The sequence below is a fragment of the Wenyingzhuangia heitensis genome (genome assembly GCF_011762155.1).
Taxonomy (GTDB): Bacteria; Bacteroidota; Bacteroidia; order Flavobacteriales; family Flavobacteriaceae; genus Wenyingzhuangia; species Wenyingzhuangia heitensis.
In genome coordinates, this window is record NZ_JAASQL010000001.1 from 1326447 (window position 1) to 1441789 (window position 115343).

Sequence of the window (115343 nt, forward strand, 5' to 3'; positions counted from 1 at the left end):
AATTTGGGAAGATCATAATGTAGAAATGATCGGTGTTGATATTGATGCCATCAATGTTACAGAAGATAGAGAACAGTTTCGTGAATTGATGGGGAAGATAGGTGTGAATATGGCACCTCAAGCTACGGCAACATCATTTTTAGAAGGAAAAAAAATAGCACAAGAATTTGGTTTTCCATTATGTATACGTTCATCGTTTACTTTAGGAGGAGCAGGAGCTGCTATTGTATATGAAGAAGAAGACTTTGATGATTTATTACGCAACGGATTAGAAATTTCTCCAATCCATGAGGTAATGATTGACAAAGCCATGATGGGATGGAAAGAATACGAATTAGAATTGTTACGTGACGGAAACGACAACGTAGTAATTGTATGTTCTATAGAAAATATGGATCCAATGGGAATCCATACAGGAGATTCTATTACGGTTGCACCGGCAATGACCTTAAGTGATTCTACATTCCAAAAAATGCGTGATATGGCCATCCATATGATGCGCTCTATTGGAGATTTTGAAGGAGGATGTAACGTACAGTTTGCAATCTCTCCAGATGAAAAAGAAGATATCATAGCTATCGAGATCAACCCACGTGTATCTCGTTCATCAGCGTTAGCATCAAAAGCAACAGGATATCCTATTGCAAAAATTGCAACTAAATTAGCTCTAGGTTACAATTTAGATGAATTGAATAATCAAATTACAGGAAACACATCAGCGTTGTTTGAACCAACCTTAGATTATGTAATTGTAAAAATACCACGTTTTAACTTTGATAAATTTGAAGGAGCAGATAGAACTTTAGGTTTACAAATGAAAGCTGTTGGAGAGGTAATGGGAATTGGACGTTCGTTTCAAGAAGCATTACACAAAGCCACACAGTCTTTAGAAATTAAACGTAACGGTTTAGGAGCAGATGGTAAAGAGGAAACTCACTATGATACTATTATTTCTAAATTAACATATGCATCTTGGGATAGAGTATTTACGATTTACGATGCAATTAAAGCTGGAATTTCTTTACGTAAAATTTACGATATCACAAAAATTGACATGTGGTACTTAAAGCAATACGAAGAATTATATACTTTAGAAAAAGAGATATCTACTTTTAAATTAGATACTTTGTCTAAAGAATTACTTTTAGAGGCAAAGCAAAAAGGATATGGTGATAGACAAATAGCTCACATGCTAGGATGTTTAGAATCTGAAGTTTATAAAAAACGTGAAGAGCTTAATATAAAACGTGTATACAAGTTAGTAGATACTTGTGCTGCAGAGTTTGAAGCAAATACACCTTATTATTACTCAACTTTTGAAAACGTACAAATATCTAAAGAGGGAGTTGCTGCATCAGCAAACGAATCTGTAGTAACAGACAAGAAAAAAGTAGTTGTATTAGGTTCTGGTCCTAACAGAATTGGGCAAGGAATTGAATTTGATTACTGTTGTGTACACGGAGTGTTAGCTGCAAAAGAAGCTGGATACGAAACAATTATGATTAACTGTAATCCAGAGACTGTTTCTACAGACTTTGACACAGCTGATAAATTGTATTTCGAACCTGTATTCTGGGAACATATTTATGACATAATTCGTCATGAAAAACCAGAAGGAGTAATTGTTCAGTTAGGAGGACAAACAGCATTAAAATTAGCAGAAAAATTAGAAGCTTATGGAGTAAAAATCATGGGAACTAGTTTTGAAGCGTTAGATTTAGCTGAAGATAGAGGACGTTTTTCTGAAATGTTAACTTCTTTAGAAATTCCTTTCCCTCAGTTTGGAACAGCAACTAATGCTGACGAGGCTTTAGAAATTGCAGACACCTTAGATTTTCCAATTTTAGTTCGTCCATCTTATGTATTAGGAGGACAGGGAATGAAAATTGTAATTAATAAAGAAGAATTAGAATCACATGTAGTTGAATTGTTACGTTCTATTCCTGGAAATAAATTATTGTTAGATCATTATTTAGAAGGAGCTATAGAAGCAGAAGCAGATGCAATTTGTGATGCTGATGGAAATGTATACATTATTGGTATTATGGAACATATAGAGCCTTGTGGAGTTCACTCTGGAGATTCTAATGCAACCTTGCCACCGTTTAACTTAGGAGAATTTGTAATGAACCAAATTAAAGAGCACACCAAAAAGATTGCGGTAGCTTTAAAAACGGTTGGTTTAATCAACATTCAGTTTGCTGTTAAAGATGATACAGTGTACATTATTGAAGCAAACCCAAGAGCTTCGCGTACCGTTCCTTTTATTGCAAAAGCATACGGAGAACCTTATGTAAACTATGCAACCAAAGTAATGTTAGGAGTTAACAAGGTAACAGACTTTACGTTTAACCCTAAATTAGAAGGTTTTGCAATTAAGCAACCTGTGTTCTCTTTTAACAAGTTCCCAAATGTAGACAAAACATTAGGACCTGAAATGAAATCTACAGGAGAGTCTATTTTGTTTATTGATAGCTTAAAGGACGATGCTTTTTACGAGTTGTACTCAAGAAGAAAGATGTACTTAAACAAATAAAGAGTTTAAATACCTTATATAAACCCCGATACATATAAGAATGTATCGGGGTTTTATATATACCTGTGTGTTTACACAGTTGTTTGTCAGTTGTTTGTGTTTTTTTTTTGATTAATTTTAGTATGAAATCGAAAAAAAAAATGTTATGAAAAAAAAATTACTTTTAGTTTTATTGTTAGCAATAAGTTTTGTGACAATAAGTAACGCACAAACAACAATTACTAAGGATCCGTCAATTACAGGGAATTTTACTTTAGACCAAGGAGACAACATAAGGTTTGAAATAGGAAGCGTATTAGGCTCTTTAGCGACATTAACATGTACATCTGCTCCAATAGGAGTAAACACTGTTGATTTTACAGCAAATTTATCAGTTGGGAATACTCTTTTTTATGATAAAGAGATAACTATTGCTGGGGAATATGTATTCTCGTATGCTTTTGGCTTAGATACAAATATTTTTACCATGACTGCTGAGGCTACTACTTTGAGTACAGGTTCTATTAAAAAATCGTCAGACTTTACAGTGTCTTACAATTCAAATTCAGGAACTTTAACAATAAACAATTTAGATGTAAGTAAAGTTAAAGGAGTTTCTGTTTTAAATACGTTAGGAACAACTGTTTATTCTTCTAAAATTTTAGGAAGTTCAATAGATTTAACTTCTGTTACTAATGGAATGTATATTCTAGTTATTGAATTAGAATCATCAACAATAACTAAAAAAATTATCAAAGGTTAATCGCTATAAAAAATTATAAATCCGATTTCAAAAAGCCATCTAATTAAGTTAGATGGCTTTTATTATTTCCCAAAATTTATTTTTAGTTTTAAAGCCAATCCGTTTTGATATTGTTCATTTACTATTTTAGAAATATAATCAATGTTATTAGTACCTACACGATAACTAACTTGAAGTGTAAAATGTCCGTTATAATCATTTAAAATTCCTTTTAAAGTTACAACTTGCGTTACTCCATTTACATTTACCGTTCCTTTAAGGTTTACATTTGTATTACTGCTCTGAATAAGATTGCTATTAAAAAAAGAGGTGTTTTGGTTTTTAATAAAATTATTCAACTGTTGTAAGGGTAAAATGGTTTCTAATTGTTTTAGGTTGATGTTGTATTTATAGCCTTGTATAAAAGGGGAGTTGGTCAAAGACTTTTTTAAATACTCTAAATCATTTATTTGTTTGTTTTTGTTACTTTTAATGTTAAGGTTAATGCTTTGCAATTGTTTGGACACAATCTTACTACTGTCAACAGGAATAGATTGACAGAACGATACCGAATAAAACAATAAAGAAACAATAAGTATTTTCACAAGTATAAAATTTACTACCTAATTACTTACCTATACAATTTTTATGCAAGAAATATAAAATTAATGATTTCTATAATATTAGCTTTATATTTTTAGTATTTAATAGAGTTTAAAACAAATTTTAAAAAAGATAAATAATTGACCAATACTCTTTTTCTAAATTTAGGTATATCTAAAATAGATGAATGAAAAAACGATATAAAACTTTATGGATTTTGTTTTTTTTGATACATATAAGTAGCTATGCACAGCATTTAAACATAAATGGAGCTTTTACTTTAGGTTTAAAGGTTGTCTTAGGAAATCAGAATCAATCAATACAATTGGGAGCATCTGCATTTGGAATTTCTAACTATAATAAAGTTGCTTTAGAAGGAGGTATTTCTGTCTATACAGGGGCTATTTTAAAAAGATACACAATTAAAAGTACCGGTTTTATTAATGGCTATGATGTTTTTTATGTAATGGGCTATGGACAAAATAATAATTTATTAGGATCCTCTTTAAGTCAATACAACAATGCTGTTTTGTACGATAATGACTATCAAAATGAGTTTTATGGAATTGGTTTTGGTTTTGAAAAACAATTTTTGCCTAAAAGTTTAGATGAATTTGAACAAAGAATAGGTCGGTTGTTGATGAGGTTTTCAAATAAAAATCATTCCGTAGGATTTTCTTTTAAAAACGATTTAAAAATAGGAAACCTATTTTATGGTGATGCCACAGATTTTGGAAATACAGGAAGTTTGTATTTAACGTATTCTAATGCCAAAAGATTTGATGAAATTCATCAGTTTGGTTTTGCTATAGAATTGTTTACACCTCAACAAGACTATACTAAAATTGCCAACAATATATTAAATTCCGATGACGGTAGAAAAAATGTTTGGCATACTACAGGTTTGCACAAAAACACCTTTTATGCCAATGGTTACTTACAGTATAAATTGCAAAAAAATAATGGAGTCTATAAAATAAACACAGGAGTAGAGAGCCCTAAAATGGGAGCGTATATACAAAACAAGTTGCACGACAGTTTTGGATTGAACCCAAGATTTCCTTGGAATGTAAAAAGGAAGCATAATTTTTATATACAAGGAGAAGTACAACATTTTATAAATAGTTTATAGATGAAAAAGAACTATTTTTTACTAAGTTTTATACTGGTTTTGTTTCTGATGTCTTGTCAAACATCAAAAACATTTTATGGTACAACGCATTTTAATTTAAAAGAAACCAAAAATGTATATCGATTAGATTTAAGCGAATATCAAAAAGAAATAAATCTAACTAGATTTTTAGATTTAAGAATGTTAAACCTTTCTAATATTTATGATATAAAACAACTTGATCAAATTTTAAAATCAATTGCCAACCCTAATCAGTTAAGGGTTTTAATTTTAAATAACAATCATTTAAGCATATTACCAAGATCTATAGTAAGGTTTAAAGGCTTAAAACAATTGTCTTTGCAAAACAATCCTGAATTAAATTTAGAAAATTCTTTTAAGACCTTGTCTTGTTTGTCGTTAGATTATTTAGACTTACAGTATAATAGATTGACTAAAATCCCACCAGAAATAAAACTTTTAAAAACATTAAAAGAAGTAAATCTGTCTAACAATAACCTGTCTAACAACAATCTGTTTTATAATTTGTGTGACTTGCCAGCATTAAGATCATTATGGTTAAGAAACAACAACATTAGTTCTTTAAACACGAACCTTAATAAAATGGATCAATTGGTAAACTTGTATTTGGAAAACAATCAATTAAAAGAAATACCTAGCAATTTAACAGGGTTAAAATCATTAAGAGTATTGCATTTGTCTTTTAATAAGTTTGAAGAACTTCCTGAAAATTTACAAGACATTCCAAAGTTGATACTTTTACATATAGATCATTGCAATATAAAATCAATATCAAAAACATTTAATTCTAGAACCATTTCTGTAAAAGGTTTGGTTATTAATAATAATGACTTGTCTAAAGAGCAAATTAACACTTGGAAATCTGTTTTTAAAAATAATTTTCTTTTAATTTTTTAGCTTTAATTGATAGAGTCCGATAATAGGACCGACAGCTAATAAAGGCAAAGCAATAGCAATAGAAGTATAATTTAACAATTGTTTTAAGGCATAAATACTAAGAATAGTCACCAAAAAACCAATGCTGGTAGCTATTGTTAAAGCAGTACCATTATAGTTTTTAATACTAGTCTGATTTATTAGAGCTGATAAAAGAGGAGAATCAGCCACTACTGTAGTCCCCCAAATCATTAAAAAAGGAAAAAAGAAATACTCAGGTAGGTGAATTGTAACAGGACTTAGTAAACAACAAATAGCAGAAATTGTTAAAGCCCATTTAGCAACCTTTACATTTGTTTTGGTTTTTGCCAATTTACCCGCAATTACACAACCCAAACTGCCTATACTAATTACTATAAAAGACCACAAAGCAATATTGTAGTTTTGATGATTTTTAGTGTTGTAATATTCTATGATTAAAGGAGTAAATGCCCAAAAAGTATAGAGCTCCCACATGTGACCAAAGTACCCAAAAGAAGCTTTTCTAAATTCTTTTTTTTGGAACAATTTAGGAATGATAGAAAAATCTATTTTCTGTATTTCTTTTTTAGCAGGAGTGTTTAAAAACAACATCATAATAGCTCCTATGGTGGCTAGTACAGAACTTGTTAAAATTACTAAAGTCCAGTCTATGTTTATCTTAAAACTAGCTATAAAATGCGGGAATGCAGTTCCCAAAACCAAAGCACCTACCAATATTCCTAAGGCATTACTAATGGTTTTAGGAAAAAAATAAGCCGCTATTTTCATTCCTACAGGGTATACGCCTGCTAAAAACAAACCCGTTAAAAAGCGGGCAATAAATATTTGATTAAAATTTAGATTAGGAAATAAAATAGAAGCGTTAAATAACGCACCTAATAGAATACTAATAGAAAAGACAATATTGGCTTTAAACCGATCTGCTAAATTAAAAATAGCATAACACAAGCTCCCCAATATAAAACCTAGTTGAGTGGCTATGGTTAACGATGTAAGTAAATTGGTGTTGTTTAAATGATGTGCTAAAGCAATTTCATTTAAAACAGCATTGCTACTAAACCACAAAGAAGTTCCAAAAAATTGACTAATTACAATAAGTGTCAGCATTAGTGTTTTGTTCATAAAATAAAGTTATAATAAAAGAGTCGGTAAACTGTGAATATCTTTCTTTTTAAACCAGCTAAAGTTTCTATTATTTTTGTTTTCTTTGATAGTTATCTAAAGTTACTTTATTACTGTTTTTAATTAAGAAGTGAATTAATAGAATAAATTGTATTAATGAAAGTTTGTATTGCCGAAAAACCAAGTGTTGCCAAAGAAATAGCTACTGTTTTAGGAGCTAATGTTCGTTGTGATGGCTATTTTGAAGGAAATGGATATCAAGTTACATGGACATTTGGACATTTGTGCGGATTGTATGCTCCGCATGAATACAAACCTCATTGGAAAAGTTGGAATTTAGATACCTTACCCATGTTACCAGAACGTTTTGAGGTTAAGGTAATGGAAGATAAAGGAGTACAAAAACAATTTAGGACCATCAAGTTTTTATTTGACAAGGCTGATCTTGTGATTAACTGTGGCGATGCAGGAACAGAAGGAGAGCTAATTCAACGTTGGGTTATTAACCAGGCAGGATACAAAGGAAAGGTTGAGCGTTTGTGGATTTCATCCTTAACCACAGAAGCAATTAAAGAAGGTTTTGAAAAATTAGTCCCCTCAGAAAAATATGATAATTTGTATTACGCAGGTAGTTCTAGAGCTATAGGAGATTGGTTGTTAGGAATGAATGCTACACGTTTGTATACTTTAAAATACGGTAGAGACAGGCAAGTGTTGTCTATTGGTAGAGTGCAAACTCCCACTTTAGCTATGGTGGTAAAACGCTTTTTAGAAATTCAAAACTTTAAACCTGCCCCGTATTGGGAAATTCAGACAACTTATAGAGAGACTGTTTTTAATAACGAACAAGGACGTTACTTAAAAAAAGAAGATGGAGAACAAACTATGGAATTAATTAAAGGAAAACCTTTAAAAATTGTATCTGTAGAAAAAAAGAAAGGAAAAGAATATGCACCTAAGTTATTTGACTTAACAGGATTGCAAGTTTATTGTAATAATAAATTTGGATTTACTGCCGATGAAACCTTAAAGTTAACACAAGGTTTATACGAAAAAAAAGTAGTTACCTATCCACGTGTAGATACTACCTTTTTACCAAATGATGTGTATCCTAAAGTAAGAGGGATTTTATCAAAATTAACCAAATATGCAAGGTTAACAGCTCCTGTATTGGCAGAAGCTAAAATTAAAAAATCGACCAAGGTTTTTAATGATAAAAAAGTAACAGACCACCATGCTATTATTCCAACAGGGGTAGAAGAACCGTTACATGCAAATGCCCAAAAAGTGTACGATATTATTACACGTAGATTTATAGCTGCTTTTTATCCAGATAGTGATGTGTCTAACACCACGGTATTGGCAGAAGTAGAAAAAATAGGATTTAAAACCACAGGAAAAGAAATTTTATCTGAAGGATGGAGAATTGTTTTTAAAACTCCAGAACAAAATCAGGCAGCTGTTAAAAAAACGGATGATGAAACAATAATGCCAACCTTTGTAAAAGGAGAGTCAGGAGAACATGAACCTTCTTTTTTAGAAAAAGAAACCAAACCACCAAAACAATATACAGAAGCCACCTTGTTGCGTGCTATGGAAACGGCAGGTAAACAGGTAAAAGATGATGAGCTTAGAGATTTAATGAAAGAGAACGGAATAGGAAGACCTTCTACCCGAGCAAGCATTATAGAAACATTGTTTAAGCGTACTTATATAGAACGTAATAAAAAACAAATTTTACCAACCTCTACAGGGATTCAATTAATTACAACCATTCAGAATAAATTATTAAAATCTGCAAGGTTAACAGGGGAGTGGGAAAAACAATTAAAAGACATAGAAAAAGGAACATACAATGCTGCTACTTTTATCAATAACATGAAAAAAATGGTTGATGATTTGGTGGTAGAGGTTCGTTTGTCTAACCACAGACCTATTGTGATTGATGCTGTAACCAAAACAAGTGTTGTAGCTCCTAAAAAGGAAGCCAAAGGGGTTGTAGGTATAGAATGTCCTAAATGCAAACAAGGGCACCTGTTAAAAGGATCCAAAGCTTATGGATGTAGCAAGTACAATGATAGTTGTGATTTTGTTTTGCCATTTGAATTTATGGGTAAAAAAATATCAGAGAATCAGTTTATAAGATTACTGTCTAAAGGAAGTACGGTAAACTTAAAAGGTTTTATATCTGCCAATGGAAAGGTAGATGGAATGGTTGTTTTTAATGATTTATATAAATTAAGTTTAAAACAAAAACAAGCTAAAGAAATAACTGTTCCAGATGTATTAACATGTCCCAAATGTAAAAAAGGAACTGTTCTAAAAGGAAGTTCTGCTTATGGTTGTTCTAACTATAAATCTGGCTGTGATTTTAAAATGGATTTTACAACCATTAAAAACAAAGCAGCAGGTAAAGCAATTACCAAAGCTTTAGTTTGGCAATTGCTAAATTCTTAAACAAAAAATACACAATAAAATTTATCGTCTGTAATACAAACGAGAAAATCTTGTTTTGTGATAATAATTCATAAATAGTTTGTAATTAAGAGCTCCAGAAGTAATCATTATAAAATAGATTATAGAAAACTTAGATTGTAAAAAACTCTCATTTAGTATTTCGTTAACGGTAAAATAAAAAGTGAAAACAAGTAGAAACCAAATTGTAGTAGCGTTAACAATATTTTTTTTTGTGGGGCGTTTTAACCAATTACGTTTTTTTCGCATGTTGTTAAATTAAGTTATTAGGGTATATGAAATATACTCAAATTATAGAGAAAAAAAAACGAGCTTGTAAAAGCTCGTTTTTTATAAATTTGATAAACTTAACTAATTGTAATTTAGTTTGTTCTAGCCATAATATCTTTTATAACCGCTTTGTTTACTGGGTTAACACGTGTTAGTATGAAGTTACCGAAATCGTCAAAAGTTCCTGTTCCTTTAATGTTTTTGGTGTTTAAAATATAGGTTTCATCATTTTCTTTAGCTTTTAAACTCCCAATAATAGTATTGTTAAAACGTACTTTATATTCGTTTTTAGTTGTTGGTAAAAACTCATATTTTTTGTTTTTAAATTCTAAAATAAAATCAACTACACTATTGTTTTTTGCATTTGCTATTTTTTGTGCAGGTTGGTTTTTAGAGATAATATTAACAGTTGCTTTTGCAGGAGTAAATTTATGTTCAGATATATTAGGGTCTTTTAAAGCTTCTCCAATAGCCTCAAAATAACTAGCTTTAAATTCTTTAATTCTACTTTTACCTTCTATACTAGTAAATATTTTTTTACCGTAGCAATCGTTAAAAATTAAAATCATTTTTGTCATCATAAACCCCGATTTTTCTATTTCTAAATGTAAAATATCACAAGGGTTAATATTTTCTATCGTATCATCATCTTTAATAAAAGAGGTGAAATTATATTTTTCTAAACTAGCTTTTAGTACTTTGTTAATGTTATGTTCATTAGGCTCGTCTTGAAAAGAGAATTGCTTAGGAATCAATATATATCCGTATTGATTTAATTTTTTTTGGGATTGTATTGATAATGCAGTAAATAATACTAAAATAAAAAAAGGTATGTTTTTCATAAACGTTAAAATGGCTTGTTAAAAAAATGAATATACTAAAAACGAACGAATACTATATTTATTTTCCAGTCTTAATAATTCTATCTATTATTTTTTTTATTCCAGGAGATAAAGTTTCTAAATATTGTTCTTGACAAATAAACGCTAGTTCTCCACTTAGCTCTGGATATTTTTGATAAGTTTTATAAATTTGTTTAAAAGCAAAATGTCTTACAGAAGATGATTTTGTAATATCTTCCCATAGATTCATGCATGTATCAAACAATTTTCCTTCTTGTTCATCATCTAATTTCATTTTTGCTAAAATCTTTAAGATTTCACGTTGATGTCCGTCTTTTTTATTGGGAATATTTTGAATAAAATCATCAATGTAAGGATGTATTCTGTCATCATCTTTTTTAGTACAATGGGTTAAAATCCAGGTAGCTCTCCAAGCGTGTGGCTGTTTGTTAGTTAAAGCTATTTGTATGGCTGCTGCATGTACTTCTGCTTGTTCTTGAAAAGTTTGAATTAAAAAATCTTTGTCAATTCTTTCGTCAAGTATAAAGTCTAAATTCATGTTTTAAAAATACAAGAAAAAGGGTTGGGTTTTAAATAATGAAAGGCTAATTTTAAATAATGAATTTTTTTTACATAGATAGCGTTGGAACCAAACACAAACTACCTTTTAAAGTATATAGTTATAGAAATGTAATGGAATTAATTGCGGCAGAAGGATTGGAAGATTTTGGAGATTGTATGGGACGTGCTTGGTGCGGAACTTGTGCGGTGAAAGTAGTTTCTGGAAATTTAGTTGATGATAAAACCAAAGAAGAAAAATTATGTTTAGTCTCTAACTTTTTAGAAGCTACCAAAAGATTAACTTGTCAAATTTCTTTAACTAAAGAGTTAGAAGGTGTTGTTTTACAATATGATGCTAATGATTTTGTTTAGAAATCAATAAGTCAATTTAAAATTAGAGAAATCAAATTCTTTACCATTGGCTATTATAGAAATTTGGTGTTTTCCGTAATAATATTTTCGGGTACTTATAAGTTTAAAATGTTGCTTTTTTCTAATTTTAGTGATGCTATAAGGAGCAAATTCTTTCTGACTTATTTGAAATATTTTTTTAGAAAGTGTTCCGTTGTTTTTTAAGTAATAAACAGCATACTCTAAACGAATTAAAGTCTGTGTTTTTGCATTGTTTATAATATCAAAAGAGAAATGTAAATCATCACCTAGTTTAATTAAAGTATGACTTAATTTAAAATTTTGAACATCAATTTGAGCGGTATTTCCAAAACCAAAAACAGCCATTATTGTAGGTTCTGCTTGTTTTAGCAAATTTCTGTTGGCATGTTTTAAAATCCAATCGGTATGTTCGGTTTCTCCAAAGTGTTTTTCTGTAAAATCAATTAAAACTTGTTTGTTGTCTTTCGATATATCATTTAAATTGTTGGCCACACTTTTTCGTACATACAACTCAGAATCGTTTACTAAATTTTCTAAAATTGAAATTATTTTAGTAGGATCTTTTTTTAAATAAGGAAGAGCCATTGCCCATGGTAAGCGAGGCCTACAACCTTCGCTAGCCAATCTTCTTAAGTGTTTGTTGGGATGAAAACTCCACTCAGTCATTTTAGCAATTACATAATTTGTGTGTGCTATAATAAACGGACGTATGGCAAATTCGCAACTAACATAGGGAGTAATGGTTTCAAAACTAGCAATGCTTTCTACCAAATAATCTTGTCCATACATTTCAATATAATCAGGTAAAAACAAATATTCAAAACCACCAGGTATGTTGTGTTTTTGTAAAACAGCAATTAACTGTTTAATTTCTTTAACAGCAGTTTTAAAATCGGGAGCTAAAAAAAAATGTAACGTTTTTGTAATATGATGCATTCTGCTTTTTAATTCATATTGTTCCCATTCGGTAGAAAAAATAAGTTTTAAAAATTGTTCATCTTTTGTGTTGGGATGTATTTCTTTAAAAGCATTTAAAAATGAGTCGAAAAAAGAATGATTGTATGCGTTTTTTAGTGGTTCCATAGACTTTATAAATTTAAAGAATGGAAAATCAAAAACCTATCAAATCAATTCTATATTTTTGTAAAATGCAATCACTATTAATTATCGGTTATGTTTGGCCAGAGCCTAGTGCTACGGCAGCAGGTAGCAGAATGCTTCAAATTATAGAACAATTTCAATTGTCTGGCTATCAAATAACATTTGCAAGTCCAGCTTTGCAGCCAGAGTTGGCTTATGATTTGTCTTTACTAAATATAGCTGTTAAAAAAATAACATTAAACAATTCTTCTTTTGATGAGTTTGTAGTTGCTTTAAATCCATCAATAGTAATGTTTGATCGGTTTATGATGGAAGAACAATTTGGATGGAGAATAGAAAAAAAATGTCCACAAGCTATTAAAATTTTAGACTCTGAAGATTTACATTTTTTAAGAAAAGCAAGACAACAAGCTGTTAAAAAAGAAAAAGAATTACCTGTTGACTTAATAAATACTGAAGATGCTAAAAGAGAGCTTGCAAGTATTTATAGGTGTGATGTTACGTTTACTATTTCGGAATTTGAAATGAATTATTTGCAAGAGATATATAAAATACCAACTTATTTATTGTGGTATTTTCCTTTTTTGGTTGATGTAGATACTAGTTTAAAACCAGAATTTAAAGAAAGACAAGATTTTTTGTTTATAGGAAATTTTATACATACCCCAAATTGGGATGCTGTTTTGCAATTAAAACAAACTATTTGGCCACTTATAAAAAAACAATTACCTAAAGCCAATTTGCATATTTATGGAGGATATCCTTCAGAAAAAGTATTTCAGCTGCACAATAAAAAAGATGGTTTTTTAGTACACGGTAGGGCAGAAGATGTAAATTTAGTAATGCAACAGGCTAAAGTAAGCTTGGCACCTATTCGGTTTGGAGCAGGTTTAAAAGGAAAGTTAATAGATGCTATGCAGAATAAAACTCCGTTTGTAACCAGTAAAATTGGTGCAGAAGGAATGTTTGGTGAATTAGATTTTAAGGAATCTGTAAGTAATTCTATTCAAGATTTTGTAGCAAAAGCAGTTCAGTTGTATCAACAAAAAGAGAAGTGGAAAATTGCGGTTCTAAAAGGAACTAAGGTTTTAGAAAAAAGGTTTTGTAAACATGTATATAGAAATGTTTTTATAGAAAATTTAAACAGATTAAAGTCTGATTATCAAGCTCAAAGAATTCAAAACTTTATAGGTTCCATGTTGCAACATCACACATTAAAAAGTTCTATGTATATGTCTAAATGGATAGAAGAAAAAAACAAGGGTTAAAATTTATAAGAAACGTTAATCGTTCCATAACGAATCCATTTAGAGCTAATTTCTTGTGTTTTTTTTGTATGAAAAACCTGATGATAGCTAATATTCCATCGTTCTAAATTCCAATAATAACCAATATCTGTAAGCCACACAAAAGGTTCTATATGAAACTCTTTTTGAGTAGGATTGTTCCACAACTCCCCTGTTATAGTGTTGTCTTTTGCTTGGTAGGTAACATAAGATTTAACACCCCAATAACATTCTTTTACCCAGTTTTCTGAATTGGTTTGCAATGCCGTTCCAAAAAAACTAGTATTGGCAATAGAGGTGTGTTTGTAATGTTTAGAATGAAATTTAAAAGCCAATCCTGATGAGAAATTAGCAAAAATGGAATTTAATGTTGTTTTGTTAATAAGGGATATTTGTGTTTTTTTTTCGGGTTTATAATAAAAATTATAAACATAATCTAAGTGTATACCAATGCTAAGTATTTGTTTTACTTGTGTTTTCCAACCCTCAGATTCTGGTATGTCGTAAAATTGATGAATAAAGTTTTGAGCCTCTTTAGCTCCTGTTTTTTTTCCAGTATATCCTGTGTTTATACCAATAGTTAATATGTTTTTATCATTTATAAATCGCTCAGAATAACGAGCATATACATAACCAGCATAGGGTCTGTCTTGGTTGTATACATTAGGAATGTCAGAATTGTAAGGGTTGTACATTTTTTGTCCCAAACGGATTTCTTTTATTTTTTTTGTAAAATGACCATATTTTGTAGGGGTTGCTTTTTTGTAAAACAACTCTAATCCGTTGGTGTAGTATTCATCTAAAAAAAAAGAAACATATAAATCGTTGTCGGAACTAAAACCAAACTCCTTGTTTTTTTTAATTTGAGCATTTAGATGATAAACATGTAAACTAAGGGTTAAGAAAAATAAAACTCTAGGTAATTTCATAGATAATAGATACTTAAAGAATCCAAAAATACAATTATTAACCTAGTAAAACTATGCCAAAAGAAGTGGAATATGTATATTTACTTGATCGCTAAAATGATATAATTTTTATAAAATGAGTGAAAAGGAAAAATTAACGATTGAAGACTTAGCTTCAGTTACCTCAAAACCAGATTTGATAGAAAAATTAGAACAAAAGAACATTGATGTTTCTGATATTCTAAATAAAATTAAATATGAAGAAGAGTTAAAGCTATTACAAGTAGAATTGGTAAAGCTTCAGCAATGGATTAAAAAAAATAACAAACGTGTTGCTGTTATTTTTGAAGGAAGAGATGCTGCAGGAAAAGGAGGTGCTATTCGTAGATTTATGGAACATTTAAATCCTCGTTCTACCAGATTGGTAGCTTTAAACAAACCCACAGATATAGAAAAAGGACAATGGTATTTTATGCGATACATAAAAGAATTACCAAATCCTGGAGAAATTGTTTTTTTTGATAGAAGCTGGTACAACCGTGCAGTGGTAGAACCTGTAATGGGCTTTTGTTCTGATGAGCAATACAAAATATTTATGGCTCAAGTACCAGAATTTGAACACATGCTTTACGAAGATGATTTGATTATTATTAAATTTTGGCTATCCATATCTAAACACGAACAAATAACTCGTTTTAATTCTAGGCAAGAAAACCCTCTAAAAAGATGGAAATTTAGTCCTGTAGATAAAAAAGGTCAAGAATTATGGAATAGCTACACTACTTATAAAGAACACATGTTTAGCAAAACCCATACAACTTATAGTCCTTGGGTAATTGTAAAAACAAACGATAAGCAAGAGGCTAGGTTAGAGAGCATACGTTATGTATTGTCTAAGTTTGATTATGATGGAAAAGAAGAAGCAAAAGCTAATTTATTTCCAGATCCAAACGTAGTTATGCATTATTTTAGATCATCTTATCAAATAGACTAAAGCAAATGGAAAATTTAACAGAAAGAGATATAAAAAACCTTAATAGTAAAAAAGGTTTACAAGCTTTATTGTCTGACGAAACAGTTAATGTACAAAAAGCTATTAGAAGTGTAAACTATGTTAAAAACTTAAAAAGACTACAGAAAGAGTTGATCAAGCTACAAGAAGAAGTGATTGAGAAAAATCAACGTGTAATTGTAGTTTTTGAAGGAAGAGATGCTGCAGGAAAAGGAGGAGCTATCCGTAGAATAACAGAAAGAATCAATCCACGTCATTTTAGAATAGTAGCCTTACCAAAACCTACAGATGAAGAAAGAACACAGTGGTATTTTCAACGATATATAAATAAATTTCCAAAAGCTGGAGAAATTGTTTTTTTTGACCGTAGTTGGTACAACCGTGCAGTAGTAGAACCTGTAAACGGATTTTGTACACAAGAAGAATATGTAAGGTTTATGAACAACGTAAACGATTTTGAACGTATGATTACTTCTTCGGGAATTAAGTTGGTTAAAATTTACATGTCTATAACAAAAGATGAACAAGCTAAACGTTTTGAAGAGATTAAAACAAATCCGTTAAAACAATGGAAAATAACTCCTGTAGATCAAAAAGCACAAGAGTTGTGGGATGATTATACAAAGTATAAAAATGTAATGTTTGCCAACACCAATACAGATTATGCTCCTTGGAAAATAATAAAAGCCAATAAGAAAACATTTGCAAGAGTAAACGCTATTAAGTATTTGTTGTCTAGAATTCCATACGATACAAAAAGAAAAGTATAAATATGGGAGACTCTGAATATCAAAAAATATCTAAAAAAAAACCAACCTATCCTGTTCAGCCTTTTTTTAACGAATATTTGTCAAACTACAACAGAAATGCTTTAATTCCTGTTTTTTATGATGATTTACTTCGTTTTTCTGGAGGAATAGAAGTATATGATGAAAACGGTGATGATACCTTATGGATTAGAGTGTATTATCCTGAGCATGAAAGAATACATGTTGATAAAGACTTAAAAAAAGTATATTCTATATTACACGGTGATGGATCCGATACTTCTGTTCCATTTTTAAATATAGATGCTGTAGATTATTGTACGTTTGGTAATTCTAAACCTTTTAGAATAAAAGTAAGAAATGTGTTAAATGACAATTACACATATATGTACATTAAAAAAGCAGATGCTTCTAGAATTTATGGTTTAGAGTTAGAGCATTTATTATCACCTAACAGAATTAACTTTTTAGTTTATAAAGACACTTTAATAGAAGATCATATTTCTGGAATTCCAGGAGATATTTTTATAGAAGGAGGATTAGAGTCTTATTCTGTAAGAACTCAAAAACAAATAGCAAAAGAATATGTAAAGTTTAACGAACGTTGTATTGTACGTTTGTTAGGAGATATGAGATCTTACAACTATGTAATTGTACCAACGCATGATTTTGACCAAGTAAGATACCGAATTAGAGCTATAGATTTTGATCAGCAGTGTTACGAAGGACGATTAAGAGTTTACATGCCTCAGTTTTTAAAAGAAAACAGTCAATATGTAGAAATGGTACACAATAACTTAAGACCAGAATCTATAGAGCAATACAAACAAGAAGAACGTTCTACCATTGCCAAACGTATTTTGTTAGGTAAAAAAAGAATTAGAGAATTGTTAAATTGTATGCTTCAAGATAAAATTTCATCAGATGAAAAAATAGATCAACTTAAAAAAGATTTATTTGATTATACAAAAGATTCTCGATTTAAAGAATGTAATTGCATGGGAGAAATTTTAGAAACCGCATTTAATTTTGTGGTTAAACACTACCAAGATGTAAATGGATTTAGAGTAGAAAGAACCTAAAAAAAGCATCTTAAAACGTATACGTTTTAAGATGCTTTTTTTAGGTTTAGCAATCTCTATTAATGTTGTATAATTATTTTTTTTCGAGTTATTTTATCTTTAGAGTGAATAGCCAAAATATAGAAGCCATTAAATAAACCTGAGGTATCTAGATTATTTGTTTTTTCTGAATAATGAATACTCTTTTTTAAAATACCGTTTTGATTGTAGAACTCAACTTTTGTTCCTTGCTCAAATGAATAATTGTTGTTTGTGTTTTCAAAATCTAATAAGTCTTTATTGCTTTTTAGTGCCATATTACTAGGGTTACAGGTTAATTGATCTTTAAAAGGGTATACAATTTTCTTTGAATTTCCTAGTGTAGTACCACTTACTTTATTGTTTAAAGGTAATTGAAGATTTACATTGTAGCATCCAGATGGTTTTCCAGTAAATGTTTTACATCCGTTTGTAGGGTGTGCTCCGTAACGAACAACAGTTAAAGATTTTCCTTGTTTACTTTCATCATCAATATTCCAAGGAGTATTGTTAAAAGAATTTTGTACTCCACAAGGATATAATTTAAAGTCTTTAGATTTTACTTGTGCATTATTTCCTCCTCTTACCTCATTAAAATCACCAATGTAAGATGTTCCTTTAAAAGTACCCAAGTTATCAACACCTCCTTTTTTGTCTATAAAACCTCCTTCTATTTGAGCTGCTACGGTAGAATTATATGCACTTATATTGCTAATATCTACACGCCCTTGGTTTATACGATGAGGAGATAACATTACAGAAGCATCTCCTTTTCTAACTGTTATATCTCTTCCTACAATGTTGTCAATTGTAGCTTCTGAACTTTGTATAGATGGGATGATACCAGATTCAACTCTTAAAGTGACACCTCCTTCTCCATCTAAATTTTTAAATAATATTTTTTTACCAGCTCTTATTTGAATAATACCATATCCTACATGATTTTTATACGAAATAACGTTTTTAATTACTCCGTTGGTAGGTAAATCAGACCATTCTCTACTTTGTGTCTTGTTTAAGTTACATTCAATATTAGAAAATATAGTATATGAATCAGTTACTTTAATTCCTGAAATTAAAAAATTTGTTACAGATAGAGCTTCTACTATTCTAACACGTTCTGTAGGGCCTCCGCTAAGTATTACTTTAAAATAATCATTTGTATTTGTACTCCATTGTTTACTATTGGTTATAGCAGTGTTCCAAACTTTGTTTTTTACTCCCAAATTAAATATAGCAACATTTTTAGGTCTATTTCCTCCTAACCATGGTTTTAGAGTTACGTTAGAGGCTATTTTAAGATGAACTTTATTTTTTAATTCTACACTTCTTAAATAAATATAGGGTTTTCCGGGTACTTTATTAATTGTGATGATTCCTCCACCTAAATTTGAAATTCTATTAATTTCATTATTTAGCTTTTGAGAGTCATTTCCGTTATTTAAACCTGTTAAATTGATTGTAGTTCTTTTAGGTCCAATTTTATTTACATAGAAAAGAGATTCGTCAGCACTTAGTCTGTTTTGTCCAACGGCTGAAAGAAGAGACATAAATAATAAAGTACTTAGATATATAATTTTTTTCATTAGAGGTAAGTTTTTTAATAGTCCTTTGTATTATGGGCTATTGGTTAGTATTAGATTGGTGTTTGTGGTTAATTTTTAAATAGTTTTAGCTAAATATATATTCTAGGTTATATTTTATTACAAGAATTACATATAAATTATTTTTTACAATATTTTATTGTGTAATATTTTGTTTTTTAGCTAAAATAATAAGGTTTGTTGTTTTTTTAAGTATTGTATTGATGTATTATCAATATATAATGATAAAGGGAGACATTTAATAGAAAACAAAAAACCTCCAAAAAGTTAAGTACTATTTGGAGGTTTTTGTGTAAGAGGAAAATTATTTACTCGATTCTTTCTAGCAAGGCCATGTAAAAACCATCGTAACCAGATTCTGAAGCTAATATTTTTTTGTCTTTAACTAATTTAAAGTTAGGATTTAATCCTAAAAATCTAGCAACTTGCTCTTGATTTTCTGATGGTAAAATAGAACAGGTAGCATATACAACTTTACCACCCACTTTTGCAATTTTAGTATAACGACTTAAAATATCTCTCTGAATATCTTTAATGTTATCTATAAATTCGGGTTGTAATTTCCATTTACTATCTGGATTACGTTTTAAAACTCCCAGTCCAGAACAAGGAGCATCAATTAAAACTCTGTCTGCTGTGTTGTATAGTTTTTTTATGGTTTTGGTAGATTCTATTTTTTTGGTAGTAATGTTAAAAGCACCTGCACGTTTTGCACGTTTTTTTAATTCTACCAATTTACCTCCATAAATATCTGTAGCAATAATAGAACCTTTGTTTTCCATTAAAGCAGCAATATGTAATGTTTTTCCACCTGCACCTGCACATGTATCTACTACACGCATTCCTGGTTCAACCTCTAAAAATTCGGCTACTAATTGTGACGAAGCATCTTGCATTTCAAACAAACCACTTTTAAAAGCTGGAGTTACAAATACATTTTTACGTTCGTCTAATTCTAAAGCACAAGAGTAGCCTTTAATAGGTTTGGTAATAATATCGTCTTTGGCTAATAAATCTTGTAGTTGTTTTTTGGTACCTCTTAATGTATTGGTTCTTAAAATAGCAGCTGCAGGAATGTTTTGTGCCTTTAATTCGGCAGTCCATTTCTTTTCTCCCAATTCTTTTAAGCATAACTCATCCATCCAATCTGGAATAGATTGTGCAATAGCTCTGTTGCTTTGCAACTCATCAAATTTACCTTTAATTCTTCTTATAGGGGTTTCTCCAAAATATTTCCAATCTGGTAAGTCTATCCCTCTTAGTACTGCCCAAACAGCAAATATTTTCCAAAGGTTTTCTCTAGAGTAATGATCCTTTGTTCCTGCAATCTCGTTGTATAAACGTTTCCATCTTACAATTTCGTAAAAAGTTTCTGCAACAAATTTTCTATCTCTGGCTCCCCAACGAGGATCTTTTTTTAAAGCTTTTTGTACAACTTTATCAGCGTATTCTTTTTCGTTAAAAACGCTATCTAAAGAATCTATAACGGTAAATACTAAATTTCTATGTAGTCTCATACTTTTGTGAACTATTTGGTGGCAAAGTTACGTGTTTTTTTGCCTTAAGTAGATTAAAGAAAATTAATTTCTTACAGTAAAGTCTTTAATTTTTACTTCACGTCTAATTTCACGTATATAAAAAGCTGTATAAACGCTTTTTTGCGTGTTTTTTAGAGTGATTGGAATATTGTTTCTAGACAGTTTTAAATTAGAGTCTAAAATACTTTCATCCATTGTTAAAATATAGTTTCCGTTGGCTACAAACAGTTCAAAATGTCCGTTTACATCTGTCAACGCTTGACTGGTTCTGTCCCTTCCTTCAGCAGTTTTACCTGTGGCTACAATTTTTATGTTAGATAAATCTGTTCTGTTTTTGTTAACGTTGGCTATTTCTTGACGGTCTAAAATAACATCACCTACAATTTTAACACCTCTAGAAAATGGAACATATACTAGTTTTTCTTTAAACTCCATAGGAGTACTAGTATTAATGTTAGGGAACCATCCGTTAATTTTTTCTAGTGGAATAATATCTACTTTGTAAAACCCTTTAAATTTTTGTTTTACACTTGCTTTACCTTCTAGGTTGGTGATCACTTCGTCATTTCCTACTTTAATGACTACGTTGTTAATTGGTATTTCGTTAAAATCTTTTTTGCCATTACCGTTTAAATCCATAAAAGCCACAAAGTTTAAGTCGGTTTTTTTGTCTTTAAGAAAAGGAATAGGAATTGCAAAATCTTTACGAATGCTAAAGTTTAAATTTAAATTTAAGTCGTTTATGTTTTTTGTGGTTTGATTTAGGTCTACAGTTCCTGTATTTGTGTTAAAAGAGTTTAGTAATATTGAGCTAGATGAGTAGCTTAAATTAGATTGAATACCATATCTAATTCCATATTTACCAAAATAATATAAGTAACTATACAATCCTAAACCTACTTTTTTAGCGGTGTTTAAATAATTAAAAACAAGATTGTTTTCTAAAATTAAATGTTTGTTTTTAAATTGATATTGATGGCTAAGGGAACTTCTAAAATTTTGAGGTGTTTTTTCAGCAATATCTGTACCGTATAAAGAAGTTTCTAAAGAATTGGAACCATAAAAATATCTATTACTAAATGTAAATGTTCTGTATTTTATGTAAGAAGAAAGTTCTAAATTAAAAAAATCTTTAGCCCCCATTTCGGAAGCTTTATTGTAGCCTGCTCTTAGATATAAAGAAGATAAAAAGTTGTTTAAAAAATTAGAACTAGATTGTCTTATAATTAAACCTCTTTCTATTCTAGGTGTGTTTTGTGTGTCGTAAAAATGATAATATCCTCCGTACTGTAGTGTGTTTCTTTGTTTGTGAGTAGAAACTAGTAAAGTGTTGGTGTTTATTTTTTGATAATTAATAAGGTCATCAGACACGGTGCTATAGTTTTCATAAGTTTGAAACGAGTTTGTAGCCAATAAATCTACCCTTTTATTGATTGAAAAAGTAGATCGATGGTTGATTAATTCACGAATATAGTTTCCGTTTCCATATCCTTTTGTGTTGGTTCTTACGCTAATTACAGGTCTCCATATTTTATTAAAAAAACTAGAAGAATATCCTAAACCAGTAGCATAACCTTCGTTTAGTTTAATTTCTCCAGAGCTATCCGTTAATTGTGTATAGGCAGCATATAAGCTAATTCGGTGTCTATTAAATAAAGAAATAGTAGGTTGTATATTGGCTGTGTTTGTAGCTCTGTCCAATCCTAAATTTACATTTCTACCAGCTCCAACTTTAGCACCAAGTAAGCCTCTGTAATTAAAATTGTATTCAGCACCGTAGGTTTCGTTTTTGTTTAGTTGATTAAAAAAGCTATCAGGTCTAATATAAAAAGCATTTACTCTGTGACTATCGTTAATTTGATACCCCGCTTTAATCCCATAACCCGAAGATTGTAATCCAATTAAATTACCACTAATTAAACCTAGTTCTAAAGATTTTTTGTTGTCAAAATAACCAACATACCAAGGAACATTTTTAAAAACATTGTTGTTTAATACAGAGCTAGAGTAATTGAATTGAGAAGAGTATATTAATTGAGAATTTTGACTTAGCTCTTTGTAACCTCTGATGTTTAAAGAAGCAAAAGAATAATCTCCCATTAAGTTTTGAACACTAAAATCTATAGTTAAGGGCAGGGTAGTATAGCCATATTTATCTGCTATTACTTCATTGGGTAATTTTACATAGGATACTTTAGAGTTTCTAGAAGTGCTTTTACCTGTAGTGTACTTTGGTTCTGTAGATTGGATAATAATATCATGAACTACTTTTTCATCTTTTTTATAAGGGTCGTAGCTATTGGTAGAAATACGTCTTTTATTGCGTTGTTCTTTTTTTATAAATTCTAAATCTAGTTTTTGGTGAAATTCCTCTTTAGGTTTTAAGGTAACAGTCTTGTTCGCTACAGGTTTGTTAAGAGTATCTGTAACAGTAATGTTTTTTTTAGGAATTAAGTGTTGGATGTAAATATCCTGATCGTAATTCCCGGTGTTTTGAATGTTGTAATCTAATTCTGCAATAGTATCTCCATTCTTAAGATACTCTGTGTTTTTTTCAACATTTACTGTCCATCCTTTTTTATGATGACTTACTACAGTAAAATAATTATCAGCCAATTGTCTTCCATCTAAGTCAATCACAAAAACATTGATGTTAATTTCGTTAATTGATTGTAATTTTTTGCTTGGAATGTAAACAATAGGAATAGAAATAGTGTCTTTTATTAAAACTCTATGAATGTCTTTGGGGTTTACAATAGGTGTCCAACCTTTTGGGGTTAGAAGTTCTAGTCTAAATTTTATTGGAGATAAAGAGGTTCTGTTATATATCTGTAATACATTGGTAATAATTTCACCGTCTTTAACATTGATAATTTCTTTTTTTAATCGGGTACCAATATCTGATGCTTCATCAAGAAATTTAAAAGATTTATAGGTGTTGTTTTCTTGCTCTTGACTGTAAGTTATACAGCAAGAAAGCAAGGTGAAGAAAAGCAGAAAAATAGAAAATCTACTGCTTTTATAATAAGGAGTGTAGGGAACTTTCAAATTAGATTTTTTCCTCTAGGTGAAACTTAAAGTTTAATTGATAAACACCAGGGTTATAAGAAAAATTAGGTTTTATTCTAAAATCAATAATAAAGTTAAATTCATTATAATTAGTTGCATAGCTACCCGGAAAATTAGCATTACTGTCACAATCAGCTGTTTCTGTTGTCTTAGAAATCAACTCAGATATAATTTCAATCACATCTGTAGTATTGGTAAAAGAAGTATAAACACCATTGATATCGGATGTTTCACAAGCGTTACGCACTCTAATTTCTAAAATGTTTAGCAAAGGATTAGAAGCACTTCCGCTACCATATTGTGTCAATTCTTCCCATTCATCTACAGGTGTACCCGAAGCAGAATTATTGTCAACTTTTATATTTAAAAACCATTGACATAAAGGGTCTACCACAGATTTATCTTCTACAACAACCTTAAGCTGAGCGACATTGTTAAATGTTTGTCCTGCTTGGTACTTTGTAAAAGTGTCAAATGAAAAAGATTGGTTTATGGGATCTTTGTCTATCAACTCTACTCTACCACAATGAATTTGAGCAGTACAAAAGAGTGTGTTTGCAAAGAGTGCACAAAAAGTAATTAGTTTTAGCATCTTAAGTTTTATACTTATAACAACAATATATAAAAGGATAGATGGTAAACACCTATCCTTTTAAAGGGGTAAATATGTATAACGAATATTTTTTTATTGATCTTCTAACAAAACGTATTGAACATACATAGTGTAAACACCTGGTTCTGCAAAAGCTGAAGTATTTACTGTTGCACCTACTTTTGTTAATTCTTCAGAAGTAGTTCCGTCAGCAATGTATGCCATTGGAAAAGTAGCAGGCAAACCTGGTAAAATTCTATAATCAATATTGTAGTAAAAGTCAGATGCAGCACCTGTCTGTGTTAAGTAACTACCACCTGGCATAAAGTCATCACCAACAACACCTGTAGTTCCAGAATGTCCTGCAATATACTTGTTGTCTAATCCTGGAGGAGTCCCAGTTCCTGTAGCATCTACATAAATACTGTTTTGTCCACTTGTTCCACTACCATCACTGTAGCTAGTAAAAGCACCACTGTAATCTCCGTAAGTTCCTGTTGCTGCACCATCAGCAGAATTTGCTCTAGATTGTTTTAATTCTAACAAACTTAGAGGTAATTCATTAACTGCGTTAGGGTTTGTGTTTCCGTAGCTTACTTCTTGATCCCAAAAGTTAGCACCAATGTTACCTTGTGATCTTGCAATAGCATACAAGTCCCAGTTTACAGTAGAGCTAATTTTTAATGTAGTTGCTGCGTACTGAACAATACCTGCTTGGTATTCTACAACATCATCAAAAATAAATTCAATTTGGTTAGGGGTTGTCATTTCCAATTGTAAAACTGGTTGTAAATCCATAGTAACGGTTACATCCTTTTCGTCGATTAACTGCGCTTGAGTTGTTAATCCTGCTAGCATAGCCGTAGCTAATACACTTTTTGTGATTTTTGAAAAATTTTTCATAAAATAATAATTAATAATTAGGGTTATATAGGGTTAATTAATTTCAAATTCTAGTTTAGCTGCTTGTATTTCGGGGGCATCCTCATAGTCTAATACACCAATAGCTAAATATTTTCCTTTTTTAAATTTTTCGGGAATCTTGTAAGTAAAGTTTCTGATCAACTCAGGAACAATGGTAAACTTTTTTACAGGCAAGCGCTCTTGTTCACCAGTAGTAATATTTGTTAAATCTATATAGGCAGAACAATAGGCAATTCCATCGCCTTTATTCTCTGCTAGAATAGTAATTTTGTTGTTTTCGTTAACAAAATTAATCAACTCTACATTGTTGTTGTTTACCGTTGGAGGGTTTTGATATACAAATACACCAAAAGCAAAGGTAGGTACAACTCCTAATCCGATAGATGAGTTTTGTTTTTTAGCAATACTTAACTGTTTTCTAGCCTCTTGTTGCTCAATCATAATAATATTCCAAGCAGCTTTGTTGGCATTAGGATCATTAAAAGGGACAGTAATCGTTAATGTTATTTCCTTTTTTTCAAAAGGTTTTAAATCTACAAAAGTTGGGGATAAGGCAGACCATTTAGATAAAGAGTATTTTCCTTGTCCTGCTAGTAAAAATTGACTCTTTCCTAAGCCATTCATGTTAAAATCTTTCATTCCAATTTTAAAACTATTAGGTTTTGGAGTGTCGTTATTAATTGTAATTTTATAACTTTTTGTAGAGCCCGGAGCTTGTTTTAAATGCAAGTGTGCAGGAGAGATAGATACACCAGTACCTTTTTTATCTAAAGAAACCTGAGAGTAGTTATTTGTAGTAAAAAAACATAAAATGATTAGAGGTAGTATTTTAAATATTCTCATTTTTGTTAAAAATAGATATAGAGTTAGTTTAGTTGGCATCAAAACTAGCTAATTTTTTAATGTAAATCTCAATAAAAATGCGGGTGCTTTAAATATTTAGTGATATATGTTATGTTAGCATAACTAACTACTTCATTTTTAAGTCTGTAGTTTTTTGAGAAAAAACAAAAAATGATAAAAAATTAACAAAAAATGATAAATATTATGTTTTGTGCTGTTTTTTGTGGGTTTTGTTAAAGATTATTTAATATTGATTCTTTTTTTGTGTTTTTTTAGAGAGGTAAATAGTTGATTTATAATAGAGTTAATTGTTTTTTGCTATGTTAGCATATTATTTTTAAGGTTTTAAAGTGGTTATAAAAATATTTTGATACATGTTTGATTTTGATGTTTCTACAAATTATTTAACAGGAATTGGTCCTGCAAAAGCAATCGTGCTTCAGAAAGAGTTTGGGATTTTTTCGGCGAATCAATTATTGAATTTTTTTCCTATAAAGTATGTAGATAAGTCAAAAATTTTTACAATTAGAGAGTTACAACCAAGTAATACAGAAGTGCAATTAAAAGGAGTTATTACTGAGCTAAAAGAAGTAAAACAAAAAAGAGGAACACGTTTGGTAGGTGTTTTTAAAGATAATACCGGCTCTATAGAACTCGTTTGGTTTAAAGTAACCAAGTGGTTAAAATCTAGTATTAAAATTAATGAACCCTACATTATTTATGGAAAAACTAATTGTTTTAATGGAACTTTTAGTATGCCTCATCCAGATTTGGAATTAGAGGCTAATTATACAAAAAACATCATTTCTGGTTTACAGGCTGTTTATCCATCTACAGAAAAAATGAGTGCTAAAGGCTTTAATAATAAAGTAATGTCTAAAGCGATTCAGAACTTGTTAAAAGAGGCTTATCCATACATAGAAGAGACTTTGTCTAACGAAATTATGGAAGAATATAATTTGTTAAGTAAAAGAGAAGCTTTGCTATATATTCATTTTCCTAAAAACCAAGAATATTTAAGTAGAGCTCAAAAAAGGTTAAAGTTTGAGGAGTTTTTCTTTATTCAAATGCAACTTATTAGAAATAAATTAGTCAGAAAAGATAAAATTAAAGGATTTGTTTTTAAACATGTGGGGGAATATTTTAATTCCTTTTATAAATCGGGATTAAAGTTTGATTTGACCAATGCACAGAAAAGAGTGCTAAAAGAAATTAGAGCAGATATGTCTACGGGGGCTCACATGAACAGGTTGTTACAGGGAGACGTAGGTGCAGGTAAAACAATTGTAGCTCTGTTAACAATACTTATTGCTCTTGACAACGGTTTTCAAACAGCCATGTTAGCACCTACCGAAATTTTAGCTACACAACATTTTCAGGCAGTTACAGAATTGGTAGCTCCTTTTAATATTACGGTAAAATTGTTAACGGGATCTACCAGAATCAAAGAACGTAGAGTTATTCACCAAGCTTTAGAAGATGGATCCTTACAAATATTAATAGGAACACATGCTATTTTAGAAGATAAGGTTCAGTTTAAAAATTTAGGATTGGCTGTAATTGATGAGCAACACAGGTTTGGAGTTGCGCAGCGTTCTAAAATGTGGATGAAAAATACATTGCCTCCTCATATTTTAATTATGACAGCAACACCAATTCCAAGAACATTGGCCATGAGTGCTTATGGAGATTTAGATGTGTCTGTTATTGATGAACTACCACCTGGTAGAAAAGCCATACAAACCGTGCATAGATTTGATAGTTCTAGGTTGCGCGTTTTTAAGTTTATGCGTGATGAAGTTGCAAAAGGACGACAAGTTTATGTAGTTTATCCTTTAATAGAAGAGTCAGAAGCGATGGATTACAAAGATTTACAAGATGGATATGAAAGTATTCAACGAGAATTTCCTTTGCCAGAGTATAGAATAAGTATAGTGCATGGAAAAATGAAACCTGCTGATAAGGAATTTGAAATGCAACGTTTTGTAAAAGGAGAAACACAAATAATGGTAGCTACCACAGTTATAGAGGTTGGGGTAAATGTGCCCAATGCATCGGTAATGATTATTGAAAGTGCAGAGCGTTTTGGTTTGTCGCAATTACACCAATTAAGAGGTAGAGTAGGTCGTGGTGCCGATCAGAGTTATTGTATACTAATGTCGGGTGTTAAATTGTCTAACGATTCTAAAACCAGATTAGAAACCATGGTACGAACCAGTGATGGATTTGAAATTGCTGAGGTAGATTTAAAACTCCGTGGTCCAGGAAACTTAATGGGAACGCAACAAAGCGGAGTGTTGAATTTAAAAATTGCAGACTTGGTTAGAGATAGTAAAGAGTTACACATGGCAAGAAACAAAGCGGTAGAAGTACTTACGGAAGATCCTAATTTGGCTTTGTCTAAAAATATAGCTATGAAAAGAATGTATCAGCAAATTCATAAAAGAACCAGTATTTGGGCAAATATTAGTTAGTATTTACTTTTGTTCTTTTCTTAAAATTAGAGTTTTTTAAACACTAAAATGTGTTAGCGATTGACGGGTCTGTTTGAGCTCTTTTTTTTAGTGCTAAACTTGTTTTGGCATCTAAATAAAAAGCGAGTACGGAAAGCGCGACCCGATAGGGAAACACCCAAAATGGCATAGAGAAAAGGACGTGTTTTTGAAATAATATATAAAAGCTAAAAATTCGCAAATCTCAACTGAGAGTTGTATTTTTGCGCACTTAAAACAGAATTTTAAACAAATGAAGATATCATACAATTGGTTAAAGCAATTTATTAAGATTGACTGGGATGCAGTAAAAACTGGTGAATTGTTAACAGATCTTGGTTTAGAAGTAGAGGGAATAGAAAAAGTTGAATCTATTAAAGGAAGCTTAGCCGGGATTGTTGTTGGTGAGGTTTTAACGTGTGAAAAACATCCTAATGCAGATAAGCTAAGTGTAACTACTGTAAATGTTGGAGGAGAAGCACCTATACAAGTGGTTTGTGGAGCTCCAAATGTAGCTGCGGGTCAAAAAGTACCTGTAGCAACTGTAGGAACTGTTTTGTATGATGAAAAAGGAGAGAGCTTTAAAATTAAAAAAGGTAAAATTAGAGGAGAGGAAAGTCACGGAATGATTTGTGCCGAAGATGAATTAGGATTAGGAAAAGGGCATGATGGAATTATGGTTTTAGATACCGAGTTAATTCCTGGTACCCCGGTTGCGGATGTTTTTAATATTGAAGTAGATGAGGTTTTTGAAATAGGGTTGACTCCTAACCGTGCAGATGCTATGAGTCACCTAGGGGTCGCTCGTGATTTGCGTGCGGGTTTAATGCAACAAGGAATTCAGAAAGAATTAATTTCTCCATCTGTTAGTGATTTTCACGTATATGAAAGAGCTTTAAAGTTTGATATTCACGTAAAAGATTTTGATTTAGCTCCCAAATATGCAGGTGTTGCTATTAGAGATGTTAAGATAGAAGATTCACCAGAATGGTTACAAAATAGGTTAAAAGCAATAGGTGTAAAACCCTTAAATAATGTGGTAGATATTACCAATTATGTATTGCATGAACTAGGACAGCCTTTACACGCTTTTGATGCCAATAAAATTTCGGGAAATAAAGTAACCGTAACTACATTAGAAGAGGGAACTAAGTTTACTACGTTAGATGGTGTAGAACGCGAATTAAGCGCAGAAGATTTAATGATCTGTGATGCCAACGAAACTCCAATGTGTATTGCAGGTGTTTTAGGAGGTTTAGACTCTGGAGTTACAGAACATACAACTTCTGTGTTTTTAGAAGCTGCTTATTTTAATCCTGTTTCAGTTCGTAAAACAGCAAAAAGACATGGTTTAAATACAGATGCTTCTTTCCGTTTTGAAAGAGGAATTGATCCTAATATTACCAAATATGCCTTAATTAGAGCTGCTTTGTTAATAGAAGAAATTGCAGGAGGGAAAACAGTGTCTGATGTAGATGTAGTGTACCCTAATAAGATAGAAGACTTTGAAGTCTTTATGTCTTATGAAAATGTAGCAAGAGTGATTGGACAAAAATTACCCAACGATACCATTAAAAATATTTTAGCTTCTTTAGAAATTAAAATTAACAGTGAGACTGAAGGTGGTTTAGGTTTAGTTGTTCCTGCATACAGAGTAGATGTACAAAGGGAGGCAGATATTGTAGAAGAAATTTTACGTGTATATGGATATAATAATATAGAGTTTTCTCACAAATTAAATACCTCTATAGAGCCTTCTAAATTTGATGGTGTAAAAACAGAAAACGTTGTTGCAGAACAGTTAAGAGTACAAGGTTTTAACGAAACCATGGCTAACTCTCTCACCAAAGCATCTTACGTTGCGTTGTCCGAAAATTTAAACGAAGAGAATAATGTAGAAATGTTAAATCCTTTAAGTAGTGATTTGGCTGTAATGAGACAATCTTTATTGTTTAGCGGATTAGAGTCTGTAGCGTACAACATCAACAGAAAAAACAACGATATTAAGTTTTATGAGTTTGGAAAAACGTACCATAAATACAACGAAAAATATCAAGAAGACAAACATTTAACCTTATTTGTATCTGGTAGTAGAGACAAAGAAGCATGGAATGCTCCTAAAAAGAATTCAGATTTTTATTACACCAAAGCGGTTGTAATGGGAGTTTTGCAAAGATTAGGTCATTCTAATGTGAAAATAACTCCAACCAAAAACGATGTGTTCTCTGAAGGAATTACAGTTAGTTTAGGGAAAATGAAATTGGCAGATGTAGGTATGGTGAGTCCAAAGATTTTAAAAGAATTTGGAATTAAACAAGAGGTTTTTTATGCAGATTTTAATTGGGATACTGTGTTAAAAGTTTCTCAAAACAATAAACTAAAAGTGACTCCTTTACCAAAATATCCATCGGTAAAAAGAGATTTAGCGTTATTATTAGATAAAAATGTAGCGTTTAAAGATTTGTATAATACAGCATTTCAATCAGAAAAACAATTGTTAAAAGAAGTTGATTTGTTTGATGTATATGAGGGAGATAAACTACCTGAAGGAAAAAAATCATACGCGTTAAGTTTTGTGTTAAGAGATGAAAACAAAACGTTAGAAGAAAAACAGATTGAAAAAATAATGGCAAAACTTCAAAATTCGTTTGAAAAACAATTTGAAGCAACCTTAAGATAAATTAAAAAGCCTTTGATAATTCAAAGGCTTTTTTTTGAATACCAATTTAAAGAATACGAATGAAATAAAGTTCGTAAATTTGCGACCAACCCTACAAAACCAAAGTATGAGTTTCTATAAAACGATTATACGACCAATTTTTTTTCAATTTGATCCAGAAAAAGTGCATTACTTTACATTTGATATGATTAAAATTCTGTCAAAAATACCGGGAGTGTCTGCTTTAACAAGAAGTATATATAAGGTTGATGATGTAAAATTACACAAAGAACTATTTGGAATTACGTTTGAAAATCCTGTAGGATTGGCTGCTGGTTTTGATAAAAATGCAGTGTTGTTTAATGAATTGGCCGATTACGGTTTTGGATTTATAGAAATAGGAACGGTTACTCCTAAAGGTCAGGAAGGAAACCCTAAGAAAAGGTTATTCCGTTTAAAAGACGATCAGGGAATTATTAATAGAATGGGGTTTAACAACAATGGTGTTGAGGCTGCTATAGAGAATTTAAAAAAGAACAAAGGAAAAGTAATTGTAGGAGGTAATATTGGTAAAAACACCAACATTGCTACAGAACAATATACTCAAGATTATTGTGACGTTTTTAAAGCTTTACATCCTTATGTAGATTATTTTGTGTTAAATGTAAGTTGTCCTAATGTGAGTAGTCATGCTAAGTTAGGAGATAAAGATTACTTACTAGAGTTGATTGCTGCAGTTCAAAAATTGAACAATGCAGAAAATGAACAAAGACCTATTTTATTAAAAATTGCTCCAGATTTAAATAATCAGCAGTTGGATGAAATTGTAGAATTGGTAGCAGAAACTAAAATTGATGGAGTGATTGCCTCAAACACTTCTGTAAATAGAGAGGGGTTAAAAGCTACAGATAAAAGGTTGACAGAAATAGGAAATGGAGGATTAAGTGGATTGCCTATAAAAGATAGAAGTACAGCTACTATTAAATATTTGGCAGATACATCTAACAAATCATTCCCTATTATAGGAGTAGGAGGAATTCATTCTGCACAAGATGCTTTGGATAAAATAGCTGCTGGAGCAGATTTGGTTCAGGTCTATACAGGGTTTATTTACGAAGGTCCTGGGTTGGTTAAAAAGATAAATAAAGCTATTTTAAAGACTTTGTAGAATTAATATATGTATTCGTTTATCATTCCCCTTTACAACAGACCCGATGAAATTGATGAGTTGTTGTACAGCTTAACCAAACAAAATTTTTCAAAACCATTTGAGGTGGTGGTTGTTGAAGATGGTTCTGAAAATAATGCAACCAAAGTTGTAAGTAGCTACAATGATCGTTTAAATATTCAATATTTTTTAACGGAGAATCAAGGAGCGGGAATGGCTCGTAATTACGGAATGTCTCATGCAGAGGGAGATTATTTTATTGTGTTAGATTCGGATGTATTGGTTCCTGCCAACTATTTAAAACAGGTTCATAAAGCATTAAAAGAAAATTATACTGATGCTTTTGGAGGTCCTGATGCAGCACACTCTTCTTTTACACCTTTGCAAAAAGCAATCAATTTTTCTATGACTTCGGTATTAACTACAGGTGGGATTAGAGGAAAAAAGAAAGCGGTAGGTAAATTTCAGCCCCGTAGTTTTAATTTGGGAATTTCTAAAAAAGCATTTGAAACCACAAGAGGTTTTTCTGCCATGAAAATAGGAGAGGATATTGATTTGTCTTTTAGGTTGTGGAACAATGGTTTTGAGACTCAGTTAATAGAGAAAGCTTTTGTATATCACAAACGTAGAAATACCATAGATTCTTTTTTTACACAAACTTTTAAATTTGGACAAGCAAGACCTGTGTTGAATAAAAAATATCCAGGTACAGCTAAATTGACTTATTGGTTCCCTAGTTTATTTATTGTTGGTTTTTTATTGGCTTCAGTTTTATTTGTCATGGGTAAATGGGAGTTGATTACTTTTTATTATTTGTATTTTATGATTTTGTTTATGACATCCTTAGTGGTAAACAAAAATGTAACCGTTGCTTTTTTGTCTATCATTACTACTTTGGTACAAATGGGAGGGTATGGTTTTGGATTTTTAAAGTCGATGTTCTTTAAAAAGTAGTTTTAGTTTTTTTTATTCATTATTAGGTTTTTTTAGGGATTTAATACTCAAAATACTATTGTTGTTGATGATAATACATTTGTGTCCCGTTAAAAAACATTTCTTTTCAGCTTGAGCTTTTTTAGGTTCTACTTTGTGGACTCATTAAAAAACTATACAATCATGAAAAGATTTTATTTATTTTCTAAGTTAACTTTATTGTTTTTTGTTTTGTCATTTGTCTCATGCGGTAAAGCGGAGATAGATGAACAACTAATTGATGAGAGTCAAGAAAGCTTAGTGTTTAATCTAGGAGAGTCTCGTAGTACAGCTATAACACAAACGGTAAGAGTATCTACACAATCTGGTGCAACTCATTATGATAAATTGGTAAATGCAATAGCTATGGCAAACGCAAGCACTGAGATTTTATTAGATGTAGATGTTACTTTTGGTTCCTCTAACAAAGCAATTGTTTTAGATAATGGAAATGTAAATATTAGAGGAGCTGCTAAAGGAAATGGAAAGTATCAATTAAAACGTACAGGAACTTATAAAAATAAAAACCACATTCATAATTCTTTAATAGTGGTTACATCAAGTAATATATCAATAGACAATATTCAGTTTTTAATAAACGATGGAACAGCTTATAGGTGTATGTTTTTAGGAGATGTTACTAATAATGGTGCTATTGCAGATCGTTTAAAATTATTCTCTAACATAAGTATAACCAATAGTGCATTTAAACAACAAGTTGTAGGAGATACCACTAGAGGAGTGTTTTTTGAAGGAAGTTTTAAAAACATAGTTATAGACAATTGTTTTTTTAACAACTGGTTTGGTTTAGTGGCACGAGATTGCCCTACTTTAGATGGTTTTGATGTAAATAACAATAGGTTTTACAATGGTAGTCATCAAATATCTTTAGATGGTGCATTGTTGGGAGAAACAGATTCCACTTACGGATTAGGTGTTAACTTAGTTAAGCATGCTAATATTGATATTACCAACAATGATTTTTACTTAACAAAGAGTTTTAATTTGGCAATTGCCAATACTAGAAATGTGTATGTGTACAATAATACTTTTAAAGGAGGTACTGAAAATTATTCGCAACCCATTCATATAGAGGATGAAAGTAAAAATATTAGAATCGTTAAAAATAAGATTGAAAGTCCTAATAACTACGGAATTTTAATTTTTGCTACAGGAAAAGTAGGACATGGACAGGGAAGAACTTTTACAGAAGCTGAAAAAAAATTAAAAGGATCTGGAAATGTTTTAGTTAAAAACAACACCATGGTTACTAGTCAGGATCAAGCTGTAATTGCTACTTATTTAAAAGGATATTTAAAGTTTCAGGGTAACAATGTATTCAGCGCTACTAATGGTGTTTCCGTTCAGGCAAAAAAATCTAATCCGGGAGCAAAAGTTATTTTTGTTGATAATTCTGGAGTTTATAACAATTCTAATTTAAGCAATGCTTTAAATAACGGAAAAATAGTGATAGATAATACCAATACAATTGTAATGCCTTAGTATATAAATATTGCATAAAACAAAAAAAGGATTGCTTAACGGCAATCCTTTTTTTGTTGATTTTTCTTCAATGTGTTTTTTTAAACATAAAAAACTAAAATGCTTAGTATATTGTTGTGTTATAACATTAATATCAATTCTTATGAATTTTAAAAAAATAGTTTCTTTAGGTCTTTTTATGGCTTTGTTGGTTGTATCTCCTAAAACGTACAGTGCTAATTTAAATTTGTTAGACAGTGCCAAGCCGCCTAAAAAAATAAAAGTATTAATTGTTGATGGTCAGAACAACCACGGAGTTTGGCCAAAGTCAACCATCATGATGAAACAATATTTAGAAGAAACCAATTTGTTTGAGGTGGATATTGAAAGAACAAAATATATTTGGAAAGGAGAAGGAGTTAAAGACTTTTTACCATTAGCCAATGCAGGTACATCAGAGTTTGTAAAACAACCTAAAGTAGATCCAGATTTTTGCCCTAAGTTTAAAAAATACGATGTAGTGGTGTCTAATTTTGGTTGGAAAGCAGCTGACTGGCCAGAAAAAGCACAAAAAGCTTTTGATAAATTTGTAAAAAAAGGAGGAGGATTTGTGTCTGTACATGCAGCAAACAACTCATTTCCTAAATGGTTAAATTATAATAAAATGATTGGCCTTGGTGGTTGGGGAGGTAGAAATCAAAAAGATGGACCTTATGTGTATTACAACAATCATGGAGAGTTGGTTAAAGACAATTCTTCGGGTCCTGCTGGAGCTCACGGAAAAAGACATGAATTTCCGGTTACAATAAGAGAAACAAATCATCCAATCACCAAAGGAATGCCAAGTGTTTGGTTAACAACTGCAGATGAATGTTATGCAAAATTAAGAGGTCCTGCAGAAAACATGACCATTTTAGCAACAGGAAAAGATCAGAATAAAAAAGCACCTACCAATAGACACGAACCTATTTTTATTGTTACCAAATACGGAAAAGGACGTGTGTTTAATACCATTTTAGGTCACGATACGCTTTCTTTTGAGAGCGTTGGTTTTATTGTTTCTTTTACACGTGGAGTAGAGTGGGTCGCAACAGGAAAAGTTACTCAAGAAATTCCATCCGATTTTCCAACAGAAAACAATTCTTCAAGAAGAAATTTTCAACTTAAAAAATAAAAAAACTAAAAATCAGTTGATGGTAACATCAGCTGATTTTTGTTTCAAAGCCATCTATACTTTTTGTGTTTTTGGCTAGCCAGTATTCTTTTATTTTATCATCTCCTTGTTTTTGAGCCCAGTCTTTTAAAATACTACGGTCTTCTTTATAATCCATATAAGGAACGGCAAAACCACAAGAGGTTTGTACCAAATCTACTTCCATTTCTATAACCTGTCTAGTTCCTGGAGTTTTAGGGAAAAGGTTTATGAGGGTGTTGAATTGCTCATCTCTTGGATGATAAATTTTTGCAGTTCCATACAGTCTTAAAATCAAAGGTTTTCCTTCAAAAGCACTAAACATAATAGTCATTCTATTGTTTTGTAATAAATGAGCTGCTGTTTCGTTTCCGCTTCCTGTCAAATTCATCCAAGCAATTTTATTGCTGTTAATTACTCTAAAAGAATCCATTCCTTTAGGAGATACGTTTACGTTTCCTTCTGTAGCTGCAGTACCTACAAAAAATATTTTTTGTTGCTCTATAAATTCTTTTAGTTCGGATGTGATTTCTGGTAGTTTCTTTCCCATTCTTTGTAGTTTATTTGTTTTAAAAATACAAAACCCTTACAGATAAATGTAAGGGTTTAATTTAATATGTTAAAAAGATGTAATTTTAAAAAGGAACATCATCATCTGAGTCTGGTTGCACAGGAGCATCAAAAGCATCTGCTGGATTTATGCTTCCAGAAATTTCGTTAAAACTATTCATAGAAGATTCTAGTTGTCCGCCAAAGTCATCTTCTAAATCAGAGAATTTAGCTAAGTGCCCTGTAAACTTTAATCGGATATTGTCTAGCCCACCGTTACGATGTTTGGCAACAATAAATTCTCCTTGTCCTTCACAAGGGGTATGGTCATCATCATCCCATTCTGTCATTCCGTAATATTCAGGACGGAAAATAAACGATACAATATCGGCATCTTGTTCAATGGCTCCAGATTCACGTAAATCAGACAACAAAGGTCTTTTACTACCTCCACGAGTTTCTACCGAACGAGATAACTGAGACAAAGCAATTACAGGAATATGTAATTCTTTGGCTAGTGCTTTTAAGTTACGCGATATCATAGATATTTCTTGTTCACGGTTTCCTCCAGCAGCTCCACCAGCAGTCATTAACTGCAAGTAGTCAATTACAATTACTTTAATATCGTGTTGAGATTTTAATCTTCGGGCTTTTGCTCTTAGATCAAAAATAGATAAAGAGGGAGTGTCATCAATAAAGATAGGAGCTTCAGATAAGTTTTTAACTTTTACGTTTAACTGTTCCCATTCGTGAGGCTCTAAGGTTCCTTTTCTTAGTTTTTCTGATGACAAACCTGTCTCAGAAGAAATCATACGAGTAATTAACTGTACCGATGACATTTCTAAAGAGAAAACAGCAACTCCGTGGTCAAAATCAATAGCCATGTTTTTGGCCATAGAAATTACAAAAGCTGTTTTTCCCATACCTGGACGTGCCGCAATAATAATTAAATCGGACGGTTGCCATCCTGATGTTAAGGCATCTAATTTTGTAAAACCTGTTGCATATCCAGACATTCCTTCTTTCCCTCCTAATTCTTCAATTTTTTTAAGGGCTTGCCTTACTAAAGAATCAGAGCTTTCAGAACTCTTTTTTAAGTTTCCTTGGGTAACCTCAAAAAACTTAGTTTCCGCCATGTCTAACAAATCAAAAACATCTGCTGTTTCGTCGTAAGATTGTTCTATAATTTCACTAGAAATACTAATCAATTGACGTTGAATATATTTTTGTAAAATAATACGAGCATGAAATTCAATATGTGCAGAAGAAGATACTTTTTGGGTTAGTTCAATTAGGTAAAAATCACCACCAACCATATTTAGTTTTCCGTCTTTTTTTAATTGGTTAGATACTGTTAATAAGTCTGTTGGTTCTGAGTTTTGAAACAAAGTATGAATAGCAGCATAAATTGCTTGATGTTGTTCTCTATAAAAAGCATCAGGATGTAAAATATCAATTACAGCATCAATACCTTTCTTGTCAATCATCATTGCACCTAGCACGGCAGTCTCCATATCCACTGCTTGTGGTGGGATTTTTCCATGTGCTAAATTGACAACTTTACTTTTGTCAACCTTTTTTCCAGAAAAGCTTTTTGTTTGTTCCATAGGGATCACAAATTTAATCGATATTCTGATTTTTGAACTAAAATTTTAGAATTAATTTCTTGACAAAAACTGTTGATAACTTTTATTTTGTTAATAACTAGTTGATATGGTCAATGTTGATATACTTTTTAGGGTTTAAAAATGTTTTTTTATTAAAAAAAATCGATTTTAAAAAAGCAGTAAGAACGATAGACAAAAGTGTATTTTTGGTAATTAAAATTTAAGCCACAAAATATGAATTTATCAGAGGTGAAGTTAATTGTATCAGACATGGATGGTACCTTATTAAACTCAGAACATAACGTAAGTAATTTGTTTTTTGAACAGTTTGAAATATTAAAAGCAAACAATGTAAAATTTGTTGCCGCTAGCGGAAGACAATACTATAGTATTTTACAGAAACTAGACAGCATAAAAGAGCATATTACTATTGTTGCAGAAAATGGGGCTTATGTGGTAGAAAACGGAAAAGAATTGTTTGCAAATGGTTTAAAGCTTAAAGATGTAACTAGTTTTATAAAACTGGCAGAACAAATACCTGGAGTTTACATTGTGTTAGCAGGTAAAAAAAGTGCTTATTTTTTAGATGGAAATGTAGCCCTAGAAAACATTGTAAAAGAATATTATAGCGAGTATAAATTACTTAGTAATTTTGATGTATTACCAGAAGATGATATTTTAAAAATAGCATTGCATCACCCAGATGGATCTGAGGAAAATGTATATCCGTACTTAAAACATTTGTCTGGAGATTGGCAAATAAAAGTATCTGGAGAATTTTGGGTAGATATTGCGTTAAACACCAATCACAAAGGAAATGCATTAGAGCGTATTCAGCAAGAACTAGGTATTTCTGATGATGAAACCATGGCTTTTGGTGATTATCAAAATGATGTGGAAATGTTAAAAAAAGCAAAGTATAGTTTTGCGATGGAAAACGCACATCCTGATGTAAAAGAAATAGCGAATTACCAAACCCTATCTAACGATCATTTAGGAGTAGAAACGGTAATTAATAAGCTGATAGAAGGATTTTAGTATTTTTGTTTTTTTAATTTAAAAGGGGATATGCACAAGCAAATAAGTAGTTCGCAAAATAGTTTGATAAAATCTTTAGTAGTATTAGGAGATAAATCAAAAGCAAGAAAACAAACAGGAACATTTTTAGTAGAAGGAAGAAGAGAAATTTCTTTGGCTTTGCAAGGAGGCTATCAACTAAAACAGGTGTTTTATTATGAAGATTTGTTGCCTGCTAACTTTAATATTGAACAATTTGTAGCAGATGAATACATTCAGGTGAGTAAGGATGTGTACGAAAAAGTAGCTTATAGATCTACCACAGAAGGTGTTTTGGCGGTAGTAAAAGACAAGTCTATGTTGCTGGATGGTTTGGTTTTTAAAACTGAAAACCCTTTAATTTTAGTAGCTGAAGCTCCTGAGAAACCAGGTAATATTGGAGCTATGTTACGTACTGCAGAGGCAGCCAATGTAGATGCTGTTTTAATAGCGAACCCTAAAACAGATATGTTCAATCCAAATATTATACGTTCTAGTGTGGGGTGTTTGTTTACTACGCAAATTGCTACAGGTAGTACAGAAGAAATTTTAGACTATTTAAAAAATCAAAATATAAACACGTACGCGGCTGCTTTAAAAGAAGATTCAGAATATTATCACGAGCAAGATTACACACAAGGATCCGCGTTGGTGGTAGGAACAGAAGCGGTTGGTTTGTCTGATGAATGGTTAGACAATGCCACCAAAAAAATTATCATCCCTATGTTGGGAAAAATAGATTCTATGAATGTTTCGGTAGCGGCAGGGATTTTGATGTACGAAGCCAAAAGACAACGTAACTTTAAATAAATGACAGGAACTACTTTATTTATCATCATTATAACAGTATTAGTGGTGAATTTTATCAAAGAAGAAATTATCAGTTTTGTAAATGCCAAACATTTTAACGATACTATTCCCGTGGAATTAGAAGATGTTTTCGATGAGCAAGCTTATAAAAAATCACAAGAATATAAATTAACCAATTATAAATTTGCTACGTTTTCTGGCATTTTTTCTTTTGTAATAACGTTATTGTTTTTCTTATTAGATGGTGTTGCCTTTGTTGATCAGATTGCAATAGGAGTTACATCTAACACTATTTTACAAACTTTATTGTTTTTTGGAATTGTAGGTTTGGCAAGTTCTATCATTCAAATCCCTTTTGGGTACTACCAAACATTTGTAATAGAAGAAAAATATGGATTTAACAAAAGCACTAAAAAACTGTTTTTTATAGACAAATTAAAAAGTTTGCTAATGACCGTTGTTGTAGGAGGTGGTTTGTTATTTGTAATTACTTGGCTGTACTTAAAAACGGGAGCTAATTTTTGGTGGTATACTTGGTTGGTGTTTACTGTGTTTACCTTATTTTTAACATTGTTTTATTCAAGTGTTATTGTGCCATTGTTCAACAAACAGACACCTTTAGAGGATGGTACTCTAAAAGATAAATTGTTTGATTATACGAGTAAACAAGGGTTTAAATTAGATAATATTTATGTGATTGATGGATCTAAACGTTCTACCAAAGCCAATGCTTATTTTACGGGTTTTGGACCCAAAAAAAGAATAGTATTGTATGATACCTTAATTAACGATTTAAGTGAAGAAGAAATAGTAGCTGTGTTTGCTCATGAAGTAGGACATTACAAAAGAAAACACACGGTTTATAATATGATTTTATCTTTAGCACTAACAGGAGTAACCTTGTATGTTTTGGGGTTGTTGTTAGGCAATACATTGTTGGCAGATGCCTTTAAGGTAGAAAACAGTAGTTTTCATGTAGGATTGATTGCTTTTGGAGTTTTATACAGTCCAATTTCGGAAATAACAGGTTTGTTAATGAACGTGCTTTCTAGAAAATTTGAATACCAAGCAGACGATTTTGCAAAGGAAACGTTTGATAGTAAGTACTTAATTTCATCACTTAAAAAATTGTCTAAAAACAGTTTAAGTAATCTAACACCGCACAAATGGAATGTGTTTTTTCATTACTCTCATCCCACTTTGTTACAACGTGTGTTGAATTTAAAAAAGAGTCGCACATCTTAGAGAAAATCACTATATTTAAAATATAAGAACCTAAAAGTTTACTGATGACATTCTATTTGTGTTATCAGTAATTTTTGTTTATAAAACATAGAGTTTATGGGGTATGTTATTGATTCGGAAAAGGAAAATAAAGAAATTACACGTAGGTATAAAGATTTATTAAAAGACAGTTATCAGCATTTATCTGATGAAGATAAAAAGTTAATACGTAGTGCTTTTGATATTGCAGTAGAAGCTCATAGCGAACAAAGAAGAAAAACAGGAGAACCTTATATTTACCATCCTATTGCGGTGGCTAAAATTGTGGCTTCAGAAATTGGTTTAGGAGCTGTTTCTATAGCAGCTGCTTTGTTACACGATGTTGTAGAAGATACCGACTACACTATAGAAGATATGGAACGCTTGTTTGGAGAGAAAATTGCGAAAATCGTTAATGGTTTGACCAAGATTTCTAGAATGAGCAAAGATCAAATGGCATCTATACAAGCGGAAAATTTCCGTAAAATGTTATTGACTTTAAATGATGATGTCCGTGTTATTTTAATAAAAATAGCAGACCGTTTGCACAACATGCAAACCATGGATTCTATGCCTGCTCACAAGCAAATAAAAATTTCATCAGAAACTTTATATATCTACGCACCATTAGCTCATAGATTAGGCTTGTTTAATATAAAAACAGAACTAGAAGATTTAGGGTTAAAGTATACAGAACCTGATGTTTACAAAGATATTGAAGCTAAAATTATAGCTAATAAAGACAATCAGATTGATTATATAGATAATTTTTCGGCAAAACTTAGTGAGGATTTAAACAAACAAGGTTTTCATTTTAATATTAAGGGAAGAACCAAGTCTATTTTTTCGATTCGTAAAAAAATGCGTTCTCAAGGAGTGCGTTACGAAGAGGTGTATGATAAATTTGCCATTCGTATTATTTATGACTCAGATACTGAAAACGAAAAATTTGATGCTTGGAAAATTTATTCTATCGTTACAGATAATTATAGACCAAACCCTAGCAGATTAAGAGATTGGATTTCTCAGCCCAAAACCACAGGTTATGAAGCTTTACATATTACTGTAATGGGACCTGAAGGAAGATGGGTAGAAGTGCAAATTCGTTCTAAACGTATGAACGAAATTGCTGAAAAAGGATATGCAGCTCATTTTAAATACAAACAAGGAGCTGTAAACGAAAGTGGTTTAGAAGGATGGTTGAATAGATTAAAAGATACGCTAGAAAATCAGGCAGGGAATGCAGTAGATTTTGTAGAAGATTTTAAGTTGAATTTATATGCCAAAGAGATTTTTATTTTTACGCCCAAAGGAGATATTAAATCATTACCTAAAGGAGCATCGGCATTAGATTTTGCTTTTGGTGTACATACAGATGTTGGTTTAAAATGTAGAGGAGTAAAAGTTAACGGAAAATTAACTCCGTTAGATCGAGTTTTAAATAGTGGAGATCAAGTAGAGGTTATTACTTCCGAAAACCAAAAACCATCAGAAAGATGGCTGACTTTTGTAGTTACCGCTAGAGCAAGAGCTAAAATTCGTCAAGCATTAAAAGAAGAAGAAAGAAAAGTAGCAGAGTATGGTAGAGAAATTTTAAAGAGAAAATTACGTCATTTAAAAATTGAACCTACAGACAAAACTTTAGGAGGAATGGTAACATTCTTTAAGTTAAAAACTACGTTTGATTTATTTTATAGAATTGGTGTAGGAACAATAGACAATACACAAATTAGGAATTTTGCCAATCAACAATCTAGTACGTTTGCTAAATTGTTTAGAAGAACAAAATCAGAACCTTCTAAGGTTGTTAAAAAAGAAGAAGTTAGTACTAACTATGACATGTTGTTGTTTGGAAATGACAATGAAAAGTTAGAATATACTTTGTCTAAATGTTGTAATCCTATTCCCGGAGATAAGGTTTTTGCTTTTTTAACTGTAAATGAAGGGATTAAAGTTCATAAAAATAATTGCCCTAACGCAATTAGTATGCAGTCTAATTATGCATACCGAATTATGAAAGCTACGTGGGTAGATTCTACCAAGCAAATATTTAAAGTTACCTTAAGTATTACCGGAGAAGATGGATCTGGAATGTTGGGAAATATAACTCGCATTATCTCTAATAATAATGTTAATATTAATAATTTGAATATCTCGGGAGATGGTAGTTTGTTTGAAGGAAAGTTTACTGTAACCGTATCTAACCGAACAAAACTGAGAAAAATAATAGGACAACTACAAGGAATTAAAGGAGTAAAGCGAGTAAAACGTATTATTTAGAAAAAAAGCATTTCTTTTCTTATGGGTAAAAGAAATAAAAAGTATAAATTTGCATCTTGCTGTTTTTAAACAACATCACTAGTTATGGATACTAAAGAGAAAAATCAAGAAGTCGTTAAAAACGTGTTTGTTAAGTTTTTAGAAACTAACAAACATCGTAAAACTCCTGAGCGTTTTGCTATTTTACAGGAGATATACGATTTAGAAGAGCATTTTGATATTGAGTCTTTATATATTAATATGAAGAACAAAAAGTATCGTGTAAGTAGAGCTACGTTGTATAACACAATAGAGTTGTTGTTAGAATGTGGTTTGGTAAGAAGACACCAATTTGGTCAAAACCAAGCACATTACGAAAAAAGTTTTTTTGACAAACAGCACGATCATTTAATTTTAGATAATGGAGAAGTTATCGAGTTTTGTGATCCTAGAATACAGACAATAAAAAAGACAATAGAAGAGGTTTTTAACGTAGAAATTAGCAAGCATTCGCTTTATTTTTACGGGACAAAAAAAGAGAAATAGAATTTTACATTTACAAATTTAAAATGGCAGTAGATTTATTATTAGGATTACAGTGGGGAGATGAAGGTAAAGGGAAGATAGTGGATGTGTTAACACAAAACTATAATTTAATATCTCGTTTTCAAGGAGGTCCAAACGCAGGACACACTTTAATCTTTGATGGACACAAACACGTATTACACACAATTCCTTCAGGAATTTTTCACAAAGAGGCTATCAATGTTGTAGGAAACGGAGTCGTAATAGATCCTGTAATTTTTAACAAAGAAATAGAAGATTTATCTCAGTTTGATATTGACTTTAAAAAAGTCTTGTTAATTTCTAGAAAAGCACACTTAATTTTACCAACTCACCGTTTGTTAGATGCTGCATCTGAAAAAGCAAAAGGAAAAGATAAAATTGGTTCTACGTTAAAAGGTATTGGTCCAACTTATATGGACAAAACAGGACGTAACGGAATGCGTGTTGGAGATTTAGAATTAGACAACTGGAAAGAAATTTTTGAGAAATTGACTCAAAAACATCTTAAAATGATTGAATTTTATGATGTTGAATTAGAATATAATTTAGATGAGTTAAGAGCTTGTTTCTTTGATAGTGTAGCAGAATTAAAAAAGTTAACTTTTATAGATAGTGAAGAGTATTTACACAACGCTATAAGAACTAACAAAACAATTTTAGCAGAAGGAGCTCAAGGTTCTTTATTAGATGTTGATTTTGGAACCTATCCATTTGTAACATCTTCTAACACTACAGCAGCAGGAGCTTGTACTGGTTTAGGTGTTGCACCAAATCAAATAGGAGAAGTTTTTGGGATTTTTAAAGCATACACTACTCGTGTAGGTTCTGGACCTTTCCCTACAGAATTGTTTGATGAAGATGGAGCAACTATGGCTAAAGTAGGTCACGAGTTTGGTGCCACTACAGGTAGAGCACGTAGATGTGGATGGTTAGATATGGTGGCTTTAAAATATGCTTGTCAAGTAAACGGAGTTACACAATTAAATATGATGAAAGCAGATGTTTTATCTGGTTTTGAAACGTTAAAAGTGTGTACTGCTTATGAATATAAAGGAGAAGTAATTAGTCATTTTCCTTACAATATTGAGCCAGAAAATGTAAAACCAATTTATACTGAAATTCCAGGTTGGAAAGAAGATTTAACAGGAATGACTTCTGAAGATCAATTACCAGCAGCGTTAAATAACTATATTGATTTTATAGAAAAAGAAACAGGTATTAAAATTACCATTGTTTCTGTAGGACCAGATAGAAAACAAACTATTGAGAGATAAGATCTTACTAAAAGTATAGCATAAAAAAACTCAGACATTTGTCTGAGTTTTTTTGTTTAGGGAGATTTCTTAATGTTTTATAATTAGCGCAACAATTTCATTTGCAGGAATTACTACTTTTTGTTCTTCTTTACCATCTAGCAATAAATTAAATGTAGTCGTTTTTTCATTCGGATTTTGAATCAATACTTTAAGCTCCCCGTTAGGAGCTTTTACGGTAATCATAGGGTAATTCCCTCTATTTAAAGATGAAACTCTAACATCTCCTGGCTGAATGAATTTACTGATGATATACATTGCATTGTAATCCGGGTTGTAAATCACCTCTTTGGTTGTTCTATTAATATTTATCAGGGAGTTTTGAGGCCAATCCCAAGAGCTTTTGGTGGTTTCATTTAAAATCATATTCCAATAACTATAAGCTGTACATCCGCTGTTAATATAGCCAGCAACTTCTTCCAAACGAGTCATTGCTTGTTCTGATGTGTTTTTTCCGTTAAAACACTTCCCTTCAGTATGAAACATTTTTAAATTAGGTTTAAATCTAATAGCATCGTTTAAAATAACAGAGTTGGTGTATTGAACTCCCACACCCGCCAATTGATCAGTATTTTTTAATTGTACAAAGTCGATTAAATCCATTTGATCTGAAGCTCTAAAAGTTCCTGCGTATATTTCTGTTTGTAGGTTGCTTTTTTTGAATAGAGGAATCAGGTGTTTGTTTGCAAATTCAACCATTTGTTTGGCTCTAAAAGCATTACTGGTATACTTTGTATTGGCATCATTTTCATTCTGAATACAAATCCTATCAATAGTTACACCTTGTTTGGCATAGGCTTGTACATATTTAGCAAAATACAAAGCATAAGCAGCCATTACTTTTGGATCTGTTTTTAAGGTGTTGGGTTTTTGAGTCAATCCGGTTAACGATTCGTTTTGTTTCATCCAAGCTGGCGGACTCCAAGGAGAACCAAATAGTGTAAGGTTTTTATTAATACTTATAGCTTTTTTAATATAAGGAAGTACATATTTTTTATCTCTTTCTATAGAGAAATCTTCCATGTTATAATCGTTTGGAGTATTTGAGTAACTGTAAGCATCCAAGCCAAAATCACTGGCACCAATTGCAGTTCTACAAAAAGTAAAATGAGCATCATTTTTTGCAAACAAGTTTTTTATGACTTCTTCTTGAACTTTGTTGGGTAGCGATAGTAGGGCTTCTGCACCTATTTCGTTAAAAGCACCTCCAATACCTTCAATAGTCTGGAATTCAACTTCTGGTTTAATGTAGATAATGTTTTTCCACATAATTTTTTTAGAAGGATGGGTTTGATCTACTTTATAAATAGGATTTTCTAAACCTACATCTAATTTTGCAGCCCAAACCTTGATGTCTACGCTTTTTTGAGAAAATCCGGAAAAGGAAATAATGGTAAATAAGCCCCAAAAAACTTGATTATTTATGTTCATGATCGTATTTATATTTAAAAATTATTGTTAGTTACATTATTGGTAGTAGACAAAACGTTTGGTGTAACTTGTAGTTCCATCTTTTATTTTTAGGATGTAAATTCCATTAGCTAAAGAGTTGTTTATTTTAAATATAAAATTGTTGTTAGAAAGTGTGTCTATCTTTTGTTGATTGATTGTTTGTCCTTTAAAACCAATAAGAGAAAACACCAAAGGTCCGCTAATTGTATGGTTACTTTTAATTAGAATAGATGCATTTTTAGGTTCTGGAATTATAACCCAAGGATTTGTACTTACAGGATTGTTTATAGACAGTGTGTTTTTATTGTTACTGGCTCCAATGTTGGGAGTTCCAGAGGATAAATCTATCGCGTTTCCGTAAAAATCTACAATAGGGTAGGACGTAATGTCTTTAAAAACTCCTTGTCCTGCTTCCGGAATAATAGGACCTTCTTTTGTTAAACCATTATCAATGGCCAAACTTTCTGGTGTAATGTTGTATTTGTGTTTTTGTTCCCCGCTATTCATAAAATTAGGGCTTCCGTTTTGTGGAGCAGCATCCATGGTTACAAAATCAGGGTTTATATTTCCTTCAAAAAGGTTGTTGCTAATTAAGGAAAGAGTACCTGTTTTAGATTCAGGTTGAACTGATAAATGTCCACCTATTTCTACACCTCCATTGGTAGATGAAAATATATTGTTGTACACAAAAAGATTGGTCGCATCCATGGTAATAGAAGTCCATTCTCTACCTTCAAAAGGTTTGTTAATGACCACCGTGTTGTTGTGAATATAGATGTGATTGTTTGGAGAAAAAGCATCATCATCATGACGTACAGCATTTACCCAAATGGTGTGGTTGCTAGTGTCCCAAGTTGGGTTTACTCTAAAACCATCATTAACACTTACATTAAATCGGTACACAGCATTTTCATTTCCTCTTAAAATTTCTACAAAACCACCTTCACAATCTTCCATATAGTTGTATTGTACAAAAGTGTTTTTGTTATAATTGTCTATGTGAATACCGTGAGAATCTAAATAACCACGAGTACTAAGACAAGTGTTGTATTGCATAACGGTATTGATACAGTTGATATTCCAAATAGAACTACCTCTCCCTGGCATTCTAGAATCTGTTGTTGCTCCAGGATGGTCAAATAAATTGTTCTCTATCAGACAATTATAAGTTCTATTAGGTAAGACTCCAGTTCCTCCGTTGTAAGAAAACTCATTGTTTCTAACAATAATATTCATATTCCTATTAATTTCATCATTTCCAATTCCTGTATCACCTCCTCCGTGTTTAAATTGAACTCCAAAACGTTGATTGTTGGCAAAAAGACAATTTTCAATTAAAATATCTCTAATGTGTTTTTCTTCTCCTGCAACATAGTTTTTAGAACTACTAAAACCTAATGCAGAAACTTGAATAGTGTCAAAATCACTAGTATCTAAAATGGGTTGTACGGCAAATGTGTTTTTAAAGGTTACGTTTCTAAACGTTATATTTTCCATTACTGTAGTTCCAGAATTTTTCACATAAATTCCATAGGCATCCGTATCATCAACACCGCTTCTGGTAACCGTTCTCTCATTCTGAATTTCAAGATCTTCAAAAACTAAGTTGTCTACATTTTCTACTAAAATTGCTTCCTGATAATCTCCACCTCCATCAGCTCCAACTTGTCCGGTAATAATAGGTTGGTTTCCTGTGCTATAAGAAGTAATTACAATAGGTTTAGACACATCTCCAGAGCCATTTACGACATAATGCCCATTAAAACGATCTCCTTTTTTAAAGAAAACAGTATCACCAGGAATTAAAAGAGTGTTAGATAATTTATCTAAAGAGTTCCAAGGTTGATCTATGGTTCCATCATTCTCATCGTTTCCAGAGTTGCTGATGTAGAATTTATTTTGTCTAACAATTTCTGTAACGGTAATATTGTCAAAATCTATGGTTCCAGACCAATTGTGATATAAAGCTATTTTTACTTGCTGAGTTTCGTTAGTGGTTATAAAATCAACCTCTAAGGTTTTCCATTCCGTTTCTTCAGCCTCGGTGCTAGGTTTGTAGTCTGGAGAGGTATAAAGTTCGTTATTATTTAGATCGTAAATTTTTAAACTTCTTTTAAAAGTTCCTTTGGTATCTATTTGTAGTTTATAAGTTTTGTTAGGGGTAACACTTATGGTTTTTGCAATTTGCATTTTTGCACCTCCGTTGGAATTTGCCACCATGTTACCAATATTGTTTCCGCTTCTGTTTTGTACTGTGGCAGTTACGGTTGCTCCGGCAACATATTCGTTGTTAAAAGATATTTCGTAGTTGTCTGTAGTTAAGTCTAAGCCTACGGTTTTACTAGAAAAATCTTCTGTAAAGATGGTTTGACTATTTGCTATAGAGCTGATTAAAAGGCTTAATAAAATTAAAAAACGATTCATTAGTTTAGAATTAGTTAGTTCTATCAATTTACTTTTTATTAAATAATTAAAGGGAATAAATGATTTATAAGTTACTTGACATAAACTGAACGTTAAAAAAAAGGTTTGGAATAATGGCATTAAGCTTGTAAGTCAATTGTAGCACAAAGATTTCCAAAATACACGGAATAAAGTATCTTTGCCAACGTATGAAATTAACAATCAATCTTAAAACGTTTTTACTTTTCTTAATTCCTTTTATGGGAATGACACAAACAAGTAAAATAAAAATATTACACTCTAACCAAACCTACAGAGACCAAAAGCAATATCCAGGAGCTATGGTCTTAAACGGGAATGTTCAGGTAGAGCATCAAGGAGCTTTGTTAACTTGTAAAAAAGCATTGTTCTATCAGTTAGAAAATAGGCTGTATGCTTATGGAGATGTGTTTGTAAATCAGGCAGATACATTAACTCAAAAAAGTGATCATTTACAGTATGATGGTGATAGTCAAAAAGCACTTTCTTGGGGAAAGGTTGTGGTAAAAGACAAAGATATTACCCTAACGACAGATACACTTCATTTTAATAGAGCTACACAAGTACTAACGTACGATTGTTTTGGAACCATTGTGAATCAAGACAATACTTTAACTAGCCAGATAGGAGAGTATTTTGCTAACGATAAAAAACTAACTGCCAGACAAAATGTACAAGTAGTAAACCCGGACATGAACTTAAAAACTGGTCATATGGATTATTATACAGAGACCGGAAGAACTTATTTGTATGGACCTTCTACCATTATAAATAAAGAAAGTGAACTGTATACAGAAAGAGGAATTTATGATACTAGATTGTCTTTGGGATACTTGCTTAAAAATTCTATTATTTATCATGAGAGTAATGAAATAGAAGGAGATAGTTTGTATTACAATAAGCTAAAATCGTTTGCATCAGGAACAGGAAATTTGGTCATTACAGATACAGTAAATAAAATTATTGTAACTGGAGATTATGGAGAAGTATACCGAGATAAAGATTCTATTATTGTGACCAAAAGACCCTTGGCAATTTCTACGGTAGAAAAAGATTCTATGTTTATTCACGGTGATACATTGTCTATTACAGGGCCCGAAAAAAACAAGTTGATGAAGGTCTTTCATCATGTAAAAATATTTAAGTCAGATTTAAGTGGTAAGTGTGATTCATTGGTTACGCATCAAGGAAAAGGAATTACGGAATTGTATTCTAATCCTGTATTGTGGTCTGGAGCGAATCAAATTACAGGTGATAGCATTCGATTGATCAGTGATTTAGAAACCAATAAATTAGATTCTTTAAATATTATTAAAAATGCTTTAATCGTACAAAAAGACAGTGTTGGTTACAATCAAATTGCAGGTAGAAATATGTATGGTAAATTTGAGAATCAAAAGTTAACTTCTTTATTAGCCAAAGGGAACGGAGCTGTAGTAAATTATGCAAGAAACGAACAGGCAGAGTTAACCGCTATAATGGATATGGAATGTAGTAACATTCAATTTAATTTAAAAGAGAACAAAATTCAAGATATTATGTTCTTAAAAAAACCGGATGGAAAAACCTATCCCCCTGCAAAATTTCCTGAAGATAGAAAGTTAATCAAAGGGTTTATTTGGAGAGGAGCAGAAAGACCTTTAAAAAAAGAAGATATTTTTATTCATGACTAATTTAAGAGATCAATTTTTTAGGCATCAAGCTCAAACTACACCTCATGCTTTGGCTATAGAAGTTGTTAGAGCAGAAGGTTCTTATGTGTATGGTACAGACGGAAAAGAATATCTAGATTTTATAGCAGGAGTATCTGCCAATAGTTTAGGTCATAACCACCCTAAGGTATCCAAAGCTATAAAAGATCAGGTAGATGCTTATACACATGTAATGGTGTACGGTGAATTTATACAGCAACCGCAAACCGAATTGTGTAAGTTGCTGAGTGATTTGCTCCCTGAAAATTTAAATACGGTGTATTTGGTTAATTCAGGAACGGAGGCTACAGAAGGAGCTTTAAAATTAGCTAAAAGAGCAACGGGTAGAGCAGAAGTAGTGGCTGCAAAAAACGCTTATCACGGAAATACGCAAGGAGCTATGAGTGTCTGTGGTACCGAAATACAAAATAGTGCGTTTAGACCTTTGATACCCGGAACAAAATTCATCACTTTTAATAATGAAAAAGAGCTGGAAAAAATTACAGAACAAACCGCAGCTGTTATTTTAGAAACCATACAAGGAGGAGCAGGATTTATTACCTCTAAAAATGATTATTTAGCAAAAGTTAGAAAACGATGTGATGAGGTTGGGGCTTTGTTAATTTTAGATGAAATTCAATCAGGAATAGGAAGAACAGGAAAGTTGTTTGGTTTTGAATATTACAATTGCGTACCAGATATTTTAATTACCGGAAAAGGTTTAGGAGGAGGTATGCCTATTGGTGCTTTTATTAGTAGTTATCAAAACATGGAAAAACTTCAAGACTTTCCAAAATTAGGACATATTACTACTTTTGGTGGGCATCCTGTAATTGCTGCTGCTGCATTGGCAACGTTAAAAGAAATTACAGAAAGCAATTTAATGCAAGAAGTCTTGCGCAAAGAACAGTTATTTAAAGATTGTTTACAGCATTCTGCAATAAAAGAAATTAGAGGAAAAGGTTTGATGTTGGCTCTAATTATGGAAAATGAAAACGTAGCAACTGATTTGGTTTTAAAATGTATGGACAATGGATTGTTGTTGTTTTTTTTATTATTTGAGAAAAAAGCGGTTAGAATTAGTCCGCCACTAACTATTTCTGATGAAGAGATTAGAATTGGTTGTGCCAAAATAATAAAGGTAATTGATGAAATTATTGCCTAAAAAAAGAGGATGATTTATTCATCCTCTTTTTTTATGTCATCAATCGTTTTTAAAACAAAGAGCAGCAGCTCCTAAAATACCAGCATCATTTCCTAAGGTAGCAAGTTTAATATCTAGTTTATTCATATAATAATCAGGCAATCTTTTTTTTAGTTCTTTATGCATGTTTTTTCTAACAATACTAAAAGATTTACTAACACCACCACCTATAAAAACGGTTTCAATATCTAAGATACGAATGGTAGAAACTAAGGCTTCACCAAGTACAGTACCTACTTTTTCAAAAACCTCAACAGCTACAGGGTCTGCTTTGGTGCAAGCAAGTACCACTGCTTTAGAATCTAAATCTTTAGCTTTTAAATAGGTTTCTTTTCCTTTCTTTATTTTAGACAAAGCCATGTCTACAATCGCTTTTTTCCCCATGTTTTCTTCAGCAGTTTTTCCGTTAGAAGTAATTATATGTCCCACTTCCATGGCGTTTCCATTTCCACCTTTAAAAATTTCTCCATCTAAAATAGCAGCACTTCCCAATCCTGTTCCTAACGTCATAAAGATAAAATCGGAAGGAACGTTTTTAGATTTAGAAAAGTGAAGTTCGCCTATACCTGCAGCATTGGCATCATTGTCTAAAAAGAAAGAAATAGTAGGGTGTTTTTCTTCTAAGATAGAAAGTAAAGCCACATTGTTAAACTCAGGAATATTTGCCATAAACACGGTAGACTTTCTGTCTTTAGAAATTAATCCAGGTACAGCAATTCCTACTTTTTTTATGTGAGGCTGTTCTTTTAATTGTTGACTTATTTTTTTTACAAAGGCATTGATAAAATCATCTGTCTCTCTTAATTTTAATGTAGGGTGTTTTACTTTTGTTAGCAATTCTCCTTTTCTATTTACAATACCAAACTTTATATTGGTTCCTCCTACGTCTATTCCTAAGTATTTTTCTGTCATGCTTTGTGTTTAATTATTTATGGTGATGGTAGAAAATCACCTAAAATAAAGGCTTTGTAAACTAAAGATACAGAAAACTATTTTAAGAAAAAGAGAATCTAGTTTTAAGGATTGCAATTTTAAACCCTTTTTATAACAATTATGACGATATCTAATTAGAAATAATTTGCGCTACATAAATAAAACTGTATTTTTGCCACACTAAATTATTTATAAATGGCAACTATTCAAGAGCTAAAAGATTTTACACAACAAGTTAGAAGAGATATTGTACGTATGGTACATGCTGTTAATTCAGGACACCCAGGAGGTTCTTTAGGATGTGCAGAATACATTACGGCTTTGTATCAAGAAATTATGAAGTATGATGCTTCTAGTTTTGAAATGGATGGAAAAGGAGAAGATTTATTCTTTTTATCAAACGGACACATTTCTCCGGTATTTTATAGTGTATTAGCTCGTAGTGGTTATTTTCCAGTATCAGAATTAGCATCTTTCCGTTTGTTAAACTCAAGATTACAAGGTCACCCTACAACACATGAAGGTTTACCAGGTATTAGAATAGCATCGGGTTCTTTAGGACAAGGAATGAGTGTTGCTTTAGGAGCTGCACAAGCTAAAAAATTAAATGGTGATGATCGTTTGGTGTATAGTTTACATGGTGATGGAGAGTTGCAAGAAGGTCAAAACTGGGAAGCAATTATGTATGCTGCTGGTAAAAAAGTAGACAACTATATTGCAGCTATTGATGTAAACCTAAAACAAATTGATGGTACTACGGATGAAGTAATGCCAATGGGATCTATAAAAGCGAAATTTGAATCTTTTGGATGGGACGTTTTAGAGGTTGAAAAAGGTAATGATTTAGAGGTTATTATTGCAAGTATTAAACAGGCACAAGCATTAACAGGAAAAGGAAAGCCAGTATGTATCTTATTATATACAGAAATGGGGAACGGAATTGACTTTATGATGCATACACACGCTTGGCACGGTAAAGCTCCTAATGACGAGCAATTAGAAAGTGCTTTAGCTCAAAACCCTGCAACTTTAGGAGATTATTAAGAAGATTTCTTTATAGTTATATAAAATTAAAAAGCTCTGTTGTACAACAGAGCTTTTTTTATGTTTACAAAAAAATAAGAATGTTATTTTATAAAACCTATTTGCATCAAGATAAAAACAAACCTTGGGTTACTTTTGTGCATGGAGCAGGAGGAAGTAGCTCTATTTGGTTTTCTCAGATAAGATATTTTAAAGAGTCTTTTAATTTATTGTTTGTTGATTTAAGAGGTCATGGAAAATCAAGAAAAACACATCCTAAAAATAGTTATAATTTCACTAATATAACAGATGAAGTTGTAGAGGTTATAGAGCATCTAAATATAAAACACACACATTTAATAGGAATTTCTTTAGGTAGTGTTGTAATTATGGATATGGCTCATAGACATGCTTCTATTGTAACTTCGTTAGTAATGGGAGGTGCAATTATACATTTAAACTTAAGAGCACAGGTGTTAATGAAATTGGGTGTTTTTTGTAAGCATATAGTTCCTTATTTATGGCTCTATAATTTTTTTGCTTATGTAATTATGCCAAAAAAAAATCACAAAGATTCACGACATTTTTTTGTAGAAGAAGCAAAAAAAATGAATCAGAAAGAGTTTATAAAATGGTTTTCTTTAGTTTCTAGTGTTAATGGTTTATTATCCTTTTTTAGAGAAACAAAAATTAAAATTCCTGTTTTGTATATAATGGGATCAGAAGATTATATGTTCTTACCTAGTGTAAAAAGAATTGTCAAAAATCATCAAAATACTAGTTTAACAATATTGCCAAATTGTGGGCATGTGGTAAATATAGAGGCTTCAGCTCTTTTTAATAAAGAGGTCAGTAGCTTTATTTCTGAGGTATAAAAAAAGACTCGCTATAGCGAGTCTTTTTGATATATAAAACAAGGAATGTTATTTAATTTCGTAGATAGCAATTGTACTAGATACTTCGTGAGTAGCAATCATTAAATAGTTTCCTGTAGGGCTATCTGCTTTATCAACAACAGTGATCCCTTCTGGAGAAATATCGTTAGCATCGTATAACCAAGTAATAAATTCAGGATTTAAAGCATTGGTTACATTGTAAACTAAAACGGCACTAGTTCTTTCTAACCCAACAAATAAAATAGTTTCGTCACCAATTTTTAACGTTTTTACAGATTCTGGTTCAGCTCCTTTGTCATCAGATCTTCCGTCTGCTTTTCCTTCATCTTGATTAAAGATAGAGGGAGCTAAAGTTAATGTCTTTCTAGCAATTTCAGAACCTGAATCGTATACTCTTTCTCCGTTAGTATTCCAGATAGAGAAAGAACGAGCACCGTATCCATAAATTTGCTCATATTTACCTTCACTATTTTTACCGTTAGCAGTAGTTACTTTTAAACGACCTAAGTTTTCATCTTCTTGTAACCACTCAGCATTTGGATAAGCAGTAGGGTCTAAATCTAAATCTTTTACTCTTTCTTCTTCAGAATATCCATCGTAGTCTCTAGAGTCTCCTTCGTTTGCCGAAACAATGTACCCGTTTCCGTTAGAGGTAAAATAATCAATTGCATCTGGCATATAATAACTTAATACGTTCCAGTTTTTTAAATTACCTGCAATATCATCTTTGTTTGATGCATCTATTTCGTTTCCAGAAATATTATAATCTTTAACTCCTAAACCAACTATTTTAGTAATTGTTTTAGTGGCTAAATCTACAATAGCCAATCCGTTATTTTCTTGTAAAGAAACGTAAGCTGTTTTAGAATCATCTGATACAGCAACGTATTCTGGTTCTACATCTTTTTCTAAAGAATCACTATTAGGTCCAAATAATCTAAAATCGTTTCCTGGATTTGTGATACCAGCAAAAGAAATTTGAGACGTAGTTCCTGAAGCAATTTCTACAATGGTAATAGAACCCTCAGGATCTACATCGTAATTGTCATTAGGTTCTCCTTCGTTAGCAGAAATAATATATTTTCCATCGGGAGAAAAAGCAACCATATCTGGCAAGGCTCCAGCAGTATAAGATTGAATAGCTACTTGTGTATCTGTATTAAAAGTTTCAATAGTTCCGTTTGCTTGTTTGTTGCTGTTTTCTACTGCAACGGCTAAAGTTCCATTAAGTACAGCTACAGAGTTAGGGCTTCCTGGAGCTACAGAAATAGAAGTTCCTTTTACAGGGTTGGTAACATCGGTTAGATCTAAAACAGATACTTCGTCTTCTTCTGGATTTACTATAAATAATTTGTTTGTAGTTGGGTCAAAAGCAGAAATTTCGGCAAAGGCTTCATCATTACCATTGGTAAACGTTCCTACTTTATTAAAAGTCATTTGAGCGATGGTTTTTACAATTTCAGCATCTTTTCCGTCATTACCATCAGCACCATTAGCTCCGTTTGTACCATCTTTTCCGTTTACACCATCAATAGCATCTTCTCCACACGAGATGAATGTAAAAGTTCCTAATAGACCTAGCGTAAATAATTTAAAAATTTTGTTCATTTTAGTTGAATTTTGTTTGCCACAAATAAAGAGGTCTTGTGTTTAAAAAAAGTTAACTGTAGAACATTGTAAGATTAACATTGTTTTATATGTTAGGTTTTTTGTTAGTTAAACATTATGGAATTGTTTGCTAAAGGTTGTCTGTAAATACTTTGAATAGAATAATAATTTTTAAATCTATTGTAGTGAGGGATTTAAGTTGCTATTTGCTGTATGTAATAAATATAAATAAAAAAAGATTCCATATTACACTAATCGTAACATGGAATCGTTTGATTTTTTTATTGAAATAAAGTATGTTGTTTTATAAACTTACTTCTAATATTACTGCTTTTTTAGAATCTACGTGTATTTGCTCTGTAGTTGCGGGTAATAAAATAGTTTCTCCTTTGTTTACCGTGATAACATCTCCGTTGCACTCTAAACTAAAACTACCTTCTACACACATATAAATAACAAAAGAATCTAATTGAGAATAGTCTTTGGTTACTTTATTTGTTAATTGAATAATATTAGTATTAAAATATGGAGAGTGTACAAGTGTAGAAGATTGATTTTCTGCTAAATTATAGGTGGTTTTGTATTGGTCTGCCACGTTATAGTTAATAGCATCTATGGCTAAATCGGTATGTAATTCACGTTGTTTTCCTGTGGTAGCATCTACACGATCATAATCATAAATTCTATAGGTAATATCTGATGTTTGTTGGATTTCTGCAATAACAGTTCCGGCACCAATAGCATGTACTCTACCTGTAGGAATGTAAAAAGTGTCACCAGGTTCAACTTTCTCGGCATTTAAAATATCTAAAACAGTTCCGTTATTTACGTGTTCTATATATTCTTGTTTAGTTACTGTTTTGTTAAAACCAACAATTAATTCTCCATCATTGTCAACATCCATAACATACCACATTTCATTTTTTCCGAATGAATTATGACGTTCTTTGGCTAGCTCATTACTAGGGTGTACTTGTATAGATAGTGGAGTTTTAGCATCAATAAATTTGATAAGAATAGGGAAATCATTTCCAAATTGTTTGTATACTTTATTTCCTACAAAATCTCCCTTGTAAGTTGTGATTAGTTCTTTTAAAGATTGTCCTGCTAAAAATCCGTTTTCAACTACGGATACATCTCCTTTTACGTCAGAAATTTCCCAACTTTCTCCAATATTTTTTTTATTAGATTGTTTTTTAAAGGTGTGGATTAATTTTTCTCCTCCCCAAATACGCTCTTTTAAAATGGGAGTAAATTTAATTGGGTATGCTTTCATTTCTTTAATTTGATTTTTGTTGGTGTTGGACAAATATAATATTTCTAACTGTTTATTCTTTTCCTAAAAACAATTTTAAAGGTTTTATAAATTTTTCAAAACTTTCTATATGTGGTAAATGTCCAATATTTTCTATTTCTATTAATTTAGAATTAGGGATTTTTTGTTGGGTTTGTTTTCCTAATTTAGCATATAATCCCATTGTTTTTCTTGTTTCTTCAGAAACCAAAGGTTTGCCTAGTGCGGTTCTATCTCTGGTACCAATAATTAAGAGTGTAGGACATTTTATGTTTTTAAACTCGTATAATACAGGTTGCGTAAAAATCATGTCATAAGTTAAAGCAGCATTCCAAGCTATTTTTTTATAATCAGAATTTAAAGTCCAACCCGCTAAAAGGTTTACCCATTGGTCATATTCACCTTTCCACTTACCATCATAATAATTTTTTAGTTGATAGGATTTAATTTTTTCAGCAGTTTTTTTTAACTCTACTTGGTACCACCAATCTACAGTTTGATAAGGCACAACTAATTTCCAATCTTCAAGACCAATAGGGTTTTCTAAAATTAATTTTTCGGTGGTTTCAGGATACATCAAAGCAAATCGGGTTGCTAGCATTCCTCCCATAGAATGTCCTAAAATAGCAGTTTTAGAAACATTTAAACTGTCTAAAAGTATTTTGGTGTTTTTGGCAAATTCCTGAAAAGAATATTGAAAACTGTCTGGTTTTGATGATTTTCCAAAACCAATTTGATCTGGTACAATTACACGGTAACCTTGGGTAGTTAAAGCTTCAATAGTTGTTTTCCAATAAGCTCCATTAAAATTTTTACCATGAAAAAGAACAACTATTTTTCCGTTGTTCTGGTTAGGTTTTACATCCATATAAGCCATTTTTAGCTCTTGTTGTTGAGAGCTTATAGCTATGTGGTTTACTGTGTATGGATATTTGTAATTTTTTAGTTCTAGGTCTAGCCATTGCAATTCGTTTTTTTGAGAAAAACCAAAGAAGGTTGACAGTGTAATTAAGAATAGTAATTTATATTTCATGTTGGTGTTTTTTAATGAGATAGATCAATCAAAAGTTACACCAAATCAATCATGAATAGTATAAAATAAATTTAGATAAATATTATAAAAACAGAAAAACCACAACAATTAAGTTGTGGTTTTTAATGTGGTGCCTCCAGGAATCGAACCAGGGACACAAGGATTTTCAGTCCTTTGCTCTACCAACTGAGCTAAGGCACCATGCTTAACTTAGCGGTTGCAAATATAGAATCTTTTTAGTGTTCTGCAAACTTTTTGAACAAAAATTGTTGTTATCTTTGAAAAGAAATTAATCATTCTATGCATTTAATTATAGACGAAGGAAACTCACTTGTAAAGCTAGCTGTTTTTAATAAAAAACAGTTGCTTGATTTTAAACAAGTTAGTTTTGAACTGTGTGAAACTACACTCATAAACTGGTGTAAAGAATATACTTTTACAGCAGTGATTGTATCTTCTGTAACCGATCATGTTTTAGATATATTTAATACTTTGCCTATTAAAAGAAAAGTGGTTTTGTCATACAAAACAGCAGTGCCTTTTAAAAATTTATACAAAACTCCAAATACTTTAGGGGTAGATAGAATTGCTTTAATGGCAGCTGCTTGTGTAAAATATCCTAAAAAAAAATGTTTGGTAATTGATGTAGGAACTTGTATTACTTATGATTTTATCAACAATAAAGAGGAATATATAGGGGGAGCAATTTCTCCAGGTATAGAAATGAGGTTTAAAAGTATGCATGCTTTTACTCAAAAACTACCTCAATTAACTCTAAAAGAGGGAGTTGTTGTTTTGGAAGGAACAAGTACAGAAACCTGTATGTATAGTGGGGTTTTAAATGGTATAGTGTTTGAAATAGCAGGGATGATCAACTCTTATGAACAAAAATATGGGATTGTTAATATAATATTAACAGGAGGCTCTGCTAAATTCTTGTATAAGCAATTAAAAAATAGCATATTTGTCAACCCGAATTTTCTGTTAGAAGGATTAAATGAGGTTCTAACATATCAAAGTACAGATGAAGCAAAACAAAAATAGTGTCTTAATATTTATATTTTCAATTTTAATTTCTAGTGTTTATGCACAAGAAAAACAGGTATCCTCTTTATTATCTAATTACGGATTAGGAACTGTTTTTTCTGAAGCTACAGTAACCGAAAAAGCACAAGGTGATTTATCCGTTATAAACAATAATACAGAAGAAGTAATTTCTATAGCAAATCCAGCTTTATTAAGCCATTTGCAATTAACATCTTTTACCGTTTCTTTAAATGTTTTAGGAAGTAATGTAGAAACTCAAAATTCCAGCTACAGTGCCTCTGCTATTTCATTATCTAATTTGTCTTTAGGAATTCCTTTGGGACCTAAAGGAGGTGTTGCTATTGGATTAAGAGCTAATTCTGCCGTTGGTTTTGAAGTAGAGAGTGATAACTTTTATGATTATGGTAACGGAGGAGTAAATCAAGCTTATTTTGGAATTGGTTATGAGGTTTTAAAAGGATTGTCTTTAGGGGCACAAATAAGCCAGTATTTTGGTAAAACAGAAAAAAGACAAGCCTTTAAAGGAGTACAACAGTCTACGGTTTATGATCATAACTTTAATGTATCAGGAACATCGGTTAAATTAGGAGCAGAATATAGTTACAGACTTTCAGAAAGGATAGAAGCAAAATTTGGAGCAACAGGTGTGTTAGCATATAATGTAACAGCAACAGGAACTTCAAGGTTTTTTGAAGCCATTCAAACAGATGAAAATATTTTTTCTGAAATAGGAGATAGTGCTCAGGAAAAAAATACAGAAGGAACAAAAAAGACTCCTTTCAAATCAGTATTAGGAATAGGATTGGGAGAAAGAAATCATTGGTTTGCTGGTTTGTCTTATGAAAATCAAGATGCTTTGTCTTATTCAGGAGGTCCTTTTAACCAAACATTATCAACAGCAACAGATAGACCACTTTCTTTTGAAGCTTCTAATAAAATTAGTTTAGGAGGTTATATAATCCCTAAGAAATATGCCTTAAAAAATTATTTTAATAGAGTAGCATATAGAGCAGGGTTAAAGTATGAAAACACAGGGTTGGTATTAAATAATAGCAGTGTAAAAAATCTTGGCATGTCTTTTGGATTTGGTTTACCTGTTGGAAAAAGAGTGTCTTATTTAAATCTATCATTTGAATTGGGGAGAATAGGAGATACTTCTAAAAACAACTATCAAGAAGAGTATTTTAATGTGGGAATAGATTTCTCACTTTCAGATAAATGGTTCAATAAACGAGTAATTGACTAATAATAATCACAATGAAAACAAAACTAATCACATTATTAACAACCTTATTTTCGGTTTTTATTTTAACCGTACAAGCACAAGACGATTGTGCTTTAAAGTACAATATGTTAAAAACAGACATTAAAACTAAGAATTATGATTCAGCTATAAAAAATTTAGAATACAGTTTAGATAACTGTGCTAATTTAACCGCTAACATTTATAAATACGGTGGTGGATTAATTAAAACTGTATTAAAAACAGCTACTGGAGAGCAAAAAACTAAAATAATTGCTTTAGGTAATAAAATGTTTAAAAAGCGTTTTGAATTTTATCCTAATGTAGATCCTGCAAAAGCACATAGTGATTATGCTGACTTTTTAGTAGATACAGAAGGTGATAAACAAGAAATTTACAGCCATTATGAAGAGGCTTTTGAAATTGATCCTACAAAATTAGGAGTAGGTTCTATTATTTATTTCTTTAATGCAGTTGTAGAAAAAAATAAAGAGAATAATTTACAGTTAATCTTTAATACTTATGATGTTACTGTAGAGGCTATGAATAAAAAGGTAGAGGGATACTTAAAAATTGTACAAGAGTTACAAGCAAAAGAAGAAGCCGGACAAACTTTAATTTCATCAGAAAAAAGAAAATTAAAAATTAGTACACAAAACTCTAAAGCTTTAGGACAGGTAGAAGGAATTTTAGATCAAAAAATTGAAGAGATTTCTACATGTGAATACCTAATCCCTTTATATAAAGAAGAGTATAGTGCTAATAAAACAGATGTACAGTGGTTAACTAGAGCAATTAACCGTATGTTTAAAAAAGACTGTACAGAAGATCCTTTGTATGCAGAATTGGTAGGTCAATACCAAGAGGTAAATCCATCACCAGAAGCATCTGTATTGTATGCAGGTCTTTTAATGAATAAAGGAGAAACGGCTAAGGCTATTGAGTTTTTTGAAAAAGCAATTTCTCAAGAAACAAATTCTGATAAAAAAGGAAAAAACTTATTAAAAGTAGCTAATATCTTTAAAAAGAGAGGGCAAACAGCTAAGGCAGTGTCTTATGCTAAAAAAGCTATAGCTGTAAAACCTAACTTAGGTAGAGCATATACGTTAATCGCAACTTCTTATGCAGATGCAGCAAATAGTTGTGGTAGAGATGAATTTGAAAAACGTATGACATACGTAATTGCAGAAAGTTATGCTTTAAAAGGAGGTAGAGTAGATCCTAGTATTGGAGTGTATGCTGCTAACCTAGCAAGATCTTATAAAGCAAATCAACCAAGTAAAAAATTAGTATTTAATAACGAATTAGGATTAAAATCTGGAGATAACTATACTATTAAATGTTGGATTAATGAAACTGTAAGAGTACCATAAACTATTGTTTAAAAATATAGAAAAGCCAAAGAAATTTCTTTGGCTTTTTTTATGCATTTTTGTTTGTAAAAGAATAGAAATCATTAGAATTTATAATTATATATTTGTACTACTTATAAGATAGCATGCAGCAAAAAAAAAATCATACAATAAAAATTAAAAACCAGTTATTATACGTGGCTATAATGGTTGTTTTTTTTAGTTGCAAAAACTCATCAAAAGAAATTAACGATTTTCTAGCAGATCAAAACTTACCTATTGGAGTTGCAGAAAACATAAACCATGTATATAAAGATTCTGGAAGGGTTACAAGTAGGCTAATAGCTCCTTTGTTATGGGATTATACCAATAGAAAGTTAAATCCTTATTCTGAATTTCCTAATGGTGTAAAAATTGTAACTATTAATAGAATTACAAGAGATTCTGTAACCGTAACAGGTAATTATGCAATCAGCTATGATCTTACTAGGTTTTCAGAAATTATAGGAGATGTAGTTGTTATAAATCATCAAAAAAACGCTACTTTAAATTCAGAACAAATGTACTGGGATCAAAAAGAACAATACTTTTTTACAGAAAGTCCTTTTACTTTATATACAGAAAAAGACACCTTACATGGTGTTGGTTTTGAGTCTGATAGTAGTTTAAGTAATTGGATATTAAATAATACAAACGGTAACTTTGTTGTCGATAATCAAGAAGAACAGAATGAATAAATTTTCAAAAATTATAGCGTGGGCATATTTGGTAGTAGGAATTGTTTTTTTGGTAGAGGTGTTTACCAACTGGAATACCGATAGACAAAAATCTTACGTTTCTTTATTTATGGCAGCTTTGGCTTTTTTTATGTTTGTTTTTAAACGTAAGTTTAGGAGTAAACAAACAGAAAAATAACATCAATGGACATAGAAAACCTCATTATTTTAACCTCAATAGTACTCTCCGCTTTTTTTTCGGGCTTAGAAATTGCATTTGTTTCATCTAACAAATTACAAGTCGCTTTAGAAAAGAAAAAAGAAGGATTAACATCTATATTGTTAACAAGATTAACCGAAAACTCATCACGTTTTATAACCACTATGTTAGTGGGGAACAATATCGCCTTGGTTATTTATAGTTATTACATGGGAATTAAATTGGTCTCTATTTTACCAGAGCCATTTAACAACTCGTTATTTATTCAAACCGTAATCTCTACTTTAGTAATATTGGTAACGGCAGAGTTTTTACCCAAAGCAATTTTTAGAGTTTATGCGAATGAAACATTGCGATTTCTTACCATACCAGCATATGTTTTTTACTTGCTTTTTTATCCAATATCAGGAGTTATAAAAAATATATCAGACGGTTTGTTAAAATTATTTTTTAACACCAATGCAGATGAAGAAGAAGCTGATTTTAGTAAAGAAGAACTAGGCCACTATATAGATAAACAGTTAGAAACAGGTAAGAGTGATGATGTGGTAGATTCTGAAATTCAGATTTTTCAAAATGCATTAAGCTTTAATTCAGTTAAAGCTCGTGAAATTATGGTGCCCAGAACAGATATTGAGGCTTTAGAAATACACGAACGAGTAAGCAGGTTAAAACAAAGGTTTGGTGATACAGGTTTTTCTAAAATTTTAATATACAAAACCTCTTTAGATGATATTGTAGGTTATGTACACGCTTTTGATATGTTTAAATTACCTAAATATATTAAATCGGTAATTTTGCCTGTAGAGTACATCCCCGAATCTATGATGATTAACGATGTATTAAGTGTAATGACAAAAAAGCGTAGAAGTATAGCTGTAGTTATTGATGAATACGGAGGAACCTCAGGAGTAATTACAGTAGAAGATATTATAGAAGAATTGTTTGGTGAAATTGAAGACGAACATGATAAAATTGCTTTAACTGACGAGAAGATAAATGAAAATGAATTTCATCTTTCGGCTAGGCTAGAAGTAAATTATGTAAATGAAGCCTATGAACTAAACATTCCTAAATCAGAATCTTATGAAACCATAGGAGGTTACATAATAGAAAGCATAGAAGATATCCCACAATTGGGAGAAGAGTTTGTGATGAATAATTTATATATTAAAATAATAAAAGTGAGCAATACTCATATAGAAGAAGTGTATATAAAATCTAATTACGCTACAGAGTAAGTTTTTTCTTTAATTCCTTTCTTTTTGTTTTCTGATTTCAATTGAAATTGTATTTTAGCGGACAATCAAAAATAATTACACATAAGTAAATGGCAATATTATCAAAAATCAGAGATCGTTCAGGATTTTTAATCATCGTTATTGGTTTAGCGATGTTTTCATTCGTAGTAAGTCCAAAAGATATCATCGACTTTTTTAGCAATAAAAATAGCGATATTATTGGAGAAGTAAACGGTAAAGAGATTACTTACAAAGAATTTGCAACCAGAGTAGAAAACGCAAAAACGCAAGGAGGTCAATCATCTTATGGTACTTTAACTATAGAGAATATGGTTTGGAACCAAATAGTAAGCGAAAAAATATACGAATCTAAGTTAGAAGAAGCTGGAGTTATAGTAGGTGAAGGAGAAATTTGGCAAGCTATTATTACAAGTCCACAAGTAACAAACTCACCTCAGTTTAAAAATGCACAAGGAGTTTTTGATGAAAATTTGTTAAAAGAATATATTGCAAATTTAGAAGCAGATAAAACAGCAAACGGACAAGCAAGTTTACAAGGATGGTTGAGTTACGAAAAAGCGGTGAAGCAAAACTTATTAACACAAGCTTATAACGAATTAATTAATGTTGGTGTAACAGTTCAAGAACAAGAAGCTGTTAATGATTATGTGTTAAACAATACAAAAGTAAGTGCAGATTACGTTTATCTTCCTTTTTCATCTGTAGATAATACAGAGGTAAAAGTAACCAAAGATGAAGTTGCTAATTACATTAAAGAACACGCTAGTTTGTACGGAACAGAAGAAACTAGAGATGTTAAATTGGTTAAATTTTCTTTTCAAGCTTCTAAGGAAGATGAAGCAGAAATTAAACAAAGTTTAGCAAAGTTAGTAGAGGATAAAGAAGAGTACAATAAAATATCTAAAACAACAGAAGTCGTAAAAGGATTTAAAAATACGACAGATGCTTACTTATTTGCTGATGAAATAGGTTCTGATTTACCTTTAGAGAACAGATTTCAAACAGAAAGTGAAATTCCAACAGTAATTAAAGAAGAAATTACCAATGGAACAAAAGGTGCTGTTGTTGGTCCTTATAAGTTTTCTAAATACTATAAGTTAACTAAAATTATAGATACTCAAAAATTACCAGATTCAGTAAATGCAAGTCATATCTTAATCAACTTTGTAGGAGCACAAAGCGCACAACAAAACACAACAAGAACTATGGCCGATGCTCAGAAATTGGCAGATAGTATTTTAGCAGTTGTTAAAAAATCTCCAAGAAAATTTGCAGATTTGGCTAAGAATTATTCAATAGATCCGGGTTCTGCCTCTAAAGGAGGAGACTTAGGATGGTTTGCATACAGAAGTATGGTGCCAGAATTTAGAGATTTCTGTTTTGAGAATAACAAAGGAGATATAGGAGTGGTAAGAACAAATTTTGGTTTTCACGTTATTAAAATTGAAAATCAAAAAGACTTTAATCAAGCATATAAATTAGCAACTATTTCTAGAAAAATAGAAGCATCAGAAACAACTGAAAATAAAACTTTTGAGCAAGCTGAATTGTTTGCAAATGCTTTAAGAAACGGAGAAGATTTTGATGCTTTAGCAAAAGAAAAAGGATACTCAGTAAGTCCCGTAAATGGATTAAAAGCGTTGGATGTTTATGTAGGTTCTGTAGGAGAAAACAGAAGAATTGTAAAATGGGCTTTTGAAGAAGGTACAGAAATAAACGCAACACAACGTTTTGATTTAGACGAAAAAGGATATGCTGTTGTTAGTTTAGCAGGTAAACAAGAAAAAGGAGTAAAATCAGCTACTTCAGCATTTAGCCAGGTAGAACCCATTTTAATTAAAGAAAAAAAAGCCACTATTTTAAAAGCTAAAATGGAAGCAGGTAGTATAGAAGCTATTGCAAAAGCAAATAATGTAGAGGTAGCTTCATTTAACAATGTAACTATAGGAGCTCCAACAATTACAGGAGTAGGAATAGAACCTGCAGTAGTAAGTGTAGCATCTGTTACAAGTCCTAACAACTTGGTAAAAGAAGTAGTAGGAAACAAAGGGGTGTTTGCAATTGTTACAAAAACGGTAAACAAACCTAAAGAAGAAGAAGCAAAATCAAATATTGAAACGGCATCTTCTCAATTAAAATCTGCTGTATCTAGACAATTGTTTACAGGATTAAAAGAAAATGTAGAAATTAAAGATTACAGAGCTTCTCGTTACTAATCTTTATACAAAATAAGATAAAAAAGAGGCTTTAAAGCCTCTTTTTTTGTACCCATAATCAACCTTTCATACCTTTGTGATATGATAACTCAAGAACAATTACAAAAGCTTGCTGATAGAGTAGCTAAGCTTAAGGATTATTTAGAAATAGATAAAAAAAAAATAGAGATAGCCAATAAAGAAGAGCAGTCTTTATCTCCAGACTTTTGGAATCATCCCAAAGAGGCAGAAGCGCATATGAAAGTTTTGCGTGGAATAAAAAAATGGGTAGATGATTATAACAAAGCTGTTACTTTAATAGATGATTTAGGAGTTACTTTAGAGTTTTATAAAGAAGATGAAGCTACCGAAGAAGAAGTAAGTGAATTAGCTGAAGAAGCAACCACTCTTATAGAGAATATAGAATTTAGAAATATGCTTTCTGATGAAGGAGATGAAATGAGTGCTGTTTTGCAAATAACAGCAGGAGCAGGAGGGACAGAAAGTTGCGATTGGGCGGCTATGTTATTGCGTATGTATACCATGTGGTCTAACAAGCAAGGGTTTAAAATAAAAGAATTAAACATGCAAGATGGAGATACAGCCGGAATAAAGACTGTTACCATTGAAATAGAAGGAGAGTTTGCCTTTGGTTATTTAAAAGGCGAAAATGGAGTACATAGATTGGTAAGAATCTCACCTTTTGATAGCAATGCTAAAAGACATACCTCTTTTGCATCGGTATACGTGTATCCTTTGGTAGATGATTCTATAGAAATAAAAATAGATCCATCAGAGTATACTTTTGAAACCATGAGAGCAAGTGGTGCAGGAGGTCAAAATGTAAACAAAGTTGAAACGGCCGTACGTTTACGTCACTTACCTACAGGAATAATCATAGAAAACTCTGAAACACGTTCGCAATTAGACAATAAAACCAAGGCCATGCAATTGTTAAAATCACAGTTGTATGAGTTAGAGCTTCAGAAAAAAATGGCAGCTCGTAATGAGATTGAAGCCAATAAAATGAAAATTGATTTTGGATCTCAAATACGTAACTATGTAATGCATCCTTACAAATTGGTAAAAGATGTTAGAACGGCTTACGAAACAGGTAACGTAGATGCGGTTATGAATGGAGATATAGATGGTTTTTTGAAATCGTATTTGATGAAAGCAGGACAGCCGGAAACTAAAAATGAATTGTAATAAAAAATAAATGATTAAAATATACCACAATCCTAGATGTGCCAAAAGTAGACAAGGAATTGCTTTTTTAGAAGAGAAAGGTTTTGATTATGAGGTGATAAAATATTTAGAGAACACATTGTCTGTAAAAGAATTAAAAATTTTATTAGATCAATTAGATATAAAGCCAATAGAACTAATTAGAAAAAATGAAGCTATTTGGAAAAGTGATTTTAAAGGAAAAGAATTTTCAAACGATGAATTGATTGAAATAATGGTTAAATATCCTAAATTGATAGAAAGACCTATTGTTGTACATCAAAATAAAGCTGTAATTGCAAGACCCATCGAAAATATAGACAATGTTTTGTAAATAATTCTATTTTTAATACATGCTAAAAAAAGAATCGAAAGTACATACTATTTTTAAAAATGTATCCTTTTCTACGGATGAGGTTGCAAAAATTGAGGCTCATTTTCATCGAGTCTGTTATCGTAAAGGAGATGTTCTATTACGCGCTAAAGACGTAGTTTCTGATCAATATTATGTAGAAACCGGTTGTCTAAGGGTTTTTTATTCTGATGATTCAGGAAGAGAACATACGGTACAGTTTGCAATAGAAGATTGGTGGTTAAGTGATTATACTGCTTTTTTTACATCAGATCCATCTATAATGACTATTGAATGTATACAATCTGCAGTTTTATATAGAGTTTCAAAAGAAGATTTAGACCAACTTTATGTAGAGATTCCTCAATTGGAAAGGTTTTATAGAAAAAAATTAGAAATAGCTTATTCTGTTCTTCAAAAAAGAATTTTAGGATGTTTGTACAAAACAACAAAAGAAAAATATTTAGATTTTACTCTGCTATATCCTAATGTTGAAAAATGTGTAAAGAACTATCACATAGCTTCTTATTTAGGAGTTACCACAGAAACATTAAGTAGAATTAGAAAAGAAATTGCACAAGGCTAATTTCTTATCATAGGTCAAGTTTAATAGAGTGTATCTGTATTATTTTTGCTTACATAAAAATTGATTATGGGATAGAAAATTTATACCATTAAATTTATCTACTATCTACCCAATGAATAATTATAATTGCGATGTTGAGTTTTTCTTAACATCGCTTTTTATTAATTTAGCCTTCTTAATTATTGGGATTTTGAACATAACTGAACACAGACATTTTTTAATTCACAAACCTTATGGATTTATTTCTCAGTTTACCAGCGGAGAAAAATTAGCTCATAAAAAAAAGTATTTAGGAGATTTGTATACAGTACCTAAAGAGACTATGGCTATTGGTAGGTTAGATGAACCTAGCGAGGGGTTGCTATTGTTAACTACAGATGGAAAAGAAAGTGAAAGAGTACGCTCTAAAAGTGTAGAAAAAGAATACCATGTACAATTAGATGGCATAATTACTAAAGAAGCAATTTTATTGCTTACAAAAGGAGTTGAGATTGGTGTAGAAGGAAAGAAATACCAAACGCTACCCTGTTGTTCTAATTTGATAGAAACTCCTTTAAACTTACCTAATAGAAGAAAAAAAGTAAGAGATGATCGTCATGGTCCTACAAGTTGGGCTAGCATTGTAATTACAGAAGGAAAGTTTAGACAAGTTCGAAAAATGTTTTCTGCAGTTGGTTTTCCTGTGTTACGTTTAATACGAGTAAGAGTTGGGCAAATGCACTTAAATCAAATTACAGATGAGGGAATTTTAGAGGTAAGTGCTTTTAATTTGTGATTTCTTATAAAGATTGACCTATTTTTTTGATAAAATTATCTTTATAAGTTAGACCTATAGGTATCCATTTGTCATCAATAATTATTCTATTACGCTGTACAGAATAAATATGTTTTAAAGAAACAATAAACGATTTGTGTACTCTTACAAAATTTACATCTCCCAGTTTTTCTTCAAAACTTTTTAGGCTGCTAAGGGTTAATATTGGCTTTTGTTGATAGGTGTAAATTTTAAGATAATCTTTTAAAGACTCTATATATTTAATGTCATCCAAATTAATTTTAATATTTTCATATTCAGATTTTACAAAAATAAAAGGCAGTTGTATGTTGTTAACTTGAGGCTCTGAACTAGGGTTTTGCGTTAATTTATACAAATCGTGAGCTCTGGTTACAGCTTTGAAAAAACGATGATAGGGGATTGGTTTTACCAAATAATCTATAGCATTTAAATTAAAACCTTCTACAGCATAATGCGTATAGGCAGTCGTAAAAATAAACATGGGTTTGTTGGTTAGAGATTTAATTACATCAATTCCCGAAAAATTAGGCATTTCAATGTCTGTAAAAATTAAATCTATATGTTGTTTTTCAAGAATTTCAATGGCTTCAAAACCGCTAGAACAGGAAGCAATAAGTTCTAAGTAAGAAATTTTAGAAACAAAATCTTCTATCAACTCTACGGCTAAAGGTTCATCGTCTATAATTATACATTTCATGTGTGCTAACTGTTTTTAATTTAAGACTTAAATATACTTTAAAAGAGTTTTTGTCTTGAGTAATGGTTAATTCATGGTTTTTAGGATATAATAAATTTAATCTGTTTTTGATATTATTTAACCCAATTCCCGAATTTTCACTTTTTTTGTTTTGTATAGATAAAGTGTTATGAACATATAAATGTAACACACTATCTACCACCGATATTTTTATTTGAATGTCTGTGTTTCCTTTAAAATCGGTACCATATTTAAATGCATTTTCTATAAACGAAATTAGTAATAAGGGTTCAATTTTATAATTTAAATCGCCAATAATATTTACTCTTATTCCGCTAGAATCCTTTAATCGTAAAAGGTGTAAATCTATATAATTTTGAATATATGCAGTTTCTTTTTTTAGAGGAACTAATTCTTCGTTTACTTCATAAATCATATAACGCATTAATTCTGATAATGTTACAATAGCCGTGGTTGTATCATCAGATTTTTTGTTGGCTAAAGAATAGATACTGTTTAAAGTATTAAATAAAAAATGAGGATTTAACTGAGTTCTTAAAAAAGACAATTCTGAAGTGACTTTTTGTGAGGCTATTAATACTCTTTCTTTTTCTTTTTTATACCATTCCATTATTAAACGGGTACTAGTACTTAGCGCTAAAAATAAAGCGATTAATAAAAAAACTAAAAAAGGAGGACGTTTAAACTCTCTTCCTAATCTAGAAAATTGAGAATTTGGGTTTGACAAATGAAGAAATCTAGGTCTAAAATCACGAAAATTAGGAAGAGGAATTAAAGGCTCTATCACTAAAACAATAGTAAGGTAAAAAAGAATTAACGTAATAATATATATCACAATTTTTCTTTTTAAGAGTAAGTATGGAATTAGAATTAAATAATTAAAATAAAAAACACCGATAGAAATGGCAGTTCTAATAAAAAACTCGTTTGTTATAGTGTTAAACTTTAAATAAAACTGAATTCCAATAATAGAAAAAAGTAAAATCCAAACTAATAAATGAATAAGAATTATATGGGATTTTTTAAGTTGAGTATTCATTTTGTTTACTTTATAAAAAACAAAAAATTGAGAGTTTTTTTGTAAAAGAACAAAAAAACTCTCAAAAGGGGGAATTATTAAGGTGTTATTCTAAAATTAGATTAATCATCTTCGTTTTCTATTTCTTCGGGTCTAAATTCCCAAACATCATCGTAGTAAAAATTACTACTTCTACCCATTAATACATATGTTTTTTCATCAAAAACAAAAGCAGAAGCATCTTGTCTTGCAGAACCTTCAAAATTAGGCATGTCGTCCCAAGTATCTGTTTCTGGTGTATACACCCATGTTTTGGTGCTAATTGTATTGTCTATACCTGTACTAATATATCCTTTTCCGTTAAACGATATTGCAGCACTATTGCTAAATAATATTTGATGATCATTATCGTCATCATCAATATCTGTTAAACGTTTCCAGGTTGTTCCATCAAAAGAATAAAAATCTTCTTCATAGGCACCATTGTGAACTCCACCAACAATATACGCTACATTATTAATTGTAAATACAGAAGCCTCTTGACGTTTTTGTCCTCCAAATCCTAAAGCTTGCTCCCATGTGTTTGTGGTAGGGTTGTATTTCCAAAAGTCTTTTTGTTCGCTACCATCGTATCCTGTTCCAATATATCCGTTTTCGCCAATAGAAAAACCAATAGCATTATATCTTGCCGTACCAGGAAAATCTGCTTTTTGTGTCCAAGAATCAGTTGTAGGGTCGTATTCCCAAAAATCATTTAGTTCATTATCTCCATCATATCCAGTACCAATGTATCCTTTTCCGTTAAGACTAAAACCTACGGCTCCACTTCTAGGTGTACCCGGAAAACTAGTTTTTTCTACCCAAAAATCACTGTCAGAATTGTATTCCCAGTTATCAGTTAAGTAATCATCTCCATCATATCCTGTAATTAAGTACCCTTTGGTACCAATTGTAAAACTTACAGCGCTAGACCTAGAGTCTCCATCAAAAGAAGAACTTTCTACCCAGTTACCCAATTCATCATCATTGTCATCAGAACAACTAGATAAAAACAGTAAAATAAATACAGATAAAAAGGAAATAAGTCTTTTTTGTGTTAAATAGTTCATTTAAATATTTTTTATGTTAGAGTATTTAATTTTATAAAAATCAAAAGTAGGAGTTGTTTTTGTTAATAAAACACAAAATAGATTAACCCCTAAAAAGCATCTACATAATTGATTAAAAATACGATTAAATAGAATTTTAGTTTTTTAAGCCCTTTTTAGTGTTTGTCTATAAAATACAGGTGTTGGTATATTTTATGATTTTCAAATTTTAATCTTCTAATACATTTGTATAAAAAGAAACAATGAAGTTTTTAGTAATAGGTGTCTTAGGATTATTATCCTTAATTTCTTGTTCATCGGAAGAGTTAAGTAACTATACCGTTGGTAGTGATTTTGTTGAAACCGATATAAATATAATAGAAATAGATACTTTTAAAATTAATGCAGGAACTTATAAAATGGATTCTATTGGTACTTCTAGTACAGGTAGAATTTTAATAGGTAATGTAGATGATGAGTATTTAGGTACTATAACAGCACAAAGCTATTTTCAATTACAAAATGCAACATTTACGTTAGATGATAAGGCTGTTTATGATTCTATAGGTTTTGTATTAAATTATGATCAATACTATTTTGCAGATACCACAAAAACACAAACCTATAAAATACACAGAGTATTAGAAACTGTAGAACCTATAGAAGACGATGTCTTTTTTAATACATCAAAACTTTCTTTTGATACGGAATCTATTGGAGAGTTAACGTTTGTACCTAAAATGAGAAAAGATACATTGTATATTCCAATGCAAACTTCTTTAGGAGAAGAACTTTTTAATAAAATAGACGAAGATGAGTTTAAAAACTTGGATGATTTTCTTCAGTATTTTAAAGGATTAACCATTGCTCCAGATACTACTGTTAGTAGTAGTATATTAGGATTTAATTTTACTTCTAGTGGTAATACAGAAAACAATTCGTCTATGCGACTTTATTATTCGGTTCCTGATCCCGGAGGAAATGAAAGAGTAAGTCATTATTTAGAATTTTACATATCTAGTATAGAAAAACAGTTTAACGCTATAACTACAGATTTTTCTACAGCCAAAATAAATGGATTTACCGACGTGGAAACTATTATTCCTACAACAGATTCAGATGGACTTTTTTATAGCCAAGCAGGAACAGGAATTTCTGCAAGAATAGAAATCCCTCATTTAAGAAATTTAAATCAATTGGCAGAATCGGGTACGGTATTAGATGCTCAGCTAAAATTTTATCCCAAAAGAGGTAGTTATACCAAAGAAACACTACCACAATCTTTAGCTGTTTATGTAGTAGATCATAAGAACAGAATATTAAACACATTAACAAATGAAGAAGGAGGTACTGCCTTAGCTATTCTTAATGCACAGAATGATGAATTTGAAAATAACACCTATTACTCGGTAGATTTAAAAGGATTTTTAGCTCAGGTATTAAATGCTAGTGAAGATTTTAAATATGCGTTAATGGTACAATTTTCTAACCTAACAAATAAGGTTGATAAAGTTGTAATAGAAGATAAAGACAATGTAGAATTAAGTGTTAAATACTTAAATTATTAAAAACATGTTTAGATTAATTATAGTATTGTATTTGTTTGGTACCACCTTTGTTTTACAGGCTCAAAACATAAACTCTCCTTATTCTTTATTTGGATTAGGATCCGAAAATAGCATAGCTTCTGGAGGGTTGACAGGTATGGGAAATACAGGAATTGCAGAAAGTGTTTTTAATGAAATAAATCTTTTTAACCCAGCTAGTTTAGGAGCTATGGTTCCCGAAACATTTTTACAAGAATTAGGTGTTAGTGGTTTGTATAGTACACTAAAAAACAATACGATTTCAGAAAGTGCTACCAAAGGAAATGTTTCTCACATTGCTTTTGCTTTTCCTATTAAAAAAGGATGGGGCTTAAGTTTAGGATTATTGCCTTACACCTCTACAGGATATAAAATAGATTTAGAAAATAATGTAATAGGTTCCACAGATACATATATTACTAGAATTACAGGTAGTGGAGGTCTAAACAAAGCTTATATTTCAACAGGATTTAGTATTGGTTCTAAACTACATTTAGGTGTAGATTTTTCGGCCTTGTTTGGTTCTATTAAAGAAGATAGTCAAGTGTCTGTAGGTTATCTTGTAAATGTAAATGACACTAAACGTTACAATGGTGTGGTTTTAAAAACAGGATTTCAATACACCATGTTTCAAAATGAAAATAACAAAACGGTGTTAGGTGGGGTTGTGGAATTACCTACTACACTAAGCGGAACCCAAACTAGAAATTCATTTAGAACTTCATCCGCAGGGATTGTTACTGTAATTGAAGAAGAAGAAGAAACTGATTCAGACAATGTGGAGCTTCCTTTGTCTATAGGTTTTGGTTTAAACTCTACCTTTAAGCAAATAAAGGCAAACCTAGACTTTAAAAAAACTTTTTGGAATAATACTAGTCAAGATTTAAATGACGAACTTTATGTAAACCAAACCATATACGCATTGGGTATGGAGTTTCGTAGTGCTAAAGCATATAGCAGAATAAGGTACCGAGTAGGTGTAAATTACAACTCTGGTTTTTTACAAATATCTAACACACAAATAAATAGTTATTTTGGTTCTGTAGGTGTTGGTTTCCCTATTAATAAGCAAGGAGGAGATAGAGTTAATATTTCTTATTCTTACGGAAAAGAAGGGAGTATTAATGATGGGCTAATTCAAGAAAACTTTCATAAATTAAGTTTAAACTTTAGTTTTAATGGCAGCTGGTTTAAGAAAACTAAAATTAATTAAACTTCAAATAAAAAAGCCTCACAAATTGTGAGGCTTTCCGAACTGGGAGGTTCTTTGTACTTTTATTTTTCAAAAAGTACAATGCTTTCTATATGAGCGGTGTGTGGAAACTGATCTACCAAACTCATTTTACTTATTTTATATCCTGCTTGTCTTAAAATTTCTGTATCTCTAGCTTGTGTTGCTGGGTTACAAGATACATAAACCATTCTACTAGCACCAATTTTAATTACTTTGTCTAAGGTTTTAGGAGCAATACCGGCACGTGGTGGATCTAAAACAATAGTTTCTATTTTTCCTTTGTATTGTGGATATTCTACTAAAAACTTACCTACATCGGCAGCATAAAAATCTACACCTTCTATTCCGTTACGTTTGGCATTTTGTTTAGCATCTTTAATTGCATCTGCAACAATATCAACCCCAATAATTTTTGTTCCTGTGGTTTTAGAGGCTAGTATTTGACCAATAGTCCCGGTTCCACAGAACAAATCCATTACAATTTTTCCGTTTACTGTTTCTGCTTTTTCCAAAGCGTAATCTATCACTTTGCTGTATAGTTTTTCTGCAGATTTTGGATTGGTTTGAAAGAAACTTTTCATCGATATTTCAAAATTTAATCCCAACAAGTTTTCTACAATTCTATCTTCTCCAAACACCAAACGTTCGTTACCTGTAACGGCCAAAGTTCGGTCTCCAATTTCATCGTTGGTTGTGTGAATCAATCCTGCAATTCTATCACTAAATAATTCTTTTAACAAGGTTACAAATCCATCCATGTCAAAATGTGATAATTGTGGAGATGTAGTTACCAAATTACATAAAATCTGATTTGTTTTATAGGTCTTACGAATGACAAAATAACGAAAAAATCCTTTTTTTTGTGGAGCGTGCCAAGGTTCTAAACCAGAGTCTATACAAAATTGACGGATCTCTTTTAGTTTGTTTTCTACTTCTGCATCAAACAAACCAGAATCTTTGTCTAGATTTTCTGCACACCACCAAGTTCCACGTTTTTTAAATCCTAGAGCAAACTCGTCAACGTCTGTTTTTTGTTCAAAATCATAACGAATGGCAGAAAAACCATATTCCATTTTGTTTCTGTAATGAAATACTTCTGGTGATGCAATAAATTCATCAAACAAGTCTTCTATATTTTCTACCTTACCAATACGCTTAAACAATTCTAGTGTGCTTTGTTTTTTGTATTGATGTTGTATGTCTATAGGTAACTTAATATAAGGAGCTCCCGGAATTGCTTGAAAAGGTACTTCTACCTCTTGATCTGATGGTTTTAAAACTTCAAACAACTTAGCTTCTGCATATTGTTTGCTTGTCTTTTTTATCTGACATTTTACCGTTTGACCGGGTAAAGTGTTGGGAACAAAAACTACAAATTGTCCGTTTTCGTTTCTTATTCTTCCTATTCCTTTTCCTCCAAAGGCATAGTCTTCTATAGTAATAGAGATAATTTCACCTCTTTTTACAAACTTGTTTCGTTCTCTTCTTGGCATTTGGCAAATTTAGCTTTTTATTGGCATTTTAAAACTAGAGAATCCTAAAAATTTAATTCATAAAAACAATGTAAGCATTTAAAGAGGTTGCTATCAACAGCCAAATAAAATAGGGAGCTATAAACAGGGAACTGTATTGCAAACGCTTTAAATTGTTAAAAAGAAAATAAGTAACTACAATAGTAAGTGCAGTTATGGTTATTAAGCCTGCTATAGTTTGATGTAAATAGAAAAAAATAGGATTCCAGCTAGCGTTTAAAATCCATTGAAAAATAAACAAAGTAACTATTGCTTTCTTGTTATTGTATTTAGGGCAAAGTTTAGCCATGTAAATTGCAAAACAAATCATAATTGTAGACCACGCAATGCCAAATAAATAACCGGGAGGAGTCCAAGGGGCTTTATTTAGGTTGGCATACCAATCTGAATTGACTCCTGTTTTTGTAAACAATCCTCCAATAGCTAAAGCGGTAAAATTGATAATTAAAAATAATAGGATTCTTTTAAGCATAGCGTTGTTACTTTTTTATTATTTCAAGTACAATTTCATCAATACGTTTCTGTCTAGTTTCTGGTTTTTTTGCAGACATAATTTTATACAGCATAAGTTTACGAACAGATTTGCTAAGGCTTAAAAAAATCTCTTTTGCATTAGGGTATGTACCAAGAGCTATTTCTAAATCTGATGGAATAATTAAAGCTTCTACAGCATCTAAAATAGTCCAAGAACCGTTTTGTTTGGCAACACTTATACTGTCTAACCCAGCTTGAACCATCAAGCCTTTTTTAGACAATACTTCTATTTTAGTTTTATTTACTTTGGACCAGTTGCTTTTGGGTTTTCTTTTGCCAAAATACTGTTTGTATTTTTGTGAATCTATTGTTTTTTTAACACTGTCAATCCATCCAAAACAAAGAGCTTGGTCTACAGCTTCACTCCAAGTAAGATTAGGGGTTTTAGAACCTTTTTTATAAATAATTAACCAAACTGAATCTTTTTCTAAATGATTTTCTACAAGCCACTGTCTCCATTCTTGTTGGTTTGCAGGACAAAATTCAGCTTGCGTTAAATTAGTCATTAGGAATAATGTTGTTGGTTTGTAATAGGTAGTCTAAGTAGTTTGTAATCAGTTTGTTTTGACTGCTTAGTAATTTTAATTCGGATTCTATTAGTTTTTCCTGTCTTTTGTTAATTAAAAACATAGAACTTTCTCCATAATTAAACTTAGTACTTTCTGCATCTAATAATCTTTTGTAACCTTTTATATTTTGCTCTAACAAATTAATTTGACGAGATAAAGCAATTTGATTTTGTTGATTGGCAACAATTTTATTCTGAACTTCTGTTCTTTTGTAAGCAATTTCGTAATTAATTTCTTCTATTTTGTATTTACTTTCTCTATATTTTCCTCTTTCAGATCTAAATAATAAAGGAACGGTTAAACTAGCTGCCCATTTGTAATTGTCTACGTCAAAATTGGGGTTAAGGTTGCTGTTTGTAGTACTAAGTAGTTGATTGTATTTTAATTTTAACTTAGGTTTTAACTTTTCTCTATTTAGTTTTTGTTTTAACAGTAAGACTTCTTTTTTTCCTACTTTTTCTGCAATTAAAGGAATGCTGTCTAAATTGTTTGTTAATTTAATTTGATTGTTCTCCGTAGCAATGGTTTGTAACTCGGGTTCTATATTGTTTTTTAAACCAATAGGTCTATTGTCTAACCACAGATTATTTTCAACTTTCAACTTTTTTTCGGTTAATAATTGTTGATATTTAATTAAATCTATTTTGCTGTTTTGCAAATAAACATTGGCTTCTAAAGTATCTATTGTTGTTTTTTCGCCATTTTGTAAAGCTGTTTTTGTATTGTTTAAGTATCGCTGACTTAGTTGTAAATTTTGCTCCATTATTTTATAAATAGATGCATATTGTTGCCATTCTGCATAGGCAATAGAGGCAGTAAAAATAAGTTCGTTTAACAATTGTTGCTGTTGGTTTTTAGCAATTTGTTGATATACTTTGGCTTGTTTTAAAGCGGTTCTACGTGTGTTGGTTAACAAACCTTGCAATACATCTACTTCTAATCCAGCACTCCACAAGCCACTACCTGTCGTTTTATTTTCAGGATTTAAATAATATCCAGAATTGTTGTCAAAACCACCTGTAATATTTACACCTATGGGAGTAGGAATTGTAATTTTATTTTTAAAAATAGTATAATACTCTTTGTCTTTAAATTGCTTTTGATCTATGCTAGAAATCAAACTAGGGTCAAAACCTCCTTTGGCAGTTAACAATTTAGCTTTGGCAATTTTTTCTTTTAACAGGGCACTTTTAGCAATAGGATGCTCGTTAATAATATTAAAAATATATTCTTTGTAGCTTAATAAAGGTTCAGTAGTTTGTGAAAAACCACTTATTGACAACAATAAAATAAGTAAAGAAATTAATTTGCTCATTATTTTACTGATTTAATTGGTGCCTTCTTTTTAACTTCTTCAGACTCTCCACTTTGTTTTTCTTCTCCAGATCTATAAAAATCAGGAGGAAATCCATTTAAGTTTCTCCATAACTCATACCAAATAGGTACATCGTTTAACAAAATAAATGTATAAGTACCTGTTCCTACTCTTAAATTGTCTGGCCATTCTTTTGTAGTTTCATCAGGAGCAATTAGGATTCTGTATTTTCCGTTGTCGCTAATATGTTGATCGATTGCAAAAATTTTACCAGAGAATATTCCTGTAGATTTTTCTGGCCATCCGCTAATCACCAAAGCAGGCCACCCGTCAAAACGCAATCTAGAATGATCGCCAATTTTTAACAAAGGTAGGTCTTGTGGCTTTACATAAACTTCTACAGCCAAATCATAAGCAGCAGGCATAATGGTTAAAATATCGGTTCCTTCTTTTATCAACTGACCAGTTCCTTTTTTTATAGTTTTGGTGATGTAACCGTTGGTAGGAGAGGTAATGTAATACAAATTTTGTCTTTGCTGATAATTACTTAGTTGATTTTTAAGTTTAGACGTATTAGAGGTTGCTTCTAATTTAGCAGACAAAGCACTTTGAATATCTGAATTGGCCTTAGATATTTTTTGACTGTAATCTTGTTCCGTAGAAGACAACTCTAATTTATAATTAAGGAACATGTTTTTCTGATTCTCTAACTTGTTTTGTTGAGAAAGATAGTTTGCATATGCTTCTTGTTGTTTTAGTTCTTTTTCTTGCAAATCAGACAAAGACTTTAAACCTTGCGTGTGTAATTCTTTTGTTCTGTTGTATTGATTGCTAGCAATATCATTTTTAATTTTATATGCGTTTAAATCAATACTATCAATATTAATTTTGTTTTTGGTTTGTATTATTTTGTTTTTAACCTGTTCTAATTTCAGCAATTTACTTTCTTTAATAGAGGCTAGTTGAGATTTTAAAGCAATTACTTTATCATCATAAGAAGTAATACTTTCTGATTTTGCATTTACTTGTTCTTGCGTTCTAGAAATTAAATTAGGGTCAAAATAATCATTTTTTACTTCTGTAATATAAATTAAGGTGTCTCCTTTTTTTACAAAATTCCCTTCTCTTACATACCATTTTTCTAATCTACCAGATATAATAGATTGTACAGGTTGTGGTCTTTGTTCTGGTAATAAAGTGGTAACATACCCTTTTCCTTTTATGTTTTGAGTCCACGGTACAAAAAGCACGATTATTAAAATAATGATAAGACCCATACCGTAGTAAAACCTTTTTTGGGAATAATCTTTTTTATTTAAAAATTGGGAAGATTTATAACTATCAAGTCTTATAATATTCCTGATACTGTTTTCAGATATATTTAACATAGCTTATAGTTTTATAATTTGATTAGATTTTTCTGCCCAATATTGATAATCTGCAATTACAATAACTGTCCATGTTTTTGATGGATTCATAATGTAATCAATAATGGCTCTTTTTTCGTCTTGATCTACAAATTGCAAAGGATCTTCTAGCAATAAAAGTTTAGGATTTCCTACCAAGGCTCTGGCTAATATTATTTTTTGAATAATACTTCTTGGCATACGTCTACCTTCAGAGTCTACTTCGGTAACCATTCCTTTTTTAAGTTTAGAAATGTAGTTAGATAAGCCTAAAGAATCAAGAATTTCGTTTAGGTTATTTAGGTCTACAGTTCTATTCATTAAAATGTTTTCTTCTATAGTTCCTTCAAACAAACCTGTATTTGGAGTTATAAATCCAATGTGATTGTTGTATGAATTGTGAGAGTAGTAATTAGAGGGTCTGTTGTTAATTAACACTTCTCCTTTATCTATACCGTGTATTCTAGCTAAAATATTTAATAAAGTAGATTTCCCTTTTCCGGTCTTTCCTTTTAGCCAAACTTTTTCGCCAGAGTTTATTTTAAAAGAAAAATTATCAAATAAGAAAAGGTCTTCGTTAGGGTATTTAAAGTGTAAATTATTTACTTCAATAGACAATCCTTTTTCTGTGTTTAACTCACCTAGTTCCGTATCTCTATCAATTTCTAAATCGGTAACGTAACCAATTTTGTCTAGAGCTGTTAATACGTCATAAATGGTTTCTATAATTCTAATAACCTTTTCTACAGAGTTGATAATTAAAATGATAATAATTTCTGAGGCTACAAACTGACCAATATTCATTTGTTGTTGAAATACCAAATAACCACCTAACACCAAGAGTCCTGCAGCTACCCATACCTTAAAACCTATAAAAAGGATAAACTGTTTAATTAATACCTTAAAATGTTTTTCTCTACTTTCTAAGTATTGTGCATTTATGGTATCAGTCTTTTTTAAATGTAGGTTTCCTTGGTTGTGAACTTTAAAAGATTTTGTGTTACTAGCTATTTCTTCAAGCCAGTGAGCTAAACTATATTTGTATTTACTTTCTTTAATGCTTGTTTCAAGTCCTTTAGGTCCTGTTATTTTAAAAATTAAGTAAATAATTAAAATTAATGTAACTCCAAGTAATATAAAATAAGAGCTGTAAAAAGTTAAAAGAATTAAACCAAAAACAATTTGAAAAACAGCTAACGAAAAATCAATTAGTATTTTAGGCAATCCTTTTTGAATGGTTAGTACATCAAAAAAACGATTGACCAATTCTGGAGCATGAACTTTGTCTAAGCTTATTTGCTTTATTTTTGGAATTCTATAGGCAAATTCAAAAGCAGATTTGGCGAAAATATCTTGCTGAATATCTTCTACAATTCTAAGTTGACTAATTTGTATAACTCCTGCGATGGCAATGCCTATTAATACAAACACAACCAAAACGACCCAAGATGTGGTTAATTCTCCTGTTTGTAAATAATTAATAATAGCTTGTATTCCTAAAGGAAGAGACAAGTTTACAATACCACTAATAATAGCGTAATAGTAAATAAGTCGAATTTGTTTTTTATAAGGGTTGATTAATCTCCAAAATCTGACTAGAGGCGATAAGGTCATAAAATTTGTTTTTCACAAAAATAACAAACACTTTTTTTAGCAGGTATTAAAACCTGTTTATTTTGCTTGATATATTTGCTAATATGTTAATAATATTTAGTTGATAACCATAAGGGGTTTAATCCATTTTAGGCAGTAACTTTTATAATAAATATTGGGTGTAGTACTAAGATGCAATTAGCAATTAGCTAAAAGGAATATAGATTTTTATAAGCAAATTATGCTTTTGGTGGAGGGGTGTCTAGCTGATAAAATCCGGTTGTTATTTGTGAAATAAGTTTTGGAAATTTTTGCTTGACTATTTTAAGGGAAAGTTCTGTTTTATACACAGGAATATGAGCAGAAATCATTTCAATTTCTTCATCTTCATTTTGTTTGTTGTCTTCGGTTTCGTTGTCATCATATTCTTCAATAGCATTTTCATAGCCCAAGACTTTTTCTAAAATAACTTCAACGATACTTTCTTGTTCGTTAATAGCTAAGTTTTCCGGCATACCAATAAGACTAGAGTCTGGCATATCTATACAGATATTCAGCAAATGAAGTCCCATAATCCCGAATAGAATTTTGAGATAGATACTATTTCTTAAAGAATTTAACACGTCCCAAATATAGAAATTGAAAAAAGTATACAAAAGAAAACAACTTACTAAATTGCAGGTGCTCTCTTATAACTGTTATACTTGTTTATTATTGTATTTATCATCTACAGCTTTAAACCTATATTTAAAAATGCTGTTTAACTGTTTTTTTATAAAAAGACGGTTGGCAATAGCTCCTAAAAAACCAAATGGAGGCTGATACGTAACAATGTCTTTCATGTAAACACCACCATCTCTTTCTTCTAATATATGTTGATGATGCCAAAGTTTGTAAGGACCAATACGTTGTTCATCTACAAAATATTTTAAAGGGACTACGTGTGTAATTTCGGTAACCCAAGTGGTAGGGATGCCTAGCAACGGTTTTACAATGTAGCTAATAATCATTCCTTCATACATTTTATCCTCTTTGTTGTCTGATGTAATATCAAACCCCATATGCTTTGGAGTAATTTCTTTTAGGTTTTTTGGAGATGACATAAAATCCCACACTTCTTCTAAACTTGCATTTATAAATTGTTCTCTTTTTAATTGATAAAAGGCCATAGTTTTTTAATTTTTTAATTGTTCTATTTCTTGTGCAACTTGTTCCGCTTCTGCAATTTTAGCATCACTTTTACTTCTGTTAGTTGTTGATAGTTGATGAGCCTCTTTTAACAATAATTTGTATTTAGATTCTAATTTATCTAAAGGATTTTTTTTCTTGAAATATGATAACATAATAATTAGCTGATGAGTGTGAATTTACGAATGTATTGTATTTTGGTGGCTAGTTTTTCTGCTTCTTTAATTCTATCATAAGCAGTGTTTTTATTAATTTTTAGAAACTGAATAGATTCTTTAATTAATTTTTGATGTTTTGTTTGTAATACTTTAATTGAATAGTTTTTTAAAATAGTAATCATAAATGTGTTAAATTTTTAAGGTTGACATTCCTCCGTCAACTCCTATAATTTGCCCTGTAATCCAATTTGCTTTTTCTGAGGTAAGAAATGCTACCATGTGAGCAATATCTATAGCTTGTCCAACTTTTTTTAAAGGATGCCTTTGTGCGTTGGCTTCTAATTTAGCATCGCTACTTAATAGTTTACTTGCTAAAGCAGTTTGTGTAATTGATGGAGCAATACAGTTAACACGTATGGTTGGAGATAGTTCTGCAGCCAAACTTTTAGTAAGACCTTCTATAGCTCCTTTAGAAGCCGCTACCTGCGTATGAAAATTAAAACCATGTTGTACAGCCACGGTAGAAAATAAAACAATACTTGGGTTTGTACCCTTTTTAAGAACCTTTAAACATGTCTGGATTGTTTTGATCGCTCCAATAACTTGTAAATTATAGTCGTCTAAAAAATCTTGAGGTTTGATTCTTGCAAATGGAAGTAAATTAATGCTCCCGGGGCAATATACAACTCCGTCTAAACTTTCTGGAAGAAAGTGCAAATCTAAGGTATTGTCTAAAATATTAAGTTGATAGAAATCAACACCTGTAATATTTGTAGGATTAGTGGTGTTATAAGTCCCAATAACATTATGTCCTTCTTTTGCTAAAAGACTGGCTGTAGCTTTTCCTATTCCCGATGATGCTCCAATAATTAAATATGTTCCCATAAGTTACCTTTTTGATGTTTTATTTAGTGTACTATTTTTTTTGTAAACTGCTTTTAAAATTAGAGAGTCTTGTTTCAGTTCTCATTATTAAATAACTTTTTGTTTTGGTATGTGTAATTAAAATTGAATCGCTTCAAGTGGAATTTAACCTTCCAAAACCATTTGTATAATTTTATCTGTTTTAACAATTGTAAGGTTATTTTTTATTAACCAGCAATATTTAATTTTGTGTTGTTTGTAGTATGTTTTTTTAATATTCTATCATTTTCTTGCATTACCATTGGATCATTTTTCATTTCCCAAAGTATTTTATTAGCTCTTTTTCTGTTCGCATTTAAATCTATAATTGGTAGTGGATAGTCTATTCCTAATTTAAAATTAAAGAGACCTTGTTGCAAAGGAGTCATTAAATATGGTTCGTGTATATGTTTTGTTTGTAGATGAGCCAATTCTGGAACCCATTTCTTTATAAAATCAGCATTGTCATCAAGTTCATACCCATTTTTAATAGGATTGTAAATTCTAAGAGTATTAACACCTGTTTCTCCAGCTTGCATTTGTACTTGTGCAAAATGAATTCCGGGTTCAAAATCGATAAACATTTTAGATAAATAAATAGCACAATCTTGCCAAGGTTGCCATAACAAATGTGTAAAAAAGGAAACAATCATAGCCCGCATTTTAAAGTTTAGGTATCCCGTTTCATTTAAGCATCTCATGCTAGCATCTATCATGGGAATTCCTGTTTGTCCTGTTTCCCAAGCTTCTTGATATTTTTTTGATAAATTTTTCTTTAACATTTGGTAGCCTTTATTTATGCTAGAATTTTCCATAGTATGTTCCATTTCAAATTTTTGAATAAAATGAGCTTGCCATTTTAACCTAGCAGTAAAAGCATCTAAATCTTTTTTGTTTTTACTAAGTGGTCTAACCGCTTTGGCTGTTTGCCATACTTGTCTAGTAGATAAGTTTCCCCAAGCTAAATAAGGCGATAATCTGCTACAGGTTTCTTTAGCTATTTCGGATTTAGAAATTCCTTTAGTATAATTTAAATATCTGTCTTTAAAAAAAGTGTTTTGATATCTTAAAGCTTCTGTAATTCCTCCTTTTTGAATAGGGCTTTGTTCTGGTGTTTTTAAATTAACTACAGAAAATTGTTTTTCTAACTCTTCTATTTCGTGAAGTGTTAGTAATTGTTTTTTAGGATGAAAAGAATATTGAGAACTGTCCATATAATTTTTCCATTGAGAAACCCAACCTTTGCGGTTATTAATTCCTCTTAAAACTCCATTCCAAATGTTTTCTGTCCAAGTAATTAAATTGTTATGGCAGTATCTTTTTATTTTTAAATCTCTATGATAGGTACACAACAAGCCTGTTTCTTGATGAGAAAATAAATCGCGAATATTATAATGTTGTTGTAGCTGATTTATAGTCGCAGCAACTTCAGAGGTTACAGCTAGTATTTTAGAATTATAAGGCAATAATAACTGATTTAAATCTGCAATAGATTCCTTGATAAAATCCCAATGTCTTTTATCATAATGTGGATCTTTTATCAAAAAATCTTCAAAAACAAACAAGAGTAACACTCTTTTTCCTGTGTTGATTGCATTGTGTATAGCTTCGTTATCCTGCAGTCTTAAATCTCTTTTTAACCATACCACAGCTAAGGGTTCTTTATTGTACATATTGATATAGTTTTAAGGTTGAATAATATTTTTTAGCATTCCGTTAAAAATAAAACCGTGAAAAGGCCAAACGGCATACCAATACAATCTACCGTATACACCTTTGGGTCTAAATATGGCTTTTTGATAAAGTTGATTGTTTGCTATTTTAAACTCTAACCAAGCTTCTCCAGGTAGTTTCATTTCGGCATAGAGGAGTAGTTTTTTTTCTTCCTTATCAGCATAAATTACTCTCCAAAAATCAATCACATCACCGGTTTGTATTTTGTGTTGATGGGTTCTTCCTCTTCTCAATCCTACACCTCCAAATAATAAATCAATGTAACCTCTAAGTTTCCATAAAAAATTACCATAGTACCAACCGGTATCTCCACCAATAGCCCAAATTTTGTCAAGGGTTGGTTGTTCATTAATAATAGTTGCAGAGCGTACATCTTTAAAACATCCGTATTTTGGAGGATTGATATGTTTTCCAAAAGAGTCGTTTAGGTTCGTAGAATTTATGGCATCTTTCCAACTAGATACTACAGAGTTTTGTTCTATTTTTTTAAAAGCATTTTCTACTGCTTTTTTATAATGGATAGGTTTTATGTCTAATAATTTATTAATGTTTGATGGTTTTCCTATAATCTCCACTTTCATACTATCTACCAAACTAATGGCTAAAGAATAGCTTGTTGTGGTTACAAAATACAACCAGTATGATGACAGTTTTGGTGTCATAACAGGAATAGTTAAAATGTATCTTTTAAAACCTCTTACATTGGCAAATTGCAATAGCATTTGCTCATAAGTAAGTGTTTCGGGCCCCATAATGTCATAAGAATTGTTAAATAATTTTGTTTTTAAAATAGCTTTAGATAAATATGAAATCACATCAGATACGGCAATGGGTTGTGTTTTTGTGTTTAGCCATTTTGGTGTAATCATGGCAGGTAGTTTTTCTACCAAATCTCTAATAATTTCAAAAGAAGCACTACCGCTACCTACAATAATACCTGCTCTAAACGTAGTTAGATTATAGTTTCCTTGCGATAATATTTGCTCTACTTTTTTTCTAGATCTTAAATGTTTAGAAAGCTTGTTGTCATTTACAATTCCGCTTAAATAAATTACTTGTTTACTATTTGTAGTTTCTATGTGGTTTTTAAAGTTAATAGCGCAGTTAGACTCTAAAGTTTCAAAACTAGTAGAGGTACTAGACATGGAGTGTATCAAATAATAGGCAACATCAATGTGTTTGGGAATATTGTGTAATGTGTCTGGTTTTAAAAAATCTACCTCTATAAATTCAATATGGTCATGTCCTTTGTAGTCTTCTGGAATTCTATTTAAATCTCTTACACAGCAAACTAGCTCGTAATTGTTTTGCAACAAAAGGGGAATTAATCGTAAACCGATGTAACCTGTAGTTCCTGTAATTAAGATTTTCATTTTTTTATATTTAAGAATAGAATTATATAATTTTATACTTGCTGTTTTTTGGGTCTTTGGTAGGGCAAACGCTCTATCAATTCTGTTTTTACATAACCATCCAAACCATTTATAGCGACTACGTTTCCTTTTGCTAGGTCTACAAAACCATCGGTGTGAATGAGTGAGTCTTGTACATATAGTTTCTGAATTTCTCCCAACATTAAAATGGTTCCGTTTTCTTGTATGTTGTATTCACCTACGTATTTCATCAACAACTGCACAGGAGCATTTTTTACAAAAGGAATGTAACTATCTGTTTTGTACTCTTCTTCTAAATTAGTTTGCTCAAACTCATTTACATCAAAAGGATATTTGGCACTTGTGTGGTGCGAATCTTTAATGATAGATTGATGAATGTGGTTGATAGAATAAAACTCATTCTCTTTAATATTATCATATGTGTTTCTTGCCACGGTAGTAGGTCTAAAAACCATTCCTAACAACGGTGGCTCAGATCCAAAATGAACAATAGAACTAAACACCGAAACATTTACAAGACCACTGTTAGAAATAGACCCCACCAAATTGGCAGATTTTAATCCGGTAACACTGTTTATTAAATTAATTTTATAAAGGTGTTCTAGTTTTGCTATTTCTTGTTTTGTAAAAGTTTTCATTAAATGCTTTTATAGTTGTTTATTTTTATGTTTTTAGATTTTAAATCGTGCATTAAATTATACAGTCCAAAAAAAGTTCTGTTGATGTATATAAAATGTTTAGAACCACGATTTCCGTTCATGTTTTTTAATTCAGAATCGTTGTTAAAACGTTCTCCTAGTTCTGCTATTTTTCCGAAAAATAGATCGTCAGAAAAATCAAAAGTATCTACATGAAAAGGTTGGGTAAACAGACTTAATAATTCGTAAAATAGCTGTGTGAAAAACTTAATTTCTTTAGGGCTATCTTGTGGAATTAAAATTTCTAACTCGTATAATTTTTCTTTAAAAAGAGTTTGATTGTTAATTACCTTGGGATCTGCTAACTCAAAATAGGGAATGTAAAAACTGTCTGGAATTTCTTTCATACAACCAAAATCTAAAGCAATTAATTGATTGTCTTTAGAGATTAAAAAATTTCCAGGGTGTGGGTCTGCATGCACTTTTTTTAAAACGTGAATTTGATACATGTAAAAATCCCATAAAGCTTGACCTATTTTGGTTCTAATCTCTTCACTAGCACTGTTAATATCATACTCCGATAAATGAACACCCTCCATCCAATCCATCGTAATAATTCTATCTGTAGATAGGTCTGAGTAATAGTTAGGGAACTTTAAATTTGGGATTTTTTTACATGCATTAGAAATAGCTATGCTTTGGGCTACTTCTAAAATATAATTGGTTTCTTCTGTTAATTTGTTTTCTACTTCTTTAAAATATTTATCAGAACCTTCTCCTTTAATATTAAACATTCTCATAGCAATGGGTTTTACCAAAGCCAAATCAGAACTAATACTTTGAGCCACTCCTGGGTATTGAATTTTTACGGCCAAAGTTTTTCCATCTAAGGTAGCTTTGTGTACTTGCCCAATACTGGCTGCGTTGATAGAATTTAAATCAAACTCATCATAAATTTCATTAGGGCTTTTGCCAAAATATTTTCTAAAGGTTTTTAAAACCAAAGCAGATGACAAAGGAGGAACAGAAAACTGAGATAATGAAAATTTTTCTACATATGCTTTAGGCAACATACTTTTTTCCATGCTTAGCATTTGAGCAACTTTTAAGGCACTACCTTTTAAATCTTTAAGACTATCATAAATATCAGTAGCGTTAGCTTTGTCTAAATTTTCTTTTGCTTTGCTAACATTTCCTACTGTTTTTTCTACATTGTATTTTAGGTAATTTATACCCACCTTGGCACCTGTACTAATTAATTTAGAGGCTCTTTGTATTTTTCCTGTAGGTATGCTATCAAGTGTTTTCATATGGTTTAAAATTGAGGTTTGATTTTTTCTTTAAAAAAGAATTTTCCAAAATCTATAATGTTATTTAAAGGTGTGGTATTGATGAGATCAAAAGATGCGTTTACAGATTTTTCTATAAACAAATCGGTTTTTTCAAATCCTGCCGAGGTGTCATCTAACCAAAACTTAAGAGTAAATAAAAACTGAGTCCAAGCTAACTCTTCAATACTTTTTTGCTTAAAAGAATTTAGTTTCTCTTCTTTTAAATCAATTGTGTCTATATGTAATGCTTTTATAAATTCTGTAAATTTATTTTTTAACGGCATTAATAATTTTATTTTCTTTAAATCGTATTTAGCTTTGTTTAAAGAAAGGGTTGTATAGCTTCTATTGTTTGTTAGCAATTCAAAAAAAGTAAAATAGAAAACAAGTAATTCGTTTTTTGCATCTAAATCATTATAAGAAACTTCAGACATCATCAGTTTAATAGCCTCATCGTAAAACACACTATATATGTCAGCTTCTAACTGGTCAAAAGAACTGTAGTAGTCATAAAATTCTTTTTCTTCAATATCTAATTCTTTAGAAAATTTGTAAATAGATTTAGGAGCAGTATCGTGCTCTAAAACGTATTCCATAAATTTTGAAATAATTTCTTGTTTGTTAATTTTTGTTGCTTGCATAATTATAGTCTTAAGATGTACTTAAAATTAGTCTAGAGTAACAACTAAATCAATTTTTTAAGGGTTGTTTTGTAGAAGTTTTTTCTGTGGTTAATGGTAAGGCTTGTTTCTTTGTATCCCCTTTTTTTACTACGTTTTTAGTATAGTTGTGATGAACAGGAACTATGTTTTTGTTCTTGTATTGATGTTGTTTTTATAAAAAGGGCTTGTTGGGAAACAGATGTTTCGGATGGGAGTAGGTTTGTGTAAAAAATCGATCAAAAACTAGATAACAATTTATTAACAATTAGTTAACTAATTCAAGTCTGTGTAAAATTGATAGTCGTTTTATATTTGCACCACATTATTTAACAGAATGCATACAGTTATTAAAAATATCACTTTAGGTTTAGCAATGCTATTTACAGTAGTAGTAAGTGCTAATAATCCTGGTTTAGATAATTTAGAAAATGCAAAAGAGGTGTTGCCAGAAGCTGAAACAACAATAAAAATAATGTTTAAAGTAAATAGTAGAGATGTAGAAGATGTGTTCTTAAAAATTAAAAGAGTTGATAGAATTATAACTCCCAAAAAGAAACTTTCTAAAGTAAAATATACAATAGCTTAATTAAAAATTAAGCTATTTTTTTTGTCCTTTATTTACTTCCTTCAATTACAGCTTTAGGTGCAAATTTAGATAAATCACCATTGTGTTTTAATATATCTCTAACAATACTAGAACTTATAAAAGCAGTATCTGCACTGGTAAGTAAAAATACAGTATCAATACCTGTTAGTTTTCTATTGGTAATGGCAATGGCTTTTTCAAATTCAAAATCGGCAGGATTTCTTAATCCTCTAAGAATAAAATCAGCGTTAATTTCTTTACAAAACTCGGTAGTTAAACCAGTGTAGGTTTCTACGGTTAAATTAGGAACATCTTTAAACGTTTCTTTTATAAAGTTAAGTCTTTGTTCTAAAGAAAATCTGTATTTTTTAGAATCGTTAATACCTATGGCAATTACCAATTCATCAAACAGATGAATGGCACGAGTAATTACATCTACATGTCCTAGGGTAATAGGGTCAAAAGAACCTGGAAAAACAGCTTTTTTCATAATACTTAAAGTTACTTATTTTTTGGTTGCCATTTGTATGGCATTAGACAATAAATTGGGTAACGGAATTCCTGCAGCTTTTGCTTGTTGTGGCAGTAAACTTTCGGTAGTCATTCCAGGAACGGTATTCATTTCTAAAAAGTAAGGAGTATCTCCTTTAAAAATAAATTCAGAACGAGAAAAACCACTCATGTTTAATGCTTTATAGGCTTTTAAGGCTTCTGTATGTAAGTTTTTTAACTGAGTGTCTGTAATTCTGGCAGGAGTAATTTCTTGAGATTTTCCTTCGTATTTAGCTTCGTAATCAAAAAAGTCATTTTCAGATACAATTTCTGTTGCAGGTAATGGAATAATGTTTCCTTGGTAATTAATAACACCTATAGAAACTTCAGTTCCATCTAAAAAAGATTCAATCAATATTTCTGTATCTTCTGCAAAAGCTTTTTCAAAAGCCGTTTTAAACTCATTTACAGTATTTACTTTAGAAATTCCAAAACTAGAACCAGCATTGTTGGGTTTTACAAAACAAGGCAATCCTAATTCAGTAACAATAAATGCAGTATCAATATCTTGTCCTTTGTCAAAATAAATAGACTTGGCAGTATTAATACCATGTTTGCGCAACACACTTAAACAATCTCTTTTGTTAAAAGTAAGTGCCATTTGGTAGCTTGGTGCAGATGTGTGTGGAATGTCTAGCATTTCAAAATAAGCTAATAATTTACCATTCTCTCCAGGAGCTCCATGAATTACATTAAAAACACAATCAAAAGTTACTTTCTTGTTGTTAATAATTGCAGAAAAATCATTTTTATCAATCCTAATTTCTTGATTGTCTATGGTTAGAATAACCCATTTTTCTTTGGTAATAACTACTTTGTAAGGGGTATATTGGGTTTTGTCTATGTTGTCATAAACCACGTTTCCACTAATTATAGATATTTTATACTCGCTAGAGTATCCACCCATTATAACTGCTATATTTTGTTTCATAAATGCCACCTAGTTAGAACGCTAAAAATATTAAATATTAATTCAAAACCATGCATATAGGTTTTATATCTTTGCCAAAAATAGTTTTCAATGAAATTGTTAAAGTTCTTAAAAAGTAAAACTTTCTTAATCAACTTACTTATATCTTTAATTATAAGTGTTTTGTTAATTGTAGGGGTCGTAAAATCTTTACATTCTATTACAAATCAAGATCAAAAAATAGTAGTTCCAGACTTAACGGCTTTAAATTTAGATGAAGTTAAAATAGTTTTAGAAGACTTAAGCTTAGACTACGCTGTGTTAGAATCGGGTAGTTACAATCCAGAGATTCCCAAAGAAGCAGTATTAGAACAAGAACCACAAGTAGGGGCTATTGTAAAAGAAAAACGTAAAATATATGTAACCATCAATCCTGATGGATATGCGCAAGCACCCATTCCACCTTTTTATGGTAAAACCAAAAAAGAAATAGTACAATTAATTATTAACAGTGGTTTTAATGTAGGAATGTACGAAGAGGTAGATGATATTGGAACTGTAATAAGAGGATTAAAATTTAAAGGTCAGGATTTAGAAGCTGGCGATATGTTGCCAAAAATGTCTACAATAGATGTAGTAATTGGTAATGGACAATTAAGATAAATATGGAAGAATTAGGACCAGAGGTAGAAGGGAATTTTGAGCATTATAAATTTGTTGCCGAATCAGGACAACAACCTTTAAGAGTAGATAAGTTTTTGATGAATTTTATTATGAATGTAACTCGTAATAAAGTACAACAAGCGGTAAAAGACGGAAACGTTTTGGTAAATGAAGAAGTGGTAAAAGCAAATCATAAAGTAAAACCAGGAGACGTAGTTAGAGTTGTTTTTGAATTTGCTCCTAGAGAAACCGAAATTTTACCAGAAGACATTCCTTTAGATATAGTGTATGAAGATGCAGATGTAATTGTGGTAAACAAACCAGCTGGTTTGGTAGTACATCCTGGGCATGGGAATTACGATGGTACCATGGTAAATGCCTTAATGCATCACTTTAAAAATTTACCAGAAAATGCTGATGGTAGACCAGGGTTGGTTCATAGAATAGATAAAGATACAAGTGGTTTATTAGTGGTAGCTAAAACAGAACATGCTTTGTCACATTTGGCAAAACAATTTCACGATAAAACCTCAGAACGTTTGTACCATGCATTGGTGTGGGGAAATGTAAATAATGATGAAGGAACTATTGAGGGAAATATTGGTAGAAACTTAAAAAATCGTTTGCAACAAGATGTGTTTCCTGAAGGAGATCAAGGAAAACCAGCGGTAACACACTATAAGGTAATAGAACGTTTTACCTATGTAACTTTAGTAGAATGTAAGTTAGAAACAGGAAGAACTCACCAAATTAGAGCACACTTTAAACACATTGGTCATACCTTATTTAACGATGAGCGTTACGGAGGAAATGCAGTATTAAAAGGGACAACTTATACCAAATACAAGCAGTTTGTAGACAATTGTTTTAAGTTGATTCCTAGACAAGCATTACATGCCAAAACTTTAGGTTTTGAACATCCAACTACAGGAGAAATGATGCGTTTTGATTCTGAAATTCCAGAAGATTTACAACAAGTTTTAGAAAAGTGGAGAGGATATACGTTAACGAGTAATTAGACGTGCTTAAGAATACCTGAGTAAAAATAACTAGGTGTTTAGTATTCATATTTTCGAAGTAGAATAGAAAACTATTACTGATAAAATAAAATTAATAGATAAAAATGAAAATAGTAGTTTCCCCAGCAAAATCATTAGACTTTGAATCTAAAGTTCCAACAAGTAATTATACGCAAGGAGTTTTTTTAGAACAAGCCGAAAAATTAAGTGCTATTTTAAAGAAACAAACACCAGCAGATTTATCTGCATTGATGAAAATTTCTGAAAAATTGGGAGACTTAAACTGGCAACGCAATCAAGATTGGGCTTTGCCTTTTTCTTTAGACAATGCACGTCAGGCAGTATTTGCTTTTAATGGAGATGTATATACCGGTTTAGATGCTTATACGTTAAAAGCTTCAGAAATAGAAGCGTTGCAAAATAAATTAAGAATTTTATCAGGACAATATGGAGTGTTAAAGCCTTTAGATTTAATGCAACCTTATCGTTTAGAAATGGGAACAAAGTTAAAAGTAGCTCATCATGCTAATTTGTACCAATTTTGGGGAGATACAGTTACGGAATGTTTAAATGATGAAATGACAGAAAATGAAGTATTTGTCAATTTAGCAAGTAATGAATATTTTAAAGTAGTAAAACCTAAATTGTTAAAAGTACCAGTAATTACACCTCATTTTAAAGATTATAAAGACGGAAAATTAAAAATAATTTCTTTTCATGCTAAAAAAGCAAGAGGATTAATGGTTCGTTATATTTTAGATCATCAGGTAGAAACGAAAGAGGATTTAAAAGGTTTTAATTACGAAGGATATGCCTTTGATACAAATTTATCTACAGAAACAGATTTGGTTTTTACAAGATAAAAAAGAATATTTACAGCTATAAAAAAAGTCTCTGGAGTTTAAACTCCAGAGGCTTTTTTTACTTTTTAATATTGGGTAAAAATCCTGTTAGAACACCAATTAAAGGTAGAAATGCACAAATTTGAAAAACATAATAGATACTTGTCATATCTGCTAATTTTCCTAAAATTGCAGATCCTATTCCTGCAATTCCAAAAGCAAATCCAAAAAAAAGACCTGCTACCATACCTACTTTTCCAGGTAGTAATTCTGTAGCATATACTAAAATTGCAGAAAATGCAGAGGCCAATATAACTCCAATAATTACGGTAAGAATCCCTACCCAAAACAAAGATGCATATGGTAGTAGCATTGTAAAGGGAGCAACCCCCAAAATAGAAATCCAAATTACATATTTTCTTCCAAATTTATCACCTAAAGGACCTCCTAATAATGTTCCTAGAGCAACAGCACCTAAGAAAATAAATAAATATATTTGAGCTTCCTGAATTGATAACTGGAATTTTTCAATTAAAAAAAAGGTGTAATAACTAGTCATGCTTGACAAGTAAAAATATTTAGAGAAAATTAAAACTAATAATATAGCTAATGACAGTCGTACTCTTTTTTTAGATAAATAATGAAATACTGGTTCTTGTATTTTAGATTTATTGTTGCGTTTTAACTCCAAATGATTTCCATACCATACCGCAATTTTTTTGAGTACTATGATTCCAATAAAAGCAATGAAACAAAACCATATAATGTGTTGTTGACCGTTAGGAATTACTATCCAAGCTGCTAGTAAAGGTCCAAAGGCTGTTCCAGCATTTCCTCCAAGTTGAAAAATAGACTGTGCCAACCCTTTTTTTCCGCCAGATGCCAAGTGGGCTATTCTGGATGATTCTGGATGAAATATAGAGGAACCGATTCCTATTAAGCTTACAGAAAATAATAAAGACGTAAAGCTAGATGCTATAGAAACAAGTAATAAGCCTACAAGTGTAAAACTCATACCTATAATTAAAGAATAAGGCTTTGATTTTTTGTCTGTATACATTCCTATAAAGGGTTGTAAAATAGAGGCAATTATTTGATAAGTAAGTGTAATTAAGCCAATTTGAGAGAAACTTAGCTGAAATTTATCTTTAAGCATAGGGTATACAGCTGGGATTACAGCCTGTAATAAATCATTTATAAAATGAGAAAAACTAATGGTAAACAGAATAGCATATACTGTTTTGTTAGCAGTGTTAAAAGGAAGTTCTATGGTGTTAGTTGATTGTTTTTGAAGATTCATTTTTATTTATTTGATCATAGCAAAGTTGCATATAAATAATGGTGTCTAAATTACTATATTTAGACAATGAATAATGATTATCAGACATACCCAGTAGTAGAGCTTGGTTTTCAATTAAACTCTAACCTTCCTGTTACAGGATATTCAGAATTAATTACCGATGCGGTCTGTTTAACACATTCGCATCCAAGGGCACAATTAATTTACGCTACTAATGGTGTAATGAAAGTTGTTACTAATCATCAAATCTGGATGGTAAACCCATTGCAAGGATTGTGGATTCCAGGAGGGGAAGAGCATCAAGTTTTTTTTCAGAAAGATGTTAATTTATTTAGTGCTTTTATAGACCCTTCAGTAGCAAATACATTACCCTTTGATAGTTTGGCTTTTGACATCTCTATTTTTTTAAAAGAGTTGTTATTTAAAATTATTTCTTTTAATAATAAGTTAGCTACAAATCAGCAAAAAAGAATTATCGCTGTTTTTTTAGATGAATTGGCTTTAGTTAAACCCAGTTTAACCTTTTTACCTACAAGTAATCATCCTAAACTTAAAAAAGTAGTAAATCTTTTAATGATGGATTTGTCTAATAAATATACTATTGATTATTATGCAAACCACGTTAACATAAGTACTAGAACTTTATCAAGATTGTTTGTAAAAGAGTTAGGAATGAATTACAGTAACTGGTGCATTCGTTTTAAGTTGTTAGAAGCCATTAAGAAATTAGGAGAAAAACAATCGGTTAAAGAAATTGCTATTGATTTAGGTTACGAAACCCCAAGCGCTTTTATATACATGTTTAAGAAAAACTTAGGAAAAACTCCCGCCAATTATATTTAAATACTATCTGTTATATAGAATTATAATACTCTTTTTCTGACACCCTGTCATAACTTTCTGACAATTTAGAACCTGCCAAGGCATGGCACACATATTGACTAATAGAAAGTGTAAAAATGAATCAACAACGTTATTAAATAATATAATTATGAGTAAGATTATTGGAATTGACTTAGGAACTACAAATTCATGTGTTTCTGTAATGGAAGGAAATGATCCTGTAGTAATTCCTAATGCTGAAGGAAAAAGAACAACACCATCTATTGTTGCCTTTGTAGAAGGAGGAGAGCGTAAAGTAGGAGATCCTGCAAAAAGACAAGCAGTAACTAACCCAACAAAAACAATTGCTTCGGTAAAGCGTTTTATGGGGAATAAGTTTTCTGAATGTGCAGATGAAATCTCTAGAGTACCTTACAAAGTGGTAAAAGGAGACAACGATACACCTCGTATTGATATTGATGGACGTTTATATACGCCACAAGAAGTTTCTGCAATGACTTTGCAAAAAATGAAAAAAACTGCTGAAGACTATTTAGGACAAGCAGTAACAGAAGCTGTAATTACAGTTCCTGCATATTTTAACGATGCACAACGTCAAGCTACAAAAGAAGCTGGAGAAATTGCAGGATTAAAAGTACAACGTATTATTAATGAGCCTACTGCTGCGGCATTAGCTTATGGTATTGATAAAAAAGGAACAGATCAAAAAATTGCTGTTTACGATTTAGGTGGAGGTACATTTGATATTTCTATCTTAGAAATTGGAGACGGAGTTTTTGAAGTATTATCTACAAACGGAGATACTCACTTAGGTGGAGATAACTTTGATGAGGTAATTATTGACTGGTTGGCTGACGAATTTAAAGCTGCAGAAGATGTAGACTTGCGTTTAGACCCAATGGCTTTACAACGTTTAAAAGAAGCTGCTGAAAAAGCAAAAGTTGAATTATCTTCTTCTGCACAAACAGAAATTAACTTGCCATATGTTACTGCAACTGCTGCAGGACCTAAGCACTTGGTAAAAACATTAACACGTGCTAAGTTTGAGCAATTAGCTTCAGAATTGGTAGTTCGTTCTATGGAACCTGTTAAAAAAGCATTACAAGATGCAGATTTAGATATTTCTGATATTGATGAAGTAATTTTAGTTGGAGGATCTACTCGTATTCCTGTAATTCAAGAAAAAGTAAAAGCGTTTTTTGGAAAAGAGCCTAATAAAGGTGTAAACCCTGATGAGGTTGTTGCAATTGGAGCAGCTATTCAAGGTGGAGTTTTATCTGGAGATGTTAAAGATGTATTGTTATTAGACGTTACTCCTTTATCTTTAGGTATTGAAACTATGGGGAACGTATTCACTAAATTAATTGAAGCGAATACAACCATTCCTACTAAAAAATCTCAGGTGTTTTCTACAGCAGTAGACAACCAGCCTTCTGTAGATATTCACGTATTACAAGGAGAAAGAGCCATGGCTGCAGATAACAAAACAATTGGTCGTTTCCAATTAACTGATATTCCACCAGCACAAAGAGGAGCTCCTCAAATTGAAGTAGTTTTTGATATTGATGCAAACGGAATTATTAAAGTTTCTGCAATTGATAAAGCAACAAACAAATCTCAAGAAATTAAGATTGAAGCTTCTTCAGGATTGTCAGAAGAAGAAATTGCTGCAATGAAAGCTGATGCTGAAGCAAATGCTGAAGCTGATGCAAAAGCAAAAGAAACTGCAGAAAAATTAAATGCTGCTGATCAAATGATTTTCCAAACAGAAAATCAATTAAAAGAAGTAGAAGGTAAATTACCAGAAGATAAAAAAGCTCCTATTGATGCTGCTTTAACTGAATTGAAAGCAGCTCATGCTTCTCAAAACATAGAAGGAATTGATCCTGCTATTGAAAAGTTAAATACTGCTTTACAAGGTGCTGCTGCTGAATTTCAAGCGGCTGCTCAAGGTGATGCTGGAGCACAACAAGGTGAGCCTGCTACAGCTTCTAACGGAGGAGACGATGTTGAAGATGTAGACTTTGAAGAAGTTAAATAATTAACTACTTTTTAATATATTAAAAACCGCTTCAGGCAACTGAAGCGGTTTTTTGTGTTAAGAGGCTATTTGGTAATTTGGAGAGAGTGTGGCTTCAATAATTTGATGGTATTTTTGAAATTTAGATTGCAACAACCACTCTTTTAAATTTTCTTGTTCGGTATAAGACAACCATTTTTTAGATTTTATCAACTCTTTAATAAATAACTCTTTGTTATGGTGCACTTGGTTTAATACATGTTTTTGTAATTCTATCATAGCTTTAAAATTTAAATACACATAAAAAACCGAGTAAAACTCGGTTTGTAATTTACTTTACATCAATCACCTTTATAGATTTTGGTTTGGCTTCTTCTTTTTTAGGAATGGCTATTTTTAAAACTCCATCAGTATAGCTATCTATGGCATCAGATAAAGTAAAAGACCTGCTAAAAGATTGGTAGCTGTATTCCTTAAACGTATAATTCTGATTTTGAGTATTTTCGGTAGTTTCTTTCTTTTCTGATGAAATAGTCAAAACTCCGTTATTAACTTCAATTTTAAAATCTTCTTTTTTGCAACCGGGAATGGCCATTTCAATAGAAAATTCATCATTGTTTTCAGAAACATTTACCAACGGAATGGTTGTGCTGGTTTTAGAAAAATGTTTGTTTGGACTGTTTAAAACATCATCGTTTAAAAAACGATCAAACAAGTCTGGATACGAATTTTAAAATTTTGTTAGTGACATAATATATTATTTTAAGTTAAATAATCTGTTTTAAAAAAATGGAAACAAAAGATATGCCGATGCTTTTTGAATGAAAAAATGACATTTTGAAATAGAAAAAATGTCAGAATAAGGAAAAATAAGACACAAAAAAACCAGTGGAGTAGTCCACTGGTTTTAGGTTAAAAAGTAAAATTATTGTGTCGTTCTAGTTCAATTTAATAATTCTAGTATCGTTATCAATAGTAGTTTCTTCAACATCATATGCAGTTTCTGCAGAAGCGTGTAGCTCTAACATATATTCTGCAATGGCATCTTGCTCACCTCCTGTATAACTAAACGCAGAATTGTTGTTAGGATCGTTTGTTAAAATTGCTCCAGGGTATGCAGTGTCTTCTCCAAAACCAGCACCTTCGTAAAAGTTGATTCTGTTTGGAGCAGATAATTCTGAAAAAGGATACAAGTCACCTCCGTTAGCTAAAAAGTTTAAGGTAACTAAGTTAAAAGTTCTAGTAGATGATCCTTGAATGTTTCCTCCATCAACAACTAAATCTTGTCCAATAGATAATTTTTGTACTCTGTTTCCGGTTCCCTTTGTGGTTCTTGCTGTTTTAGAAGTATCGTATTCTACAACCATTCCTGCAACTTGTGGAAATTGACCTGGAGTAGCTCCATTTGCAGAAGCAGCAAAACCATGCTCTAATAAATCTTTTAATTCAGCAGCAGTAACGGTTAATCTTACCAATCCGTTGTCAAATTTAAAAGCAGCTCTTAAATGTCCTTCAGAAATTGTTTTATCAGCAGATGGTAATAAAGTAGTTGTTCCATCAGGAGCTACTACAATTTGTCCCATGGCAGCTCTAATTCCACCTCCATTTTTAATAGAGATATCAACCGGTTCTGGAGACAACAAGTTTGCATACCATAAGTTTGCATCTGCTGACATGTTTCCTAAGTTTGTTTCTTCGGTTCTTACTTGTTCTCTTCTTCCGTCTAAAAATACGTTAGAGTATCCAATCACGTTAGAAAATTGTTCGTCTATTAAATCGCTTACAGCATCTTCTAAATCAGAAACTCCGTTGTTGTTAGATGGATAAACACCATTGTAAATAGTACTTAAAGTTTCGGTATCAATAACACCATTTTCATCAAAACCAACAATTAATCTACCTAAGTATTTGTAATCTCCATCTACATTTACAACCAATACAGGTTCGTCGTTAGGGTTGGTAGCAGTGTAAGGATATTCTTCGTCAAAAGCAGTATCTGTTTGGAATAGAATATCGTTTTCATCTCCCATTCTGGTGTTAGATCCACCAGCAACAATAATATCTACATCTGTTAACAATTCAGCTAAAGCTTTTTCTACAGAAATTTGTTGCATGTGTGCTAACAAAACTATTTTGTTAATTCCCATACCTTTTAAAGTATTTACAGAGGTTTGAATTTCTGCAGCCAATTGTTCGTTTGTAAATTCAACACCCGGAGAAAATACTAAGTTTCCTACAGAGGTAATTTTAGGAAATGTTGGAGAAGCAGCACCTACAATACCTATTTTTTCTCCTTTAATTGTTTTAACTGCATATTTTGCAACTTGAGTTCCTAATGTATTTGTTTCGGCACCATCTGTACCTACTGTAAAATCAGATTCTCCAGAAAAATCAATATTGGTTGCTAAGTATGGAAAGTTAGAGCCAGAAAAAGTAACATCGTTTTTAGATTCAGAAGAAATTGCATCTGCCAATTCTCCAGGACCTTGATCTAATTCGTGATTACCAATTACGGCTGCATCTACACCAAAAGCGTTTGCGAAAGCAATGTCTATATGTCCAGGTTCATCACTACCCGTCATAGCTCTAATTACGCTTTCTTCTGCAGTGTTGTAACGTGGTCCAGGAATAATAATATCTCCAGAGTTTACGGTTAATGTGTTTTCAGAAAAAAGTACATCATTTTGAAAATGTTTTATCATTGTAGCAAATTGGTTGATGCTGTTTAAGGCAATTTCTTCATCGCCATCAACATCTGCATAATGTAATAATTGTAAAACAAAAGCAGAATTTTCTAGTTTTGCTTGTACAGAAGCATCAACTTCTACAATTTTTTCTACTTCTTTAATCTCTTCATCACAACTGTAAAGAGCAAATGCTACAGCAATAGCACAGATTAATTTTTTCATGATAATTTTATGTTTTGTGTAGCTGCAAATTTATCTTGTTGTGAACCTGTACAGTATTATTACAAAGTTATTGTAACATGAAAAAACGATTTGTACAAGTGTAATGTTTACTTATTGTAAAGTAAAACAATAAACATGATTTTTTGTTTTTACATTGCCGTTGGGAAATTAAAAAGACTACTAGGGAAGCTAATTAGGAATCTTGTGTTGGTTTTGTTTAATTTGTTACATTAATTCTTGTTATGATAAAATTGATCAATAGAAAAATAATTAAACAAGGAATTTGTGAAAGCTATTCTGATACTCATAACAAAAAGATAGAACTTTTAAATACCTATGCTTTAATTTGGGTTTACTTTGTTTTAGTCTTTCCAATAGCAGATTTTATTTTTGGAATTTTTGTTTTAAAAACAACACTAGCCCATATTTGTACTTTTTTAGCTTTGGGGGTAGTGGTTGTATTAAATCGCTTTCATCAGTTTATAATAGCGAGATTTTTTTGGTTGTTAACTGCGTTTGTAAACTTTACAGCATTCTCTTTGTATATATTGCCAGGGACTTATATGGAGTATTACTTTATTATTTTATCGGGGATTAGTTTGTCTCTTTACGACAAAAAAACGGTTCCTATTATTTGTACAGGATTCAGTTTTATTGGTTTTTTAACGCCTTATTTTTTTATAAAAGTGTATCCTAAAGAGTATGCAGATAGAATTGAAGTGCCTGCCGTTTTTGGATTGTTTTTAGCAGTTTATTTTTTGGTGAGTTATTTTAAAAAATTAAACCTAGCAAATGAAAAAAAGTTGTCTTTAGCCTATGAATCTTTAACAGAATCAAAAAAAAGTGAGGTTGCTCATTTACAGCTAAAATCGTTAAAAGCTCAAATGAATCCTCATTTTATGTTTAATGCTATGAATTCTATTCAGAATTTGGTATTAAAAGGAGATAGAAATGAAGCGTATAATTATTTGACAAAATTTTCTTTAATGATACGAGAGAATTTAAACATGAGTGAAAAAAGTTTTGTGCTATTTAAAGAGGAATTATCGTTGCTTAAAAAATATTTAGAGTTAGAAAAATTAAGGTTTAAAGATTCTTTTAAATATAAAATTATTGGAGCCAATACAATAGAGAGTATTAAAATTCCTGCTATGATTATTCAGCCTTTTATAGAGAATTCTATCAAGCATGGTTTGTTACATAAAGTGGATGGAGTTAAAAAATTAGAAGTAGTTTTTAAATTAGAAAAAGAAGTGTTGGTATGTGTTATTACAGATAATGGAGTAGGAGTAAAAGCTTCTAAAAAAATAAATGAAGAGAATGAAAGTAAACAAGATTCTTTTTCTACCAGAGCTATACAACAAAGGTTGATTTTTTTAACAGATTTTTATAAAACAGATATTGGTTTTACCTATTTACCAACAAGTGTAGGGACAAAAGTAGAGGTTAAAATCCCTTATGTAACAGAGCCTAGTTAATTTTTAAACAGACTATTTTGAGAAAGTTATATCAATTTTTTTTAGACATTGGGCAGCAGTCTCATTATTCATCTTTAGAAAATAAGAAAATAAAATTATTAAATATTTATGTTCTTATAACACTTCATTTTGTAGTAATAATGCCTATTGGTGATACTATTACAGGTATTATTACTTCTAAAATAATCCTGTGTTATTTGGTGTTGTTATTGTTTATGATTGTAATTTTATTTTTAAACAAACATCAAAAATATTATTTGGCTACAACTTTATGGTTGGCAATTGTATTGTTTGCCGTTTTTATGTTTTCTATAGCTTTATTACCACAATCTTATAGCGAGTATTATTATGTATTTGTACCCGGAATTGCGTTAACACTTTTTAATAAAAATACAATCCCTGCTATTGTAACTTTATTTAGTTTGTTTTTATTTTTTATTCCTTATTATATAATTGTAGTGTATCCTGAATCGGTCGTAAATAAATTAGATCCGTTTGCTGTATTTGGATTGTTTACTTGTGTGTATTTATTGGTTAATTATTTTAAGAAAATAAATACAGATAACGAGAAAGAGCTAAAGGAAACGTATAAAAAACTAGAAGAGACTAAAAAAAATGAATTGGCCAATTTGCAGTTAAAACTGTTAAGAGGTAGAATGAATCCTCATTTTATGTTTAATACAATGAATTCTGTTCAGAATTTGGTGATTAAAGGAAATACAATGGATACATATACTTATTTGTCTAAGTTTTCTGCGGTAATAAGGGAAAATTTAAGAATGAGTGAGAAAACCTATGTGTTTTTTGAAGACGAATTTTCTTTATTACAAAAGTATTTAGAATTAGAAAAACTAAGATTTAAAAATTCTTTAAACTATGTTTTAGAAAAAGGAAATGTAGTAGCTCACCTTAAAATACCTTCTATGATTATTCAGCCTTTTATAGAAAATTCTTTGCATAGAATGTTTCATAAAACAGAAGGGGTTAAAGATATAGATATTCAATTTTATCAAAATAATAAATTCATTACTTGTACTATTATAGATAATGGAATTCTGGTGAATGAGATGTTTTTAAATCAACAAGAAGTATTAAAAGAACAAGCTTCTTTTTCGGTAGAAAGCATGAGTCAACATTTAGAATTGTTAAAAGAGTTTTATAAAATAAACATTGGTTTTGAGTATACTGTTAAAAACAATAAAACAATATGTTCTGTAAAAATTCCATACGAAACAATAAAGTAAAATGAATTTTTATAGAAGAATAATCAATATAGGACAACGGCATACAGCCGATAATTTAGTGAAAAAAAAGATTGCTTTGTTAAATACATATATTGTTATATGGATGCATTTAAGCCTTTTTTTTATTTTATTAGATCTTCTTTTTAATCCGCCAAATCAACTAAAAGATATAGGAATACATACCGTTTCTTTGTGTGTTTTGTCTTTTTTGATTTTTCTAAATAAAATAAATCAATTTAATCTAAGTAGAGTTTTATACATAACGTTGTCTTTTATTATTTTTTACATTTTGTCTTTTGTCATCACCTTTAGTCCTTATACAATATGTTATTTTATTTTTTTACCTATGGTGGTTATGAGTTTGTATAAAAGCAATGTTCCATCGTACTTTTTTTTAGCTCTTTGCTTGTTAACTTATGCATGGAGCGATTTGTGGATGTTAGAACAAATAACAGTAAACCAATACATAAGAGCAGTTGTTTTGTTAAAAGATCCTGTGGTAACGTCTCTTTTTATAGCAGGGTTTTATTTGTTTTATTACTTTAAAAAGTTAAATCAAAAAAGTGAAGAACAGTTAGAAATAGCTTATCAAAAATTAGAAAAAACACAAAAAGGAGAATTGGCTCATTTGCAATTAAAATCTTTAAAAGCACAAATGAATCCTCATTTTATGTTTAATGCCATGAACTCAATACAGAGTATGGTCTTAAAAGGAGATAAACACAATGCGTATCAATACTTGTCTAAGTTTTCGGAAATGGTAAGAGATAATTTAAACATGAGCGAAAAAAGTTTTGTTTCTTTTGATGAGGAAAATTCGTTGTTAAAAAAATATCTAGAATTAGAAAAGTTAAGATTTAGAAACGATTTTTCGTATAAAATAACAGGAGGTAATTTGGTTGATGATCTTAAAATTCCATCTATGATTATTCAGCCGTTTGTAGAAAATGCCATCAAACACGGCTTGCTGCATAAAGTAAACGGGCAAAAACAACTTCATATAGAATTTAAGCAAAAAGAAGTTTTTGAATGTATTATAACAGACAATGGAGTGGGAGTTCAAAAATGCAAAGAGATTAATATTCAAAATAAAATAGAACACACATCTTTTTCTACCAATGCAATTAAAGAAAGGTTGGCCTTGTTAAAAGATTATTATAAAACAGATATTGGTTTTGAATATATTGCTGTAGCCAAAGGAACCCAAGTAGTTGTTAAAATACCATACACACTAAAATAATGAAAAAGACCAAAGCAATTATAGTTGATGATGAGTTAAGTGCTAGAGAAAATTTAAATTATTTAATAGAAAATTTTTGTCCAGATATTACGGTGGTAAATACTTGCTGTAATGTGAATGAGGCTGTTGTTAGTATTAAAAAACTAAAACCTGATGTGGTTTTTTTAGACATAGAAATGCCTCAAAAAAATGGGTTTCAGTTGATAAAAGAGTTCGATGAAATTAATTTTCAAATCGTATTTATTACTGCGTATGATCAATATGCAATCAAAGCTTTTGAAGTATCTGCTTTGGATTATTTACTAAAACCTATAGATATTGACCGATTGTTAGAGGTGACCACAAAACTTAAAAATCAGTTAGGATTGTTAGGCTTTCAAAAGAGACTTAAGACCTTGTCGTCTAACCAAAAAAAGTTATCTAAAATTTCAATTCCCTATAAAAGTGATTATGTAATTATTAACGTTGATGATATTTTGTACATAGAAGCAGATAGAATGTATAGTCACATTTATACTCATCAAGGAAAAAAATATACAGCTTCTAAAAAATTAAGTCATTACGAAGAGTTGTTTTTTGAAAACTGTAATTTTAAACGTATACACAGGTCGTGGTTGGCAAATTTAGACAAAGTAACCTCTTATTCTAAGTCCGATAAAAATTTAATTATTAACAATAAAGAAATCCCTGTAGGAAAAACATATAAAGAGCAAACAGAGGCCTACCTAAACAACTAAAAATGTGTTTGGAAACAAGAATTGACTCTTGGGAAACTATCTAAATATAAACCTTTATTAAAATATCATTTTTGATGAAAATTAACTAAATCAATTAAAAATGAAAAAGATAGATTTATTTTGTAAAGCAATCATAACTTGTGTTTTAGGTTTTTCCCTAGCATTGGTAAGCTGTACTAAAAGTGATACGGAAGTAGAAGATATTATTACAGAGGAACCAGAACCTGTATACCTAGATAAAAGTATTACAAGTGCAGGTTTTTTAGTTTTTGATGGAGTTAGATCGGACAACGAGTACGACTTTAAATATACACCTGTTATAGAAGTAAATGGATATAATGAAGATTATAACTACGAATTAAAACTAACAGGAGAAAATTTCAATGAAGAATATACATTAAGTTTAACAGAGCCTACCCCAAAAGTTGATGCAGGAAAAGAAGTTGGAGAAATTTTAGCAGCACTTGTTGCTCCTACAGAACCTATAGTAACAACACCTAAACTACAAGCAGATATTACTGCTTTAGATATGGAACCAGATACATATACTGTTGTTATTCTAGAAAAAGAAAGTAATACAGAATTAAGTGTAGCGGGTATAGACAATGCAACTTATGTTGTTGTAGATAGTGATGCAACTAATTTTTTAAGTGGAACTCAGCTAGAAAGTGATGCATGGGCTAAATTGTCTGAATTAAATTTAAATACACATGCCAGTTTTAGAGTACGACCTACTATTGTAAACTACATTAATGGAATAGGTGTTGTGTTAGGTATCTATAATGTAGACGGAAGTAAAATAGGATATGTTTCTTCAAATGGATCCAATGGTGCTACACAAGGAACTTATTCTTATAAATTTCAAGCATCTAAGGTTGATGATTTAATCACAGAAGATGGAACGTATTTGCTACGATTAGAAGAAAGAACAAGTACCATTGATGCAAATGATACAGGATATAGAAATGGACTGTTTCAAAAAATACAAATCACAAAACTTACAAAGGGAGGATTCCTTGTAGATAAAAGTAAATAGCATTATTTTAATTTAATAGTTTTTGTTTTAAACCTTTATAGATATTGTTCTGTAGAGGTTTTTTATGTTATAGTATATGGCTAATACTTGGGAAATAATATATGCTGTTTAGGAAATAATCCATCAATATATAGATAGATAAAACTCATTTTTGTTTAGAAATAATCAAAAAACAAAACATGAAAATTTTATTTAAAAGCACACTACTAATTTTATTTGTATTGATGAGTTGTGCTACATCTGATAGTATAGAAGAACAACCAGACATAGTAAATACAGATGGAAGTTTTTCAGTTGGTTCTAAAGATATAGAAGCTACTAAGGTGACTATTTCTGGAGTTGTTGTAAATTCTGACGATCAATTTAATTTTACAACGCTAGATTTAGATATTTCTAGTGAAACAAGCACTACGCTAACTATAGAGAATTACAAAAATTCTTATAAGTATCAATTAAAACTAAAAGGGAGCTATACAGACAATGTATATTATGTAAATATTAAAAATATAGAAGCCGAAAAAAATACGAGTATTAACAATGTTTCACCTTCGGTTTCTAACACAACAGTTGGGGTAGATTTGTCTGGTTTAGAAATGTTATCAGATTTTTACACCGCTAAATTGATAGAAGTAGATAGTGGAAATGAATTAAGTTTAGAAAACAATACGAGTACAAATAGTACCGAAATAAGATTTATAGATCAAGGAAGTGATGACTTTTACACGACCATAAGAGCATCAGATACTAGTGGAGCTATTTCTAGTACAGGACATCCTAAAGGATATGGATTAAAACTAGAAACTTATAAATTATCTAAAGCAAAAGCATTTATAATACCAGGGAATACACAACGATTGGCTTTTTACAAACCGTCAGATAAGTCATTGATAAAGTCTACACAATCTCCAAGTAGATATTCATCTACTTCTACTAATGGAGGGCAAGCTTATTATACCTATTTAATATACTTAAGTCCAGAAAGAATAGGAGTTGTTGCCGGTGATTATTTAATAAGAATGGAAGAGTTAAACGCTTCAGGTACTATCATAAAATCATCTCCTTATCAAAAATTTAAAATTAAGTAGAACCTGCAGAAAATTTATAAATCAAAAAAAAACAAAACATGAAATTAAAACAAAAAACACTAATAACCGCTTTAGCAACAACCTTGCTTTTTGCATGTAGCTCTAATTCTAATGACATAGAACCGGTTAAAGAACCAGAAGCAATAAAAGCGACAAAAGCAACACTAAAAGAGAAATCTGGGCAAGGTTATCCTAGAGTTTCTGATGAGACAAACACAACAGAAACGTATGATATAACAGCTACAGCCCAAGTAACTATAGAAGATTACGATGCTACCTATGATTATAAATTAAAATTTACAGGGAAACAATATGGTAAAGTTTATGAAGCCTTTGAAGTAGAAGAAACAGAAGAGGTAGAAGAAAGAAAATCTAAAACAAGTGCAGTTTCAGAATCTATAGATAGTAGTACTGGTACCGTAATTAAATTTGATGTTGATAATTTAAAAATGGATGTAGATTTTTATGACGTAACTCTAATAGAAGTGCAGAGTGAAAATGAAATCTCGGTAGAAAATTATTCAGATAATACCCAACCGTATAGAATTTTAGATGTTAATAGTTCAAAATTAGCAACTTCAATAGCAATACAACTAACAGGTAGTATTGGATATGTAACCAGTATTACAGAGGATCAAAATTATACTCTAAATTTTGTAGGTAGAAACCAGAAAAGATTAGATGTAAAAAGTACAGAAACTCCATATTTGGTTTTCTTAAACAAAAGTGATAAATCTTTAGTAAAAAAACGAGAAGTATTTTACGCTAATACAATTTATGATGACAATACAAGTACCCGTTATTACAATCACGATGTAATGAATAGTGCTAAATCAACAGGAGTATCAGTAGGTGATTATTGGGTCCGTTTAGAAATGATCAATAGTAGTGATGAAGTAGTATCACAATCTCCATTAGTTCCTTTAGAGATAGTGGCAGGTAAAGGTATTATACGCGAACTAGATTAGAGATTGAATTTAATTAAGTAGTAAAACTTAAAAAGGTCTTTGAATTTAAATATTCAAAGACCTTTTTTACATTTATATTTGTAAAAAAGGAGAGATGCAGTTTTATCAAAAAGAAATTAAGTTACAAGCAAAAAAAAGAGGCTATCATCTAGTTACAGATGAAATAGTAGTGGCTATTCCCGAAATATCTAAAATTAAAACGGGACAATTACAGGTGTTTATTAAGCATACCTCTGCCAGTTTAACCATAAACGAAAATGCAGATCCTACAGTACGTTTAGATTTTGAAACCCATATTAACAAAATGATTCCAGAAGATATGCCGTATTATCAACATAATTACGAAGGTAGTGATGATATGCCTGCTCACATAAAAGCATCTATGTTAGGTTGCTCTGTTACTATCCCTATTACCAACGGAAAATTAAATTTAGGTATTTGGCAAGGAATTTATTTAGGAGAGCACAGAAATTACGGAGGTGCAAGAATTCTTGTAGTTACAGTTTTTGGAACTTTTTAAACACGTCTTATTGGTTTAATAAAAACTTAATTTTATGTTCTGTCTTAAGGTAGTTTTCTTGAGCTTCATTTATAGGAATACCAACATTCATATTAGGTCGTTTATGTCCAGTATAAGTTAACCAAGCATCTTTCATTAAAATTTGTCTCTCATCTACAAGTTTAAAAATACTATTTCCGTTATTGTATTTTAGCAACGCTTTGTTAAAGGTTGTAAAGTTGGTAAACGTATGAATTCCCAATCCTGATAAAATTTGTTGAGTCATAATCCAGTGTCCCTGTGGTTTGGGATGAATTCCATCACGGGTAAACATAAAATCAGGATTTGTTTTTCTCTCGTTTAGTAATTGGTTCTTCATTCCTTGGTGCACATCAATTACTTTCCAATGGTTTGTGTATTTTAGACTCATTAACCAATTGGCATAAATGTCCATTACGTTGCTATAAGCAGCATTGGTAATTTTATCATAGGGGATAGGAGTTAAATAAATAACGGGAATATTACGTTTGGTTATTTGATGATTTAACCACATCATTCCTTTTTTATATTTTTTAAAACGTTTTTCATCAAAAGGCATATAAATACCATCATTTATTCCATAGCTAGCAAATATAAAATCGGGTTGAGTTTTGTCTAATATTCTTTTGAGCCTTTCTCTTAAATCCGGACGAGGAAATTTCCCTTTAGCATGATCGGGTTCTGACAAACCTGAAACTGTTTCGCTTGGCAAACCAACATTAATGTACTCTCTTTTTATGGATGGATTTTCTAAAGTTAGAATGGTTTCTAGATAACTAATATAATCTCCTTGGTAAGTAATGCTGTTTCCTAAAAATAAAATGCGTTTGGCATCTGTAGGTATTTTATAAACCGTTTGAGCGGTTAGAGATATACTTATAAATAAGAATAGGAAATTTAATTTTTTCATTTGATTTCATCTTAGGAAGTTATAAATGTAATCAAAACTATTTTTAGAAAATAAGACTTAAAGATTGTAGTTAGAAATTAGTTGAGTAATCATAACATACAAGTTAATAAGTGATATAAGAATAATAATAACTTTTTGCTTTCTAGTCATACTTAAAAGATTGTTGTTTAAGAGTCTAAAAATGACTAAAAACTTACATCTTGATTTCTTTAAAAAAAGTTAAGAAAGTTTCCATTTGTAATCTGTATGTACTTTGTAGATAATATATCCAAAAGGAATCCACCAGATTAAATCATTAAAAATTAGGGTGTAAAAAAACTCAAAAGGAACAATACCTTGTATGTAATTTCCTACAAATCCAATAGGGCCAAAAATTTTACCCAAAAAACCGACAACTACAATAGGCCAATGTTTCATAGGATTGTAAGATGCTAGCCAATAACCAATTCCGTAAACTCCAACAATCATTCCCATACCTTGCCAAATCATAGGTAGGTTTAAACGCTCCATGCCTACCAAATCAAAAAAATGATTGGGGAATAAAACCACCCAAGTTCCCCAAAGAATATTATAAATAGCGGCTAGTTTTAAAATTGTTTTCATGTGTTATATACTTTGAAGTGCTTTTTTATACGTTTCTATGGCTCTTTCTCTAGCAAATTTATGGTCTACTATAGGTTTTGGGTAAGATAATTCGTTTAATTCTGGAATCCATTTTTTTATGTAGATCAAATCTTTATCAAACCGTTGTATTTGTGTGGTAGGATTAAAGACTCTAAAATATGGAGCAGCATCGCAACCTGTTCCTGCAGCCCATTGCCAATTTCCGTTGTTAGCAGCTAGTTCGTAGTCCAATAGTTTTTCGGCAAAATAAGCTTCTCCCCATTGCCAATCAATCAATAAATGTTTGCATAAAAATCCGGCAGTAATCATACGTACTCTGTTATGCATGTGTCCGGTAGCATTCAATTCACGCATACCTGCATCTACTAGCGGATATCCAGTTTGTCCGTTGCACCATTTTTTAAAATCCTCTTCGTTATTACGCCAAGGAATTACATCGTATTTAGACTTAAAATTATGGTTCTTTACTTTAGGAAAATGGAATAGAATCTGCATAAAAAATTCTCTCCAAATCAATTCACTTAAATAAACATCACTCTGCTCTGGCAAGTCCAAAATTATTTGTCTAATACTTACGGTTCCAAAACGTAAATGGGGTCCAATATGCGTGGTGTGGTCTATAGCAGGAAAATCTCTATAATCTCCATAGTTTTTAATTTTTGTAGGATTAAAATCAGAAACTTGTAGGGTTGAGGTTTTAAAACCAATTTCTTCTAAGGATGGAATTTCTAAATGGTGCTGAATTAAATTTTGAAAGTTACCCTTTTCTGTAATTAATTCTAATTTTTTAAAAGCAGCCAACCACTTGTTCTTAAATGGAGTATAAATGGTATAAGGTTTTCCGTCGGCTTTTACAATTTCACCTTCTTCAAAAATTACTTGGTCTTTAAAACGATGAAATTCAGCCTTGTGCTCTTTGGCTAATTTATAAACGTTTCTATCCCTTTCCAACGCATAAGGTTCGTAATCTTTGTTGGTATAAATGTTCTGAATATCATATTCTTTAAAGAGATCCTCCCAAACCTCTAAAGTTTTTCCTTTTAACACCAACAAACCACTGTTTTGTTCTTTTAATTGCTGATTAATTTTAGACAAACAATTATAAATAAAATTTACTCGTGCATCGTCTTTTTCTAAAAACTCTAAAATAGCATCGTCAAAAATAAAAATAGGCAATACAGGAAAATCAGAAGCCAAGGCCTTGTTTAAAGCTGTATTGTCAAACAAACGTAAATCTCTTCTAAACCAAAAAATATTAACTTTCTGCATTTAATTTTTGTTTAAAGTATTGATGTAAATAAAGGTTGCTAAAAATTAACAACATACCGTAAAAAGTATCTTCTACAGGAATGGTAAACATTCTAATTCCTAAATTTTCTGTATTGTTGTACCAAACTATTGGAGCTTTTAAAAAACTCCCCGTTAAAATTCCGTTACTGATAAAGAAAAAAGGTAAAATAGTAGCAAAGGCTAAGTAATAATAGAACAGATTTATTTTTTTAGCATGTAGGTACAATAAAAAGATTCCCAAAAACAAAAAGGTTAAAAAAGTATACCATCTATTGTAGTTTAAAATACTTAAACCTAATAAAAACAAAGCTAAAATATAATTTGTTTTTTTTAGACGAATACTGTGTTGTTTGTTTTTTAGTAAGTACTGAAAAGCAAAAAAAGTAAAAGAACAGGCATAGGGAATGCAAATAAAAAACAAGATTTCTTCAATAGGTAAATGACCAACATAAACTCCAGTTAAATAATCTGGATTAAATCCCCAGAAACCGAGTTTGGTGAAAATTTCATCCCACACTAAAAAAAAAGTAGCGACTACAATACAGCTTATAAAAAAAGGTTTCCATTCCTTATAAAATGGATGTTTTTTATAAAAACTACACAAAAAAGGAATAAGCAAACAACCTAAATCTATTAATAAATATGTGTATTGCATTAAAAATATTGTTTAAAATATTTAATAGGAACGTACAACATTCCAAAACATTCTCCTTCTTCTTTACCTAAATGTTTGTGATGTACTTTGTGAGCTTTTCGTAACGATTTTATGTATGGATTTTTAATGTTTTTAAACCAATTAAAACGTTGGTGAATAATAATATCATGGACTAAGAAGTAGGCAATTCCGTAAAATAAAATTCCCAAACCAATAAAAAACAAAAAGTTAAGTTGCGGATGAATTCCATAATAAAATAAGGCAATACTGGGAATGGCAAAAATCACAAAAAAGGCATCGTTTTTTTCAAACACACCTTGGTATTTGGGTTGATGATGATCTTCATGCAAATACCATAAAAATCCATGCATTACAAATTTGTGTGTACACCAAGTAATACATTCCATTACTAAAAATGTAGCAACGGTGGTTAAAATATATATAGCTACACTATTCATTCTGTATTTTTTTTAGGTGATTTAAAATCGTTTTTTGATAACTTTTTTCAATATTACTTTCATCAATATTTTGGATGATAAAAGCATAATCTTTATCAATAGAACTATTGTAATTTAAAAAGCTAGGAGCCATCTTTTGAGTGAGCCACCTAATGTATCTAGCTTCTATGTTTTTATTGTTTTTATCAATAAAGTTTTCTAGCATTTTTTTTCCTTTGTTAAAGTTACTCAACTTGCTAATTGGAGACCAAACAAATTCTGCTTTTTTCATGGTTGCTGCAGCGTGGTAGGGTGTTGTTTTGTCACAGGTAGATTTTTTACATAAAAGAAGCATGTCTTCTAATTGTTCCTCATTTACACCCGCCTGAAAAATAGCTCTAATTTTAGGCAATTCGCTACAATTTTGTGCTTGTAGATTTAATGACAACAAAAGGAAAAAAACAACATTTTTCATACTAGACCAATCTTAATGAGTACTTTGTGTAAGCTCTCATTAAAATTAAAATTTTTGTTGGATTAGACACACGAATTCTTTC

105 protein-coding genes and 1 tRNA gene (2 of these 106 cut by a window edge) are annotated in these 115343 nt (G+C 30.9%); 53 read left to right on the top strand and 53 right to left on the bottom strand.

Features of this window, described 5'->3' with window-relative positions; all coding sequences use genetic code 11:
• Both carB and FHR24_RS05670 read left to right on the top strand, forming a co-directional pair.
• Window positions 1–2536, top strand: partial view of a carbamoyl-phosphate synthase large subunit gene (gene carB, locus FHR24_RS05665; protein WP_167185140.1) — the 3' portion only. 320 nt of this gene lie to the left of the window's left edge; the window shows 2536 of its 2856 coding nt (coding positions 321–2856); the start codon falls outside the window, past its left edge; its stop codon occupies window positions 2534–2536.
• 145 nt (window positions 2537–2681) lie between these two features.
• On the top strand, window positions 2682–3278 hold the full coding sequence (locus tag FHR24_RS05670; RefSeq protein ID WP_167185143.1) for a T9SS type A sorting domain-containing protein: 597 nt from the start codon (window positions 2682–2684) through the stop codon (window positions 3276–3278).
• Between the two features lie 62 nt (window positions 3279–3340).
• Here FHR24_RS05670 and FHR24_RS05675 read toward each other — a convergent pair whose 3' ends face one another.
• Window positions 3341–3862, bottom strand: coding sequence for a hypothetical protein (locus tag FHR24_RS05675; RefSeq protein WP_167185146.1), 522 nt, complete (start codon window positions 3860–3862; stop codon window positions 3341–3343).
• Window positions 3863–4047: 185 nt separating this feature from the next.
• Between FHR24_RS05675 and FHR24_RS05680 the strand changes: the two genes are divergently transcribed.
• Both FHR24_RS05680 and FHR24_RS05685 read left to right on the top strand, forming a co-directional pair.
• Window positions 4048–4992: a hypothetical protein gene (locus tag FHR24_RS05680; RefSeq protein ID WP_167185149.1), complete on the top strand. Its 945-nt coding sequence runs from the start codon at window positions 4048–4050 to the stop codon at window positions 4990–4992.
• Entirely contained in the window at window positions 4993–5910 is a 918-nt protein-coding gene (locus FHR24_RS05685; protein WP_167185152.1) for a leucine-rich repeat domain-containing protein, read from the top strand.
• On the opposite strand, the gene FHR24_RS05690 is transcribed toward FHR24_RS05685, so the two are convergent.
• The gene (locus tag FHR24_RS05690) at window positions 5899–7053 is read right to left on the bottom strand and encodes an MFS transporter (protein ID WP_167185155.1); all 1155 of its coding nucleotides are present in this window, start codon (window positions 7051–7053) and stop codon (window positions 5899–5901) included. The two genes, FHR24_RS05685 and FHR24_RS05690, sit on opposite strands and share 12 nt — an antisense overlap.
• A 156-nt stretch (window positions 7054–7209) precedes the next feature.
• Here FHR24_RS05690 and FHR24_RS05695 point away from each other — a divergent pair, with 156 nt between their 5' ends.
• Window positions 7210–9510, top strand: coding sequence for a type IA DNA topoisomerase (locus FHR24_RS05695; protein WP_167185158.1), 2301 nt, complete (start codon window positions 7210–7212; stop codon window positions 9508–9510).
• 380 nt (window positions 9511–9890) lie between these two features.
• Here FHR24_RS05695 and FHR24_RS05700 read toward each other — a convergent pair whose 3' ends face one another.
• Window positions 9891–10640 carry a hypothetical protein gene (locus tag FHR24_RS05700; RefSeq protein ID WP_167185161.1) on the bottom strand — a complete coding sequence of 250 codons (750 nt, stop codon included), beginning with the start codon at window positions 10638–10640 and terminating at the stop codon, window positions 9891–9893.
• A gap of 58 nt (window positions 10641–10698) precedes the next feature.
• Window positions 10699–11199, bottom strand: a complete 501-nt coding sequence (locus FHR24_RS05705) for a hypothetical protein (RefSeq protein WP_167185165.1) — start codon at window positions 11197–11199, stop codon at window positions 10699–10701.
• Between the two features lie 59 nt (window positions 11200–11258).
• On the opposite strand from FHR24_RS05705, the gene FHR24_RS05710 reads away from it, so the two are divergent.
• Window positions 11259–11573: a 2Fe-2S iron-sulfur cluster-binding protein gene (locus tag FHR24_RS05710; protein ID WP_167185168.1), complete on the top strand. Its 315-nt coding sequence runs from the start codon at window positions 11259–11261 to the stop codon at window positions 11571–11573.
• A 3-nt stretch (window positions 11574–11576) separates the two neighbouring features.
• Here FHR24_RS05710 and FHR24_RS05715 read toward each other — a convergent pair whose 3' ends face one another.
• Entirely contained in the window at window positions 11577–12677 is a 1101-nt protein-coding gene (locus tag FHR24_RS05715; RefSeq protein ID WP_167185172.1) for a DNA alkylation repair protein, read from the bottom strand.
• A 65-nt stretch (window positions 12678–12742) separates the two neighbouring features.
• Between FHR24_RS05715 and FHR24_RS05720 the strand changes: the two genes are divergently transcribed.
• Window positions 12743–13963, top strand: a complete 1221-nt coding sequence (locus FHR24_RS05720; RefSeq protein ID WP_167185176.1) for a glycosyltransferase — start codon at window positions 12743–12745, stop codon at window positions 13961–13963.
• On the opposite strand, the gene FHR24_RS05725 is transcribed toward FHR24_RS05720, so the two are convergent.
• Window positions 13960–14910, bottom strand: a complete 951-nt coding sequence (locus FHR24_RS05725) for a lipid A-modifier LpxR family protein (RefSeq protein ID WP_167185179.1) — start codon at window positions 14908–14910, stop codon at window positions 13960–13962. The genes FHR24_RS05720 and FHR24_RS05725 overlap by 4 nt on opposite strands.
• Window positions 14911–15025: 115 nt before the next feature.
• On the opposite strand from FHR24_RS05725, the gene ppk2 (FHR24_RS05730) reads away from it, so the two are divergent.
• Genes ppk2 (FHR24_RS05730) through FHR24_RS05740 form a run of 3 tightly spaced genes read left to right on the top strand, consistent with a single transcriptional unit; the run spans window position 15026 to window position 17750 of the window.
• Window positions 15026–15883, top strand: coding sequence for a polyphosphate kinase 2 (gene ppk2, locus FHR24_RS05730; RefSeq protein ID WP_167185182.1), 858 nt, complete (start codon window positions 15026–15028; stop codon window positions 15881–15883).
• Window positions 15884–15888: 5 nt separating this feature from the next.
• Complete coding sequence (ppk2, locus tag FHR24_RS05735; protein ID WP_167185185.1) at window positions 15889–16671, top strand: polyphosphate kinase 2; 783 nt, start codon at window positions 15889–15891, stop codon at window positions 16669–16671.
• Window positions 16672–16673: 2 nt separating this feature from the next.
• Complete coding sequence (locus tag FHR24_RS05740; RefSeq protein WP_167185188.1) at window positions 16674–17750, top strand: hypothetical protein; 1077 nt, start codon at window positions 16674–16676, stop codon at window positions 17748–17750.
• 59 nt (window positions 17751–17809) lie between these two features.
• Here FHR24_RS05740 and FHR24_RS05745 read toward each other — a convergent pair whose 3' ends face one another.
• The 6 genes from FHR24_RS05745 to FHR24_RS05770 form a co-directional block, all read right to left on the bottom strand.
• Complete coding sequence (locus FHR24_RS05745) at window positions 17810–19354, bottom strand: T9SS type A sorting domain-containing protein (RefSeq protein ID WP_167185191.1); 1545 nt, start codon at window positions 19352–19354, stop codon at window positions 17810–17812.
• A gap of 326 nt (window positions 19355–19680) precedes the next feature.
• Complete coding sequence (locus FHR24_RS05750) at window positions 19681–20889, bottom strand: RsmB/NOP family class I SAM-dependent RNA methyltransferase (protein ID WP_167185194.1); 1209 nt, start codon at window positions 20887–20889, stop codon at window positions 19681–19683.
• Between the two features lie 63 nt (window positions 20890–20952).
• The gene (locus FHR24_RS05755) at window positions 20953–23958 is read right to left on the bottom strand and encodes a hypothetical protein (RefSeq protein WP_167185197.1); all 3006 of its coding nucleotides are present in this window, start codon (window positions 23956–23958) and stop codon (window positions 20953–20955) included.
• Window position 23959: 1 nt separating this feature from the next.
• The gene (locus FHR24_RS05760; RefSeq protein ID WP_167185200.1) at window positions 23960–24571 is read right to left on the bottom strand and encodes a hypothetical protein; all 612 of its coding nucleotides are present in this window, start codon (window positions 24569–24571) and stop codon (window positions 23960–23962) included.
• A 93-nt stretch (window positions 24572–24664) separates the two neighbouring features.
• On the bottom strand, window positions 24665–25474 hold the full coding sequence (locus FHR24_RS05765) for a hypothetical protein (RefSeq protein ID WP_167185204.1): 810 nt from the start codon (window positions 25472–25474) through the stop codon (window positions 24665–24667).
• A gap of 33 nt (window positions 25475–25507) precedes the next feature.
• On the bottom strand, window positions 25508–26338 hold the full coding sequence (locus tag FHR24_RS05770; protein WP_167185206.1) for a COG1470 family protein: 831 nt from the start codon (window positions 26336–26338) through the stop codon (window positions 25508–25510).
• A 374-nt stretch (window positions 26339–26712) separates the two neighbouring features.
• On the opposite strand from FHR24_RS05770, the gene recG reads away from it, so the two are divergent.
• The 6 genes from recG to FHR24_RS05800 all read left to right on the top strand — a co-directional run bounded on the left by recG (window position 26713) and on the right by FHR24_RS05800 (window position 36285).
• Window positions 26713–28812 carry an ATP-dependent DNA helicase RecG gene (recG, locus tag FHR24_RS05775; RefSeq protein ID WP_167185209.1) on the top strand — a complete coding sequence of 700 codons (2100 nt, stop codon included), beginning with the start codon at window positions 26713–26715 and terminating at the stop codon, window positions 28810–28812.
• Between the two features lie 271 nt (window positions 28813–29083).
• Complete coding sequence (pheT, locus tag FHR24_RS05780) at window positions 29084–31510, top strand: phenylalanine--tRNA ligase subunit beta (protein ID WP_167185212.1); 2427 nt, start codon at window positions 29084–29086, stop codon at window positions 31508–31510.
• Window positions 31511–31616: 106 nt separating this feature from the next.
• The gene (locus FHR24_RS05785) at window positions 31617–32657 is read left to right on the top strand and encodes a quinone-dependent dihydroorotate dehydrogenase (protein WP_167185215.1); all 1041 of its coding nucleotides are present in this window, start codon (window positions 31617–31619) and stop codon (window positions 32655–32657) included.
• 9 nt (window positions 32658–32666) lie between these two features.
• On the top strand, window positions 32667–33611 hold the full coding sequence (locus tag FHR24_RS05790) for a glycosyltransferase (protein WP_167185218.1): 945 nt from the start codon (window positions 32667–32669) through the stop codon (window positions 33609–33611).
• Window positions 33612–33773: 162 nt separating this feature from the next.
• Complete coding sequence (locus FHR24_RS05795) at window positions 33774–35132, top strand: right-handed parallel beta-helix repeat-containing protein (RefSeq protein WP_167185222.1); 1359 nt, start codon at window positions 33774–33776, stop codon at window positions 35130–35132.
• Window positions 35133–35274: 142 nt separating this feature from the next.
• Window positions 35275–36285 (top strand): ThuA domain-containing protein, encoded by a 1011-nt coding sequence (locus FHR24_RS05800; protein ID WP_208412288.1) that lies wholly within the window; start codon window positions 35275–35277, stop codon window positions 36283–36285.
• A 28-nt stretch (window positions 36286–36313) separates the two neighbouring features.
• Here FHR24_RS05800 and FHR24_RS05805 read toward each other — a convergent pair whose 3' ends face one another.
• Together FHR24_RS05805 and dnaB are read right to left on the bottom strand one after the other, a co-directional pair.
• Entirely contained in the window at window positions 36314–36853 is a 540-nt protein-coding gene (locus FHR24_RS05805) for a pyridoxamine 5'-phosphate oxidase family protein (protein WP_167185225.1), read from the bottom strand.
• An 85-nt stretch (window positions 36854–36938) separates the two neighbouring features.
• Window positions 36939–38459, bottom strand: a complete 1521-nt coding sequence (dnaB, locus tag FHR24_RS05810) for a replicative DNA helicase (protein ID WP_167185228.1) — start codon at window positions 38457–38459, stop codon at window positions 36939–36941.
• A 234-nt stretch (window positions 38460–38693) separates the two neighbouring features.
• Here dnaB and FHR24_RS05815 point away from each other — a divergent pair, with 234 nt between their 5' ends.
• The 6 genes from FHR24_RS05815 (at window position 38694) to FHR24_RS05840 (ending at window position 45688) form a co-directional block, all read left to right on the top strand.
• A complete protein-coding gene (locus FHR24_RS05815) occupies window positions 38694–39497 on the top strand; it encodes an HAD family hydrolase (protein ID WP_167185231.1) in 804 nt (267 codons plus the stop codon).
• A 30-nt stretch (window positions 39498–39527) separates the two neighbouring features.
• Window positions 39528–40325, top strand: a complete 798-nt coding sequence (locus FHR24_RS05820; RefSeq protein WP_167185234.1) for a TrmH family RNA methyltransferase — start codon at window positions 39528–39530, stop codon at window positions 40323–40325.
• Entirely contained in the window at window positions 40326–41570 is a 1245-nt protein-coding gene (locus FHR24_RS05825; protein ID WP_167185237.1) for a M48 family metallopeptidase, read from the top strand. It begins immediately after the preceding gene.
• 96 nt (window positions 41571–41666) lie between these two features.
• On the top strand, window positions 41667–43868 hold the full coding sequence (locus tag FHR24_RS05830; RefSeq protein ID WP_167185240.1) for a RelA/SpoT family protein: 2202 nt from the start codon (window positions 41667–41669) through the stop codon (window positions 43866–43868).
• Window positions 43869–43952: 84 nt separating this feature from the next.
• Complete coding sequence (locus FHR24_RS05835) at window positions 43953–44393, top strand: Fur family transcriptional regulator (RefSeq protein WP_167185242.1); 441 nt, start codon at window positions 43953–43955, stop codon at window positions 44391–44393.
• A gap of 23 nt (window positions 44394–44416) precedes the next feature.
• Window positions 44417–45688, top strand: coding sequence for an adenylosuccinate synthase (locus tag FHR24_RS05840; protein ID WP_167185245.1), 1272 nt, complete (start codon window positions 44417–44419; stop codon window positions 45686–45688).
• 69 nt (window positions 45689–45757) lie between these two features.
• On the opposite strand, the gene FHR24_RS05845 is transcribed toward FHR24_RS05840, so the two are convergent.
• Together FHR24_RS05845 and FHR24_RS05850 are read right to left on the bottom strand one after the other, a co-directional pair.
• Window positions 45758–47158, bottom strand: a complete 1401-nt coding sequence (locus FHR24_RS05845) for a glycoside hydrolase family 30 protein (RefSeq protein WP_167185248.1) — start codon at window positions 47156–47158, stop codon at window positions 45758–45760.
• 36 nt (window positions 47159–47194) lie between these two features.
• The gene (locus FHR24_RS05850; RefSeq protein WP_167185251.1) at window positions 47195–49603 is read right to left on the bottom strand and encodes a T9SS type A sorting domain-containing protein; all 2409 of its coding nucleotides are present in this window, start codon (window positions 49601–49603) and stop codon (window positions 47195–47197) included.
• A gap of 188 nt (window positions 49604–49791) precedes the next feature.
• On the opposite strand from FHR24_RS05850, the gene FHR24_RS05855 reads away from it, so the two are divergent.
• Together FHR24_RS05855 and FHR24_RS05860 are read left to right on the top strand one after the other, a co-directional pair.
• Entirely contained in the window at window positions 49792–51294 is a 1503-nt protein-coding gene (locus tag FHR24_RS05855) for an OstA-like protein (protein WP_167185254.1), read from the top strand.
• On the top strand, window positions 51287–52477 hold the full coding sequence (locus FHR24_RS05860) for an aspartate aminotransferase family protein (RefSeq protein ID WP_167185257.1): 1191 nt from the start codon (window positions 51287–51289) through the stop codon (window positions 52475–52477). Before FHR24_RS05855 ends, FHR24_RS05860 begins: the two co-directional genes overlap by 8 nt.
• Before the next feature lie 39 nt (window positions 52478–52516).
• Here FHR24_RS05860 and FHR24_RS05865 read toward each other — a convergent pair whose 3' ends face one another.
• Window positions 52517–53428, bottom strand: a complete 912-nt coding sequence (locus FHR24_RS05865) for an ROK family protein (protein ID WP_167185261.1) — start codon at window positions 53426–53428, stop codon at window positions 52517–52519.
• A gap of 216 nt (window positions 53429–53644) precedes the next feature.
• On the opposite strand from FHR24_RS05865, the gene FHR24_RS05870 reads away from it, so the two are divergent.
• On the top strand, window positions 53645–54493 hold the full coding sequence (locus FHR24_RS05870) for a transketolase (RefSeq protein ID WP_167185264.1): 849 nt from the start codon (window positions 53645–53647) through the stop codon (window positions 54491–54493).
• An 80-nt stretch (window positions 54494–54573) separates the two neighbouring features.
• On the top strand, window positions 54574–55347 hold the full coding sequence (locus FHR24_RS05875; RefSeq protein WP_167185267.1) for an alpha/beta fold hydrolase: 774 nt from the start codon (window positions 54574–54576) through the stop codon (window positions 55345–55347).
• 48 nt (window positions 55348–55395) lie between these two features.
• On the opposite strand, the gene FHR24_RS05880 is transcribed toward FHR24_RS05875, so the two are convergent.
• The 4 genes from FHR24_RS05880 to FHR24_RS05895 form a co-directional block, all read right to left on the bottom strand.
• Window positions 55396–56976 carry a choice-of-anchor I family protein gene (locus FHR24_RS05880; protein WP_167185271.1) on the bottom strand — a complete coding sequence of 527 codons (1581 nt, stop codon included), beginning with the start codon at window positions 56974–56976 and terminating at the stop codon, window positions 55396–55398.
• A 304-nt stretch (window positions 56977–57280) separates the two neighbouring features.
• Window positions 57281–58252: a type I phosphomannose isomerase catalytic subunit gene (locus FHR24_RS05885; RefSeq protein WP_167185275.1), complete on the bottom strand. Its 972-nt coding sequence runs from the start codon at window positions 58250–58252 to the stop codon at window positions 57281–57283.
• A 52-nt stretch (window positions 58253–58304) separates the two neighbouring features.
• Window positions 58305–59303, bottom strand: coding sequence for an alpha/beta fold hydrolase (locus tag FHR24_RS05890; protein WP_167185278.1), 999 nt, complete (start codon window positions 59301–59303; stop codon window positions 58305–58307).
• 128 nt (window positions 59304–59431) lie between these two features.
• Window positions 59432–59504 (bottom strand) — tRNA-Phe (locus FHR24_RS05895).
• A gap of 99 nt (window positions 59505–59603) precedes the next feature.
• Between FHR24_RS05895 and FHR24_RS05900 the strand changes: the two genes are divergently transcribed.
• From FHR24_RS05900 to FHR24_RS05950, 11 genes are all read left to right on the top strand, one after another.
• Complete coding sequence (locus FHR24_RS05900) at window positions 59604–60347, top strand: type III pantothenate kinase (protein ID WP_167185281.1); 744 nt, start codon at window positions 59604–59606, stop codon at window positions 60345–60347.
• Window positions 60328–61596 (top strand): hypothetical protein, encoded by a 1269-nt coding sequence (locus FHR24_RS05905; RefSeq protein ID WP_167185284.1) that lies wholly within the window; start codon window positions 60328–60330, stop codon window positions 61594–61596. The genes FHR24_RS05900 and FHR24_RS05905 overlap by 20 nt, the downstream gene beginning before the upstream one ends.
• Window positions 61597–61607: 11 nt before the next feature.
• Window positions 61608–62966, top strand: coding sequence for a tetratricopeptide repeat protein (locus tag FHR24_RS05910; protein ID WP_167185287.1), 1359 nt, complete (start codon window positions 61608–61610; stop codon window positions 62964–62966).
• 125 nt (window positions 62967–63091) lie between these two features.
• Entirely contained in the window at window positions 63092–63682 is a 591-nt protein-coding gene (lptC, locus tag FHR24_RS05915) for an LPS export ABC transporter periplasmic protein LptC (RefSeq protein ID WP_167185289.1), read from the top strand.
• Entirely contained in the window at window positions 63675–63860 is a 186-nt protein-coding gene (locus tag FHR24_RS05920) for a hypothetical protein (protein ID WP_167185292.1), read from the top strand. The genes lptC and FHR24_RS05920 overlap by 8 nt, the downstream gene beginning before the upstream one ends.
• A 5-nt stretch (window positions 63861–63865) precedes the next feature.
• Complete coding sequence (locus FHR24_RS05925; protein WP_167185295.1) at window positions 63866–65122, top strand: hemolysin family protein; 1257 nt, start codon at window positions 63866–63868, stop codon at window positions 65120–65122.
• Window positions 65123–65211: 89 nt separating this feature from the next.
• Window positions 65212–67359, top strand: coding sequence for a peptidylprolyl isomerase (locus FHR24_RS05930; RefSeq protein WP_167185298.1), 2148 nt, complete (start codon window positions 65212–65214; stop codon window positions 67357–67359).
• Between the two features lie 81 nt (window positions 67360–67440).
• Window positions 67441–68547 carry a peptide chain release factor 2 gene (gene prfB / locus FHR24_RS05935; RefSeq protein ID WP_167185301.1) on the top strand — a complete coding sequence of 369 codons (1107 nt, stop codon included), beginning with the start codon at window positions 67441–67443 and terminating at the stop codon, window positions 68545–68547.
• 10 nt (window positions 68548–68557) lie between these two features.
• Window positions 68558–68899 (top strand): arsenate reductase (glutaredoxin), encoded by a 342-nt coding sequence (gene arsC, locus FHR24_RS05940; protein ID WP_167185304.1) that lies wholly within the window; start codon window positions 68558–68560, stop codon window positions 68897–68899.
• A gap of 19 nt (window positions 68900–68918) precedes the next feature.
• Window positions 68919–69503, top strand: a complete 585-nt coding sequence (locus FHR24_RS05945) for a Crp/Fnr family transcriptional regulator (RefSeq protein WP_167185307.1) — start codon at window positions 68919–68921, stop codon at window positions 69501–69503.
• Window positions 69504–69615: 112 nt separating this feature from the next.
• Window positions 69616–70278, top strand: coding sequence for a pseudouridine synthase (locus FHR24_RS05950; RefSeq protein WP_167185311.1), 663 nt, complete (start codon window positions 69616–69618; stop codon window positions 70276–70278).
• Window positions 70279–70282: 4 nt separating this feature from the next.
• Here the strand turns inward: FHR24_RS05950 and FHR24_RS05955 are convergent, their stop codons facing one another.
• From FHR24_RS05955 to FHR24_RS05965, 3 genes are all read right to left on the bottom strand, one after another.
• The gene (locus FHR24_RS05955) at window positions 70283–70996 is read right to left on the bottom strand and encodes a LytR/AlgR family response regulator transcription factor (protein WP_167185314.1); all 714 of its coding nucleotides are present in this window, start codon (window positions 70994–70996) and stop codon (window positions 70283–70285) included.
• Entirely contained in the window at window positions 70971–72056 is a 1086-nt protein-coding gene (locus FHR24_RS05960; protein ID WP_167185317.1) for a sensor histidine kinase, read from the bottom strand. The genes FHR24_RS05955 and FHR24_RS05960 overlap by 26 nt, the downstream gene beginning before the upstream one ends.
• 101 nt (window positions 72057–72157) lie before the next feature.
• Window positions 72158–73144, bottom strand: coding sequence for a Kelch repeat-containing protein (locus FHR24_RS05965; protein WP_167185320.1), 987 nt, complete (start codon window positions 73142–73144; stop codon window positions 72158–72160).
• Window positions 73145–73386: 242 nt separating this feature from the next.
• On the opposite strand from FHR24_RS05965, the gene FHR24_RS05970 reads away from it, so the two are divergent.
• On the top strand, window positions 73387–74691 hold the full coding sequence (locus tag FHR24_RS05970) for a DUF4270 family protein (RefSeq protein WP_167185322.1): 1305 nt from the start codon (window positions 73387–73389) through the stop codon (window positions 74689–74691).
• Window positions 74692–74695: 4 nt separating this feature from the next.
• Window positions 74696–75922: a hypothetical protein gene (locus tag FHR24_RS05975; RefSeq protein ID WP_167185325.1), complete on the top strand. Its 1227-nt coding sequence runs from the start codon at window positions 74696–74698 to the stop codon at window positions 75920–75922.
• Between the two features lie 62 nt (window positions 75923–75984).
• On the opposite strand, the gene rlmD is transcribed toward FHR24_RS05975, so the two are convergent.
• The 16 genes from rlmD to FHR24_RS06055 all read right to left on the bottom strand — a co-directional run bounded on the left by rlmD (window position 75985) and on the right by FHR24_RS06055 (window position 90879).
• On the bottom strand, window positions 75985–77436 hold the full coding sequence (gene rlmD, locus FHR24_RS05980; RefSeq protein WP_167185328.1) for a 23S rRNA (uracil(1939)-C(5))-methyltransferase RlmD: 1452 nt from the start codon (window positions 77434–77436) through the stop codon (window positions 75985–75987).
• Window positions 77437–77488: 52 nt separating this feature from the next.
• Window positions 77489–77947, bottom strand: a complete 459-nt coding sequence (locus FHR24_RS05985; RefSeq protein ID WP_167185331.1) for a TspO/MBR family protein — start codon at window positions 77945–77947, stop codon at window positions 77489–77491.
• Window positions 77948–77954: 7 nt separating this feature from the next.
• Window positions 77955–78515, bottom strand: coding sequence for a YdeI/OmpD-associated family protein (locus FHR24_RS05990; protein WP_167185334.1), 561 nt, complete (start codon window positions 78513–78515; stop codon window positions 77955–77957).
• Window positions 78508–79893, bottom strand: coding sequence for a TolC family protein (locus FHR24_RS05995; RefSeq protein WP_167185337.1), 1386 nt, complete (start codon window positions 79891–79893; stop codon window positions 78508–78510). Before FHR24_RS05995 ends, FHR24_RS05990 begins: the two co-directional genes overlap by 8 nt.
• Window positions 79893–81170: an HlyD family secretion protein gene (locus tag FHR24_RS06000; protein ID WP_317166183.1), complete on the bottom strand. Its 1278-nt coding sequence runs from the start codon at window positions 81168–81170 to the stop codon at window positions 79893–79895. Before FHR24_RS06000 ends, FHR24_RS05995 begins: the two co-directional genes overlap by 1 nt.
• 114 nt (window positions 81171–81284) lie before the next feature.
• A complete protein-coding gene (locus tag FHR24_RS06005) occupies window positions 81285–82913 on the bottom strand; it encodes a peptidase domain-containing ABC transporter (RefSeq protein ID WP_167185343.1) in 1629 nt (542 codons plus the stop codon).
• A gap of 218 nt (window positions 82914–83131) precedes the next feature.
• A complete protein-coding gene (locus tag FHR24_RS06010) occupies window positions 83132–83464 on the bottom strand; it encodes a hypothetical protein (protein WP_167185346.1) in 333 nt (110 codons plus the stop codon).
• Between the two features lie 126 nt (window positions 83465–83590).
• Window positions 83591–84061, bottom strand: coding sequence for an SRPBCC family protein (locus FHR24_RS06015; RefSeq protein WP_167185350.1), 471 nt, complete (start codon window positions 84059–84061; stop codon window positions 83591–83593).
• A 6-nt stretch (window positions 84062–84067) separates the two neighbouring features.
• Window positions 84068–84235: a Lacal_2735 family protein gene (locus FHR24_RS06020; protein WP_167185353.1), complete on the bottom strand. Its 168-nt coding sequence runs from the start codon at window positions 84233–84235 to the stop codon at window positions 84068–84070.
• A gap of 5 nt (window positions 84236–84240) precedes the next feature.
• Window positions 84241–84420 carry a hypothetical protein gene (locus FHR24_RS06025; RefSeq protein ID WP_167185356.1) on the bottom strand — a complete coding sequence of 60 codons (180 nt, stop codon included), beginning with the start codon at window positions 84418–84420 and terminating at the stop codon, window positions 84241–84243.
• Between the two features lie 7 nt (window positions 84421–84427).
• A complete protein-coding gene (locus tag FHR24_RS06030) occupies window positions 84428–85123 on the bottom strand; it encodes an SDR family NAD(P)-dependent oxidoreductase (RefSeq protein ID WP_167185359.1) in 696 nt (231 codons plus the stop codon).
• A gap of 206 nt (window positions 85124–85329) precedes the next feature.
• Window positions 85330–86814 (bottom strand): cryptochrome/deoxyribodipyrimidine photo-lyase family protein, encoded by a 1485-nt coding sequence (locus FHR24_RS06035; RefSeq protein ID WP_167185361.1) that lies wholly within the window; start codon window positions 86812–86814, stop codon window positions 85330–85332.
• Between the two features lie 12 nt (window positions 86815–86826).
• On the bottom strand, window positions 86827–88248 hold the full coding sequence (locus FHR24_RS06040) for an SDR family oxidoreductase (protein WP_167185364.1): 1422 nt from the start codon (window positions 88246–88248) through the stop codon (window positions 86827–86829).
• 32 nt (window positions 88249–88280) lie between these two features.
• Window positions 88281–88907, bottom strand: a complete 627-nt coding sequence (locus FHR24_RS06045) for a flavin reductase family protein (RefSeq protein ID WP_167185367.1) — start codon at window positions 88905–88907, stop codon at window positions 88281–88283.
• Window positions 88907–90217 carry an ABC1 kinase family protein gene (locus FHR24_RS06050; RefSeq protein ID WP_167185370.1) on the bottom strand — a complete coding sequence of 437 codons (1311 nt, stop codon included), beginning with the start codon at window positions 90215–90217 and terminating at the stop codon, window positions 88907–88909. The genes FHR24_RS06045 and FHR24_RS06050 overlap by 1 nt, the downstream gene beginning before the upstream one ends.
• 5 nt (window positions 90218–90222) lie before the next feature.
• Window positions 90223–90879, bottom strand: coding sequence for a TetR family transcriptional regulator C-terminal domain-containing protein (locus tag FHR24_RS06055; protein WP_167185373.1), 657 nt, complete (start codon window positions 90877–90879; stop codon window positions 90223–90225).
• 355 nt (window positions 90880–91234) lie between these two features.
• Here FHR24_RS06055 and FHR24_RS06060 point away from each other — a divergent pair, with 355 nt between their 5' ends.
• Window positions 91235–91486 (top strand): hypothetical protein, encoded by a 252-nt coding sequence (locus FHR24_RS06060; RefSeq protein ID WP_167185375.1) that lies wholly within the window; start codon window positions 91235–91237, stop codon window positions 91484–91486.
• 28 nt (window positions 91487–91514) lie between these two features.
• Here FHR24_RS06060 and coaD read toward each other — a convergent pair whose 3' ends face one another.
• Both coaD and FHR24_RS06070 read right to left on the bottom strand, forming a co-directional pair.
• The gene (gene coaD, locus FHR24_RS06065) at window positions 91515–91976 is read right to left on the bottom strand and encodes a pantetheine-phosphate adenylyltransferase (RefSeq protein ID WP_167185378.1); all 462 of its coding nucleotides are present in this window, start codon (window positions 91974–91976) and stop codon (window positions 91515–91517) included.
• Window positions 91977–91991: 15 nt separating this feature from the next.
• Window positions 91992–92969, bottom strand: coding sequence for a D-alanine--D-alanine ligase (locus FHR24_RS06070; protein WP_167185381.1), 978 nt, complete (start codon window positions 92967–92969; stop codon window positions 91992–91994).
• A 90-nt stretch (window positions 92970–93059) separates the two neighbouring features.
• Here FHR24_RS06070 and FHR24_RS06075 point away from each other — a divergent pair, with 90 nt between their 5' ends.
• From FHR24_RS06075 to yaaA, 3 genes are all read left to right on the top strand, one after another.
• Window positions 93060–93611: a PASTA domain-containing protein gene (locus FHR24_RS06075; protein WP_167185384.1), complete on the top strand. Its 552-nt coding sequence runs from the start codon at window positions 93060–93062 to the stop codon at window positions 93609–93611.
• Between the two features lie 2 nt (window positions 93612–93613).
• Window positions 93614–94630, top strand: a complete 1017-nt coding sequence (locus FHR24_RS06080; protein WP_167185387.1) for an RluA family pseudouridine synthase — start codon at window positions 93614–93616, stop codon at window positions 94628–94630.
• Window positions 94631–94734: 104 nt separating this feature from the next.
• The gene (yaaA, locus tag FHR24_RS06085; RefSeq protein ID WP_167185390.1) at window positions 94735–95493 is read left to right on the top strand and encodes a peroxide stress protein YaaA; all 759 of its coding nucleotides are present in this window, start codon (window positions 94735–94737) and stop codon (window positions 95491–95493) included.
• Window positions 95494–95551: 58 nt separating this feature from the next.
• On the opposite strand, the gene FHR24_RS06090 is transcribed toward yaaA, so the two are convergent.
• A complete protein-coding gene (locus FHR24_RS06090) occupies window positions 95552–96772 on the bottom strand; it encodes an MFS transporter (RefSeq protein ID WP_167185393.1) in 1221 nt (406 codons plus the stop codon).
• A gap of 66 nt (window positions 96773–96838) precedes the next feature.
• Here FHR24_RS06090 and FHR24_RS06095 point away from each other — a divergent pair, with 66 nt between their 5' ends.
• A complete protein-coding gene (locus FHR24_RS06095) occupies window positions 96839–97615 on the top strand; it encodes an AraC family transcriptional regulator (RefSeq protein ID WP_167185396.1) in 777 nt (258 codons plus the stop codon).
• A 148-nt stretch (window positions 97616–97763) separates the two neighbouring features.
• Window positions 97764–99656: a molecular chaperone DnaK gene (gene dnaK / locus FHR24_RS06100; protein WP_167185399.1), complete on the top strand. Its 1893-nt coding sequence runs from the start codon at window positions 97764–97766 to the stop codon at window positions 99654–99656.
• A gap of 57 nt (window positions 99657–99713) precedes the next feature.
• Here the strand turns inward: dnaK and FHR24_RS06105 are convergent, their stop codons facing one another.
• The 3 genes from FHR24_RS06105 to FHR24_RS06115 form a co-directional block, all read right to left on the bottom strand.
• Window positions 99714–99914, bottom strand: coding sequence for a hypothetical protein (locus FHR24_RS06105; RefSeq protein ID WP_167185402.1), 201 nt, complete (start codon window positions 99912–99914; stop codon window positions 99714–99716).
• Window positions 99915–99966: 52 nt separating this feature from the next.
• Window positions 99967–100350, bottom strand: coding sequence for an Hsp20/alpha crystallin family protein (locus tag FHR24_RS06110; RefSeq protein ID WP_208412289.1), 384 nt, complete (start codon window positions 100348–100350; stop codon window positions 99967–99969).
• Window positions 100351–100573: 223 nt separating this feature from the next.
• Window positions 100574–102544, bottom strand: a complete 1971-nt coding sequence (locus FHR24_RS06115) for a bifunctional metallophosphatase/5'-nucleotidase (RefSeq protein ID WP_167185405.1) — start codon at window positions 102542–102544, stop codon at window positions 100574–100576.
• Between the two features lie 242 nt (window positions 102545–102786).
• Here FHR24_RS06115 and FHR24_RS06120 point away from each other — a divergent pair, with 242 nt between their 5' ends.
• The 8 genes from FHR24_RS06120 (at window position 102787) to FHR24_RS06155 (ending at window position 110852) form a co-directional block, all read left to right on the top strand.
• The gene (locus FHR24_RS06120) at window positions 102787–104022 is read left to right on the top strand and encodes a sensor histidine kinase (RefSeq protein ID WP_167185408.1); all 1236 of its coding nucleotides are present in this window, start codon (window positions 102787–102789) and stop codon (window positions 104020–104022) included.
• Window positions 104023–104039: 17 nt separating this feature from the next.
• Window positions 104040–105266, top strand: a complete 1227-nt coding sequence (locus FHR24_RS06125) for a sensor histidine kinase (protein WP_167185411.1) — start codon at window positions 104040–104042, stop codon at window positions 105264–105266.
• A 355-nt stretch (window positions 105267–105621) separates the two neighbouring features.
• The gene (locus FHR24_RS06130; protein ID WP_167185413.1) at window positions 105622–106506 is read left to right on the top strand and encodes a sensor histidine kinase; all 885 of its coding nucleotides are present in this window, start codon (window positions 105622–105624) and stop codon (window positions 106504–106506) included.
• Window positions 106506–107243, top strand: a complete 738-nt coding sequence (locus FHR24_RS06135; protein WP_167185416.1) for a LytR/AlgR family response regulator transcription factor — start codon at window positions 106506–106508, stop codon at window positions 107241–107243. The genes FHR24_RS06130 and FHR24_RS06135 overlap by 1 nt, the downstream gene beginning before the upstream one ends.
• Window positions 107244–107343: 100 nt before the next feature.
• Window positions 107344–108279, top strand: a complete 936-nt coding sequence (locus tag FHR24_RS06140) for a hypothetical protein (RefSeq protein ID WP_167185420.1) — start codon at window positions 107344–107346, stop codon at window positions 108277–108279.
• 179 nt (window positions 108280–108458) lie between these two features.
• Window positions 108459–109364 carry a hypothetical protein gene (locus FHR24_RS06145; protein ID WP_167185424.1) on the top strand — a complete coding sequence of 302 codons (906 nt, stop codon included), beginning with the start codon at window positions 108459–108461 and terminating at the stop codon, window positions 109362–109364.
• A gap of 38 nt (window positions 109365–109402) precedes the next feature.
• Window positions 109403–110332, top strand: coding sequence for a hypothetical protein (locus tag FHR24_RS06150; RefSeq protein ID WP_167185427.1), 930 nt, complete (start codon window positions 109403–109405; stop codon window positions 110330–110332).
• Window positions 110333–110426: 94 nt separating this feature from the next.
• Window positions 110427–110852, top strand: a complete 426-nt coding sequence (locus FHR24_RS06155) for a secondary thiamine-phosphate synthase enzyme YjbQ (RefSeq protein WP_167185429.1) — start codon at window positions 110427–110429, stop codon at window positions 110850–110852.
• A gap of 7 nt (window positions 110853–110859) precedes the next feature.
• Here FHR24_RS06155 and FHR24_RS06160 read toward each other — a convergent pair whose 3' ends face one another.
• The 7 genes from FHR24_RS06160 to FHR24_RS06190 all read right to left on the bottom strand — a co-directional run.
• Window positions 110860–111780, bottom strand: coding sequence for an SGNH/GDSL hydrolase family protein (locus FHR24_RS06160; protein WP_167185432.1), 921 nt, complete (start codon window positions 111778–111780; stop codon window positions 110860–110862).
• Between the two features lie 219 nt (window positions 111781–111999).
• Window positions 112000–112383, bottom strand: a complete 384-nt coding sequence (locus FHR24_RS06165; protein ID WP_167185435.1) for an alkyl hydroperoxide reductase — start codon at window positions 112381–112383, stop codon at window positions 112000–112002.
• A gap of 3 nt (window positions 112384–112386) precedes the next feature.
• Window positions 112387–113673: a cryptochrome/photolyase family protein gene (locus tag FHR24_RS06170; RefSeq protein WP_167185438.1), complete on the bottom strand. Its 1287-nt coding sequence runs from the start codon at window positions 113671–113673 to the stop codon at window positions 112387–112389.
• Entirely contained in the window at window positions 113660–114349 is a 690-nt protein-coding gene (locus tag FHR24_RS06175; protein ID WP_167185440.1) for a lycopene cyclase domain-containing protein, read from the bottom strand. Before FHR24_RS06175 ends, FHR24_RS06170 begins: the two co-directional genes overlap by 14 nt.
• Window positions 114349–114807, bottom strand: a complete 459-nt coding sequence (locus FHR24_RS06180; RefSeq protein ID WP_167185443.1) for a sterol desaturase family protein — start codon at window positions 114805–114807, stop codon at window positions 114349–114351. Before FHR24_RS06180 ends, FHR24_RS06175 begins: the two co-directional genes overlap by 1 nt.
• Window positions 114800–115261, bottom strand: coding sequence for a hypothetical protein (locus FHR24_RS06185; protein ID WP_167185446.1), 462 nt, complete (start codon window positions 115259–115261; stop codon window positions 114800–114802). Before FHR24_RS06185 ends, FHR24_RS06180 begins: the two co-directional genes overlap by 8 nt.
• Before the next feature lies 1 nt (window position 115262).
• On the bottom strand, window positions 115263–115343 hold the final stretch of the coding sequence (locus tag FHR24_RS06190) for a phytoene/squalene synthase family protein (protein WP_167185449.1). Its footprint extends 756 nt past the window's final position; 81 of the gene's 837 nt are visible here — the last part of the coding sequence; its start codon lies beyond the right edge, outside the window; the stop codon is at window positions 115263–115265.

Bases quoted from the DNA above. Each gene is read 5' to 3' on its own strand.
- FHR24_RS06155 (WP_167185429.1), top strand. From the start codon at position 110,427: ATGCAGTTTTATCAAAAAGAAATTAAGTTACAAGCAAAAAAAAGAGGC.
- ppk2 (WP_167185185.1), top strand. From the start codon at position 15,889: ATGGAAAATTTAACAGAAAGAGATATAAAAAACCTTAATAGTAAAAAA.
- FHR24_RS06170 (WP_167185438.1), bottom strand. From the start codon at position 113,673: ATGCAGAAAGTTAATATTTTTTGGTTTAGAAGAGATTTACGTTTGTTT.
- FHR24_RS05905 (WP_167185284.1), top strand. From the start codon at position 60,328: ATGAAGCAAAACAAAAATAGTGTCTTAATATTTATATTTTCAATTTTA.
- FHR24_RS05970 (WP_167185322.1), top strand. From the start codon at position 73,387: ATGAAGTTTTTAGTAATAGGTGTCTTAGGATTATTATCCTTAATTTCT.
- FHR24_RS05885 (WP_167185275.1), bottom strand. From the start codon at position 58,252: ATGAAAGCATACCCAATTAAATTTACTCCCATTTTAAAAGAGCGTATT.
- FHR24_RS05890 (WP_167185278.1), bottom strand. From the start codon at position 59,303: ATGAAATATAAATTACTATTCTTAATTACACTGTCAACCTTCTTTGGT.
- FHR24_RS05855 (WP_167185254.1), top strand. From the start codon at position 49,792: ATGAAATTAACAATCAATCTTAAAACGTTTTTACTTTTCTTAATTCCT.
- FHR24_RS06105 (WP_167185402.1), bottom strand. From the start codon at position 99,914: ATGATAGAATTACAAAAACATGTATTAAACCAAGTGCACCATAACAAA.
- FHR24_RS06040 (WP_167185364.1), bottom strand. From the start codon at position 88,248: ATGAAAATCTTAATTACAGGAACTACAGGTTACATCGGTTTACGATTA.
- FHR24_RS06015 (WP_167185350.1), bottom strand. From the start codon at position 84,061: ATGGCCTTTTATCAATTAAAAAGAGAACAATTTATAAATGCAAGTTTA.
- FHR24_RS05900 (WP_167185281.1), top strand. From the start codon at position 59,604: ATGCATTTAATTATAGACGAAGGAAACTCACTTGTAAAGCTAGCTGTT.
- FHR24_RS06135 (WP_167185416.1), top strand. From the start codon at position 106,506: ATGAAAAAGACCAAAGCAATTATAGTTGATGATGAGTTAAGTGCTAGA.
- FHR24_RS05990 (WP_167185334.1), bottom strand. From the start codon at position 78,515: ATGACTAATTTAACGCAAGCTGAATTTTGTCCTGCAAACCAACAAGAA.
- FHR24_RS05865 (WP_167185261.1), bottom strand. From the start codon at position 53,428: ATGACAGAAAAATACTTAGGAATAGACGTAGGAGGAACCAATATAAAG.
- FHR24_RS05765 (WP_167185204.1), bottom strand. From the start codon at position 25,474: ATGAAAAATTTTTCAAAAATCACAAAAAGTGTATTAGCTACGGCTATG.
- FHR24_RS05680 (WP_167185149.1), top strand. From the start codon at position 4,048: ATGAAAAAACGATATAAAACTTTATGGATTTTGTTTTTTTTGATACAT.
- dnaB (WP_167185228.1), bottom strand. From the start codon at position 38,459: ATGGAACAAACAAAAAGCTTTTCTGGAAAAAAGGTTGACAAAAGTAAA.
- FHR24_RS05790 (WP_167185218.1), top strand. From the start codon at position 32,667: ATGTATTCGTTTATCATTCCCCTTTACAACAGACCCGATGAAATTGAT.
- FHR24_RS05720 (WP_167185176.1), top strand. From the start codon at position 12,743: ATGCAATCACTATTAATTATCGGTTATGTTTGGCCAGAGCCTAGTGCT.
- FHR24_RS06180 (WP_167185443.1), bottom strand. From the start codon at position 114,807: ATGAATAGTGTAGCTATATATATTTTAACCACCGTTGCTACATTTTTA.
- FHR24_RS05770 (WP_167185206.1), bottom strand. From the start codon at position 26,338: ATGAGAATATTTAAAATACTACCTCTAATCATTTTATGTTTTTTTACT.
- FHR24_RS06115 (WP_167185405.1), bottom strand. From the start codon at position 102,544: ATGAAAAAATTAATCTGTGCTATTGCTGTAGCATTTGCTCTTTACAGT.
- pheT (WP_167185212.1), top strand. From the start codon at position 29,084: ATGAAGATATCATACAATTGGTTAAAGCAATTTATTAAGATTGACTGG.
- FHR24_RS05930 (WP_167185298.1), top strand. From the start codon at position 65,212: ATGGCAATATTATCAAAAATCAGAGATCGTTCAGGATTTTTAATCATC.
- FHR24_RS06090 (WP_167185393.1), bottom strand. From the start codon at position 96,772: ATGAATCTTCAAAAACAATCAACTAACACCATAGAACTTCCTTTTAAC.
- ppk2 (WP_167185182.1), top strand. From the start codon at position 15,026: ATGAGTGAAAAGGAAAAATTAACGATTGAAGACTTAGCTTCAGTTACC.
- FHR24_RS06165 (WP_167185435.1), bottom strand. From the start codon at position 112,383: ATGAAAACAATTTTAAAACTAGCCGCTATTTATAATATTCTTTGGGGA.
- FHR24_RS05725 (WP_167185179.1), bottom strand. From the start codon at position 14,910: ATGAAATTACCTAGAGTTTTATTTTTCTTAACCCTTAGTTTACATGTT.
- FHR24_RS05945 (WP_167185307.1), top strand. From the start codon at position 68,919: ATGCTAAAAAAAGAATCGAAAGTACATACTATTTTTAAAAATGTATCC.
- FHR24_RS05975 (WP_167185325.1), top strand. From the start codon at position 74,696: ATGTTTAGATTAATTATAGTATTGTATTTGTTTGGTACCACCTTTGTT.
- FHR24_RS05715 (WP_167185172.1), bottom strand. From the start codon at position 12,677: ATGGAACCACTAAAAAACGCATACAATCATTCTTTTTTCGACTCATTT.
- FHR24_RS05815 (WP_167185231.1), top strand. From the start codon at position 38,694: ATGAATTTATCAGAGGTGAAGTTAATTGTATCAGACATGGATGGTACC.
- FHR24_RS05710 (WP_167185168.1), top strand. From the start codon at position 11,259: ATGAATTTTTTTTACATAGATAGCGTTGGAACCAAACACAAACTACCT.
- FHR24_RS05925 (WP_167185295.1), top strand. From the start codon at position 63,866: ATGGACATAGAAAACCTCATTATTTTAACCTCAATAGTACTCTCCGCT.
- FHR24_RS05690 (WP_167185155.1), bottom strand. From the start codon at position 7,053: ATGAACAAAACACTAATGCTGACACTTATTGTAATTAGTCAATTTTTT.
- FHR24_RS05910 (WP_167185287.1), top strand. From the start codon at position 61,608: ATGAAAACAAAACTAATCACATTATTAACAACCTTATTTTCGGTTTTT.
- FHR24_RS05825 (WP_167185237.1), top strand. From the start codon at position 40,326: ATGACAGGAACTACTTTATTTATCATCATTATAACAGTATTAGTGGTG.
- FHR24_RS06060 (WP_167185375.1), top strand. From the start codon at position 91,235: ATGCATACAGTTATTAAAAATATCACTTTAGGTTTAGCAATGCTATTT.
- FHR24_RS05920 (WP_167185292.1), top strand. From the start codon at position 63,675: ATGAATAAATTTTCAAAAATTATAGCGTGGGCATATTTGGTAGTAGGA.
- FHR24_RS05795 (WP_167185222.1), top strand. From the start codon at position 33,774: ATGAAAAGATTTTATTTATTTTCTAAGTTAACTTTATTGTTTTTTGTT.
- FHR24_RS06130 (WP_167185413.1), top strand. From the start codon at position 105,622: ATGAGTTTGTATAAAAGCAATGTTCCATCGTACTTTTTTTTAGCTCTT.
- FHR24_RS05685 (WP_167185152.1), top strand. From the start codon at position 4,993: ATGAAAAAGAACTATTTTTTACTAAGTTTTATACTGGTTTTGTTTCTG.
- FHR24_RS06005 (WP_167185343.1), bottom strand. From the start codon at position 82,913: ATGACCTTATCGCCTCTAGTCAGATTTTGGAGATTAATCAACCCTTAT.
- FHR24_RS05880 (WP_167185271.1), bottom strand. From the start codon at position 56,976: ATGAACAAAATTTTTAAATTATTTACGCTAGGTCTATTAGGAACTTTT.
- FHR24_RS06150 (WP_167185427.1), top strand. From the start codon at position 109,403: ATGAAATTAAAACAAAAAACACTAATAACCGCTTTAGCAACAACCTTG.
- FHR24_RS06140 (WP_167185420.1), top strand. From the start codon at position 107,344: ATGAAAAAGATAGATTTATTTTGTAAAGCAATCATAACTTGTGTTTTA.
- dnaK (WP_167185399.1), top strand. From the start codon at position 97,764: ATGAGTAAGATTATTGGAATTGACTTAGGAACTACAAATTCATGTGTT.
- FHR24_RS05840 (WP_167185245.1), top strand. From the start codon at position 44,417: ATGGCAGTAGATTTATTATTAGGATTACAGTGGGGAGATGAAGGTAAA.
- FHR24_RS06045 (WP_167185367.1), bottom strand. From the start codon at position 88,907: ATGAAAACTTTTACAAAACAAGAAATAGCAAAACTAGAACACCTTTAT.
- arsC (WP_167185304.1), top strand. From the start codon at position 68,558: ATGATTAAAATATACCACAATCCTAGATGTGCCAAAAGTAGACAAGGA.
- FHR24_RS06080 (WP_167185387.1), top strand. From the start codon at position 93,614: ATGGAAGAATTAGGACCAGAGGTAGAAGGGAATTTTGAGCATTATAAA.
- FHR24_RS05740 (WP_167185188.1), top strand. From the start codon at position 16,674: ATGGGAGACTCTGAATATCAAAAAATATCTAAAAAAAAACCAACCTAT.
- FHR24_RS06035 (WP_167185361.1), bottom strand. From the start codon at position 86,814: ATGTACAATAAAGAACCCTTAGCTGTGGTATGGTTAAAAAGAGATTTA.
- lptC (WP_167185289.1), top strand. From the start codon at position 63,092: ATGCAGCAAAAAAAAAATCATACAATAAAAATTAAAAACCAGTTATTA.
- prfB (WP_167185301.1), top strand. From the start codon at position 67,441: ATGATAACTCAAGAACAATTACAAAAGCTTGCTGATAGAGTAGCTAAG.
- FHR24_RS06025 (WP_167185356.1), bottom strand. From the start codon at position 84,420: ATGATTACTATTTTAAAAAACTATTCAATTAAAGTATTACAAACAAAA.
- FHR24_RS05845 (WP_167185248.1), bottom strand. From the start codon at position 47,158: ATGAACATAAATAATCAAGTTTTTTGGGGCTTATTTACCATTATTTCC.
- FHR24_RS05745 (WP_167185191.1), bottom strand. From the start codon at position 19,354: ATGAAAAAAATTATATATCTAAGTACTTTATTATTTATGTCTCTTCTT.
- FHR24_RS06120 (WP_167185408.1), top strand. From the start codon at position 102,787: ATGATAAAATTGATCAATAGAAAAATAATTAAACAAGGAATTTGTGAA.
- FHR24_RS06175 (WP_167185440.1), bottom strand. From the start codon at position 114,349: ATGCAATACACATATTTATTAATAGATTTAGGTTGTTTGCTTATTCCT.
- FHR24_RS05820 (WP_167185234.1), top strand. From the start codon at position 39,528: ATGCACAAGCAAATAAGTAGTTCGCAAAATAGTTTGATAAAATCTTTA.
- FHR24_RS06020 (WP_167185353.1), bottom strand. From the start codon at position 84,235: ATGTTATCATATTTCAAGAAAAAAAATCCTTTAGATAAATTAGAATCT.
- FHR24_RS05955 (WP_167185314.1), bottom strand. From the start codon at position 70,996: ATGAAATGTATAATTATAGACGATGAACCTTTAGCCGTAGAGTTGATA.
- FHR24_RS05835 (WP_167185242.1), top strand. From the start codon at position 43,953: ATGGATACTAAAGAGAAAAATCAAGAAGTCGTTAAAAACGTGTTTGTT.
- FHR24_RS05750 (WP_167185194.1), bottom strand. From the start codon at position 20,889: ATGAGACTACATAGAAATTTAGTATTTACCGTTATAGATTCTTTAGAT.
- FHR24_RS06095 (WP_167185396.1), top strand. From the start codon at position 96,839: ATGAATAATGATTATCAGACATACCCAGTAGTAGAGCTTGGTTTTCAA.
- FHR24_RS05785 (WP_167185215.1), top strand. From the start codon at position 31,617: ATGAGTTTCTATAAAACGATTATACGACCAATTTTTTTTCAATTTGAT.
- FHR24_RS05670 (WP_167185143.1), top strand. From the start codon at position 2,682: ATGAAAAAAAAATTACTTTTAGTTTTATTGTTAGCAATAAGTTTTGTG.
- FHR24_RS06050 (WP_167185370.1), bottom strand. From the start codon at position 90,217: ATGAAAACACTTGATAGCATACCTACAGGAAAAATACAAAGAGCCTCT.
- FHR24_RS05760 (WP_167185200.1), bottom strand. From the start codon at position 24,571: ATGCTAAAACTAATTACTTTTTGTGCACTCTTTGCAAACACACTCTTT.
- FHR24_RS05985 (WP_167185331.1), bottom strand. From the start codon at position 77,947: ATGCTTAAAAGAATCCTATTATTTTTAATTATCAATTTTACCGCTTTA.
- FHR24_RS05995 (WP_167185337.1), bottom strand. From the start codon at position 79,893: ATGAGCAAATTAATTTCTTTACTTATTTTATTGTTGTCAATAAGTGGT.
- FHR24_RS05695 (WP_167185158.1), top strand. From the start codon at position 7,210: ATGAAAGTTTGTATTGCCGAAAAACCAAGTGTTGCCAAAGAAATAGCT.
- FHR24_RS05850 (WP_167185251.1), bottom strand. From the start codon at position 49,603: ATGAATCGTTTTTTAATTTTATTAAGCCTTTTAATCAGCTCTATAGCA.
- FHR24_RS05700 (WP_167185161.1), bottom strand. From the start codon at position 10,640: ATGAAAAACATACCTTTTTTTATTTTAGTATTATTTACTGCATTATCA.
- FHR24_RS06145 (WP_167185424.1), top strand. From the start codon at position 108,459: ATGAAAATTTTATTTAAAAGCACACTACTAATTTTATTTGTATTGATG.
- FHR24_RS05705 (WP_167185165.1), bottom strand. From the start codon at position 11,199: ATGAATTTAGACTTTATACTTGACGAAAGAATTGACAAAGATTTTTTA.
- FHR24_RS06000 (WP_317166183.1), bottom strand. From the start codon at position 81,170: ATGGGTCTTATCATTATTTTAATAATCGTGCTTTTTGTACCGTGGACT.
- FHR24_RS06160 (WP_167185432.1), bottom strand. From the start codon at position 111,780: ATGAAAAAATTAAATTTCCTATTCTTATTTATAAGTATATCTCTAACC.
- coaD (WP_167185378.1), bottom strand. From the start codon at position 91,976: ATGAAAAAAGCTGTTTTTCCAGGTTCTTTTGACCCTATTACCCTAGGA.
- FHR24_RS05805 (WP_167185225.1), bottom strand. From the start codon at position 36,853: ATGGGAAAGAAACTACCAGAAATCACATCCGAACTAAAAGAATTTATA.
- FHR24_RS05800 (WP_208412288.1), top strand. From the start codon at position 35,275: ATGAATTTTAAAAAAATAGTTTCTTTAGGTCTTTTTATGGCTTTGTTG.
- FHR24_RS06010 (WP_167185346.1), bottom strand. From the start codon at position 83,464: ATGGGACTTCATTTGCTGAATATCTGTATAGATATGCCAGACTCTAGT.
- FHR24_RS06075 (WP_167185384.1), top strand. From the start codon at position 93,060: ATGAAATTGTTAAAGTTCTTAAAAAGTAAAACTTTCTTAATCAACTTA.
- FHR24_RS06055 (WP_167185373.1), bottom strand. From the start codon at position 90,879: ATGCAAGCAACAAAAATTAACAAACAAGAAATTATTTCAAAATTTATG.
- FHR24_RS05950 (WP_167185311.1), top strand. From the start codon at position 69,616: ATGAATAATTATAATTGCGATGTTGAGTTTTTCTTAACATCGCTTTTT.
- rlmD (WP_167185328.1), bottom strand. From the start codon at position 77,436: ATGCCAAGAAGAGAACGAAACAAGTTTGTAAAAAGAGGTGAAATTATC.
- FHR24_RS05965 (WP_167185320.1), bottom strand. From the start codon at position 73,144: ATGAACTATTTAACACAAAAAAGACTTATTTCCTTTTTATCTGTATTT.
- recG (WP_167185209.1), top strand. From the start codon at position 26,713: ATGTTTGATTTTGATGTTTCTACAAATTATTTAACAGGAATTGGTCCT.
- FHR24_RS05860 (WP_167185257.1), top strand. From the start codon at position 51,287: ATGACTAATTTAAGAGATCAATTTTTTAGGCATCAAGCTCAAACTACA.
- FHR24_RS06185 (WP_167185446.1), bottom strand. From the start codon at position 115,261: ATGAAAAATGTTGTTTTTTTCCTTTTGTTGTCATTAAATCTACAAGCA.
- FHR24_RS05960 (WP_167185317.1), bottom strand. From the start codon at position 72,056: ATGAATACTCAACTTAAAAAATCCCATATAATTCTTATTCATTTATTA.
- FHR24_RS06030 (WP_167185359.1), bottom strand. From the start codon at position 85,123: ATGGGAACATATTTAATTATTGGAGCATCATCGGGAATAGGAAAAGCT.
- yaaA (WP_167185390.1), top strand. From the start codon at position 94,735: ATGAAAATAGTAGTTTCCCCAGCAAAATCATTAGACTTTGAATCTAAA.
- FHR24_RS05870 (WP_167185264.1), top strand. From the start codon at position 53,645: ATGGCAACTATTCAAGAGCTAAAAGATTTTACACAACAAGTTAGAAGA.
- FHR24_RS05875 (WP_167185267.1), top strand. From the start codon at position 54,574: ATGTTATTTTATAAAACCTATTTGCATCAAGATAAAAACAAACCTTGG.
- FHR24_RS06070 (WP_167185381.1), bottom strand. From the start codon at position 92,969: ATGAAACAAAATATAGCAGTTATAATGGGTGGATACTCTAGCGAGTAT.
- FHR24_RS05830 (WP_167185240.1), top strand. From the start codon at position 41,667: ATGGGGTATGTTATTGATTCGGAAAAGGAAAATAAAGAAATTACACGT.